Annotated in this window: 85 protein-coding genes and 1 pseudogene; 43 read left to right on the top strand and 43 right to left on the bottom strand. The window is 67.8% G+C overall.

Annotation, left to right across the window (positions count from 1 at the left end):
- The first annotated feature begins 565 nt into the window (after positions 1 to 565).
- From OA56_RS01965 to OA56_RS01950, 4 genes are read left to right on the top strand one after another with little or no spacing between them, the layout of a single operon-like run.
- Positions 566 to 2,515, top strand: coding sequence for a phosphate transport regulator (locus OA56_RS01965; protein WP_461583265.1), 1,950 nt, complete (start codon positions 566 to 568; stop codon positions 2,513 to 2,515).
- Positions 2,512 to 4,149 (top strand): PEP/pyruvate-binding domain-containing protein, encoded by a 1,638-nt coding sequence (locus OA56_RS01960; RefSeq protein ID WP_055423293.1) that lies wholly within the window; start codon positions 2,512 to 2,514, stop codon positions 4,147 to 4,149. The genes OA56_RS01965 and OA56_RS01960 overlap by 4 nt, the downstream gene beginning before the upstream one ends.
- Positions 4,142 to 5,314: a glycosyltransferase family 4 protein gene (locus OA56_RS01955; RefSeq protein WP_055423292.1), complete on the top strand. Its 1,173-nt coding sequence runs from the start codon at positions 4,142 to 4,144 to the stop codon at positions 5,312 to 5,314. Before OA56_RS01960 ends, OA56_RS01955 begins: the two co-directional genes overlap by 8 nt.
- A gap of 12 nt (positions 5,315 to 5,326) precedes the next feature.
- Entirely contained in the window at positions 5,327 to 6,166 is an 840-nt protein-coding gene (locus OA56_RS01950) for a UDP-2,3-diacylglucosamine diphosphatase (protein WP_055423291.1), read from the top strand.
- A 45-nt stretch (positions 6,167 to 6,211) separates the two neighbouring features.
- Here the strand turns inward: OA56_RS01950 and OA56_RS01945 are convergent, their stop codons facing one another.
- Positions 6,212 to 7,996 carry a GGDEF domain-containing protein gene (locus tag OA56_RS01945; RefSeq protein ID WP_198289004.1) on the bottom strand — a complete coding sequence of 595 codons (1,785 nt, stop codon included), beginning with the start codon at positions 7,994 to 7,996 and terminating at the stop codon, positions 6,212 to 6,214.
- A 161-nt stretch (positions 7,997 to 8,157) separates the two neighbouring features.
- On the opposite strand from OA56_RS01945, the gene OA56_RS01940 reads away from it, so the two are divergent.
- The 3 genes from OA56_RS01940 (at position 8,158) to OA56_RS01930 (ending at position 12,365) form a co-directional block, all read left to right on the top strand.
- Positions 8,158 to 9,390, top strand: a complete 1,233-nt coding sequence (locus OA56_RS01940; RefSeq protein WP_141056124.1) for a sensor domain-containing phosphodiesterase — start codon at positions 8,158 to 8,160, stop codon at positions 9,388 to 9,390.
- Between the two features lie 83 nt (positions 9,391 to 9,473).
- Positions 9,474 to 11,603, top strand: a complete 2,130-nt coding sequence (locus OA56_RS01935) for a methyl-accepting chemotaxis protein (protein ID WP_461583267.1) — start codon at positions 9,474 to 9,476, stop codon at positions 11,601 to 11,603.
- 30 nt (positions 11,604 to 11,633) lie between these two features.
- Entirely contained in the window at positions 11,634 to 12,365 is a 732-nt protein-coding gene (locus OA56_RS01930; protein ID WP_141056123.1) for a glutamine amidotransferase, read from the top strand.
- A 9-nt stretch (positions 12,366 to 12,374) separates the two neighbouring features.
- Here OA56_RS01930 and OA56_RS01925 read toward each other — a convergent pair whose 3' ends face one another.
- Together OA56_RS01925 and OA56_RS01920 are read right to left on the bottom strand one after the other, a co-directional pair.
- A complete protein-coding gene (locus OA56_RS01925) occupies positions 12,375 to 12,686 on the bottom strand; it encodes a hypothetical protein (RefSeq protein WP_141056122.1) in 312 nt (103 codons plus the stop codon).
- Positions 12,687 to 12,765: 79 nt separating this feature from the next.
- Positions 12,766 to 13,527, bottom strand: coding sequence for a TorF family putative porin (locus OA56_RS01920; RefSeq protein WP_055423288.1), 762 nt, complete (start codon positions 13,525 to 13,527; stop codon positions 12,766 to 12,768).
- 231 nt (positions 13,528 to 13,758) lie between these two features.
- Here OA56_RS01920 and phoB point away from each other — a divergent pair, with 231 nt between their 5' ends.
- Both phoB and OA56_RS01910 read left to right on the top strand, forming a co-directional pair.
- Complete coding sequence (gene phoB, locus OA56_RS01915; protein ID WP_055423287.1) at positions 13,759 to 14,460, top strand: phosphate regulon transcriptional regulator PhoB; 702 nt, start codon at positions 13,759 to 13,761, stop codon at positions 14,458 to 14,460.
- Positions 14,457 to 15,779, top strand: coding sequence for an ATP-binding protein (locus OA56_RS01910; RefSeq protein ID WP_055423286.1), 1,323 nt, complete (start codon positions 14,457 to 14,459; stop codon positions 15,777 to 15,779). Before phoB ends, OA56_RS01910 begins: the two co-directional genes overlap by 4 nt.
- On the opposite strand, the gene OA56_RS01905 is transcribed toward OA56_RS01910, so the two are convergent.
- From OA56_RS01905 to gatC, 4 genes are all read right to left on the bottom strand, one after another.
- Entirely contained in the window at positions 15,772 to 17,316 is a 1,545-nt protein-coding gene (locus OA56_RS01905) for a hypothetical protein (protein WP_461583264.1), read from the bottom strand. The two genes, OA56_RS01910 and OA56_RS01905, sit on opposite strands and share 8 nt — an antisense overlap.
- 90 nt (positions 17,317 to 17,406) lie before the next feature.
- Positions 17,407 to 18,867, bottom strand: a complete 1,461-nt coding sequence (gatB, locus tag OA56_RS01900) for an Asp-tRNA(Asn)/Glu-tRNA(Gln) amidotransferase subunit GatB (protein ID WP_141056118.1) — start codon at positions 18,865 to 18,867, stop codon at positions 17,407 to 17,409.
- Positions 18,868 to 18,881: 14 nt separating this feature from the next.
- Positions 18,882 to 20,360 carry an Asp-tRNA(Asn)/Glu-tRNA(Gln) amidotransferase subunit GatA gene (gene gatA / locus OA56_RS01895; RefSeq protein ID WP_055423283.1) on the bottom strand — a complete coding sequence of 493 codons (1,479 nt, stop codon included), beginning with the start codon at positions 20,358 to 20,360 and terminating at the stop codon, positions 18,882 to 18,884.
- Positions 20,357 to 20,638: an Asp-tRNA(Asn)/Glu-tRNA(Gln) amidotransferase subunit GatC gene (gene gatC, locus OA56_RS01890; RefSeq protein ID WP_055423282.1), complete on the bottom strand. Its 282-nt coding sequence runs from the start codon at positions 20,636 to 20,638 to the stop codon at positions 20,357 to 20,359. Before gatC ends, gatA begins: the two co-directional genes overlap by 4 nt.
- A 146-nt stretch (positions 20,639 to 20,784) precedes the next feature.
- Here gatC and OA56_RS01885 point away from each other — a divergent pair, with 146 nt between their 5' ends.
- The 10 genes from OA56_RS01885 to OA56_RS01840 are packed head-to-tail and all read left to right on the top strand — an operon-like array spanning position 20,785 to position 32,112.
- The gene (locus tag OA56_RS01885; protein WP_055423281.1) at positions 20,785 to 21,825 is read left to right on the top strand and encodes a rod shape-determining protein; all 1,041 of its coding nucleotides are present in this window, start codon (positions 20,785 to 20,787) and stop codon (positions 21,823 to 21,825) included.
- Positions 21,826 to 21,847: 22 nt separating this feature from the next.
- Entirely contained in the window at positions 21,848 to 22,714 is an 867-nt protein-coding gene (mreC, locus tag OA56_RS01880) for a rod shape-determining protein MreC (RefSeq protein WP_072247925.1), read from the top strand.
- Complete coding sequence (gene mreD / locus OA56_RS01875) at positions 22,714 to 23,238, top strand: rod shape-determining protein MreD (RefSeq protein ID WP_055423280.1); 525 nt, start codon at positions 22,714 to 22,716, stop codon at positions 23,236 to 23,238. The genes mreC and mreD overlap by 1 nt, the downstream gene beginning before the upstream one ends.
- Positions 23,239 to 23,245: 7 nt before the next feature.
- A complete protein-coding gene (gene mrdA / locus OA56_RS01870; protein WP_461583263.1) occupies positions 23,246 to 25,117 on the top strand; it encodes a penicillin-binding protein 2 in 1,872 nt (623 codons plus the stop codon).
- Positions 25,114 to 26,274 (top strand): rod shape-determining protein RodA, encoded by a 1,161-nt coding sequence (rodA, locus tag OA56_RS01865; protein ID WP_055423278.1) that lies wholly within the window; start codon positions 25,114 to 25,116, stop codon positions 26,272 to 26,274. The genes mrdA and rodA overlap by 4 nt, the downstream gene beginning before the upstream one ends.
- The gene (locus OA56_RS01860) at positions 26,271 to 27,305 is read left to right on the top strand and encodes a septal ring lytic transglycosylase RlpA family protein (RefSeq protein WP_461583262.1); all 1,035 of its coding nucleotides are present in this window, start codon (positions 26,271 to 26,273) and stop codon (positions 27,303 to 27,305) included. The genes rodA and OA56_RS01860 overlap by 4 nt, the downstream gene beginning before the upstream one ends.
- A gap of 52 nt (positions 27,306 to 27,357) precedes the next feature.
- Positions 27,358 to 28,500, top strand: coding sequence for a D-alanyl-D-alanine carboxypeptidase family protein (locus tag OA56_RS01855; protein WP_055423276.1), 1,143 nt, complete (start codon positions 27,358 to 27,360; stop codon positions 28,498 to 28,500).
- 56 nt (positions 28,501 to 28,556) lie between these two features.
- A complete protein-coding gene (lipB, locus tag OA56_RS01850; RefSeq protein ID WP_055423396.1) occupies positions 28,557 to 29,162 on the top strand; it encodes a lipoyl(octanoyl) transferase LipB in 606 nt (201 codons plus the stop codon).
- 12 nt (positions 29,163 to 29,174) lie between these two features.
- Positions 29,175 to 30,131 carry a lipoyl synthase gene (gene lipA, locus OA56_RS01845; RefSeq protein WP_055423275.1) on the top strand — a complete coding sequence of 319 codons (957 nt, stop codon included), beginning with the start codon at positions 29,175 to 29,177 and terminating at the stop codon, positions 30,129 to 30,131.
- 10 nt (positions 30,132 to 30,141) lie between these two features.
- On the top strand, positions 30,142 to 32,112 hold the full coding sequence (locus OA56_RS01840; protein ID WP_055423274.1) for a UvrD-helicase domain-containing protein: 1,971 nt from the start codon (positions 30,142 to 30,144) through the stop codon (positions 32,110 to 32,112).
- On the opposite strand, the gene dsbD is transcribed toward OA56_RS01840, so the two are convergent.
- Both dsbD and cutA read right to left on the bottom strand, forming a co-directional pair.
- Positions 32,109 to 33,938: a protein-disulfide reductase DsbD gene (gene dsbD, locus OA56_RS01835; RefSeq protein WP_055423273.1), complete on the bottom strand. Its 1,830-nt coding sequence runs from the start codon at positions 33,936 to 33,938 to the stop codon at positions 32,109 to 32,111. The genes OA56_RS01840 and dsbD overlap by 4 nt on opposite strands.
- Entirely contained in the window at positions 33,935 to 34,273 is a 339-nt protein-coding gene (gene cutA, locus OA56_RS01830) for a divalent-cation tolerance protein CutA (protein WP_055423272.1), read from the bottom strand. The genes dsbD and cutA overlap by 4 nt, the downstream gene beginning before the upstream one ends.
- Positions 34,274 to 34,368: 95 nt before the next feature.
- Here cutA and paeA point away from each other — a divergent pair, with 95 nt between their 5' ends.
- Positions 34,369 to 35,697, top strand: coding sequence for a polyamine export protein PaeA (gene paeA, locus OA56_RS01825; RefSeq protein ID WP_141056112.1), 1,329 nt, complete (start codon positions 34,369 to 34,371; stop codon positions 35,695 to 35,697).
- Between the two features lies 1 nt (position 35,698).
- Here paeA and OA56_RS01820 read toward each other — a convergent pair whose 3' ends face one another.
- Together OA56_RS01820 and OA56_RS01815 are read right to left on the bottom strand one after the other, a co-directional pair.
- On the bottom strand, positions 35,699 to 35,914 hold the full coding sequence (locus OA56_RS01820) for a glycine zipper 2TM domain-containing protein (protein ID WP_055423270.1): 216 nt from the start codon (positions 35,912 to 35,914) through the stop codon (positions 35,699 to 35,701).
- A 79-nt stretch (positions 35,915 to 35,993) separates the two neighbouring features.
- Positions 35,994 to 36,509 carry a lipid-binding SYLF domain-containing protein gene (locus OA56_RS01815; protein ID WP_408646100.1) on the bottom strand — a complete coding sequence of 172 codons (516 nt, stop codon included), beginning with the start codon at positions 36,507 to 36,509 and terminating at the stop codon, positions 35,994 to 35,996.
- Between the two features lie 270 nt (positions 36,510 to 36,779).
- On the opposite strand from OA56_RS01815, the gene OA56_RS01810 reads away from it, so the two are divergent.
- Positions 36,780 to 37,931: a glycosyltransferase family 4 protein gene (locus tag OA56_RS01810; protein ID WP_055423268.1), complete on the top strand. Its 1,152-nt coding sequence runs from the start codon at positions 36,780 to 36,782 to the stop codon at positions 37,929 to 37,931.
- Positions 37,928 to 38,743, top strand: coding sequence for a DUF2334 domain-containing protein (locus tag OA56_RS01805; protein ID WP_461583261.1), 816 nt, complete (start codon positions 37,928 to 37,930; stop codon positions 38,741 to 38,743). Before OA56_RS01810 ends, OA56_RS01805 begins: the two co-directional genes overlap by 4 nt.
- Here the strand turns inward: OA56_RS01805 and OA56_RS01800 are convergent.
- From OA56_RS01800 to OA56_RS01775, 6 genes are read right to left on the bottom strand one after another with little or no spacing between them, the layout of a single operon-like run.
- Complete coding sequence (locus OA56_RS01800) at positions 38,666 to 39,685, bottom strand: alpha-hydroxy acid oxidase (RefSeq protein WP_461583260.1); 1,020 nt, start codon at positions 39,683 to 39,685, stop codon at positions 38,666 to 38,668. The two genes, OA56_RS01805 and OA56_RS01800, sit on opposite strands and share 78 nt — an antisense overlap.
- A gap of 2 nt (positions 39,686 to 39,687) precedes the next feature.
- Complete coding sequence (locus tag OA56_RS01795) at positions 39,688 to 40,368, bottom strand: Fe2+-dependent dioxygenase (RefSeq protein ID WP_461583259.1); 681 nt, start codon at positions 40,366 to 40,368, stop codon at positions 39,688 to 39,690.
- A 43-nt stretch (positions 40,369 to 40,411) separates the two neighbouring features.
- Complete coding sequence (locus OA56_RS01790) at positions 40,412 to 42,604, bottom strand: TonB-dependent receptor (RefSeq protein ID WP_055423265.1); 2,193 nt, start codon at positions 42,602 to 42,604, stop codon at positions 40,412 to 40,414.
- 38 nt (positions 42,605 to 42,642) lie between these two features.
- Positions 42,643 to 43,065: an ExbD/TolR family protein gene (locus OA56_RS01785; RefSeq protein ID WP_055423264.1), complete on the bottom strand. Its 423-nt coding sequence runs from the start codon at positions 43,063 to 43,065 to the stop codon at positions 42,643 to 42,645.
- Between the two features lie 12 nt (positions 43,066 to 43,077).
- On the bottom strand, positions 43,078 to 43,845 hold the full coding sequence (locus OA56_RS01780; RefSeq protein ID WP_055423263.1) for a MotA/TolQ/ExbB proton channel family protein: 768 nt from the start codon (positions 43,843 to 43,845) through the stop codon (positions 43,078 to 43,080).
- Between the two features lie 19 nt (positions 43,846 to 43,864).
- Positions 43,865 to 44,584 carry an energy transducer TonB gene (locus OA56_RS01775; RefSeq protein WP_055423262.1) on the bottom strand — a complete coding sequence of 240 codons (720 nt, stop codon included), beginning with the start codon at positions 44,582 to 44,584 and terminating at the stop codon, positions 43,865 to 43,867.
- Between the two features lie 245 nt (positions 44,585 to 44,829).
- Here OA56_RS01775 and OA56_RS01770 point away from each other — a divergent pair, with 245 nt between their 5' ends.
- The 8 genes from OA56_RS01770 to OA56_RS01735 all read left to right on the top strand — a co-directional run bounded on the left by OA56_RS01770 (position 44,830) and on the right by OA56_RS01735 (position 54,277).
- Positions 44,830 to 46,809 carry an AMP-dependent synthetase/ligase gene (locus OA56_RS01770; RefSeq protein WP_055423261.1) on the top strand — a complete coding sequence of 660 codons (1,980 nt, stop codon included), beginning with the start codon at positions 44,830 to 44,832 and terminating at the stop codon, positions 46,807 to 46,809.
- Positions 46,810 to 46,820: 11 nt separating this feature from the next.
- Entirely contained in the window at positions 46,821 to 47,603 is a 783-nt protein-coding gene (locus OA56_RS01765; RefSeq protein ID WP_055423260.1) for an ABC transporter ATP-binding protein, read from the top strand.
- A gap of 13 nt (positions 47,604 to 47,616) precedes the next feature.
- On the top strand, positions 47,617 to 48,543 hold the full coding sequence (locus tag OA56_RS01760) for a branched-chain amino acid ABC transporter permease (RefSeq protein WP_055423259.1): 927 nt from the start codon (positions 47,617 to 47,619) through the stop codon (positions 48,541 to 48,543).
- 21 nt (positions 48,544 to 48,564) lie between these two features.
- Positions 48,565 to 49,632 (top strand): branched-chain amino acid ABC transporter permease, encoded by a 1,068-nt coding sequence (locus OA56_RS01755; protein WP_055423258.1) that lies wholly within the window; start codon positions 48,565 to 48,567, stop codon positions 49,630 to 49,632.
- A 53-nt stretch (positions 49,633 to 49,685) separates the two neighbouring features.
- Positions 49,686 to 51,017: an ABC transporter substrate-binding protein gene (locus OA56_RS01750; protein WP_461583258.1), complete on the top strand. Its 1,332-nt coding sequence runs from the start codon at positions 49,686 to 49,688 to the stop codon at positions 51,015 to 51,017.
- Positions 51,018 to 51,099: 82 nt separating this feature from the next.
- Positions 51,100 to 51,936 carry an ABC transporter ATP-binding protein gene (locus OA56_RS01745; protein WP_055423256.1) on the top strand — a complete coding sequence of 279 codons (837 nt, stop codon included), beginning with the start codon at positions 51,100 to 51,102 and terminating at the stop codon, positions 51,934 to 51,936.
- Positions 51,937 to 51,948: 12 nt separating this feature from the next.
- Positions 51,949 to 53,211 (top strand): phenylacetate--CoA ligase family protein, encoded by a 1,263-nt coding sequence (locus OA56_RS01740; RefSeq protein ID WP_461583257.1) that lies wholly within the window; start codon positions 51,949 to 51,951, stop codon positions 53,209 to 53,211.
- On the top strand, positions 53,204 to 54,277 hold the full coding sequence (locus tag OA56_RS01735; protein WP_206202209.1) for a CaiB/BaiF CoA transferase family protein: 1,074 nt from the start codon (positions 53,204 to 53,206) through the stop codon (positions 54,275 to 54,277). The genes OA56_RS01740 and OA56_RS01735 overlap by 8 nt, the downstream gene beginning before the upstream one ends.
- Here the strand turns inward: OA56_RS01735 and OA56_RS01730 are convergent.
- From OA56_RS01730 to OA56_RS01685, 10 genes are all read right to left on the bottom strand, one after another.
- A complete protein-coding gene (locus OA56_RS01730; protein WP_055423253.1) occupies positions 54,274 to 54,831 on the bottom strand; it encodes a PhaM family polyhydroxyalkanoate granule multifunctional regulatory protein in 558 nt (185 codons plus the stop codon). The genes OA56_RS01735 and OA56_RS01730 overlap by 4 nt on opposite strands.
- Before the next feature lie 71 nt (positions 54,832 to 54,902).
- The gene (locus OA56_RS01725) at positions 54,903 to 55,598 is read right to left on the bottom strand and encodes a nucleotide-binding protein (protein WP_461583256.1); all 696 of its coding nucleotides are present in this window, start codon (positions 55,596 to 55,598) and stop codon (positions 54,903 to 54,905) included.
- A gap of 102 nt (positions 55,599 to 55,700) precedes the next feature.
- Positions 55,701 to 56,450, bottom strand: coding sequence for a class I SAM-dependent methyltransferase (locus tag OA56_RS01720; RefSeq protein ID WP_461583255.1), 750 nt, complete (start codon positions 56,448 to 56,450; stop codon positions 55,701 to 55,703).
- 33 nt (positions 56,451 to 56,483) lie between these two features.
- The gene (locus OA56_RS01715; RefSeq protein WP_461583254.1) at positions 56,484 to 60,071 is read right to left on the bottom strand and encodes an indolepyruvate ferredoxin oxidoreductase family protein; all 3,588 of its coding nucleotides are present in this window, start codon (positions 60,069 to 60,071) and stop codon (positions 56,484 to 56,486) included.
- A 160-nt stretch (positions 60,072 to 60,231) separates the two neighbouring features.
- Positions 60,232 to 60,702: a 23S rRNA (pseudouridine(1915)-N(3))-methyltransferase RlmH gene (gene rlmH / locus OA56_RS01710; RefSeq protein WP_055423249.1), complete on the bottom strand. Its 471-nt coding sequence runs from the start codon at positions 60,700 to 60,702 to the stop codon at positions 60,232 to 60,234.
- Between the two features lie 10 nt (positions 60,703 to 60,712).
- The gene (gene rsfS / locus OA56_RS01705) at positions 60,713 to 61,078 is read right to left on the bottom strand and encodes a ribosome silencing factor (protein ID WP_055423248.1); all 366 of its coding nucleotides are present in this window, start codon (positions 61,076 to 61,078) and stop codon (positions 60,713 to 60,715) included.
- A complete protein-coding gene (nadD, locus tag OA56_RS01700; protein WP_055423247.1) occupies positions 61,075 to 61,803 on the bottom strand; it encodes a nicotinate-nucleotide adenylyltransferase in 729 nt (242 codons plus the stop codon). Before nadD ends, rsfS begins: the two co-directional genes overlap by 4 nt.
- Positions 61,784 to 62,533, bottom strand: a complete 750-nt coding sequence (locus tag OA56_RS01695; protein WP_055423246.1) for a BPSS1780 family membrane protein — start codon at positions 62,531 to 62,533, stop codon at positions 61,784 to 61,786. Before OA56_RS01695 ends, nadD begins: the two co-directional genes overlap by 20 nt.
- A 13-nt stretch (positions 62,534 to 62,546) precedes the next feature.
- Positions 62,547 to 62,894, bottom strand: coding sequence for a DUF2782 domain-containing protein (locus tag OA56_RS01690; protein ID WP_055423245.1), 348 nt, complete (start codon positions 62,892 to 62,894; stop codon positions 62,547 to 62,549).
- A gap of 78 nt (positions 62,895 to 62,972) precedes the next feature.
- Positions 62,973 to 63,698, bottom strand: coding sequence for an LOG family protein (locus tag OA56_RS01685; protein ID WP_055423244.1), 726 nt, complete (start codon positions 63,696 to 63,698; stop codon positions 62,973 to 62,975).
- Between the two features lie 68 nt (positions 63,699 to 63,766).
- Between OA56_RS01685 and polA the strand changes: the two genes are divergently transcribed.
- Together polA and msbA are read left to right on the top strand one after the other, a co-directional pair.
- Entirely contained in the window at positions 63,767 to 66,487 is a 2,721-nt protein-coding gene (gene polA, locus OA56_RS01680; RefSeq protein ID WP_461583253.1) for a DNA polymerase I, read from the top strand.
- Between the two features lie 11 nt (positions 66,488 to 66,498).
- Positions 66,499 to 68,259: a lipid A export permease/ATP-binding protein MsbA gene (gene msbA, locus OA56_RS01675; protein WP_198289002.1), complete on the top strand. Its 1,761-nt coding sequence runs from the start codon at positions 66,499 to 66,501 to the stop codon at positions 68,257 to 68,259.
- A gap of 82 nt (positions 68,260 to 68,341) precedes the next feature.
- On the opposite strand, the gene cobC is transcribed toward msbA, so the two are convergent.
- From cobC to cobU, 4 genes are all read right to left on the bottom strand, one after another.
- On the bottom strand, positions 68,342 to 68,899 hold the full coding sequence (gene cobC, locus OA56_RS01670) for an alpha-ribazole phosphatase family protein (protein WP_055423241.1): 558 nt from the start codon (positions 68,897 to 68,899) through the stop codon (positions 68,342 to 68,344).
- Complete coding sequence (cobS, locus tag OA56_RS01665; protein WP_461583252.1) at positions 68,884 to 69,663, bottom strand: adenosylcobinamide-GDP ribazoletransferase; 780 nt, start codon at positions 69,661 to 69,663, stop codon at positions 68,884 to 68,886. The genes cobC and cobS overlap by 16 nt, the downstream gene beginning before the upstream one ends.
- A 25-nt stretch (positions 69,664 to 69,688) precedes the next feature.
- Entirely contained in the window at positions 69,689 to 70,729 is a 1,041-nt protein-coding gene (gene cobT / locus OA56_RS01660; RefSeq protein WP_461583251.1) for a nicotinate-nucleotide--dimethylbenzimidazole phosphoribosyltransferase, read from the bottom strand.
- 71 nt (positions 70,730 to 70,800) lie between these two features.
- Positions 70,801 to 71,334, bottom strand: coding sequence for a bifunctional adenosylcobinamide kinase/adenosylcobinamide-phosphate guanylyltransferase (cobU, locus tag OA56_RS01655; protein WP_055423238.1), 534 nt, complete (start codon positions 71,332 to 71,334; stop codon positions 70,801 to 70,803).
- A gap of 70 nt (positions 71,335 to 71,404) precedes the next feature.
- On the opposite strand from cobU, the gene ampD reads away from it, so the two are divergent.
- Positions 71,405 to 72,013 (top strand): 1,6-anhydro-N-acetylmuramyl-L-alanine amidase AmpD, encoded by a 609-nt coding sequence (ampD, locus tag OA56_RS01650; RefSeq protein WP_072247923.1) that lies wholly within the window; start codon positions 71,405 to 71,407, stop codon positions 72,011 to 72,013.
- 257 nt (positions 72,014 to 72,270) lie between these two features.
- Positions 72,271 to 73,113 (top strand): lytic transglycosylase domain-containing protein, encoded by an 843-nt coding sequence (locus tag OA56_RS01645; protein WP_055423237.1) that lies wholly within the window; start codon positions 72,271 to 72,273, stop codon positions 73,111 to 73,113.
- Positions 73,114 to 73,141: 28 nt separating this feature from the next.
- Here the strand turns inward: OA56_RS01645 and OA56_RS01640 are convergent, their stop codons facing one another.
- Together OA56_RS01640 and OA56_RS01635 are read right to left on the bottom strand one after the other, a co-directional pair.
- Positions 73,142 to 74,308 (bottom strand): pyridoxal phosphate-dependent aminotransferase, encoded by a 1,167-nt coding sequence (locus OA56_RS01640; RefSeq protein ID WP_461583250.1) that lies wholly within the window; start codon positions 74,306 to 74,308, stop codon positions 73,142 to 73,144.
- A 19-nt stretch (positions 74,309 to 74,327) separates the two neighbouring features.
- Complete coding sequence (locus tag OA56_RS01635) at positions 74,328 to 76,172, bottom strand: phosphoenolpyruvate carboxykinase (GTP) (protein ID WP_461583249.1); 1,845 nt, start codon at positions 76,170 to 76,172, stop codon at positions 74,328 to 74,330.
- A gap of 200 nt (positions 76,173 to 76,372) precedes the next feature.
- Here OA56_RS01635 and pbpG point away from each other — a divergent pair, with 200 nt between their 5' ends.
- Positions 76,373 to 77,236: a D-alanyl-D-alanine endopeptidase gene (pbpG, locus tag OA56_RS01630; protein ID WP_461583248.1), complete on the top strand. Its 864-nt coding sequence runs from the start codon at positions 76,373 to 76,375 to the stop codon at positions 77,234 to 77,236.
- 119 nt (positions 77,237 to 77,355) lie between these two features.
- On the opposite strand, the gene OA56_RS01625 is transcribed toward pbpG, so the two are convergent.
- Entirely contained in the window at positions 77,356 to 78,192 is an 837-nt protein-coding gene (locus OA56_RS01625; protein WP_055423233.1) for an IclR family transcriptional regulator, read from the bottom strand.
- A 68-nt stretch (positions 78,193 to 78,260) separates the two neighbouring features.
- Here OA56_RS01625 and mbhE point away from each other — a divergent pair, with 68 nt between their 5' ends.
- The 6 genes from mbhE to OA56_RS01595 are packed head-to-tail and all read left to right on the top strand — an operon-like array spanning position 78,261 to position 84,124.
- Complete coding sequence (mbhE, locus tag OA56_RS01620) at positions 78,261 to 81,098, top strand: hydrogen gas-evolving membrane-bound hydrogenase subunit E (protein ID WP_461583247.1); 2,838 nt, start codon at positions 78,261 to 78,263, stop codon at positions 81,096 to 81,098.
- A gap of 1 nt (position 81,099) precedes the next feature.
- Positions 81,100 to 81,450, top strand: coding sequence for a Na+/H+ antiporter subunit C (locus OA56_RS01615; protein ID WP_141056086.1), 351 nt, complete (start codon positions 81,100 to 81,102; stop codon positions 81,448 to 81,450).
- A complete protein-coding gene (locus OA56_RS01610) occupies positions 81,447 to 82,943 on the top strand; it encodes a monovalent cation/H+ antiporter subunit D (protein WP_461583246.1) in 1,497 nt (498 codons plus the stop codon). The genes OA56_RS01615 and OA56_RS01610 overlap by 4 nt, the downstream gene beginning before the upstream one ends.
- Positions 82,940 to 83,458, top strand: coding sequence for a Na+/H+ antiporter subunit E (locus OA56_RS01605; RefSeq protein ID WP_461583245.1), 519 nt, complete (start codon positions 82,940 to 82,942; stop codon positions 83,456 to 83,458). Before OA56_RS01610 ends, OA56_RS01605 begins: the two co-directional genes overlap by 4 nt.
- Complete coding sequence (locus OA56_RS01600) at positions 83,455 to 83,724, top strand: K+/H+ antiporter subunit F (protein ID WP_461583244.1); 270 nt, start codon at positions 83,455 to 83,457, stop codon at positions 83,722 to 83,724. The genes OA56_RS01605 and OA56_RS01600 overlap by 4 nt, the downstream gene beginning before the upstream one ends.
- A gap of 10 nt (positions 83,725 to 83,734) precedes the next feature.
- Complete coding sequence (locus tag OA56_RS01595; RefSeq protein ID WP_461583243.1) at positions 83,735 to 84,124, top strand: Na+/H+ antiporter subunit G; 390 nt, start codon at positions 83,735 to 83,737, stop codon at positions 84,122 to 84,124.
- A gap of 3 nt (positions 84,125 to 84,127) precedes the next feature.
- Here OA56_RS01595 and OA56_RS01590 read toward each other — a convergent pair whose 3' ends face one another.
- From OA56_RS01590 to OA56_RS01570, 5 genes are read right to left on the bottom strand one after another with little or no spacing between them, the layout of a single operon-like run.
- The gene (locus OA56_RS01590) at positions 84,128 to 85,393 is read right to left on the bottom strand and encodes a sulfate adenylyltransferase subunit 1 (RefSeq protein ID WP_461583242.1); all 1,266 of its coding nucleotides are present in this window, start codon (positions 85,391 to 85,393) and stop codon (positions 84,128 to 84,130) included.
- The gene (gene cysD, locus OA56_RS01585; protein WP_461583241.1) at positions 85,393 to 86,295 is read right to left on the bottom strand and encodes a sulfate adenylyltransferase subunit CysD; all 903 of its coding nucleotides are present in this window, start codon (positions 86,293 to 86,295) and stop codon (positions 85,393 to 85,395) included. Before cysD ends, OA56_RS01590 begins: the two co-directional genes overlap by 1 nt.
- Positions 86,292 to 87,035 (bottom strand): phosphoadenylyl-sulfate reductase, encoded by a 744-nt coding sequence (locus OA56_RS01580; RefSeq protein ID WP_461583240.1) that lies wholly within the window; start codon positions 87,033 to 87,035, stop codon positions 86,292 to 86,294. The genes cysD and OA56_RS01580 overlap by 4 nt, the downstream gene beginning before the upstream one ends.
- Complete coding sequence (locus OA56_RS01575) at positions 87,032 to 87,556, bottom strand: DUF934 domain-containing protein (protein ID WP_461583239.1); 525 nt, start codon at positions 87,554 to 87,556, stop codon at positions 87,032 to 87,034. The genes OA56_RS01580 and OA56_RS01575 overlap by 4 nt, the downstream gene beginning before the upstream one ends.
- On the bottom strand, positions 87,543 to 89,258 hold the full coding sequence (locus tag OA56_RS01570; RefSeq protein ID WP_461583238.1) for a nitrite/sulfite reductase: 1,716 nt from the start codon (positions 89,256 to 89,258) through the stop codon (positions 87,543 to 87,545). Before OA56_RS01570 ends, OA56_RS01575 begins: the two co-directional genes overlap by 14 nt.
- Before the next feature lie 104 nt (positions 89,259 to 89,362).
- Here OA56_RS01570 and OA56_RS01565 point away from each other — a divergent pair, with 104 nt between their 5' ends.
- Positions 89,363 to 90,304: a CysB family HTH-type transcriptional regulator gene (locus OA56_RS01565; protein WP_461583237.1), complete on the top strand. Its 942-nt coding sequence runs from the start codon at positions 89,363 to 89,365 to the stop codon at positions 90,302 to 90,304.
- On the opposite strand, the gene OA56_RS01560 is transcribed toward OA56_RS01565, so the two are convergent.
- From OA56_RS01560 to OA56_RS01545, 4 genes are all read right to left on the bottom strand, one after another.
- A complete protein-coding gene (locus tag OA56_RS01560) occupies positions 90,292 to 90,930 on the bottom strand; it encodes a trimeric intracellular cation channel family protein (RefSeq protein ID WP_461583236.1) in 639 nt (212 codons plus the stop codon). The two genes, OA56_RS01565 and OA56_RS01560, sit on opposite strands and share 13 nt — an antisense overlap.
- A 61-nt stretch (positions 90,931 to 90,991) precedes the next feature.
- Positions 90,992 to 91,441, bottom strand: a complete 450-nt coding sequence (locus OA56_RS01555) for an OsmC family protein (protein WP_461583235.1) — start codon at positions 91,439 to 91,441, stop codon at positions 90,992 to 90,994.
- 50 nt (positions 91,442 to 91,491) lie between these two features.
- A complete protein-coding gene (locus OA56_RS01550) occupies positions 91,492 to 92,094 on the bottom strand; it encodes a YqiA/YcfP family alpha/beta fold hydrolase (protein ID WP_461583234.1) in 603 nt (200 codons plus the stop codon).
- The gene (locus OA56_RS01545) at positions 92,091 to 93,014 is read right to left on the bottom strand and encodes an NAD(P)-dependent oxidoreductase (RefSeq protein ID WP_461583266.1); all 924 of its coding nucleotides are present in this window, start codon (positions 93,012 to 93,014) and stop codon (positions 92,091 to 92,093) included. Before OA56_RS01545 ends, OA56_RS01550 begins: the two co-directional genes overlap by 4 nt.
- A gap of 414 nt (positions 93,015 to 93,428) precedes the next feature.
- Here OA56_RS01545 and OA56_RS01540 point away from each other — a divergent pair.
- A pseudogene (locus OA56_RS01540) lies at positions 93,429 to 93,709 on the top strand (integrase core domain-containing protein); the annotation flags it as partial.

The following is a 93,709-nucleotide window of genomic DNA, read 5'->3' as shown; positions in this document are numbered from 1 at the left end:
GAAATTTACAGAAAAAAGGTTGCACAACCCGATCCGTCCTGCGTGCTCGCGGGCACGATAGCCCGGTTTCAGCCTTTGCGTGGCGAACCGGTCGGCTGCATCGACCAGTGCCTGTTGGTCTTCGCTGAGCGAGAACTCCATCTCCCCCCCTTCCTTCTTTTATCGTCAGTTTTTCTTTTCATTCCGCCGACGAGGATCAGTCTAGGGGAAGGGAAAGTTAATGTCAATACATTTACTTTTACACCTGAAAATTTGATTCGTGGCATGATTTTTATTGAAAACAGGTTGACACGATAATCGCAGGCTGCTAGCGTGGCTTCCCGAACGTCCCGTCGAAAGGGGCGCGTCTAAGGAGGAGACCATGGAGTTCAACCCTGTTTTACTTTTTCGCCACCGACCTGCCATGGTCGCTGCAGGTATTCATGCTAACGGGTACGGGAAGCGGGTGGCTGAGAGAGTGCGTTAGAGAGCCGGGAAGAGGCTTGGCCCCGGTATCGTCTCATGTCATCGCTGCGCAATCTTTCCGCGTCAGACTCGGGGCATCGTGGTCGCGCCGGAGGGAAAGATGCGCAAGGAAGAGGCGGTGGCGGCGCTGGGACAGCGTTCCTTGCTGTTGCCCGGCTGGGTGCAGGCGGCGCTGGCGGCCAATGACCGGCTCAAGCTCTATCTGAGCTTGCTGCAGGAGGCGGCGCGCCATGCCGGTGATCCGCAGGCGGCGGTGACGGACTGGTCGGCCGAGTTCGCCCGGGCGGGGGTGACGGAGACGGGGTGGCTGCAGGAGCTGGTGCGCAGCGCCTATCTTGCCGACGGGGTGCTGATGCTGCGCCATCTCGACCGGTGGTGCGAGGCGGTGGCGGCCGATCTGCAGACGATGGCGCGCCCCGTGTGCGAGTCTGCACCGTCGGGGCCGGCCGAGCTGCTGGCGCGGCGCGATGCCTGGCTCGAATTCTTGCATTCGCTCGATCCGCAGGAGGGGCTGGAACCCGAGCAGCTCGCTGCCTTGACGCATGGCGAGCGCGAGCGCGGCGATAGCCTGCACCTGCTGGTGATGGACCTGCACAAGGCGCTCAATGCGCTGGCCGCCGAGATCGCCACCGAGGAGCTCGACGGGGCGAACGTCTGGGGGCTCGCGCCCGAGGATCGGCCCTTGGTGCGGGCGTTCATGCGCGAACTCAGGCGCACGGCACCGCTCAAGTTCTCTCACCCGGGGCTGGATACGGCGGCCACGCGCGACGGCGCGCGCCTGCTCATCCAAAACGACATCGGTACGAACGACGTGCACGTGCTGGTGGTGACGGTCGAAGATCTGGAGATCCGGCTGAACTATTCGGATCTGCATCGCGGGCGTTTCCGTTTCTTCCAACGCTTGCTGGAGGAGGTCGGTTTCGTCTGGACGGTGCAAACCTCCGCCGCAGGGGCGGGCCTCAACGCGGGGCGGCCCTACATGGTGGGGGAGGCGGTGTTTCGCGGGCAGGATCGCGCTGCGCTCGAGGAGGCGCTGGAGGAGCTGGCTGCCAAGATCGTGTTCGTGATCGACTGGAACCGGGCGCGCAAGCGCTTGCAGCAGTTCGTCGGCAAGGCGCAGGCCCAGGAGATCCTCTACCGGGCGGCCAAGGAGGAGTGCGGGCACATGGGGTGGTTGCTCGCCGGGGGCGAGCGGCTGGTGTTCGCGGCCATGGAATCGGTCGATGGCGAGGCGTTTCGCATCGGCGATCGGCTCGACGAGGTGTTGGGTCCGCAGGCGGCCGGTGAGTACCTCTTCACCTTGCTGCGCGTGTCGAGCCGCATGCTGCTCGAGCGCCAACCGGTGGATCTCGTCGCCGACGAGGCGCGCATCCTGCTCGCCCGTCTGCTGCGGCAGCGCACTTTCGAGCTGGAGCTGCTGGCCGAGCATGCGGCGTATACGCACGCCATCGCGCGCGAGGTCTGCGCCGTGCTGGAGGAGGAGCCTGGGCCCGAGGCGCTCGAAGCGCAGGGGCAACGCGGCAAACAATGGGAGCGCGAGGCCGATCATCTCCTGATGCAGGCGCGTGCGCGTGCCGAGCGTCACAGCCGCTGGCAGCCTCTGGTGGCCTTGATGGAGCATGCCGACGACGTGTCCGATGCGCTCGAGGAGGCGCTCTTTTTGCATTCGCTGCTCTTCGTTGGGCCCTTGGCCGGGCTCACGCCGGGGGCGCGCGAGCCCCTGAGCCGGCTGGCGGACACGACCTTGGCGGCGATTCAGGATCTGGTGCGTGCCGTAGAGATCGCCCGCGCGGTGAGTGCGCAGGGGGAGGCGGAGGACGAGGACGCGTTCTTGCAGACGCTGTGGCGCATCCTGCGCGCCGAGCGCCTGTGCGACCAGCTCGCGCGCGAGGCGAGCCGCGCCATCGTCGCGACCATGTCCGAGAAACCCACGGGGGCACAGATCGCCGGGCAGATGGCTGCCGCGGTGGAGAAAGCCTCCGACGGCCTGCTCGCCGTGGGGTATGCCTTGCGCCAGATGGTGATGGCGCGCACGGGGGTGACGTCATGAACGCGCCGCATTGGCCCGAGGCGTGCTATCTGATCGCTGGTCGTCGGGAGATGGAGACTTTGCCGCGCAAGGCCCATCCTCCGAGCAAAGGGGTGCTGCAGCTCGGGAACAAGGCGTGGAACCTGTGGCTGATGGCGAGCGCCGGCTTGCGCGTGCCGCCGGCGCTGGTGCTGGGAACGCCCTATGCGCACCGGCCGGTCGCGGCGTGGGAGGAGGCGCTCTTCACGGCAGGATTGCCGGCGCTGGAGGCACTCACCGCTCGGCGCCTGGGTGATGCACGTCGTCCCTTGCTCGTGTCGGTGCGCTCGGGGGCGCCGGTGTCGATGCCGGGGATGATGGAGACGGTGCTCGACGTGGGCTTGTGCGACGAGACGGTGCCGGGGCTGCTGCGCCTGACCGGCAATCCGCGGCTGGTGTGGGATTCCTACCGGCGCTTGGTGGCGGGCTACGGCGAGGTGGTGGCCGGGATCGACCCAGGCGTGTTCGAGGCGGCGCTCGCGGAGCTCGCCCAGGGGCGGGAGGAACAGGCGCTCGCTTTCGACACGCTGCGCGCGCTCACGCGCCGTTTCCTGGAGTGCTACCGCGAGCAGGCGGGCGAGGCGTTCCCTCAATCGGTGCGGGTGCAGCTGCGCGAAGCGGTGCGGGCGGTGTTCGCTTCCTGGAATGCCCCCAAGGCCGTGGACTACCGGCGGCATCAGGGGATCGACGACGCGCTCGGTACGGCGGTCACCATCCAGCAGATGGTCTTCGGCAACGCGGACCGGCGCTCGGGGGCCGGGGTGGGATTCACGCGCGACCCGACCGACGGGACGCCGCGGCCGTGGGTGGATTTCCTCTTCGAGGCGCAGGGCGAGGACGTGGTCTCCGGGCGGCGCAATGCCGTGGGGCACGAGCGGCTGGCCGCGCGTCTGCCCCAGGTATGGGAGGAGCTGTGCGACGGTGGGACGAAGCTGGAGCGGCTCTTCGGCGACATGCAGGATTTCGAATTCACGGTGCAGGAAGGCACGCTCTTCTGGCTGCAGGCGCGCTCGGGCAAGCGGACCTTGCGGGCAGCCGCGCGCATCGCCCTCGATTTGCTCGACGAGGGAGTGATCGATGAGCGCGCCGCCTGGGAGCGTACGCGCGACATCGCCTTGGAGGAGCTGGCGACGGTGCGCCTGGCCACCGAGGGAGGGGAGGCGCCGCAGCGGCTCGCGTGCGGGATTCCGGCCTCGCCCGGCATTGCCGGCGGTGAGCTCGCGCTCGATGCCGAACGGGTGGCGGAGCGAGTGGCTCAGGGGGCCAAAGTGATCTTGGTGCGGCAGGATGCCGAGACGGCCGACGTCGCGGCGCTGCGCCAGGCCGGGGGACTGCTCACCCGGCGCGGGGCACGCACCTCGCACGCGGCGGTGGTCGCGCGGCAGATGGGCAAGGTATGCGTGGTCGGGTGCGAGGGCTTGACGATCGACGGCTGGGCGCGCAGCGTGCGCTTCGGCGAGCGGGTCGTGGCCGAGGGAGAGCCGATCACGCTCGATGGCAACGACGGCAGTGTCTATGCCGGACTGGTGCAGACGCAGACCGTTCCTGATGCGGCGCTGCAGGAGCGGCTCGCCGCGCTGCGGGCGCGCTTTGCCGGGGAGGGGGAGAATGCCTGAGCGACGGCTGCGTCTGAGTGTGGTCACCGAGACCTATCCCCCCGAGATCAACGGGGTGGCGCGTACCGTCGGGCGGATGCTGCAGGAGGCGGTCGCCGCGGGCCACGAGCTCGAAGTGGTGCGGCCGGATCAGGGAAGAGCAGAAGGGGAGGAGCTCGCGGGCGTGGCCTCGCTGCGGGTGGGCGCGATCGCCTTGCCGCGTTATCCGGGTTTGCGCATGGGGTGGCCGGCGTATGGACGACTCGTGCGCCATTGGCGGCAGAAGCGGCCCGATGGGGTGCATCTGGTCACCGAAGGACCGCTGGGTCTGGCGGCGCTCGCGGCGGCGCGCCGTCTGGGCATTCCGCTCACCTCGGCCTTGCATACGAATTTCGACGCCTATGGGGCCCATTACGGCCTCGGTTGGTTGCGCGGCGGGATCGCGGCCTATCTACGCGCTTTTCACAATGCGACGCAGTGTACGTTCGTGCCGACGCAGCGCCAGCGCGACGCCCTGCTCGCGGCGGGATACCGCCGGGTCGAGGTGCTCGCGCGCGGCGTCGACGCCGAGCTGTTCTCTCCCGCGCGGCGCGATCCGGCGCTGCGCCGGCACTGGGGCGTAGGGGAGGAGGGGCTGGCGGTGCTCTACGTCGGGCGGCTCGCGCCGGAGAAGAACCTCGATCTGCTCGCGCGGGCGTTTCAGGCCATTGCGGCGCATCGTCCTGAGGCGAAGTTGGTCGTGGTGGGGGAAGGGCCCATGGCGGCCTGCTGGCGGCGCGATCATCCTGAGTTCGTTTTCTGCGGCGCGCGCCGGGGCGAGGATCTGGCAGCGCACTACGCCTCGGCCGATCTCTTCCTCTTTCCGAGCCTGACGGAAACCTTCGGCAACGTCGTGCTCGAGGCGATGGCGAGCGGCCTGCCGCTGGTGGGCTACGACGAGGCGGCGGTGGCCGAGTGCGTGGAGGACGGCGTGAGCGGCTTGTCCTGCCCGCCGGGGGATGAGGACTCCTTCATCGCGCGGGCCTGCCGGATCGCCGCCGATGCCCCCTTGCGGCGGCGTCTGGGCACGGCGGCGCGCGCCGCGGCGGCTCGCCGCTCTTGGGCCGAGATCTTTCGCCAGGCGGAAGCGGTGCTCTGCGCCGTGCTGCAGGAAGGGGGCGAAGCGGTGAGTGTGACATCAGCGTAGAAGGGGGTCGATATGCCTGCCGTTCGTTCCGTCTTTCTCTCGGACATCCACCTCGGGACCCGCGCCTGCAAGGCTGAGCGCCTGGTCGATTTCCTGCGCGAATATCCGGCGCAGTATCTCTACCTCGTGGGCGACGTCGTCGATTTCTGGGCGATGCGCCGCGGCATCTACTGGAGCGCAGCGCAGAATACGGTCGTGCAGAAGATCCTGCGGCGGGCGCGCCACGGCGAGCGAGTGATCTTCATTCCCGGCAACCACGACGAGGCGCTGCGTGAATACGTCGGGGCTGCTTTCGGCGACATCACGCTGCACGCCGAGTACGTGCACCAGACGGCCGACGGACGGCGGTTCCTGCTCATCCACGGCGACGAGTTCGACGAAGTGACGCGCCATCATCGCTGGGTGGCGCTGCTGGGCGATGCGGCCTATGGCGCCCTCGTGCGCGCCAACGTCGTCTGGGCCTGGGTGCGTCGCCGGATGGGGCGGCCGGGCTACTGGTCGCTCGCGGGACACGTCAAGCGCAAGGTGAAGAAGGCGCTGGAGTTCATGTACGGGTTCGAAGACGCGGTGATGCGCAGCGTGCGCGAGCGGGGGCTGGACGGCATCATCTGCGGCCACATCCACTGGGCGGCGATCAAGGAGGTGGACGGTCTCACCTACGCCAACTGTGGCGACTGGGTGGATTCCTGCACGGCCATCGTCGAACACCTCGACGGTCGGCTGGAGCTGGTGGACTGGAATCGGGAGATCGCCCCCCCGCCGCCGCCTCAGGCGCCGCGCCGCCTGCTCGAGCCGCTACCACCCGAAGTCGAGCTCGCCGACGTGCTGCACCGCGCCGACGGCATCCTGTAGGGCCCCTCGGACACCCTGCTGCGCGGTGCTCCTGTAGCGCTCTGCTCACTTCTGCCGGCGGCGTTCGACGAAGAGCGAGCTGCCCGGCGTCTTCTTCGCCATCTTCTTCGCCACCGAGGCCGCTTCGGCCACGGCGTGGTGACTCTCGTAGCGCTGTGGCTCGTCGATGACGACGGCGCCGACCGACAAGGCGCACAGCGGGAAGAAGACCGTTCGCCCTTGCCGGTCCTCGGCCTCGATGCCGCCGCGGGCGCGGTCTTCGGGATGGTAGAACTCTGGGATACGCGCATCGAAGGTGCGCAGCAGCGCCTCGGTGCGTTCCTGCCAGTCGGGACTGCCCCACAGCACGATGAAGTCGTCCCCGCCGATGTGGCCGACGAAATCCCTGGCCGGATCGGTGTGCTCACGCAGCAGTTCGCCCACCAGCCGCAGGATGTCGTCCCCGCGGCGGAAGCCATAGATGTCGTTGTACGGTTTGAAATGATCGAGATCGAGGTAGGCGGCCACGAACGGTTCGCCCCGCTTGAGCCGGGCATCGATCTCCCGCTGGATGGGGACGTTGCCGGGCAGGTTGGTGAGCGGGTTGGCGTGACGGGCCGCCTCGAGCTGCAGGCGGGTGATCTCGCGCAGCAGCGCGTGCCCGTTGCCCAGTCCCAGGTAGCGGCCGGAGTCGGTGATGATGAAGCCCTGCACCAGGTGTTTGGGGTCGAGCTGGGTGATGAGATCCGAGAGTTGCTGCAGGCTCATGCGCCGGTCGATCACCAGCGCGTGGCGGTCGAGATACATAGTGCAGGGTCGGTGTCCGTAGAGCTCGCGCCGGTAGGGGCGGGCGTAGGCATCCATGAAGTGATTGCGCGCGATGAGCCCCAGCGGCACGCCGTCGGCGACCACCGGTTGGGCATAGAGCTCCGGGTCGCGTTCGAAGCGGGCGAAGACTTCCTCGTTCGTCGTCTCCGGCGCAAGCGGGGCGACGTAGTGCACCAGGGAGGCGACGCTCGCCTCTGCGCCCGCGGGTACGGAGGCGTCGAGCACCTGCTCGGAGCGGAAGTGTTCCGGCTCGGGCCGATATTCGGGTCGCGGTTCGGGCCGGCCGAAGAGATACCCCTGACCGAGGGGGATGCCGCACTCGCGCACCACGGCGAGTTCGGCCGGCGTCTCGATGCCCTCGGCGATCACTTGGGTGCGGCTGTTGCGGGCGATGCGCGCGATCGACTCCAAGAATTGCCATTTGATCGGGTCGGCGTGTGCCCCTTGCACGAAGTGTTTGTCAATCTTGACGAAATCCGGCTCGAGCTCCGACCACAATCGCAGCGAAGAAAAGCCTTCGCCCAGATCGTCGATGGCGATGGCAAAGCCGAGGCTGCGGTAGTGCGCCACGGCATGGCGCAATTGGGCGTAGTCCAGGCCCGGCGTGGCTTCGGTGAGCTCGATGACGACTTCCCGCGGTGACAATCCCGCCTGTTCGATCCAGGCGAGCGTCCGGCTTTGATCGCCCGGCTGCACCACCATCGCCCCCGGATCGACGTTGAGCAGCAGTTTCCCTTGGCCGCCTTGAGCAGCGAAAGCGGCGATGACCGTCTCGCGGCAGAGGTATTCGAGCTCGCTCAATCGCCCGAGACGGCGCGCCGCGTCGAAGAGCACCAGGGGAGCGTGCAGCGAACTGTCGCTGGGGCCGCGGATGAGCCCTTCGAAGCCGAGGAGTCCGCCGTCCTCCAGCGTGATCACCGGCTGGAAACGCGCTGCCAGGCGTCGTTCCTGCAACAGGCGTTCCAGCTCGGGGAGGACGTCGGCGGGATAGGGAGGGCACATGATTTCGGTCAGGGAATCCATGGACGAATTTCGCCACGACAAGGCGCATCGCCCGCCATCGTAGGCGAGCTGTGTGACGAGGATGTGACGCCGACGCCGTTGCTGCAAAGAGGCTCAGGCATGATTATTGCTGGTTCTAGTGGGCATGCCGCACGGTGCGGTGGAAATCGGAGGAACCCCCAATGCGCGAGCACGACGCGCCGGAATGCCTGGAAACATCGGTGCGCTGGCACCGCCATCCCGAGGACACGATCCTGAGCTATCGTGATTGGCAGCTCATGAGCCATTTCCAGCCGATCTTCAGCATCGCGCACGGGCGCATCGTCGGGCTGGAAGCCTTGCTGCGGCCACAGCACGAGGGGGTGGAGGTGCCACCGCTGCGGTTTTTCACCTCGAGTCTGCACCCCGAAGAGCTCATTCTGCGCGACCGGCTCGCCCGTCGGTTGCACTACGAAAACTTTCGGCCGCTGGCAGGCGACGATCTGTGGCTTTTCGTCAATCGGGCACCGCAGGCACAGCTCACCGAAGAAGACGATCTCCCGGCCGGGCTCGATCCGCACCAGGTCGTGGTCGAGCTCACCGAGGACGAGAGTACCGATTCCGGGTGGCTGCGCGAACTCATGGCCCGCTACCGGGCGCTCGGCTGCCTGGTCGCGCTCGACGACTTTGGTGCTCGTCATTCGAACCTCGACCGGCTCTTCACGCTCGCGCCCGACATCGTCAAGCTCGATCGCACGCTGATTTTGTTCGCGGAAGAGGACGCGCGGGTGCGCCGCAGTCTCCAGCGGCTGGTGGCGCTCATCCGCGACACCGGTGCCTTGGTGCTCTTCGAGGGCGTGGAAACCGCGGCGCAGGCGCAGCTCGCCGTGCAGGCCGAAGCCGATCTCGTGCAAGGTTTCTACTACGCCCGGCCGCAGCCGCGCGCTTTCGCCCTCAAGAGCACCTGGGGCGCGCGGGAGAAACTGCACGACCCGCTGCGGGCGCGTCCTGTGCGCCGTCGTGAGGCGGTACCCAAAACGCTCGAAGAGGTGTTCCGGCAGACCTTGCGCCGCGTCGCTTTGGGAGAAGACTTTGCTCTGGCGAGCGCCGAGTTGATCGCCCGCCCCGAGGTCTATCGCGCCTATCTGCTCGACGCAAACGGCCGCCAGCTCGGGCACAGCGCCTCGCGTGTGCCGGTGACCCTGCTGCGTTACCTACCGCTGGCCGATGGCGCCGGTGCCCTGTGGAGCGCCCGGCCCTATTTTCGCCGTGCCATCGCCATGCCCGGACGAATCCACTTGACCGACCCCTACCTCTCGGTACCCGATGGTACCTGGGTACGCACCCTTTCCGCCACGGCCCACGGCGAGGCCGGCACTTTCGTCGTCTGCGCCGACTTGGCGGCCGATACCCTCGATGCGGAGAATGCACCATGACGGCACAAACCTTGACCCATTCGAACCCTTTTGGTGCAAGTTATGCCCCGCCGCGCGCGGACGGCGCGCTCAAGAGCCGGCGCATGGCGCTCACCCCCGCCGAGCGGCACTGGCTGCCCTGGTTCGGCAAAACCGGCAAGCTCGCCATGGGCTGGGCCTGCTGGCTCAACCGCCACCGCTATCCGGCGATCGAGCGCACTTTCGAGAGCATCGCCGCCACCCGCGTGCGCCTGCTCGAAGACTGGACGCGGACGCAGTGGGAACACCTCGCCGATCTGGCCCAGACCTACGCTGGCCGGTTCGACCAGGCGCTCGATGCCGAACCCTTGCGCCAGAAACGCCTGCTCGCCGCGGATTGTTCCGAACTCTTCGTCATCGACCCGAAAGGGCGGGTGCTCGCCTCGACTGCGCCGCAGCACGTCGGCAAGCAGGATCTGCCGGAGAAAGCCGTCGCCGCCGGGCTGAGCGGCCCGTTCCTGCACGGCCCCTACGCCGACCCATTCACCGAGACGCTGGGGCCGACGACTTCGCGTTTCCACGACGAAGTCACGCTGATGTTTTACCACCCCATCGTGCGCGACGGGGAGACGCTCGGCTGTGTCTGCGCCCGCGTGCCCAACGACGTGATCGGCGATCTCATCCAGCGCGAGGCGGGGCACATCTACCGCGACTCGGGCGACAACTACCTCTTCATGGTCGAATCGCGCTTCGATCCGACGATCGCCCCGGGCACGGCCCTGTCGCGTTCGCGCTTCGAGGATGAAACGTTTACCCTCGGAGACAACCTCAAGCGCGGCGTTTCCACCCCCTACGGCACCGTACGCGTGCAGCGACACACCGAGCTCGAGCTGCGCTTCGTCGACCCGGCCACGGGGCAACTGCACCCCGGCGTGCGCGAAACGATCCGCTGCGGCGAGAACCTCTTCGTCACCTATCCCGGCTATTCCGACTACCGACACATCCCGGTGATCGGCAAGGGCATCACTTTCCGGCTGCCCGGTTCGCCCGATCGCTGGGGGATGATGTGCGAAGCCGATCTCGAAGAGGTCTATCGCCATCGCCCGCTGGGGTTTCAGCTCACGCGCGATTTCCTGCTGCTCGTCGGCGTCGCGGCGCTGCTGGCGGCGGTGTTCGCGGCCTATGCCGCACCGCCGGCGTCGACCGTGGTGGTGGCGATGGTCGCGGTGCTGCTCCTCGGCTATGCGCCGCTGCTGCGGCGCCGCGTGCGGGCGTTCACCGGACGGCTCGACGCGATGGCCGAGACGATGCGCTCGCTCGCCGAGGGGGAAGCCAACCTCACCCAGCGCTTCGATCGTCGCCTGCTCGCTGAGGACGAGAGCGGCGAGCTCGGCCGCTGGATCGACAGCTTCATCGATTCGCTCGACGGCACCTTGGGGCAAGTGGTGCGCACCACCGACGAGGTGCGCCAGACGCACGGCGAGATGATCGACAAGAACACGGAAGCTGCTGGCACCGCCAATGAGCTCCTTGCCGAGGTGCAGCATCTGCTCGACTCACTCGGCGAACAGCTCGCCGAGATCGACACCGCCACCCATACCGCCGAGGAAGTGCGCACCGCGCTCGGCGCGGTGGTGGAGAACGCCCAAGCCCAGTTTCAGACGGTGCGCACCCAGACCCAGGCGATCCGCGATTCGATCGACGCCGCCAGCCGCACCATCCAGGCGCTCAACCAGCGCACCGAGGAGATCGGCGACATCGTGGCGGTGATCAGCGACATCGCCGCCCAGACGAATCTGCTCGCGCTCAACGCGGCGATCGAGGCGGCGCGCGCCGGCGAGCACGGGCGCGGATTCGCGGTGGTGGCCGACGAGGTGCGCAAGCTGGCGCAACGCACGGCCAGCGCCACCGGCGACATCCGCGGCAAGATCGAGGGCATCCAGCACGGAGCGCGCGAGGCGGTCTCGATCATGGAATCCGGCGTGGCCGACGTCGAGAACGGTCTGCGGCTTGCCGAAGAAGCGGTCTCCGAGCAGGGCGAGGTGCACGAACTCGCCGAACGACTGCTGGGCGTGATCGAGCGCGTGGCCGAGCGCAGCCGCGTGAACGGCTCCATGATGCAACGCTTGGCGGCGATCGCCGACGGCATGCGCGGCTCGTTGGCGGCGCTCGCGGCGAGCGTCGACCGGGTCAAGCACGCCGCCGGCAAGCTGGGTGCTTCGATGCGGCGCTTCCGCGTGACGAGCGCGCGTTGAGCACCGGCGTGTTCCCTCGGGAGGACGAACATGACGAAGAACGAATCCGGCGCACGACGCGCCCCGCCGCTGGCCGTGGCGCTGCGGCACGTCGCTTACGAAGACTTGGGTCTGCTCGAGCCGTGGCTCGTGTGGCGCGGCTGGCGAGTGCGCTATATCGACCTCGGTCTCGACGAGCTCTGCGGCTGGGATGCGCTCGCCCCCGACCTGCTGGTGGTGCTCGGCGGCCCGCTCGGCGCCGAGGACGACGATGATTTCCCTTTCCTTGCCGAGGAAGTGCGCTTGATCCGGGCGCGGCTGGATGCGCAGCGGCCCACGCTGGGTATCTGCCTCGGAGCGCAGCTCATGGCCCGTGCCCTGGGGGCGCGGGTGCGACCCATGGGAACGAAAGAACTGGGCTATTTCTCGCTCGAACTCACTCCGGCGGCTGTTGGCACGCCCATCGCCCGGATCGGCGCGCAGCCCGTGCTGCAGTGGCACGGCGACGTCTTCGATCTACCCGACGGCGTGCAGAGCCTCGCGCGAACGCCGCTGTGCCCCAACCAGGCGTTCATGGTGGAGGATCACGCGATGGCCTGGCAATTCCACCTCGAAGTCGCCCCTTCTCGACTCGAGCGCTGGCTCATCGGCAACATCGATGAGATCCGGGCCTGCGGTCTGCGTCCGGACGAGCTACGCCGCCAGGCGCGGGCGCAGGAAGCGGGATTGCAGCAGGCAGCCGCAGCGGTGATGCAGGCGTGGTTCGAGCGGCTTGATCTCTGAGGTTGGCGCTCATCCACCCCGTGCGCCAAATCGGTAAGAGCGCACGTTGGAAGAATTTTTCTCGACAGAAGGATCGGCGATTTTCTCCTTTTCCAAGACGTCTTTTGATGAATTTTGCATTATTATCGCTCTCAGCCGGAGAATGAGTGCAAGGAGTTCTTCATCCTCGGCCATATCCTCGATTTCCTTCAGCACCTCCAAGGCTTGTTGTGCGTCTTTTTGCAGCCGTGCCAGATCGATGTTGTATTCCAGCTGACGACGGACGCTGAGTTTGAGTCGGGCGAGTAGTCGAATGAATTCGGGGTCGCTGGCGTCGATCATGGTTTCGTCCCGATCCTGCTTGATTGTTCATGCCCCCTCGACCGGACGTTGCCACAAACGATGGGCGAGGGGGTGTTGATCAAAAGCTTTTTTGGAACGAAAGAACTACTCTGGCATCGGCCACCTCTTCGCCGTCCCAGGTATAGGCGGATTTACTGGCATCGGTGTCGGTATAGGCCAGGGTGGCGACGCCGAAGCCGAGATCCTTGCTCACGCCGAGTTTCCAGTCGGTGTACGAGGCTGCGTCGTTGTCTTCCACTTCCTGATGCCCGACGTGGCCGAGCACACCCCAGCCCCCGCCCAGGTCATAGCTGGCCGAGAGATCGAGGTAGTAGCTGCCGCGGGTATCGCCGCCATCGTCGGTGGTCCAGCCGACGAAGTGGTCGGAAACCGTGTGGTAGTATTTGAGGGCCACCGTTTTCCAGGACAAACCGGCGTAGACTTCGGTGGTGTCCGGGTCGACCGCTCCCGAGATTTTGTCGCCGGGATAGTAGTACGTGATGATGCCGAAGTCATAGCCGAACGAGTCGGCGAAGGTGCCGCGAAAGCCGCCATAGAGGTCCACTTCGAGGCTGTTGTCCTCTTTGTAGCCGCCAGCTTCTACCCAATCGACGTTCGAGCCCCACAGTCCGACGTAGAATCCGCTATCGTGCGCCAATTCGAGGCCGCCTTGGACGGCGGGCTCGTTTTGTGTCTGCGACACACCGCGAAAGACATAGTCGCTGGTGGCCCCGAGGGTGAAACTGAGCGCAAACGGGCTCTTGGCCGTATCTTCGGCATGGGCCAAAGAGACGCCGAGCACGGCCAGGGTGGCGGTGAGGGGAAGCAGAGGGGTTTTCATGAAAGTCTCCGGTGGACAGGCCAGACGTTAGGAAGCAAGAACGATGCCAGTCGTTTTTTCCCGTTTGGCCGTGGCTTGCGGGCAGGCGCAGGGTGCCCCTTGCGCCATCTTGGGGCGGAAGATGCTTCGTTCGAGGGCAAGGGAACAGGGAGAGGCCCGAAAATGTCACGAAACCGTCACCGTTTCGCGATATAACGGCAACACGTTTCTGATGGCACGAGCGGAGGGATCATGGCGGCCAATGTGCTGGTGGTCGAGGACGAACCGGCGATCCTGGAGCTGATCGCGGTCAATCTCGAACAGGCGGGATTTCACGTGCTGCGCGCGTCCGAGGCGGAGACGGCCTTGCGGCTCATCGGAGAGGCGCTGCCGGATCTGGTGCTCATAGACTGGATGCTGCCGGGGCTGTCGGGCATCGAACTCGTGCGCCGCTTGCGGCGGGAAGAGCGTACGCGGGTGCTGCCGCTCATTTTGCTCACGGCGCGCGGGGCCGAGGTGGACAAGGTATTGGGGCTGGAGGCGGGGGCGGATGATTACGTCACCAAACCCTTTTCGCCGCGTGAGCTCGTGGCGCGCATCCGGGCGGTGCTGCGCCGGCGCCGGCCGGAGGTGGGCGAGGAGGTGCTCGAGGCGGGTGGCTTGAAGCTCGATCCGGCGGCGCGGCGGGTGCTGGCAGAAGGGCGGGTGGTGGCGCTGGGGCCGACCGAATTTCGCCTGCTGCATTTCCTCATGGTGCATCCGGAGCGGGTGCACAGCCGCTCGCAGCTGCTCGACCGCGTCTGGGGGGATCACGTCTTCGTCGAGGAGCGCACGGTAGACGTGCACGTGCGCCGCTTGCGCGCGGCGCTCGAACCCTATGGGATGGCGGGTCTGATCCAGACGGTGCGCGGGGCGGGGTACCGGTTTTCGGTGCAGACGGCACAGGAAGCATGAAGACGGCGCAGCGGCTGCGGCGACAGCGCCGTTTCGCTTGGCGGCGGCTGGCTGGCGTGGGAACGGTTGCAGCGGTGGGTGCGCTCTTTTCCTGGCCGGCGGGGCTAGGCCTGCTCGCGCTCGGGCTGGGCTGGGCATGGTGGTGCGTCGAGCGCGAGTTTGCCGAGGTGCTGGGGGAAGCGCTCACTGGAGCGCCTCATGAGGATCTTTCCCCCCGGGCGCGGCTGGTGCTCGAGCCGCTGCGGGCGCAGGAGCGGGTGTGGCGGCGCCGGGTGGAGGCGGCACGGCGCGACCGGGAGCGCCTGATCGCGGCCTGGGATCGCCTGCCGGTGGGGGTGGTGTGGCTGGCGGCCGACGGGACGATCCGCCGGCTCAACCGGCGCGCCGAGGATCTGCTGCAATTACAGCGCCGCCTGCATGGGGGGCAGCCGCTCGCCCTCTTCCTGCCCGAGCCGCGCTGGCTCGAACGCATTCGCGCTTCGGGCGAGGCCGGGTTTACCGGCGAGGTGCCGCGGCGCGGGGAAACGCTCCATTGCCGCCTGCAATGGGTTCCGCTAGAGGAAGGAGAGGCGCTGCTGCTCGTCGAGGATCGCACCGAGGCGATGCGGCTCGAGCGGATGCGGCGCGATTTCGTCGCCAACGTCTCGCACGAGCTGCGCACGCCGCTCACCATCGTGCGCGGCTACGTGGAGACGGCGCTGGATGCGCCCACTCCCCTGCCACCGCCCTTGGCGGGCTATCTGGAGCAGGTGCATGCGCAGGCGGTGCGCATGCAGCGGCTGGTGGAGGATCTTCTGACGCTGGCGCAGCTGGAGGGGACGCAGCCGCCGCCGGCGAAATGGGTCGACGTCGGGGAGCTTCTGGAGACGGCGGCCGCCCAGGCCAGAGGCGTGGCGCCTGAGGGGCTGACGGTGGAGGTGGATTTCCCGCCGCAACCCGGCGCGATCTTGGGTGTGCGCACCGAGCTGGAGTCGGCCTTGGGCAATCTCGCCCTCAACGCGGTGCGCTACACGCCCGCGCCGGGCCGGGTGGTGATCGGAGCGCGTGCGGCGGAAAACGGCGAAGGGGAGCTCTTCGTGCGCGATACCGGCATTGGGATCGCGCCGGAGCACCTGCCGCGCCTCACCGAGCGCTTCTACCGCGTCGATCGGGCCCGCTCGCGCGACCGCGGTGGCACCGGCCTGGGGCTGGCGATCGTCAATCACGTGGCGCAACGCCACGAGGCGAGGCTATTCATCGACAGCGCGCCGGGCAAGGGGAGCGAATTCCGGCTGCGCTTTCCCTCCGGGCGCTGGCGCGAGGGCGAGGCGGTCAAATGATGACCGGGTCGATCCAGAAGAAGGTGAGGATCAGGTAATCCTCGCCCTTTTCGAGGACTTCCTGCACGCGGGCGCCGCGCGTCTTGTGTTCGACCCACAGGTTGAGCAGCTTGGCTTCGGTGCCGATCTCGAGCGGAGCGAGCAGACGGTGCGTGCCTTCGTCGCCACGGCTCGTGTCGGGAAACCAGAAAGCGGGGTACCAGGGAGTTGGCGGCGCTCCTACCACGGGGAAGTGCTGCACCGCCGTCGGGCGGGGGATGCCGGGGATCTGCTCGAGCCCGAGGTGGATCTCGCCGTCGAAGGTGGCTTGGCGCCAGCGCACGCGCGTGAGCATGCTGCCGTAGGTCTTGGGGTGTTTGCGCACGAGAAGCAGCCGCCCGGGCGGCCAGCGGGTGAGCTCGCTGCGCGCGCCGCTGCGGCGGATGCGCCACCCCTTGGGACTGCGGTCCATGGCATCCCACTGCGTGAGGTGGGGGGAGTAGAGCAGCTCGTTCTTTTCCCGCTCGCGCTCGGTGAGATCGACGTCGCTGACGGTGCCGCCGAAGAGCTGGATGCGCTGGGCTTCCTCGAAGGTGCGGCGCACCGACACCGCCGTGGGCGGCTCGAAGGCGCGTCCCGTAAAGTAGAAATAGATCGCTGGCCAGTCGGAGACGACCTGCAGCCCTTCATTGCTCGGCTCGCGGGGTTCCTGTCGCTTGGGCGGCTCTCCCGTCCAGCGCTGCGACAGGGTTTCGAGGAGCAGGCGCTCGTCGGTGGATAAGCCCGTCTGAGCGAGCCGCATATGCACTTTGGGTATGAGTGCGCCGGCATCGTAGAGGCGCAGCATCTTGGCGTCGGCCAGGGCAAGCGCGGGGATGGGGGGCGAATTTCCGGCGAGGTCGATGCCGTAGCGATCGTCGATGCGATCGAGCCACTCCGGCGGAACGAACTGGGCGTAGGTAGCCAGTTCGAGCGCGAAGGTAACCACCCGCGGCAGCATCGACATGGGCAGGGCGTTGGGATTGGCGAGATGGATGAGGGCGGCGGCGTGGTGCACTTCGCGGCAGCTCAGCCGCAGCGGAGTGCCGAAAAGACCGTCGTCGACGCGTCGATTGGCCACGTTGGCGCGCTCGGCGCGCAGCAGCGCCTGGTGCAAGCCGCCCCAGAGGGTGTCGGGAACGCGCGTGAGCTCGAACCAGAAAATGAGCATCATGCGCAGCAGGCACCAGCTCTGGCGTTCGTGGGCGAGCGCGCAGTAAGGCGAGGAGGGAACGGCCGCCGGGTGCTGCGTGGCCTTGGTGTACAGCTTGATGAGCTTGCCCCAGGCTTTCAGGTACGGAGATTCGCGCGTGGGCGGGCTGCGGCGCGGCCAGCCAACGCGGTGCAGGGCCGCGCGCAGCAGGTCGGCACGATCGACGAGCTGGGAAAAGGTGGCGAACTCCTGGCCCAGGAGGCTGTCGGCCAGGATCTCGAACTCGGCCGCCGGAGGGGCCGATTCCGGGGCAACGGCCAACAGATGACGCAACCGCTCGTCGATGGCTTCGATCGTCTCCTGCATGGCGGGCCCTTTACCTATGCCGACGGAAATGGCATTGTAGCCGATTTACCCGAACGGTTTTTCCGGTCCGAACGCGATGGGAGCATCCCGTCAGGCGGTGAGTTTGCGCCGCAGCAGTTCGGTCACACGTTGTGGATTGGCCGCGCCGCGCGAGGCTTTCATCACTTGGCCGACGAGGGCGTTCAACGCCTTTTCTTTGCCGGCGCGGAATTCCTCCACCGACTTGGGATTGGCGGCGATCGCCGCTTCTACCAGCGCTTCCAGGGCGCTCTCGTCGCTCACCTGCTTGAGACCCTGCGCTTGGATGATCGCGTCGACGTCCTCGCCTGCACCCGCCCACAGCGCTTCGAACACCTTCTTGGCTCCGGCATGCGAGATCGTGCCATCCTGCACGCGGCGTGCCAGGGCGGCGATGTGTGCTGGGCGCACGGGGCTCTCGCCGATCTCGATCCCGCTGCGGTTGAGCCTGGCGGCGAGCTCGCCGAGAATCCAGTTGGCGCAGGGCTTGGCGAGTACAGGGTCCACGGCGGCAACGGCGGTCAGATAGTAGTCGGCCAGTTCTTTGCTTGCCGTGAGGAGGTTGGCATCGTAGGGGGTGAGGCCGTGTTCCTCGACGAGCCGCCGCCGCAGCGCCTGCGGCAGCTCCGGGAGGCTTGCCCGCACTTCTTCGATCCAGGCGCGGTCGATGACGAGCGGCAGGAGATCGGGATCGGGGAAGTAGCGGTAGTCGTGCGCGTCTTCCTTGGTGCGCATCACGCGGGTCTCGCCGCGCTCGGGATCGAAGAGCACGGTGGCCTGTTGGACGGCGCCGCCTTCCTCGAGCGTTTCGATCTGCCAGCGGACTTCGTAGTCGATCGCCTGCTGCAGGAAGCGGAAGGAGTTGAGGTTCTTGATCTCGCGACGCGTGCCCAGGCGCGTCTCGCCCTTGGGGCGCACCGAGACGTTGGCGTCGATGCGAAACGAGCCCTCCTGCATGTTGCCGTCGCACACCCCGATCCAGCGCACCAGGGCGTGCAGCGCCCGGGCGTAGGCCACCGCCTCTTCGGCCGAGCGCATGTCGGGCTCGGAGACGATCTCGAGCAGCGGCGTGCCGGCGCGGTTGAGGTCGATTCCGGTCATGCCGTGGAAGTCTTCGTGCAGGCTCTTGCCCGCGTCTTCTTCGAGGTGCGCGCGCGTGATGCGCACGGTTTTCTCGTAGGCGGCTTCTCCCTCGCCCACCTGCACGGTGATGGCGCCGTTTTTGACCACCGGCAGCTCGTATTGGCTGATCTGGTACCCTTTGGGCAGGTCGGGGTAGAAGTAGTTCTTGCGGGCGAAGACGCTGCGCTGGGCGATTTCGGCCTCGATCGCCAGCCCGAGGCGGATGGCGCGCTCGACGGCGCCGCGGTTGAGCACGGGCAGGGTGCCGGGCAGGGCCACGTCGATGGCACATGCCTGGCGGTTGGGTTCGGCGCCGAAGGCGGTGGAGGCGCCGGAGAAGATCTTGCTGCGCGTGGTGAGCTGCGCGTGGATCTCGAGGCCGATGACGGTTTCCCAGTCGGTGCGGTTCATGGCGGTTCCGTGGTTTACAGCGGCGGCAACCGGCGGTGCCAGTCGGTTTTTTGCTGGAAGACGTGGGCGGCGAGCAGCAGCCGCGTCTCGGCAAGATAGGGGCCGATGAGCTGGCAGCCGATGGGCAGCCCTGCCGCGTCGAACCCGCAGGGGTGCGACAGCGCCGGCAGGCCGGCGAGGTTGGCGCCGATGGTATAGATGTCCTGCAGGTATTCCTGCACCGGATCTTGACCTTTTTCGCCCAGGCGCCAGGCCGTGGTGGGCGCGGTGGGGGCGAGGAGGAGGTCACAGGAGGCGAAGGCCCGGGCGTAATCTTCGGCGATGAGGCGGCGCAGTTTCTGCGCCTGCAGGTAGTAGGCGTCGTAGTAGCCGTGCGAGAGCACGTAGGTGCCGACGAGGATGCGGCGCTTCACTTCCTCGCCGAAACCCTGGGCGCGCGTCTTGCGGTACATGTCGTCGAGGTCGGTGTACGCCGGGGCGCGGTAGCCGTAGCGCACGCCGTCGTAGCGCGCGAGGTTGCTCGAGGCTTCCGCCGGGGCGATGACGTAGTAGGCGGGAATGGCGAGCTCGGCGCGCGGCAGCGACACCTCCACGAGGCGCGCGCCCAGGGCTTCATAGGTGCGGGCGGCTTCTTCGACGGCGCGGCGCACGTCGGCGTCGAGCCCCTCGACGGCGAAGAATTCACGCGGCAGGCCCAGGCGCAGCCCATCGAGCCGTCCGTCGGCGGCGGCGAGCGCCGCGGCATGGTCTTCGACTGGGCGTTCGAGCGAAGTGGAGTCGCGCGGGTCGAAGCCTTCGATGGCCGTGAGGGCGAGCGCGCAGTCTTCGGCGCTGCGGGCGATCACGCCGGCTTGATCGAGCGAGGAGGCGTAGGCGATGATGCCGTAGCGGCTCACCCGCCCGTAGCTCGGCTTGATGCCGGTGACGCCGCACATGGCCGCCGGCTGGCGCACGCTGCCGCCGGTGTCGGTGCCGGTGGCTACGGGCACGATGCCGGCGGCCACGGCCGCGGCCGAGCCGCCCGAGGAGCCGCCGGCGATGCGGTCCGTATCCCAGGGATTGCGACAGGGGCCGAAGTGGGAGTGTTCGTTCGCCGAACCCATGGCGAATTCGTCGAGGTTGGTCTTGCCGAGGGACACGGCGCCGGCTTGGGCGAGCCGCTCGACGACGAAGGCGTCGTACGGCGGCACGAACTCGGCGAGCATGCGCGAGGCCGCGGTGGTGCGCACGCCCTTGGTGCAGAAGAGGTCTTTGTGGGCGATGGGGATGCCGGAGAGTAACGAGATGTTTCCGGCACGGCGGTGTTCGTCGGCGGCGCGGGCGGCTTCGCGCGCGCGCTCCGGCGTGAGGGTGATGAAGGCGTTGAGTCGTTCCTGCAGCGCTTGCGCGCGCTCGAGGGCGGCCTCGGCCAGCGCTTCGGCGCGGGTGCGACCTTCGGCGAGCGCGGTGGCAAGCTCACGCAGCGAGGAGGCAAGGAGCCGTTCTGTGCTCATTCGATCACCTTGGGCACGAGATAGAGGCCGTTCTCCGCCGCGGGGGCGAGGGCGAGCAGGACGTCGCGCTGATCCGGTTCGGTGACGGCGTCCTCGCGCAGGCGCTGTGGCAGATCGAGCGGATGGCTCATGGGTTCGACGCCGCTGGTGTCGACGGCTTGCAGCCGATCTACCAGGGCGAGGACCCGTTCGAGGTCGGCACGGAACGCCGCCGCGTGCTCGGCGGTCAATTCGATGCGGGCGAGTTCGGCGAGGCGGTCGAGGTCGATGGCGGGCATACGGCAGACCCTGTCGCGTCCAAAGCTTTGTAGAGTATCATATTCGCGACCCTTTTGCCGAGACTTCCCCGTGGGGGGCGACTCCTTCGCGCCACGACGTCCTAGGCCGGCGAATGCCTGCGTTTCCGTTTCTCCAAGGACCCAACATGTTCGGTTTTCTGCGTTCTTTGTTTTCCAACGATCTGGCGATCGACCTTGGCACGGCCAACACCCTCATCTACATGCGCGGCCGCGGCATCGTGCTCAATGAGCCCTCGGTCGTGGCGATCCGCATCGATCCGTCCACCGGCAAGAAAGTGATCCAGGCCGTCGGGCAGACGGCCAAGCAGATGCTGGGGAAGACCCCTGGCAATCTGCAGGCGATCCGGCCGATGAAAGACGGCGTGATCGCCGACTTCGTCGTCACCGAGCAGATGATCAAACAGTTCATCAAGAAGGTGCACTCTTCCAGTCTGCTCTCGCCCAGCCCCCGCATCATCATCTGCGTGCCTTGCGGCTCGACCCAGGTGGAGCGCCGCGCGATCCGCGACGCGGCGCTCGCCGCCGGCGCGAGCAAGGTGTTTCTCATCGAGGAGCCGATGGCTGCGGCGATCGGGGCGGGTCTGCCGGTGGCCGAGGCCACGGGCTCCATGGTGGTCGACATCGGCGGTGGCACCACCGAGGTTGGTGTGATCGCGCTGGGCGGAATGGTTTACTCCGGCTCGATCCGGGTGGGCGGCGACAAGTTCGACGATGCCATCGTCAACTACATCCGGCGCAACTACGGCATGCTCATCGGCGAGGCGACGGCCGAGCTCATCAAGAAACAGGTAGCCATCGCCTTCCCCTCGTCCGAGGTGCTGGAAGTGGAAGTCAAGGGGCGCAACCTCGCCGAGGGGATTCCGCGCAGTTTCACCGTGTCGTCGAACGAGATCCGCGAGGCGATCGCCGATCCCTTGAACCAGATCGTCTCGGCGATCAAGATTGCGCTGGAGCAGACGCCGCCGGAGCTGGGTGCGGACATCGCCGAGCGCGGCATCGTGCTCACGGGCGGCGGCGCCTTGTTGCGCGATCTCGACCGCCTCATCCAGGAAGAGACGGGGTTGCCGGTGATCGTGGCCGAGGATCCGCTCACCTGCGTGGCGCGCGGCTGTGGCATGGCGCTGGAGAAAGTCGATATGCTCGATACCCTCTTCGCCACGGAATGACCTACGGTTTCGGGGAGTTGCGATGAATTCCCCGCTCGGCGCCTCACCCAACGTTCCGCGTTTCCATCGCGCGATGTCCCCCGGGCAGCGCCTGGGGCTGGCGACGCTCGCGTCGGTGCTGCTCTTGGTGCTCGATCTGCGCTTCGGGGCGCTGGGAGCGGTGCGCGATGCGGTCTCGGTGGTGCTTCGCCCGGTCCAGGAGGCGGCGCACTGGCCGGTGAAACTCGCCGCCGACGGGTCGATCTATTTCGCCACGCTCGCCGAGGTGCAGGCCGAGAATGCGCGTCTGCGGCGCATCGAGACGGAGGACCGGCTGCGCGCGGCCACCTTGGCCAGTCTCGAGGCGGAAAATGCCGAATTGCGGCGCCTGCTGGGCATGGGCAAGCGTGCCGAGCTGCGCACCCTCGGCGTCGAAGTGCTCTACGATGCGCCCGATCCGTTCAGCCGGCGCATCGTCGTCGATCGCGGGGCGAATGCCGGCGTGCGCCTGGGCCTGGCGGTGCTCGATGCCGATGGGCTCGTGGGGCAAGTGACGCGCATCCAGCCGCTGGTGTCGGAAGTGACCCTGATCACGCAGAAGGACCATGCGGTGCCGGTGATGGTGCAGCGCAACGGTGTGCGCGGCGTGGTCTATGGCCTGGGCGACGGCTACCTCGAATTGCGCCATTTGCTCGCCGATGCGGACGTGCGCGCCGACGACCTGCTCGTCACCTCCGGCCTCGATGGCGTGTTCCCTGCGGGAATTCCCGTGGCGCGGGTGGTATCCGTCGACACCGGCGCGGGTTTTTCCCATATCGTGTGCGAGCCCGTGGCCTTGGGCGAGCGGCGGCGTTATCTCATGGTGGTCGAACGCGTGCCGGCGAAGGAAGCGTCGGCGGGAGGTGCGTGATGCAGGCCGTTTCCCGTCCGGCGCGGGTGCTTCAGCCGCCGCGGCCGCGCTTCATTTTCCTTACCCTGGCGCTGGCGTTTTTTTGGGATCTGATTCCCAAGGGGGGGTGGGGGTTCTGGCCCGAACTGACGCTGGCGGTGCTTACTTTCTGGGCGATGCGCGATCCCGATCGGGTGGGCGTGGGGACGGCGTTCGTGCTGGGAGTGATGCTCGACGTGGGGCGCGGCGTGGCCTTGGGACAGGAGGCATTGGCCTTGGTGTGGGTGGTCTATCTGGCGCAGCGCCGTTCGGCGCGCATCCTGTGGTTCGGCGGCTGGGGCCAGGCCCTTTTGCTGTTGCCCTTATGGGTGCTGGCGCTCGCCGTGCAGGCGGCGGTCCGTCTGGCCGCGGGGGGCGACTGGCCGGGATGGGGGTATTTCGGCTCGGCCTTTGCCAATGCCGCCTTGTGGCCGCTCCTGAGCTACGCCCTGCTATGGCCGCAATGGCGGGCGGTGCGCTCGGACGCTTCGGCGTCTTTGTCCTGAGACGGGCATGACGGATAGCGGATTGGACGGCGAGGCGGTGGTGGGTCGGACGCGCCGGCGTCTGGCGGTGCTGGCCGTCTTGATCCTTGCTGGTTTTTCGGTCCTGCTCGGCCGCCTGCACCAGCTGCAAGTGCGGGAGCACGCGCGCTTTCAGACGCTGGCCGAAGACAACCGTCAGGCGTTCGTGCCCATCGTACCGCATCGCGGCCAGATCCTGGACATTCACGGTGAGGCACTCGCGCGCAACGTGCGAGCCTATACCCTGGAGATCGATCCGGCGCAGGTTCGGGATCTCGATGGCACGATCGATCGCCTCTCCAAAATCGTCACGATCGAAGAGAGCGACCGCAAGCGCTTCCTGCGTCAGATGCGGGACCAGCGCGGCCTGGGCAGCATCGCGATCCGCCAGCATCTCACGGACGAGGAGGTGGCGCGCTTCGTGGCCTGGAAGTTCGCCTTTCCCGGCGTCGAGGTGCAGGCGCGGCTCTTTCGCGAGTATCCGCAGGGCGAAGCGACGGCGCACGTGGTCGGTTATCTCGGGCGAATCAACGAGCAGGATCTGGAGCGGCTGGAGGGCGAGGGGCTCACGGGTGCCTACCGCGGCACCGACTATACCGGCAAGGAAGGTATCGAGGCGCAGTACGAGGCGCTGTTGCACGGCACGACCGGCTGGGAGCGGCTGGAAGTGAATGCGGCGGGGCGGGCGGTGCGCCGGCTCGACCGGCGCGAGGCGGTGAGCGGCAAGGATCTGGTCTTGACGATCGATGCGCGCCTGCAGCGTTTCGTGCTCGACGCCTTTGCCGGGCGGCGCGGGGCGTTCGTCGCGCTCGACCCGCGCGACGGGGCGGTGATCGCCATGGTTTCTTCCCCCTCTTTCGATCCGAAGCTCTTCCTCGACGGTTTGACGCAGGCCGACTGGGAGCGGCTCGCTCTGAGCGAGGATCGTCCCCTCTTCAACCGCGCCTTGCGCGGTACCTATCCGCCCGGCTCGACTTTCAAACCCTTCATGGCCATGCTCGGGCTCACCTCGGGCAAGCGCCAGCCGGGGCAGCGGTTCGACCGGCAAGGGATGTTCGAGTATTCCGGCGTCAAGTTGTATGACAAGAAGAGCAGTTGCCAGAGCGGGGTCGATCTGCACCGGGCGCTGGCCTTCTCCTGCAACGTCTATTTCTATACGCTGGGTAACGAGCTGGGAATCGATGCCATCAGTTCCTTCATGGGTAAACTGGGGTTCGGACAGCGCACCGGCATCGACCTGCCCGGCGAAGCGTCCGGGGTGTTGCCTTCGCGCGAATGGAAACGGCAGCGGTTCAAGAAGGCGAGCCAGCAGCAGTGGTTCGGCGGCGAGACGCTGTCGACCTCCATCGGTCAGGGCTACAATGCCTATACGCCCTTGAAGATGGCACATGCCTTGAGTATCCTCGTCAATGGCGGCGTGATCCGCAAGCCGCACGTGCTGGCAGCCACGCTCGATCCAGTCACGGGCGAGCGCATTCCCGTCGCCGGTGAGGTAGCCGGCTTCGTCAAACTCGATCCCGCGCACGTCGATGCCGTGCTGCGGGCGATGGTCGACGGCGCGCGTATCGGCACCTCGGCCCGCGCCTTTGCCGGGGCGGCCTATTCGGTGGGTGGCAAGACCGGCACGGCGCAGGTCTTCTCCTTGCAAGGGCGCAAGTACGACCCCGATGCCACCGATGAGGATCTGCGTGACCATTCGTGGTACATCGCCTTCGCTCCGGCCGACGAGCCCCGCATCGTCGCGGCGATCATCGTGGAAAACGGCGGCCCCGGCGGCCGGACGGCGGCTCCCCTGATGCGGCAGATCTTCGATTATTATTTTGCTTCCCATGTGGAACCCGGAGAAGAGGGCGGGCGATGAATCTCATGCCATGGCTCGCTGTCTTGAAGCGGATGGGACGGCGTTGGGACCCTCCGCTCATCGCCTGTGTGCTGCTGTTCTTCGCCGGCGGGCAGGTGGTGCTGATGAGCGCTTCTCCCGAGCGGGTCGATTCCCTGTGGCTGCACCAGATCTTGGCGCTCACGGCGCTTTTGGCGGCAGCCCAGGTGCCGTTTCGCTGGTGGTTTCGCCTGGCCCCGCCGCTGTATCTCGTGGGGGTGCTGCTGCTGGTGGCCGTGCTGCTCTTCGGCGAGACGGCCAAGGGGGCGACGCGCTGGCTCGATCTGGGCGTGGTGCGCATCCAGCCCTCGGAACTTATGAAGCTCGCGGCGCCGCTCATGCTGGCATGGTACTTTGCTCGGCGGCGCCAGTCGCTTGCGTGGTGGGATCACGCCGTGGCCTTCGCGCTGCTCGCGATCCCCGCCGCGCTGATCCTGAAGCAGCCCGATCTGGGCACGACCATCCTGGTGGTGGCCGCCGGTGGCTTCGTCCTCTTTTTCGCCGGGCTGTCGTGGCGGCTCATCGGGCCGCTCGTACTGGCGCTGGCGATCGGCGTGGGGGCGCTGCTCGTGCAGGGCGATCGCTGGTGTCAGCCGGACGTGGCCTGGCCCATGCTGCACGATTACCAGAAACAGCGCGTGTGCACGCTGCTCGATCCGGAGCGCGATCCCTTGGGCAAGGGATTCCACACCATCCAGGCGGCGATCGCCATCGGTTCGGGGGGCGTGTGGGGCAAGGGGTGGCGCGAGGGGACGCAGTCGCAGCTTTCTTTCGTGCCGGAGCGCCACACCGATTTCATCTTCGCGGTGCTTGCCGAGGAGTTCGGTTTCTTCGGCGCGGCGGCTTTGCTGTCGGCCTACGCGCTGCTGCTGCTGCGCGGCGCCTGGCTTGCCGCCCGCAGCCCGAGCTGGGCCGGGATGCTGATGGGAGGGGCGGTCGTCGGAACCACTTTCGTCTATGCGTTCGTGAACGTGGCGATGGTGAGCGGCATGTTGCCGGTGGTCGGCGTGCCTTTGCCGTTCATCAGCTACGGCGGAACGGCGCTGGTGACGCTGGCCACCGGTCTGGGGTTGCTCTTGAGCGCGGCGGCCGAGAGTGCCCCTGAGAGAGGTTTTTCCGCCTGGCGGGGGGTGGCATGAAACGCGTGCAGAGATGGCCTGCGGCCAGCGTGGTGGTCCTCGTCGGTCTGAGCGTGGCGGCCTGCGGTTCGCCGCAGACGAAGCGCACGGCAACCGAGGCAGGGGTGCGCAGCGCGATGGTTTCCGGCGAGGAGCCGATTCCGCGCGTCGAGCCCTTGCGTCCGGCCAATGCACGCGCTTACACCGTGCTCGGCCGCACGTACTTCCCCATGACGGATTTTGCTCCGTACCGGGAGATCGGCCTGGCTTCGTGGTACGGCCGGCAGTTCCATGGCCAGCCGACGGCTACGGGCGAGACCTACGACATGTATTCCTTCACCGCCGCGCACAAAACACTGCCCATTCCCAGCTACGCGCGCGTGACCAACCTCGCTAACGGTCGACAGGTGATCGTGCGGGTGAATGACCGCGGCCCCTTCGTCTCCGAACGGCTCATCGACCTGTCGTTCGCGGCGGCCGACCGCCTGGGGTTCGCCAACCAGGGGACGACGCAGGTAGAAGTGGAGCTGATCCTGCCGGAAGAGATTCGCCTGGCCGAGGCGCGCGGCGAGCCGATTCGCGCCCGCGGCAGTGAAAACCGGCCGACGACGCTCGCTGCCCGTTCCGCGGCTACCCCCACACCGGCGGCAGGGCGCACGCCGCCCGAGGCGGAAACCGCCCCGACCGCCGTGCCGCCCGTGATCGCCACGGCCAGTACGCCGGCGAACGAGGCGGCGGCCGTACAGACTGCGGCCGTTCCGACGCAAGAGGCGATTGCGGCGGTCCCGCTCGCACCCGCCGCGATCGAGCGCACGGTTCCGGCGCCTGGCTATTACCTGCAGCTGGGAGCGTTCGCCCAGGCAGACAACGCCGATTCCTTCCGGCGGCACGCGGCGACGATGTTGCCGGAGATCGACTTGCACGTGGTCGCCGCAACGGACAAAGTCCGCGTCTGGGCCGGGCCGTTCGCCGACGAGGCGGCGGCGCGCACGGCAGCGCGCATCGTCACGGCACGCCTGGGCGGCAGCGCCTTCGTGGTCACCGCCCCCTGAAGCGTCGCGGCGTATAATGGGGTGCTTCGCAATGTGTCGTAGGAGTCGGAGCGTGAGGTTTCCTCGGACGATTCAGGCTTTGTTTGCGTTCTTTCTGGTGTGCTGGGTCGCAGTGGCGCAGGCGGTGGTGCCGCCCATCACGCTCAATGCCCGGCAGTGGGTGCTGATCGATGCGCGCACGGGCGAAGTGCTCGCCGGCAAGGATGCCGACCAACCGGCCGAGCCGGCCTCCATCACCAAGCTCATGACCGCCTACATCATCTTCGGTGCGCTGCGTGACGGGCGTCTTCGGCTCGACCAAAGCGTGCCCGTCTCGCCCACGGCGTGGAAGATGGGCGGTTCGCGCATGTTCATCGACCCCAAGATGGCGCCCACGGTGGAGCAGCTGCTGCGCGGCATGATCATCCAGTCGGGCAACGACGCTTCCGTGGCCTTGGCCGAGGCGGTGGCCGGCAGCGAGGAGGCCTTCACCGCCCTCATGAACGATGCGGCGAAGAAACTCGGCATGAAGAACTCGCACTTCATGAACGCGACCGGCATGCCCGATCCGCAGCACTACATGAGTCCGCACGACATCGCCCTGCTCGCGCGCGCCCTCATCGACGAGTTTCCCCAGTTCTACAAGATCTATTCGGAAAAGGAATACGTCTTCAACGGCATCCGCCAGCCCAACCGCAACCGCCTGCTGTGGCTCGACCCCAGCGTCGATGGCATCAAGACGGGGCATACCGCCAGCGCCGGCTACTGCCTGGCCTCTTCGGCGCAGCGCGAGGGGCGCCGGCTCATCGCCGTGGTGCTGGGGGCGCCCTCTGACGAGGTGCGGGTACAGGAATCGCTCAAGCTGCTCAATTACGGCTTCCAGTTCTTCGATGCCGTCAAACTCTACGATGCCAACCAGACGGTGGCCACGCTGCGCGTGTGGAAAGGCGAGAAGAAAGAAGTGCCCGTGGGCTTCACCTCCGACGTGGTGCTGACACTGCCGCGCGAAGACGCCAAGCACGCCCAGGCGCGCTTCGTCGGCGAAGAGCCGCTGCTCGCGCCCGTGAGCAAAGGGCAGCCGGTGGGCCGGGTGGAAGTGACCGTCGAGGGTAAACCGCTCACCACGCTCACCGCGGTGGCGCTCGAGGACGTGCCGCAGGCAGGATGGTTCGGCCGCGCCTGGGACGCGCTGGTGCTGTGGCTCAAGCGTTGGTGAATCCTACCTCGGTGCACTGGCTCGGCCGGCAGTCCTACCAGCCGGTGTGGCGCGCCATGCAGCGCGCCACCGCCGAGCGCGGGGGAGATGCCCCCGACCGGCTGTGGTGCCTCGAACACGAGCCCGTCTATACCCTGGGGCTTGCCGGCCGTCCCGAGCACCTGCTGCCCCAGGGGCGGGCATTGGGGATCCCCGTGGTGCACATCGACCGCGGCGGACAGATCACCTATCATGGCCCGGGGCAGCTCATCGTCTATTTTCTCCTCGATCTGCGCCGCCGGGGTTTGAGTGTGCGCGCCCTGGTGCACCACATCGAGCAGAGCGTGATCGACCTGCTCGCCAGCTGCGGCCTGCACGGCGAGCGGCGTGAGGGCGCCCCTGGCGTTTACCTCGCTGGCGCCAAGATCGCCGCGCTGGGGCTGCGGGTGAAGAATGGCTGTACGTACCACGGGCTCTCGCTCAACGTGGACCTCGACCTCTCGCCTTTTGCCGGCATCAATCCCTGCGGCTATGCGGGGCTCGTCACCACGCGCCTGCGCGATCACGGCATCGATTGGAGCGTGCGCGAGACCGCCGAGCGGCTGCTCGGGCCGCTGCAGACCTGGCTCGGGCCGCTTGCCTGGAGCGCTGCTCCCGACCCCTGGGCCCCGCCCTCTTCCTGAAAGGAACCGATCATGGACCGACCCGTCGATGCGCCCGAGAAAGCCCGCGGTGCTCAAAAAACCGCCCGCATTCCGATCAAGATCGTCCCCAAGGCACCACTGCCCAAACCCGAGTGGATCCGCGTGCGCCTGGCGGGCGGCGAAGAGGCCGAACGTTTCCAGAGCATCAAGGCGACCTTGCGCGCGCACCGGCTGCACACCGTGTGCGAGGAGGCCTCCTGCCCCAACATCCACGAGTGCTTCGGCAAGGGCACGGCCACCTTCATGATCCTGGGCGACGTCTGCACGCGCCGCTGCCCCTTCTGCGACGTGGCCCACGGCAAGCCGCTGCCGCCGGATCCGGCCGAGCCCGAGCACCTCGCGCGCACGGTGGCGGCCATGCGCCTGCGCTACGTGGTCATCACCAGCGTCGACCGCGACGACCTGCGCGACGGCGGCGCGGCGCACTTCGCCGCCTGCATCCGTGCCGTGCGCGAGCATTCGCCTTCCACCCGCATCGAAGTGCTGGTGCCGGATTTCCGCGGCCGGCTGGAGGCGGCGCTGGAAGCCTTCGCCCACGATCTGCCCGACGTGATGAACCACAACCTGGAAACCGTGCCCCGGCTCTACCGCCAGGCGCGGCCCGGGGCCGACTATGCCCATTCCTTGCGGCTGCTGGCGGAATTCAAGGCGCGCCATCCCGAAGTGGCGACCAAGTCCGGCCTGATGGTGGGGTTGGGCGAAACCGACGAGGAGATCGTGCAGGTGATGCGCGACCTGCGCGCGCACGGCTGCGACATGCTCACCATCGGCCAGTATCTGCAGCCGTCGTCCGGGCACCTGCCGGTGGAGCGCTACGTTCCGCCCGAGACCTTCGCTGCCTTCGAGCGCGAGGCACTCGCCCTGGGATTCCGTCATGCCGCCTGCGGGCCGCTCGTGCGTTCTTCCTACTGGGCCGACCGCCAGGCGCAGGAAGCGGGCGTGGCCTGACCCGGCGCGTATGGAGCTCAATGCGGCGCAGCGCGCGGCGATCACCCACCTCGACGGCCCCTGCCTCGTGCTCGCCGGGGCCGGCAGCGGCAAGACGCGCGTCATCACGCACAAGATCGCCCACCTCATCCAAAAGGTGGGGCTCGCCCCCCGGCACATCGCCGCCATCACCTTCACCAACAAGGCCGCTCGCGAGATGCAGGAGCGGGTGGCGGCGCTCCTGGGCGGGCGCCTCCCCGGCGGGCTGACCGTGAGCACTTTCCATGCGCTCGGTGTGCGCCTGCTGCGCGAGGAGGCGCCGCATCTCGGCCTCAAGCCGAGATTCTCCATCCTCGATCCGGCCGATGCGCAGAACGTGCTCGCCGAGCTCCTGCCCGCGGCCGAGCGCGGCATCGTGCGCCAGCTGCACTGGCGCATCTCACAGTGGAAGAACGCAGCGGTCGAACCGGAGGAGGCCGAGCAGCTCGCCGGCGACGAGCTCGCCGCGGCCGCGGCGGCGGCTTACCGCGACTACGAGCGCACGCTGCGCGCCTACCACGCGGTCGACTTCGACGATCTCATCCTCTTGCCCCTGCGTCTGCTACGGCGCGATGCCGAGGTGCGCGAGCGCTGGCAGAACCGGCTGCGCTACCTCCTCGTCGATGAATACCAGGACACCAACCGCACCCAGTACGAGCTCCTGAAACTGCTCGCCGGGCCGCGCGAAGCCTTCACCGCCGTGGGCGACGACGATCAGGCGATCTACGGCTGGCGCGGCGCCGACGTCGAGAACCTGCGCCTGCTCGCGCAGGACTACCCCCGGCTGCGCGTCATCAAGCTGGAGCAGAACTACCGCTCCAGCCGCCGCATCCTCGCCGCCGCCAACACGCTCATCGCGCACAACGACAAGCTCTTCGACAAGCGCCTGTGGTCCGAGCACGGCGAGGGCGACCCGGTCACCGTGTTCGCCTGCCGCGATCCCGAGCACGAGGCCGAATGGGTGGCGGCGCGGCTCGATGCCCACCGTTTCCAGCACCGCGGCCGCTGGCGCGACTATGCCATCCTCTATCGCGGTAACCATCAGGGGCGGCTCTTCGAGCAGGCCCTGCGCCAGCACAAGATCCCCTACACCCTCACCGGCGGGCAATCCTACTTCGACCGCGTCGAGATCCGCGACGTCATGGCCTACCTGCGGCTGCTGCTCAACGAGGACGACGACCCGGCCTTCGTGCGCGCCGTCACCACGCCGCGGCGCGGCATCGGCCCGGCGAGCATCGAGGCCCTGTCGCGCTACGCCGGCCTGCGCCACCTGAGCCTGTCGGCGGCATTGCGGGAAGAAGGCGCGGCAGCGCACGTGCCGGCCGCGGCGCTGCAGGCCCTGCGCACCTTCGCCGGCTTCCTCGACCGGCTGCGCTGGCGGGCTGAGCGCGAGCCGGCCGCCCGGCTCCTCGAAGAGCTGCTCGCGGCGATCGACCTCGAAGGCTGGTATCTCGCGCACGGGCAGCCGCGCGAGGCCGAGGCGAGGGCGCGCTCGCTGCGCGACTTCGCCGCCTGGGTGGGGCGCAAGGGAGAGGAGGAAGGAAAGACGCTACTCGAGCTCGCGCAGACGCTCAACCTCGTTGCCCGGCTCGACGAGGGGGAAGACGATGCCGACGCGGTGCAACTCGCCACCCTGCACGCGGCCAAGGGGCTGGAATTCAAGCACGTCTTCCTCGTCGGCGTCGAGGAGGGCATCCTGCCGCATCAGGCGAGCCTGGAAGAAGAGCGGATCGAGGAAGAGCGCCGGCTCATGTACGTCGGCATTACGCGTGCGCAGCGCAGCCTGACGATCACCTGGTGCGAGCGCCGGCGCGAGGGCAAGGAATGGCGCAGCGTGGAGCCGTCGCGCTTCATCGCCGAGATGGGCGATGGCGTGCAGACGCGGCGGCGCGACGAGCCCGTGGCCAAGGAAGACGCCCAGGCGCGGCTGGCGCGTCTGCGCGCGATGCTCGAAGGCGGCTAGCGCCCCAGCCAGCGCTCGAGCCGCGGCAGCAGCTCGTCGGGGCCGAGATAGCCGGCCACGCGCAACTCGCTGCGCTCGGCGCCGCCGGGTGAAAAGAAAAGGAGCGCCGGCGGCCCGAAGAGCTCGAAGCGGCGCAACAGCGCGCGGGCGGATTCGTCGGCGGCGGTGACGTCCGCTCCGACACGGACCACTCCAGCCAAGCGCTCGCGCACGCGGGGATCGTCGAGCGTGACGCGCTCCAGTTCCAGGCAGGAGACGCACCAGTCGGCCCGCACGTCGACCAGCACGGGGCGATCGCTCGCGCGCACGGCCGCCTCCAGCTCGGCGAGCGAGCGCACCGTGGGAACCTGCTGCGCCGGTGCCGCTGCGGCGGAAGCGGCCGACAAGCGCAGCGCGAGCGGCTGCAGGGGGTCGCGTCCGCCGGAGAGCAGGCCGATCAGGGCGACGATGCCGTAGGTGGCGAGCGCCAGACCCACGGCCTTGCCCAGGCGTCGCATGGCCGACGCCTGCGGGGGTAGGGGGTCGATCGCGTGCAGGAAGACGCCGGTGCCCAAGGCGAGCAGCGCCCAGCCGAGCAGCCACAGCCAGTCCGGCGCCACTGGCCGCACGATCCACCAGGCGAGTGCCAGCATCAGCACGCCGAAGGTGCGTTTCACGCCCGTGAGCCAGGGGCCGGAGCGCGGCAGGAGTTCCCGCGCGCCCATACCCACCGCCACGAGCGGCGCCCCCATGCCCAGCCCCAGCGCGAAGAGCGCCCAGCCGCCGAGCCAGGCGTCTCCCGTGCGGGCGATGTAGAGCATCGCCCCGGCGAGCGGCGCGGCCACGCAGGGGCCGACCACCAGCGCCGAGATCGCTCCCATGAAGGCCACCCCGAGATAGCGCCCGCCCGGCAGCCGCCCGGCGGCGGCATCGAGCCGGGTCTGCCAGGAGGACGGCAGCTGCAGCTCGTAGAGGCCGAACATCGACAAGGAGAGCAGCACGAACACCAGCGCAAAGCCTCCCAGCACCCAGGGCGTCTGCAGGGCGGCCGAGAGCATCGTGCCCGACAGCCCCGCGAGCGCCCCCGCGAGGGCATAGACGGCGGCCATGGCCAGGACGTAGGCGAGCGACAGGCCGAACGCCCGTCCGCGCGAGACGTGTTCCTTGCCTCCGACGATGATGCCCGAGACGATGGGGATCATGGGGAAGGTGCAGGGCGTGAAGGCGAGCAGCAGCCCCAGCCCGAAGAAGGTGGCGAGCATGGGGGCCCAGTGGCGTCCGGCGAGCGCCTGCGCGAGCCGCCCACTCTCATCGGCCGGCAACGCGCTCGCAGGCGGCGCAGCCTCGGAGGTCGCAGCGGGGGACGTCTCCACGGCACCGCGCAGCCGCTGTAGCAAACTCGCGGCAGGAGGGGCGGCGGCCACCTCGAGGTCGGTGACCACCGGCGGAAAGCAGATGCCACCGTCCCAGCAGCCTTGGTAGGTGAGGCGCAGGTGCTGCGGGATTTCGCCTTCGTAGGGAAGGGGGATGGCGACACGGTCGCGGTAAACGTAGACGTCGCCGAGGAATTCGTCCTGCTTGGCTTCCCCCGGGGGCAAGCGCGGAGCGTGCAGCTGCGCTCCGGCAGGGGCCGTGGCGGTGAATTTCAGCTTGTCGCGATAGAGGTAGTACCCCTCGCGGATGGTGAAATCGACGACGATGGAGTTCTCCGCCCCGCGCCAGGCATGCGGGACGAAGGCTTCTTCCGGCGGCACCGGATCGGCGGCGCGCGCGACGAACGGTGCGAAGAGGAAGAGCAGGGTCAGCAGGCAATACGGCAGGCGTGACCGAGAACGAAGACGGTTCATGCGGAATCCTCGGGTGCGGGCAGGGTCTGCGCGGCGACCCACTCCAGGTAAGCGGGCAGCCCCGCCGACACTGGGACCGCGACGATCTCCGGGAGTTCATAGGGATGCAGCGCGCGCAGGCGCTCCTGTAGCGCCTGGTAGCGCACCGCGGTGGTCTTCAGAAGCAGCAGGGCTTCCGCGTCTTCATGCACCTTGCCTTGCCAGCGGTAGAGCGAGCGCAGGCCGGGGACGACGTTCACGCAGGCGGCGAGCCGCTCCTCGACCAAGGTGCGGGCGAGCTCGCGCGCCGTGTCGGGGTCGGGGGCCGTGCAATATACGAGCAGGATCGTGTCCATCGCCATCGTTCCTCGTGACAGTTTTCCATTATATCGCCCGGTGTCGCCGGGCTTCCTCGCTATAATGAATACGTTACGAAGGAAAAATTTTCATCATGACGATCCTCTTCGTCCTGCTGCTGCTCGTATTGGCGAGCGCGTTCTTCTCTCTGGCGGAGATCTCGCTCGCCGCCTCGCGCCGGCTGCGCATCGAGATGTTGGCCAAGGAGGGCAATGCCGCGGCGAAACGGATCCTGCACCTGCAGGACCAGCCGGGTCACTACTTTACGGTGGTACAGATCGGTTTGAATGGCGTCGCCATCCTCGCCGGGGCGGTGGGCGAATCCTCGATCACGCCCTCGCTCGAACCGCTTGCCGCCCTCGTGCTCCCTCCTGAATACGCCGGCTCGGTCGCCTCCTCGATTGCCTTTCTCGCCGTGACGCTGCTCTTCGTCGTGCTCGCCGATCTGGTTCCCAAGCGCCTTGCGCTGCTCGCCCCCGAGCGCATCGCCCTGGTGGTGGCCCCGCCGATGACGCTGCTCATGCGCCTGCTGCACCCCCTGGTGTGGGCGATCGATGCGCTCGCCTCCGCCGTGCTGCGCGTGGCCGGCGCGCCGGAGCGGCGGCGCGAGGAGGTTACCGTCGACGAGATCGTGGCGCTCGCCGATGCGGCCACGCGCGCCGGGACGCTGCTCGCCGAGGAACAGAAACTGGTGACGCGCGTCTTCGAACTCGACGAACGCACCGTGCGCACCGCCATGGTGCCGCGTGACGAAATCGTTTACCTCTTGGTGGGGGAGGCCGAGGAGAGCATCCGCAAGAAACTGCGCAACCATCCGCACGGCAAGTTTCCCGTGTGCGACGGCTCGCTCGATCGGCCCGTGGGCTACGTCGATACGCGTGATCTCTTTCTCTCCATCATCGACGGCGAGAAAGTCTCGCTCACTGCCGAGATGGTGGTACGGGATTTGTTGGTCTTCCCCGATACGCTCACGCTGCTCGAAGCGCTGCAGCGCTTCCGCAGCGCGGGGCAGGATTTCGCGCTCATCGTCAATGAGTACGCCATCGTCGTCGGTCTGCTCACCCTGCGCGACGTGATGGATACGGTGGTTGCCGTCGACCCCGTGGTGGGGCGCGAGGAAATGATCGTGCAGCGCGATGCCGACTCCTGGCTGCTCGATGGGCTCACCCCTATCGCCGAGGTGGCCGAGGTGCTCGGCATCGACGAATTCGAGGGCTCGGAGCACTTCGAGACCATTGCCGGCTTCATGATGTACCACCTACGCAAGGTGCCCAAGCGTACCGATGCGCTCGAATACAAGGGTTATCGTTTCGAGGTGGTCGATATCGACAACTATCGTATCGACCAGCTGCTGGTGACGCGCCTGGCGCCGCCGTCGGAGGCGGCGCCAGCGGCGGAAGGCGCAAGGGCGCCTGCTTCCTGAGTCATTTGCCGATTTGGTCGCCGATGAGACCGCCGATGGCGGCTCCACCGACGGTTCCCAGCACGCCGCCGTCGGAGACCGCCGCCCCGACCACGCCGCCCACGGCGGCTCCGCCCACGGCGGCTTTCTCGCGGGCCGACATGCGATCCCACGTGGCGCAACCACTCAGTACGCCCAAGGCGGTGGCAGTGAGCGCGAGGAAGAAAACCCGTTTCATGTCCACTCCCTTCGTGATTCGAACGTTTCCCTTTTATACCGCAAGCGGCGTTCGGGAGATGTTTCGGAGTGTCAAGCGCTCAAGGCTGCTTGATACGGGTGATCTTCGTGCCCTCGATGTTGATGCCGCCCATCAAGCCTTGCTGGTCGAAGATGAAGGCATAGGCGTCGTCGCGCAAGGTGGTGGTGGAGAGGTTCGCGGCCACGCCGGTATCCACCAAGGTGACGGTTGGGCCGGTGCCCAGCTCCCAGCCTTGGCTTTCCTCGAGGTATTTCAGCGCCTTGTCGTTCATCAAAAAGAGCGCGTAACCGTAGGACTGGGCGCCGAGCTGCAGCCCCCAGGAGGCGGAGACGGAATTGTAGAAGCCGCGCACCTTGCCATCGACGAAGAGCACCCCTTCGCCGTAGCTGCCGCCGAAGACGAGCCCTGCCTTGATGATGTTGGGGAACACCAGCACGCCTTTGGCCGATTTGGCGATGGCATCCGCCGCGGGGTTGATCTTGCGCAGCGTGGCGAGTGCTTCGCGGGCGTCGCGGATGAGCTCTTCCTGGTTGGTGGCCGCTTGCGCCGGCGGCAGGATCAGGACGAGGCTCATGGCGATGAAAAGGGCGTAGAGCCAAGGAGTGAGACGTCGGCTGTATTGGATCATCGTTTTTCCCTCCAGGGAATGAACAAAGTGTGCACGCCCCTCAGCTTAGGACATGGAAGAATGGCCTGCCAGAACGAAAACGAGACGAAATGTTGCAGGGTGGCTCCCATGTCCGTGCAAGAAAGATGACATGAGGGGGTCTCGCTTGGGCGGGGGTGGCGTCCAGGGGCAAGTCGGCGTTACACTTGCGGCAATTTTCTCTTGACCGGACAGTTCATGCATCTTGCCGATGTCACGTTGTTCTACTCGGAATCGAGCGGAGGCGTTCGGACGTATCTGGAATCGAAGCGGCGCTTTCTTTCCGCCATCGAAGGGGTGCGGCACACCTTGGTGGTTCCTGGGGCCGAAGATCGCTCCGCACCCGGCTGCGAGACGATCTCGGCCTGGCCCATTCCTTTTTCCACCGGCTACCGCTTCCCCTTGCGCCCCGGACCGTGGGAAGAGCGGCTCGTGGCGCTTTCGCCCGACGTGATCGAGGCGGGAGACCCTTACGTTCCCGCCTGGGCGGCGCTGTCGGCCGGCGAGCGGCTGGGGGTGCCGGTGATCGGTTTCTACCATTCGGATTTGCCACGCCTCGTCGAGCGGCGCTTCGGCCGCGCCTGGGGTTTGGCGGCGGCCGCCTACGTGCGCAAGCTCTACCGGCGTTTCGACCGGGTGCTCACGCCCAGCCGCACCATGGTGGAACATCTGGCGGCGCTCGGCGTGGAGGGGGCGATCGCCCAGCCCTTGGGGGTGGATACGCAGATTTTTTCGCCGGCGCGGCGCGATCCCGCTCTGCGTGCCGAACTGGGCATTCCCCAGGCGCGCTGCCTCATGGTCTTCGCCGGCCGTGGTGCGCGCGAGAAGAATCTCGACGTGCTGCTCGCGGCGACGCGGCTCTTGGGCGAGGACTTCCACCTGCTGCTCGTGGGCAGCGCCATGCCGCACCGGGTACCGGAAAACGTGACCGTGGTCGATCGCTTCGTCGGCCGTGAGGACGTCGCCCGCATCCTCGCCAGCGCCGATCTGCTGGTGCACGCCGGCAATCAGGAGACTTTCGGTCTGGTGGTGCTCGAGGCGATGGCAAGCGGCATCCCCGTGGTCGGCGTAGCCGGCGGGGCCGTATCCGAACTGGTGCCGCCCGAGGCTGGCCGGATCGCGCCGAGCCTGGATGCGACGGTCTTTGCACAGACGGTACGCGACTTCGTGCGCGAAGTCGATCTTGAAGAGGCCGGGCGGCAGGCGCGCGCCTGGGTGGAACGCCGCTACGCCTGGCCGGCGGTGCTTCCCGGACTGCTGGAGCATTACCGCGCCTTGTGCGGGGTGCCTGCATTGCTGCCGGTGCCGGTGGATGCAGAAGTGGCCGATGCCTGGCAGGGGGGGCGATGAAGGCGCTCTTTTCCGTGGTGCTGCACGACGTGGCCCCGGCCACCTGGCCGCTTTATGCCGACTTTGCCGCGCGCGCAGCGGCGCTGGGCGTGCCATTGACGCTCTTGGTGGTACCCGACTACCACGGGCAAGGGACGTTCGACCGCGATCCCCGTTTTTGCGCGGCGATCGAGCGGGAACTGGCCCGCGGCGGCGAGGCGGTGCTGCACGGCTATTTCCACGCCGACGAGTTGCCCTGCCGTGGTCTGGCCGATTTCGTGCGCCGCCGCATCCTTACCCACGAGGGGGAATTCGCGGCGATCTCCGAATCAGAGGCCCAGGCACGGCTCGAACGGGGACTCGCGCTCTTCTCGTGCCTGGGCTGGCCGGTGGAGGGCTTCGTCGCGCCGGGTTGGCTCTTGGGCGAAGGCGCCTGGCGCGCGCTCGCGGGCTTTCCCCTGCGCTACACCAGCTCGCCGCGGCGGGTGTATGGGCGCGCGGGCGAGGGGTGGTGTCCGATCGATGCGCCGAGCCTCGTGTGGAGCGCCCGCAGCGGCTGGCGGCGGCTTGCCTCGCAGGCGGTCAATGAGCGCTGGCTGAGGCGCAGCGCGAACCGTTCCTGGCTGCGACTGGGGCTGCATCCGGTGGATATGCGCCACGAGCGCTCGCGCCGTTTCTGGGAGCGGGCGATGCGCGCGCTGCTGGCCGAACGCATGCCCTGCACCAAGGGCGAGGCGCTGCGGCGCTTGGCGCCTCTACCGCAGGGCGGCGACGGCGGCGTACTCGTCGCGCAGCAGCCGCAGGCAGCGGGCCACGCCGTGGGCGCCCTCTAGGGCAAGCGCTGCCACGTAGGGGCGGCCGACGAGCACGGCCGATGCGCCCTGCGCCAGGGCTTTGGCGACGTCGCTGCCGCGGCGCACGCCGCCATCGAAAAGCACGGTCATCTTTTCTCCCACGGCCCGTGCGATCGGTTCGAGCTGGGTGAGACTCGCCGGGGCGGCATCGAAAGTTCGTCCGCCGTGGTTGGAGACGGCGAGGCCGTCGTAACCCAGCCGCGCCAATGCCTCGGCGTCTGCTTCGTGCAATACGCCTTTGGCCAGGAGGGGCTGCCGCAGGCGATCGCGCAGCCAGGCGAGATCGTCGCGCGTGGGGGCGAGCGCAAGGAGGGCCGCCAGGTCGTGCGTGCGCTGCGTCGGCGCCTGCGCTTCGAGGTTGGCTGGCGCCGCCCGCGGCGGCAGGCGAAAACCGCTGCGCCACAGCCGCCAGCGCAAGCCTCCGATGGGCGCATCCAGGGTGATCATCCAGGCTTCGGGGCGCAGCGCCGCGGCGCGCTCGATGAGCCGCTCGGTGGCGGCACGATCGCCCTGCCAGTAGATCTGGAACCACAGTGCTTCGTCTTCGGCGAGCTGGCGCAGTTGCGGCCAGGGGGTGCTCGCCAGGCTGGAGACGATGGGCGTGACGCCTTGCGCCAGCGCGGCGAGGACGCTCGCCGCTTCGCCGTCGGGATGGAAGAGGCGCTGATGGGCGATCGGCGCGAGCAGCAGCGGCGAGGCGTGGCGCCGGCCGAAGAGGGTCGGGCCGCCCGGTGGGGTAAAAGGAGTGTCGCGCACGAAACGGGGAATGAGGGTGGCGGCATCGAGCGCCTCGCGGTTGCGCCGCGCCGCCAGTTCCGCCTCGGCCCCGCCGAAGAGGTAGGCGGCGACGTCCGGCGGCAGCCGCTGCTGCGCCAGTTCGAGGTAGTCTTCGGCGCATACGGGCGCAGGAGTGTCGGACACGGCTAGACGCTCCAGCGTCGCAGCAGGTTGTGGTAGATCGTGGAGAAGCGCGCGGCGAGCGCGCCCTCCCCGTGTTCGCTGCGCAGCGTCAGGGTGGCCATGTCGAGTTCGAAGAGCAGGCGTCGTTCGACCGGGTCGGGCACCAGGCTCTGGAACCACATGAAGGAGGCGAGCCGCTCGCCCCGGGTGACTGGCGTGACCTCGTGCAGCGAACTGGCGGGGTAGATGACGATGGAACCGGCCTTGCCCTTGACGCGCTGTGTGCCGAAGAGGTCGTGGATCACGAGCTCGCCGCCGTCGTATTCTTCCGGGGCGCTGAAAAAGAGGGTGGCCGAGACGTCGGTACGCAGTTTGCGCTCGCCCACCAGCCGGATGGCGGCATCGACGTGCGGCCCGTAGTGCTCACCCTCGCCGATGGCGCGGTAGCGGTTGAACTGCGGCGGAAAGATGTCGCGCGGCAGCACGGCGGAAAAGACGAGTGGCTCGCGCTCGAGCGCCTGCAGCACCAGCTGGCGCAAGGGGGCGAGGGTGGGGCAGTCTTCGGCGATCTGCAGGTTGTTCTTGACTTCGCGCGCGAGTGGTCCGGCGCTGCTGCGGCCATCGACCCAGCGCGCCTGCGCGAGCAGTGTCCGGGCGCGTTCGACTTCCGCGGCGGAGAGAACTTCGTCGATCGTCAGGAGCATGGTGTCTTCCGTTGAGGGCGGGGCCAGGAGCCCCGCCGAAAGCTCAGAACTTGAACTCGGCCGTGAGGATCACCGCCCGGTCGGTGCCGGGGACGACGAAGCCGCCGTTGTCGTAGATGGCATCATAATAGACCTTGTCGAAAAGGTTGCGCACGTTCATGCGTACCGTGTAGGAGGGCTGTTCATAGGCGAGCATGGCGTCCCAGCGGGTGTAGGAGGGGGCGACGTTGGGCGAGAACTTGCCGTTTACGAAGGGTCCGTTGGCGGCCATGGGGTTATAGCCATAGCGCTCGCCTTTGGTCTCGGCGCCCAGGCCGGCTTTCCAGCCTGGCATGAAGCGGTAGGTGGTCCACAGGTTGAAGGTGTAGTCTGGCGTGTTGCGCGGCTGCTGCCCCTTGAGGCGCGGGTCGGCGCCGGGGGCCACTTTGAGGATTTCGGCGTCCATCAGGGCCAGGCCGGCGAAGACTTCCCAGCGCTCGGTGATGCGGCCGGCGGCTTCGAGCTCCAGCCCGTCGGTGCGGCGCTTGCGGGTGAGGATGGCGCCGGTGGTCTCGAGATCGGTGTTGCGCTCCCAATCCTTGGTGGCGCGAAAGAGCGCGGCGCGCAGCGAGAGATCGCCTTCGAAGAGCATCCACTTGGCCCCGAGCTCGACCACGTCGCTGCGCTCGGCCGGATATTCGCCGCCGGAGAGCTGGTAGAGGTCGGCGGTGGGGCTGAAGCTGTCGGACCACGAGAGATAGTAGTGCTGGTTGGCGGTGGGCAGCCACGACAGGCCCGCCCGGTAGCTGTTCTCGCCGTAGTCGAGGCTGGGGGAATTGACGTTGCTGTAGTCGGCGGAGAGCTCGTCGCGGCGTGCGCCCAGGGTGAGTTTCCAGCCGGGCAGGAATTCGATGGTGTCCTGGGCGAGCAGCGCGTAGCTGTCGCCGGTGAAATCGGTGGCGCTCGCCTTGGGATCCTCGATGCCGGGGCGATAGAAGGCCGGCGCCCCTGGGGCGGCGAGATTGCGCAGCGAGCGGCGGTGGCTGTCTTCGTTGAGGTATTCGAAGCCGGCGAGCAGCTCGTGGCGCATGCCGGCGAGCGTGAGGGCATGGGTGAGGTCGGATTGCAGCGCCACGGTCCGATAGTCGGTGTTACGCGTTTTCGCGCTGCCGCTCGAGCCGTCGGCCGAGGGCGCGGCTCTGCCTGAAGGGGCGAGCGCCCAGTAGCTGCGGTCGTAGTCGGCAAAGCGCAGCACGGTGCGCCACTCGGTCCCGGGCTGGAAGCGGTGGGTGTAGGTGGCGGTGGCGATGTGCGTGTCGGAGTCATCGAACGTGTCGTCGGTGCCCCAGAAGGCGGAAGTGCCGTAGCGTTTGAGCGGCCGCTTGGTCGTGGAGTCGAAGGGCACGCCGTAGTCGGGATTGTCGCGGGTCTGCAGATAGTAGTAGTTGAGCTGTACTTCGTCGCGCGTGCCCATGCCGTGGACGAAACTCAGGGCCGCGCCCTGGCGGTCGATCTCGGGTTCGGCGCCGTTGGCGGGGTTCTCACGCCAGCTCTCCTCGGTGCGCTTCATGAGGTTCACGCGCAGCGCCGAGTTCTCTCCCAGGGTTTTGTTGAGATCGGCCGTGCCCTCGCGATAGTCTTCACTGCCAAAGGAGCCGGTGAGCTTGTATTTGTCGGCGGGTAGAGGCGCCTTGCTTACCTGGTTGATGATCCCGCCTGCCTGGCCGCGGCCGTAGAGCATGGCCGCCGAGCCGCGCAGCACTTCCACGCTTTCGAGGTTGAAGGTCTCGCGGTTGTATTGGGCGGTGTCGCGGATGCCGTCGAGGTACATGTCGCCGAAGGTGTAGAAGCCGCGCAGCATCATGTTGTCGCCGGAGCGGCCCCCCTCGGCGGCGTTGAAGGTGAGCCCCGAGACGTTGCGCAGGGCTTCGCGCAAGGAGCCTACCTGCTGGTCTTCGAGCAGGTCCTGGGTGAGGATGGTGATCGCCTGCGGGATCTCGTGCGGGTCCTGCAGCGTCTTGCCCACGCGGGTGGTGTGCTTGAGGTAGCCCTGCGTTGCGGTAGGGGCCTCATCGGTGACGGTGACGGTGGGCAGCACCTGGGCGTCGGCAGCGCCCGTCTCGGCGCTTTGCGCGAGCGCCGGCTGCGCCGCGCCCAGGCCGATCAGCATCGCTGCGCCCAGCGGCAGCACCTTGGGGCGAAGAGGCGCGGCGTTTTCCGCTCGCGGCTGGGGTTCGTGCGGAGGGACGGTCGACATCGAAAAAACTCCTTGGGGTTGGGGAAAAGCGTCGTTTTTCAGGGAGCGGGTTCGCCGGGCAGCGTCACGAAGGCGATCTTCGCCAGGCCGTGGCGCGAGGCGGCGGCCATCAGGCGGGCGAGCGCCTCGTAGGGGGTGGCACGGTCGGCCTGCAGCTCCAGGGTGGTTTGGGGTGTGAGCTCGGCGAGGCGCGCTTCCAGAGCCGTCCAGTCGATCGCCTCGTCGTTCCAGTGCAGGGTCTGGCCGTCGGCGGCGAGCCGCAGGCGCAGGCGCTCCTCGTCGCGTTTCGTGTCGGGGGCGCTGCTCGCCTGGGGAAGGTCGACTTTCACCGCGTGGGTCATCAAGGGCGCGGTGACGATGAAGATGATGAGCAGCACCAGCATCACGTCGATGAAGGGCACCATGTTGATCTCGTTGATCGGTTCGGTGTCGCCGGTGCTGTCGAGTCGGGCGAAGGCCATGGGGGTTCTCCGTCAGGAGGCGGTCTTGCGGGCGGGGCGGGGGGCATCGGCATCGAGCGCGACGACGGCGGGCTCGGGCCGGGTCGCTGGGCGCTTGATGCCGGTGACGAGGAAGGTGTAGACGTCGTAGGCGAAGGCTTCCAGCTCCTGCGCGCGGCGACGCTGGATGCGGCTGAAGGCGTTGTAGGCGATCGCGGCCGGAATCGCGGTGGCCAGACCGAATCCGGTCATCACCAGGGCTTCGCCGATGGGGCCGGCCACCTTGTCGAGCGAGGCGCTGCCGCTGGCGGCGATCGCCTGCAGGGCGTGATAGATGCCCCAGACGGTGCCGAAGAGCCCGATGAAGGGGGCGCTGGAAGCGGTGGTGCCGAGCAGCGTCATGCCGGCCTCGTCGCGGGCGCGGGCTTCGTCGATGGCGCGGCGCAGCGCCCGGGTGAGGAGCTCCTGAGGCTCGCCGCGCTCCCCGAGCGGCCCGGGGCGCGCCGCGGCGTTTTCGCCGGCCCGCTCGAGGCGTTCGAGCACCTCGAGGCCGTGATGCACGAGGTGCGAGGCCGGGTCGATCGCGCCGTGTTCCCGCAGGTCGCGCGCAATCTCGGCCAGGTCGCCCGCGTTCCAGAATCGGCGCAGAAACTGGGCGGCGCGCCGCGACAGGCGCAGATGCAGCGCCGTCTTGGCAAGGATCACGGCCCAGCTCAGCACGGAAAGCAGCGCGAGCAGCAAGAAGATGAAGCGGCTCACGCCGTCGCCTTGGGCGAAGAAATGCAGTAGGGATTCGTTCATGGGTGAGGCTCCGCAAGGGTCAGGATGAAGAAAGGGAGAAAGCGATGGGGACGAGCACGGTGGCTTCGACCGGGGTGTCGCCGCGGCGCGCGGGGACGAATCTCCAGCGCTCGACGGCCTCGCGCGCGGCCCGGTCGAGCCGGTGGTAGCCGGAAGAGCGCTCCAGTTCGACGCGGCGTGGCGACCCGTCGGCGCCGACCAGTACGCGCAGGATCACTTTGCCCTGCTCGCCGAGCTGGCGCGATACCGGGGGGTAGGAGGGGCGCGGATTGGCGAGATAGGCGGCGTCGAAGCGCGGTTCGGTGAAGGGCGCGGCTTCCGTGCTTCCAGTATTGCCGCGCACGGGGGCGGCCGGTGCCGTGTCCGCAGGGGGTGCAGGGTCGCCTCCGGCCTCGTTTGCCGCGACGGACGAGGTTGCGGCCGCAGTCACCGCTTGCGTCGGCGGCGGGCTGGATCTGGCAGGAGTACGGGGCTTGGCCGTCGTGCGTGCGGGGGCTTTCGCCTTGGGCGGGGTCGGCGAGGGCCCGGTGGCCGGCGCAGGTTCGACGGCGGGGGCCGCCGTTGCCGCAGGAGCGGGATCCGGTGCCGGAACGACCCAGGCGATCGTCATGCTCGGGGCGACAGGAGGCGTCTGCACTTCAGGCAGGGCGCGTGCCCCGGCGTAGAGGACCGCGCCGTGCAGCGAGAGGGCGGCGAGGATCGCCCAGGGCGGAAGGACGCGGCGAGGTTCTTGGGTCATGGCTCGGTTCGTGAGACGTTTCTTTGCAAATGATATAGTAAACGATAATCAGTATCAAGTGCAAAAAAGCTATCTCGCGTGTGAGGGGATCCGCGGGCGCTCGCCGTTACATTCGCGTTACGTTTTTGACAAACCCTTGCAAGACTTCGCCGGCACAATGCAGCCGTCGCGTGGAGGGAGACGGCCCCGCCGAAAAAAGAAAACGACGGCGGGGCACACGCTCATCGGATTGGAGGAGGGTTGGCATGGCCGAGGGCACGAAACCGCATGCCCCTGCGATCATTCCGGGTCTGGAGACTTTTCCGCGCCTGCTGCGGCATCACGCCCGCGTACGCGCCGACCGGCCGGCGATCCGCGAGAAGGAATACGGCATCTGGCAAACCTACACCTGGGGCGAGTGCTACGCCCAGGTGCGCGCGCTCGCCTGCGGGCTGGCCGAGGCGGGATTCCGGCGTGGCGATCGCCTGGCCATCGTCGGCGACAACCGGCCACGCCTCTACCTGGCGGTGGCCGCGGCGCAATGTCTGGGGGGCATCCCGGTGCTGCTCTACCAAGATGCGATCGCCGAGGAGATGGCCTACGTGCTGCAGGACGCCGAGGTCAAGATGGCGGTGGTGGAGGATCAGGAGCAGGTCGACAAGCTCCTCGAGATCCTCGACCGCCTGCCCTCGCTCGAGCGCATCTTCTACGACGATCCGCGTGGCATGCGCCATTACACCCAGCCGCTGCTGCAGGGACTGGACGAGCTCCTGGAGGCCGGGCGCATCCACGACCGCAACCAGCCCGATTTCGTCGACGAGGAGATCGAGAAAGGGGAGAGCGACGACGTCTCGGTGATGCTCTACACGTCGGGCACTACTGGCAAGCCCAAGGGGGTGTGCCAGACGCATCGGGCGTTCCTCTTCGCCGGCATGGGCGGGGTGCAGTTCGACCACCTCACCGACCGCGAGGAAGTGCTCTCCTACCTGCCGATGGCCTGGGTGGGGGACCATCTTTTCTCTTATGCCCAGGCTTACGCGGCAGGCTTCACCATCAATTGCCCCGAGTCGAGCGAGACGGTGATGACCGATCTGCGCGAAATCGGTCCCACGTACTACTTCGCCCCGCCGCGCGTGTTCGAGAACCTGCGCACGCAGGTGTGGATCCGCATGGAGGATGCCGGGCGTTTGAAGCAGGCGATGTTCCGCCATTTCATGAAGGTGGCCGAGCGCTGCGGCATCCAGATCCTCGAAGGCAGGCCGGTGCCGCTGCTGCAGCGCCTGCACTACGCCTTGGGCGAGATCCTGGTCTATGGGCCGCTGCGCAACGTGCTCGGCCTGTCGCGCCTGCGCGTGGCCTATACGGCCGGGGCGGCGATCGGGCCGGATCTCTTCCGTTTCTACCGCTCGATCGGCATCAACCTCAAGCAGCTCTACGGTCAGACGGAGACCTGCGCCTACGTCTGCCTGCAACCCGACGGCGAGGTCAAGCTCGACTCGGTGGGCAAGCCCGCCCCTGGGGTGGAGGTGAAAATCGCCGACAACGGCGAGATCCGCGTGCGCGGTCCGATGCTGCTCAAGGCCTACTACAAGCGGCCGCAGGATACGGCCGAGGCCTTCGACGAAGAAGGCTACTTCATGACCGGGGATGCGGGCTTCTTCGACGAGGATGGGCACCTCAAGATCATCGACCGGGCCAAGGACGTGGGAAGGCTCAAGGACGGCTCGATATTCGCGCCCAACTACATCGAGAACAAGCTCAAGTTCTTCCCCCTCATCAAGGAGGCGGTGGCCTTCGGGCACGATCGCCCTTACGTGACCGCCTTCATCAACATCGACCTGGAGGCGGTGGGCAACTGGGCCGAGCGCCGGGGGCTCGCCTATTCGGGCTACACCGATCTGGCGCAGCAGCCGGCCGTCTACGATCTCATCCAGCAGTGCGTGGAGCAGGTCAATGAGGACCTGAGCCACGATCCGCAGATGGGCGGCTCGCAGATCCGGCGTTTCCTCATCCTGCACAAGGAGCTCGACGCCGACGACGAGGAGCTCACCCGCACGCGCAAGGTGCGCCGGCGCTTCATCGCCGAGAAGTACGCCGTGCTGGTCGAGGCGCTCTACGCCGGCAAGGACAGCCAGTACATCGAGACGGCGGTCAAGTACGAGGACGGGCGCGCCGGCAAGATCGCCGCCGAGGTGCGCATCCGCGACGCGAAGGTCTTTCCGCCCTCGCCGCGCCCGCAAGGCTGAAGGAGGAGGAAATGGCGCGAGTCATCGGCGACGTGATCCTCGATCTGCAGAACATTTCGCTGTCGTTCGGCGGGGTCAAGGCGCTCACCAACATCAGTTTCGACGTGCGCGAGGGCGAGATCCGCGCCATCATCGGCCCCAACGGCGCGGGCAAGAGCTCCATGCTCAACGTTATCAACGGGGTGTATCACCCGCAGCAGGGGCGCATCGTCTTCCGTGGCCAGGAGCGGCGGCGAATGAACCCGCACGAGGCGGCGGCGCAGGGCATCGCCCGCACCTTTCAGAACATCGCGCTCTTCAAGGGCATGACGGTGCTCGACAACATCATGACCGGTCGCAACCTCATGATGCGGCGAAATTTCCTGTGGAATGCGCTCTACTGGGGGCCGAGCCGGCGCGAGGAGATCGCGCATCGCAAGCGCGTCGAGGAGATCATCGATTTCCTCGAGATCCAGAACATCCGCAAGACGCCGGTGGGGCGCCTGCCCTACGGCCTGCAAAAGCGGGTGGAGCTCGCCCGGGCGCTGGCGGCCGAGCCGTCGCTGCTGCTGCTCGACGAGCCCATGGCCGGCATGAACGTGGAGGAGAAGCAGGACATGTGCCGCTTCATCCTCGACGTGAACGAGCAGTTGGGCACCACCATCGTGCTCATCGAGCACGACATGGGGGTGGTGATGGACATCTCCGACCGGGTGGTGGTGCTCGATTACGGCCGCAAGATCGGCGACGGGCCGCCCGATGAGGTGCGCAACGATCCGGTCGTGATCGAAGCCTATCTCGGCGCCGGGCATTGAGGAGGAGCGGACGATGGGATTCTTTCTGGAAGTGCTGATCGGCGGTCTGCTGGCCGGCATGCTCTATGCCCTGGTGGCGCTGGGATTCGTGCTCATCTTCAAGGCGTCCGGCGTGCTCAATTTCGCCCAGGGGGCGATGGTCTTCTTCGCCGCGCTCACGTTCGTGGGGCTCACCGAGCGTCTGCCGGCCTGGCTGGGGCTTTCGCCCGAGTGGGCGGGGCTTTTCTGGGTGGCGTTGGTGCTCACCGCCGTCGTCATGGTGCTGCTCGCCTGGCTGGTGGAGCGCTTCATGCTGCGCAAGCTCGTCAATCAGCCGGCGATCACCCTCTTCATGGCCACCATCGGGCTGAGCTATCTGATCGAGGGGGTGGCGCAAGGCATGTGGGGGGCGGTGGTGCGTGGGCTGGATCTGGGCATCGCCGACGAGCCGGTGATGGGGCTGCTCGAGCGCTACAACCTCATGATCTCCAAGTTCGATCTCGTCGCGGCCACGGTGGCCGGGGTGCTGGTGGCGGTGCTCGCGCTCTTCTTCCAATATACCAAGGTGGGGCGGGCGCTGCGGGCGGTGGCCGACGATCACCAGGCGGCGCTGTCGATCGGCATTCCGCTGCAGCGCATCTGGGTGATCGTGTGGGCGGTGGCCGGGTTCGTGGCCATCGTGGCCGGGCTGGTGTGGGGCTCGCGCAACGGCGTGCAGTTCGCGCTCACCTATACGGCGCTCAAGGCGCTGCCGGTGCTGATCCTCGGCGGGCTCACTTCGGTGCCCGGCGCCATCGTCGGCGGGCTCATCATCGGGGCGAGCGAGAAACTGGCCGAAGTGTATCTCGGGCCTTTCGTGGGCGGGGGGATCGATTCGTGGTTTCCCTACGTGTTGGCGCTCGTCTTCCTGCTGATCCGGCCCGAGGGGCTCTTCGGCGAAAAACACATCGACCGCGTCTGACGGTATCGGGAGGAACGTGAGATGATCTATCGCGAGGCGGGACAGTTCAAGGCGAGCTACGAGGAAGATCAGCAGATTTTCCCCATCAAGCAGGACCGCATCGTCATGGCGGCGCTCGTGGCTGCGGCGTTCTTCGTCGCGCCCTTCGTGGCGAGCGAATACTGGCTGCAGGCGGTGCTCACGCCGGTACTGGTGTTCGCCCTCGCTGCCCTGGGGCTCAACATCCTCACCGGTTACGCCGGGCAGCTGTCGCTGGGCACGGGGGCCTTCATGGCCGTGGGGGCGTACGCCACTTACAATTTCTTGCTGCGCCTCGACGGGCTGCCTTTCCTGGTGGGACTCGTCCTCGGCGGGCTGAGCGCGGCGGCCGTGGGGGTCGTCTTCGGCCTGCCTTCGCTGCGCATCAAGGGTTTCTACCTCGCCATGGCTACGCTGGCGGCGCAGTTCTTCATCGTCTGGGCGCTCGCCAAGTTTCCCTGGTTCTCCAACTATTCTTCCTCCGGCATCATCACCGCGCAGCGCATCGAGATCTTCGGCTTCGCTTTCGATACGCCGGCGCGCAAGTATCTGCTCACGCTCGCCATCGTCTCGCTGCTCGCCCTGGTGGCGAAGAACCTCGCGCGCACCAACACGGGCCGCTCGTGGATGGCGGTGCGCGACATGGACGTGGCGGCCGAGGTGATCGGCATTCCGCTCATGAAGACCAAGCTGCTCGCCTTCGCCGTCTCTTCCTTTTACTGCGGCATCGCCGGCGGGCTCTACGCCTACACCTACCTCGGCACGGTGGAGCCCGATGGCTTCGGGCTCGATCTTTCCTTCAAGATCCTCTTCATGATCATCATCGGTGGGATGGGTTCGGTGCTGGGGGCTTTTCTCGGCGCGGCCTTCATCCTGTTGCTGCCGGTGGGACTCAACGTGCTGATGCACACTTCGGTCGGGGCGCTCGTCCCGGCCACGCTCGCCTCGAACCTGGAGTTGATCGTGTTCGGCGTGCTCATCATCTTCTTCCTGATCGTCGAGCCGCACGGCCTCACCCGCCTGTGGCAGATCGGCAAGGAGAAACTGCGCCTGTGGCCTTTCCCGCACTGAGCGGAGGCGGTCGACGGCGCGGGCGTTTCACCACACCAAGAGGAGGCATGGCGATGAAACTGAAAAAAGCATGGCTGACGGCGGTGGCGGCGGCCACCGTCTGGGGCGCGGCCGGTCTGGGTACGGCGCAGGCGGCGGAACAGTACCTCGGCTTGCCGAGCTATCGCGTCGGACCGTACGCGGCCGGCGGCACGGGGGTGTTCGGCGGCTGGATCGACTACATGAAGCTCATCAACGAGCGCGAGGGCGGGGTCAATGGTGTCAAGCTCGTGTGGCAGGAATGCGAGACAGAATACAACAACGCGCGCGGCGTGGAGTGCTACGAGCGGCTGAAGAAACAGGGGGACCAGCAGAACGTGCTCTTCGCCCCGGTCTCCACCGGCATCACCTTTGGCGTGTTCGAGCGCGTGCCGCAGGACAAGATCCCGCTGCTGTCGATCGGCATCGGCCGCTCGGACACCGCCGACGGGCGCGTCTTCCCCTGGGTCTTTCCCATGATCGCCACTTACTGGTCGCAGGCCTCGGCCATCGTCGGTTACCTCGGCCAGCGCGAGGGGGGGATGGACAAGCTCAAGGGCAAGAAGATCGCCGTGCTCTATCTCGACTTCGCCCCGGGCAAGGAGCCTTTCCCCGTGCTCGACCGCTTGGCGCAGAAGTGGGGTTTCACCACCGAGAAGATCGCCGTGGCCATGCCCGGCAACGAGCAGCAGGCGCAGTGGCTGCAGATCCGGCAGATGCGACCGGATTACGTGATTCTGCTCACCTATGGCGTGTCGAACCCGACGGCCCTGAAGACTGCGGCGCGCACGGGTTTCCCGGCCGAGCGGATCGTGGGCTGGTGGTGGTCCGGGGCCGAGGAGGACGTCGTGCCGGCGGGCGATGCCGCCAAGGGCTTCGTGGCCGGGGCGTTCAACCCGGCGGGCACCGACTTCGCCGTCATCCAGGACATCCAGAAGCTCGTCTATGCCAAAGGCCAGGGCGATATGCAGGATCCCAAGCGCGTCGGCAGCACCTATTACAACCGCGGCGTGGGCCACGGCATCATCTACGTGGAAGCGCTGCGGCTCGCGCAGGAGAAATTCGGCAAGGGCAAACCAGTCACCGGCGAGCAGATGCGCTGGGCGCTGGAAAACCTCAAGCTCGACGAGAAGCGGCTGGAGGCGATCGGCGCGAAGGGCCTGATGCCGGCGCTGGCGCTGTCGTGCGCCGACCACGAGGGCTCGGGGCGGGTGCGCTTCCAGCAGTGGGACGGCACGAAGTGGGTGTCGGTCTCCGACTGGATCGAACCGGACCGCGAGCTGGTGCGCTCGCTGGTGGAAGAGTCGGCGGCGGCCTACGCCAAGGAAAAAGGCATCACGCCGCGTGATTGCAGCAAGGAGCAGTGAGGCATTGGCGGCGGTCCTCGACGGGCCGCCGCGCTCCTTGGGGGGAGCTTGGGGACAGGAGAGCCAAGGATGAGGGCTGGGCATGAATGCTGAAGCGCTTCGCGGGGCCGCCGGCGGCGAACCCTATCTCGTCGTCAACAACGTCGAGGTGATCTACGACCACGTGATCCTGGTGCTCAAGGGCGTCTCGCTCGAAGTGCCGCGCGGCGGCGTCGTCGCCCTGCTCGGCGCGAACGGGGCGGGCAAATCGACCACGCTCAAGGCCATCTCCAACCTGCTGCGCGCCGAGCGCGGCGAGGTGACCAAAGGCTCGATCAGCTTCAAGGGGGAACGCGTGGATGATCTCACGCCCAACGAGCTGGTGCGCCGGGGTGTCATCCAGGTGATGGAGGGGCGGCACTGTTTCGAGCACCTCACCATCGAGGAAAATCTTCTCACCGGGGCCTACACGCGCAGGCTCTCGCGCGCCCAGCTCGGCCAGGCGCTCGAGCGCGTCTATCACTACTTCCCCCGGCTCAAGGAGCGGCGCAAGTCGCAGGCCGGCTACACCTCGGGCGGCGAGCAGCAGATGTGCGCCATCGGCCGGGCGCTCATGGCCGCGCCCGAGATGATCCTGCTCGACGAACCTTCCATGGGCCTGGCGCCGCAGGTGGTCGAAGAGATTTTCGAAATCGTGCATGAGCTCAACGCCAAGGAAAACGTGAGCTTTCTGCTCGCCGAACAGAACACCATGGTGGCGCTGCGCTACGCCAATTTCGGCTACATCCTGGAAAACGGCCGCGTGGTGATGGAGGGCGACGCTCAGGAACTGCGCGAGAACGAGGACGTGAAGGAGTTCTACCTCGGTCTGTCGTCGCAGGGGCGCAAGAGCTTCCGCGAGGTGAAACATTATCGTCGGCGCAAGCGCTGGCTGTCTTGACGGAGAGAACACATGACCCAGGGGACGACTCGGGCGGCGCGGCGCCGCTACTACGACGAGCGCGAGACCTGGCCGCAGGAGCGGCGTGAAGCCGATCTCTTTGCCCGCTTGCCGGCGCAGATCGCGCATGCCAAGGCGCATGCGCCGGCCTACGCCAGATTGCTCGCCGACATCGATCCAAGTGAGATCACTTCGCGCGCGGCGCTCGCCCGGCTGCCGGTGGTGCGCAAGTCGGAATTGCTGGAACTGCAACAGCGCGAGCGGCCGTTCGGCGGTTTCGCCGCTGTCGGGTGGGGGCGGGAGGTGCTGCGCGTATTCGCTTCCCCCGGCCCGATCTACGAGCCCGAGGGCAACCGGCCGGATCATTACCGCATGGCGCGTGCCCTCTTCGCCGCCGGTTTCGGCGAAGGAGACCTGGTGCAGAACACTTTCTCCTATCACATGACGCCAGCGGGCAGCATGATGGAGACCGGTGCGCATGCGCTCGGCTGCACCGTCTTTCCGGCCGGAGTCGGGCAGACCGAACTGCAGGTACAGGCGATCGCCGATTTGAAACCGAATGCCTACACCGGTACACCTTCCTTCCTGCGCATCCTGATCCACAAGTGCCGTGAGGCAGGCGTGGCGCTTTCCCTGCGCAAGGCTTTCGTTTCTGGCGAAGCGTTCCCTCCGGCACTGCAGCGCGAAGTGGCCGAAGCCGGCATCGACGCCTATCAGGGCTACGCCACCGCGGATCTGGGCCTCGTCGCCTACGAGACCGAGGCGCGCGAGGGGCTGGTACTCGACGAGGACGTGATCGTCGAGATCGTGCGCCCAGGCGGGAGCGAACCGGTGCCCGAGGGCGAGGTGGGGGAGGTGGTGGTCACTACCTTCAATCCGGTCTATCCCCTGATCCGCTTCGGTACGGGGGATCTCTCGGCCGTCTTGCCCGGCATCTCGCCCTGCGGGCGCACCAACACGCGCATCCGCGGCTGGCTCGGACGGGCGGATCAGACGACCAAGGTCAAAGGGATGTTCGTGCATCCCTCGCAGGTGCTGGCGGTGGCTTCGCGCCACCCTGAAGTGCGGCGCGCCCGGTTGGTGGTCGAGAATCCGAATCTCTCCGACGTCATGATTCTCGAGTGCGAAGTGGCGCAGGGGGACGACGATCTGCGTCAGGCGATCGAGACGAGCTTGCGCGAGATCACCAAGCTGCGCGGCGAGGTGCGTTTCGTGCCGCCAGGCAGCCTGCCGAACGACGGCAAGGTGATCGATGATCGGAGGAAATATGACTGAGATGACTGAGCCCATGCCTCTGCTTGCGGGCATGACGGTGCTCGATCTCTCGCTGCTGCTGCCGGGGCCGATGGCCGGTTGGCATCTGGCCGAACTCGGTGCGCGCGTGATCAAGGTCGAGCCGCCCCAAGGCGACGACGCCGCGCGTTTGGGCGTGCGCCTGCCCGGGGAGGACGAATCCTTCATTTACCGTCGTCTCAATGCGCGCAAGGAAATCCATCGCATCGATCTCAAGAGCGAGGAGGGGCGGGCGTGGTTCGCGGCGCGTCTGCGCGAGGCCGACGCGGTGCTCGAAGGATTCCGTCCCGGCGTGCTCGAGCGGCTCGGCTGGGGGTTCGACGCCATGCGCGCGCTCAATCCGCGCATCGTGCTGGTGTCCATCTCCGGCTACGGCCAGGACGGGCCGATGGCGCAGGCGGCGGGGCACGACATCAACTATCTCTCGCTCGCCGGGGTGCTGCATCAGACCGGCACGGCCGGTGGACCGCCCGCGCAGTGCAACCTGCAGATCGCCGACCTGCTGGGCGGGGCGCTGCACGCGGCGCTGGCCGTGGTGGCCGCCGTGCATGCGGCGCGGCGCGACGGGGTTGGCGCGCACGTCGACCTCTCCATGACCGAGGCCAGCTGGGCGCATCTGGTATTTCCTCTGGCGCAGGCGCTGGTCGAAGGGCGCAGCGAACCGCGCGGTGCGGGGCTGCTCACTGGCGGGGTGCCGTGCTATGGCGTCTACGAGACTGCCGACGGGCGCCACCTCGCCGTCGGGGCGCTGGAAGAGAAATTCTGGGTGCGGCTGTGCGAGGCGATCGCTCGCCCCGACCTCATCCCTTTCCATCGCGCCGCGGGCGACGAAGGGGCCAGGGCCAGAGCGGAACTGGCGGCGGTGCTGCGCACGCGCACGCGCGACGAATGGGCGGTGTTCTTCGCGCCGCTCGATTGCTGCGTCACGCCGGTGCTTGCACCCGAGGAAACGCTGGAGCACCCGCTCTTTCGTGAGCGGAATGCCCTGAAGACGGCGGAGGAAGGCGGCCCCTGGCCTCGCTCGCCGCTGCGGGTGCGGCGGGGTTAGGCGTTTTCGCCGCCGCCTTGATCGGGCGCCTGGGCGCTTTTCTGCCGCCGTCGCGCCGCCTTGGGTTTGGGCGAAGATCCTTCCGGGCCCGTGTCCGCGCCGGCCGAGGGCGGCGCGGCCGGAGACTCGGCTGCGGGCGGTGGGGAAGGGGGTTGGGAGAAGGCCTGATGCGCCGCCTGAGCGGCGGTGGCGGTGGCCTCCACCGTCTGCTGGGCGGCCTGTTGCATCGTCTGCCACAGCTGCGCCATCGCCTCGAAAGGATTGCCGGCCGGCGTGGTGGCCGCTTCCGCTGCTGCGGCTTGGCTCGCCGTGCCCATCTGGGAGAGCGAGAGGATGGCGACCCGCTGCATTTCCAGCGATTGGCGCGTCATCTGCAGGGTGCTGAGGTTCATCTGCAGCCACTGTTCCACCGCCTTGAACTCGGCGATGCGCCGCTCGACGTCGGCGAGGTCCATCGTCGGAAACACCATTCCCGGCAGCGGCACGCCGATGTTGGCGCACATCTGCCGCATGAAGGCGAAGGGATCGCTGCCCTCGAAGAAATTCTGCGTCATGGTCTTCCTCCCCGGTCGGTGCGGCACTTCGTGCCGCCGTTTTCCCTTGGCATTGTAGCGCGAGGCGCTCCTCAGCGCTTGAGGCGCAACGGCATTTCTTCTTCGGGAATGCCTTCACAGACTGCTTCGCCTTCTTCTTCCTCGAAGGAGGTGGGTAGCTCCCGGCCGAGGTCGAGCACTTCCAGCAGCTGGCGGGCGAATCGCCGGGCCGTGTTGTTGAGGGGGGTGGGAAGTTGCGCCGGCAGGCGCTTTTGCAGCAACAGCTTGGTTGCCGAGACCATCGGGACGGGGCGCAGGATGCGGCCGAGGTAAGGCGCCATCAGCTGCGCTACCGCGCGATCGGCCGCCTCGCGCTGCCAGGCGTTGACCGGCCACTGGCTGGGTACGGCGTAGGCGCGGGGGAACTGCTCGAGATCGGCGACGACCGTGCGGATATCTTCGTGCGACTCGCGAAACGGCAGCAGCACCAGATCGGACAGGGCATAGAGGCGCCGGTCGACGTCGGGACGGTTGCCGCCGCCGTCGATCACGCCGATCCAGTCATCGAGCGGGCGCAGCTTGTCGATGATGCGCTTGAGCGTATCGAGCGAGCGGGCGTCGGCGATCACGTAGCGCCGTCCGCGCGGATCGAGCGGTTGGCGGGTGGTGTCGGTGAGCACGCAGGCCGAGCGCCGGCCGAGCAGTCCCAGGCCGTGGCACAGCAGGTGCGAGAGCGTGGTCTTGCCGGTGCCGCCTTTGTTGCCGATGATCGCGATCAGGATCGCCATGACGAAAAACCTCGTGGTGGAGGGCAGCCTTGGCAGGATTATCGGCAGATACGCGCCGAATCTTGAGGAAAATAGCGGCCCCCTATCCCTCCAATTCCAACGCTACGCCACGCGGTAAAGCCAGAGAGGACGGGTGGTGCCTTGCGGCAAGACGCGGGCTTGGGGCTCGATCCCTGGGATGGGGAACTCGTTGCTACAGACGAGCGCTCCCGGCGGGAGTTCCGCGCAAGCCTTGCGCCACAAGTCGGGCATGGGCACGGGCGAGAGGAAGGCGTAGAGCACGTCGTATCCTGTCCAGGGCAGCGCGAAGGCATCGGCGCGCCGCAGGTGCAGGTTGGGCAGTCCGCGGCCGCGCCAGCGCGCGATCAGGTGCGGCAGGATCGCCTGCTCGACGCCCGTGAATTCTCCCTGGGGAAAGGCGCGTGCGAGCGCGACGACGACGCGTCCCGTGCCGCTGCCTACGTCCAGAAAGCGAAAAGGGCGATCCGGTGGCAAGAGCGCCGAGAGCGCCTCTATCGTGGCGCGGTGCGACAGAAAGAGCGGTACACGCGTGCGTACCGGGTTGCCGAAGACGAGGGCGAGCGCGACGAAGGCCGCCAGATACCATGCCGGCGCGAGCCCCAGGCCGTGCAGGGCCACGAGGGCGGGGGAAAAGACGAGGTGCAGGGCGAGCCACCACCAGGGGCTGCGCAGCAGCGCGGCCATGCCTGCCGCTGCGAACGCCTGCACGGCGAGGAGCGGCCACAGTCCGGTGATGAAGCCCAGGCGCGCGGCGGCGAAGGCGAGCAGCCAGCCCAGCAGCTGGACCAGGGCCGCGGCGAAAAGCGGCGAGCGCGGGAGGCGAAACGTCATGTTTTCATGATACCGCCTCGCGCGCTTCAGTGCTCAAGCCGGCACGGGGTATCCCGCCGCCGGCTGCGTCGCGCTGGCCGCGCCCGTTTCCTGCCAGCGTTGCCACAAGGCCGCGCGTCGCCGGGCTGCCTCTTCGCCGGCGGCGCGTTTGACGTGCCCGTAGCCGCGGATGCGCTGCGGCAAGGAAAGCAGCTCGGTGGCGAGCGCCAGGCGCTCGGCGGTGAGTTCGCGCAGCACGCGGTCGACGTCGCCCTCGAATTCGGCGACGAGCCCCCGCTCCCAGCGCCGCTCCTCGGTGCGGGCGAAAGGATCGAGCGCCGTGCCGCGCAGCCGTTTCATCTTCGCGAGCAGGGCGAAGGCGTGGCGCATGCTCGGACCGTACTCGCGCTTGGCGATGAGGCCGGTGACGGGGTCGGGGCGGGCAAGGAGCGGCGGGGCGAGATGGAAGCGCACCTCGAAGGGGCCTTCGAAGGTGTCCTCCAGTTTTTGCCAGAATTTCGGGTCGCAGTACAGGCGCGCCACTTCGTATTCGTCCTTGATCGCCAGCAGCTTGAAGTAGGAGCGGGCCACGGCGTCGGTGAGTGGCATCGTGCCGGGGGTCTCTTCGGCGGGGGCGCCGCGCAGCGCGCGTTCGGCCTCGCGCACGCGCGCCACCAGCCGGCGATAGCGTTCGGCATAGGCTTCGTCCTGGTAGTCGACGAGGTAGGTGGCGCGCCGTTCGATCACCTCGTCGAGCGTGCGGGCGAAGCGCGCCCCGGACTCGGCTGCGGGGCGGGCGAAATCGCGCACCGCCTGCGGCTCGTGCGCCATGCGCCGCCCCCACAGGAAGGCGGCGCGGTTCATGTCCACCGCCACGCCGTTCAATTCGATCGCGCGCATGAGCGATTCGTGGCGCACCGGCACCCAGCCTTTCTGCCAGGCGTAGCCCAGGAGGAAGAGGTTGGTGGCGATGGCGTCTCCCATGAGCCGGGTGGCAAGCCCCGTGGCATCGAGAAACTCGGCCGGCGCATCCCCCACGGCCTCGCGGATGCGCGCTTGCATCTCCTGGTCGGGAAAGGCCCAGTCGGGGTTGCGCAGAAAGTCGATGGTCGTAATCTCGGCGGCGTTGGTGACCACGCGCGTGCGTCCCGGGGCCATCTTGGTGAGCGCTTCGGCGCTCGCGGTGACGATGAGATCCCCGCCGATGACCACATCCGCCGCGCCGGCGGCGATGCGCACCGCATGCAGGTCCTGCGGCGTGGCGGCGATGCGGATGTGGCTGAAGACCGAGCCGTTCTTCTGCGCGAGCCCCGTCATGTCGAGCACGGTGACGCCCTTGCCGTCGAGGTGCGCCGCCATGCCGATGAGCGCGCCGATCGTGATCACCCCTGTGCCACCCACGCCGGTCACGAGAAGGTTCCAGGGCGATGCGAGCTCGGGCAGAATCGGTTCGGGCGGCTCGGTGAAACGCGCCGGCTCGTCGGCGAGCGCCTTGCCCTTGCGCGGTCGCCCCCCTTCGATGGTGACGAAACTGGGGCAAAATCCCTTGAGACAGCTGTAGTCCTTGTTGCAGTTGGACTGGTCGATGCGCCGCTTGCGCCCGAACTCGGTCTCGAGCGGCACCACGGCCACGCAGTTCGACTGCACGGTGCAGTCGCCGCAGCCTTCGCATACGCCTTCGTGGATGAAGACGCGCCTGGGGGGATCGGGGTAGAGGCCGCGTTTGCGCCGGCGCCGCTTCTCGGCGGCGCAGGTCTGGTCGTAGACGAGGGCGGAGACGCCCGGCAGTTGCCGCAGCTCGCGCTGGATCGCCTCGAGCTCGTCGCGATGCCGGATCGGGACGTGGCGCAGGTCGGCCGGACCATAGGGGCGCGGCGTGCCGTCGGTGACCACCACGATGTTGGCCACGCCTTCAGCCTGCAGCTGTTTGACGAGCAGCGGCACGGTGAGCGGGCCATCGACCGGCTGACCGCCGGTCATGGCCACGGCGTCGTTGAACAGGATCTTGTAGGTGATATTGACTCCGGCGGCCACCGCCTGACGGATGGCGAGAATGCCGGAGTGGAAATAGGTGCCGTCGCCCATGTTGGCGAAGAGGTGGCGCTCCTCGGTAAAGGGCGCCTGTCCTACCCAATTGACGCCCTCGCCGCCCATGTGGGTGAAGGTGGCGGTGCGCCGATCGGGCATCCAGGTGACCATGTAATGGCAGCCGATGCCGGCGACCGCCCGGCTGCCCTCGGGCACGCGGGTGGAGGTGTTGTGCGGGCAGCCCGGGCAGAAGGTGGGAACGCGTTCGGCGGCGGGCGGGCGCACGCTGAGCGCGCGTTCGCTCGCCTCGAGGAAGGCCAGACGCTCGCGGATGCGCTCGGAGGTGTAGAAGCGCGCGATGCGCTGGGCGATGACGCGGGCGATCTGCGCCGGCGTGAGCTCGCCGGCCGCGGGCAGCAGCCATTGGCCGTGGTCTACCGTTCCGTCCGGGCGCAGGATGTGGGCCCATTCACCTTTCTCGTCGAACTTGCCGATCACGCGCGGCCGCACGTCCTCGCGCCAGTTGTAGAGCTCCTCCTTGAGCTGGTATTCGATGAGCTGGCGTTTCTCCTCGACGACGAGGATCTCTTCGAGCCCTTCGGCGAAACGGCGCACCCCTTCGGCTTCGAGCGGCCAGACCATGCCGACCTTGTAGACGCGCAGGCCGATCTGCGCGGCGAGCGTCTCGTCGATGCCCAGATCGTCGAGCGCCTGGCGCACGTCCAGATAGGCCTTGCCGGAGGTGATGATGCCCAGGCGCGGCTGCGGCGAATCGATGACCACGCGATTGAGCCCGTTGGCGCGGCAGTAGGCGAGCGCGGCATAGAGCTTGTGGTGCAGCAGCCGTTTTTCTTGCACCAGCGGCGGATCGGGCCAGCGGATGTTGAGGCCGTCGGGCGGCAGGGGAAAATCGTCGGGGATGCGGGTTTCGATGCGAAACGGATCGACGTCGATCGAGGCCGAAGTCTCCACCGTGTCGGCGAGCGCCTTGAAGGCCACCCAGCAGCCGCAGTAGCGCGACAGGGCGTAACCGTGGAGGCCCAGGTCGAGGTATTCCTGCACGCCGGCCGGTGCGAGCACCGGCATCATCAGCGCCTTGAAGACGTGATCCGTCTGGTGCGGCAGCGTGGAGGACTTGGCGGCATGGTCGTCGCCAGCCACGGCCAGCACGCCGCCGAAGCGCGAGGTGCCGGCGGCGTTGGCGTGGCGGAAGACGTCGCCGCATCGGTCCACCCCCGGCCCCTTGCCGTACCACATGGCGAAGACGCCGTCGTATTTGGCGCCGGGGAAGAGCCCCACCTGCTGCGTGCCCCAGACGGCGGTGGCGGCGAGGTCTTCGTTGACGCCGGGCTGGAAAACGATGTGGTGCGAGCGCAAGTGTTCCTTGGCGCGCCACAGGGTCTGATCGAGCCCGCCCAGAGGCGAGCCGCGATAGCCGGAGACGAACCCGGCGGTGTTGAGCCCGGCGGCTGCGTCGCGTTCGCGCTGGATGAGCAGCAGACGCACGAGCGCCTGGTAGCCGGTGAGATAGACGCGCCCAGTGACGCGATAGCGGTCGTCGAGCGAGGCGAGGGGGGCGGCCACGGCGGGCGCGCCGGCAGGGGTGCTGGCCATCGGTGTCTCCTCCTTTCATCCGCCGGGCTCGCTCGTGGCGAGTCGGCAGGGATTCATGCGGTCGGGCGCGGGTAGGCGCCTCTTCTCCGCTTCAGCTTAGTCGAGGAGTAAGCCTAGTGCCAAATGGTTGCTTGCGGCAGTCGGGTAAACCCTGAAGGGTTTACTCGCGGTGATAGGGATGTCCGGCCGTCAGGCTCCAGGCGCGATAGAGCGCTTCGATGAGCACGACGCGGGCGAGCGCGTGCGGCAGCGTCAGACTGGAGAGGCGCACGGTTTCGTCGGCGGCCTGCAGTAGCGCGGGATCGAGCCCGTCGGGCCCGCCGATGAGGAGCGCCACGTCGCGTCCGTCCCGGCGCCAGGACTGGAGCCGATCGGCGAGCTGCTTCGTATCGAGGTCGGAGCCATGCTCGTCGAGCGCGACGAGGCGTGCCCCGGTGGGGATCTGCGCGCGCAGCCGTTCGGCTTCGCGGCGCTTGAGTTCGACCACGGGCTTGCCGCCGGTGCGCGGCTCGGCTTTGACTTCCACGATCGCCAGCGGCAGATCGGGGGGAAAACGCCGCGCGTATTCGGCGCAGGCGGACTCGGCCCAGGAAGGCAGGCGCGTGCCGACCGCTAGCAGCGTGAGCTTCATCGGCCGGGGTTCAGGCGCTTTGCCGCCCGCCAGCGCCGTGCTGCCACAGGTCTTCGAGGCGATAGTAGGCGCGCACGGCCGGCTGCATGACGTGCACGACGACCGGTCCGAGATCGACGAGCACCCATTCGCCCAGCGCCTCGCCCTCGACGCCGACGATGGGGATGCCGGCTTCCTTGGCGCGCTGGATCACGCGTTGGGCGAGCGCCTTGGTCTGGCGCGTGGACTGGGCGCTGGCGACGATGACGCGATCGAAGAGCGGCGAGAGCGCTTGCGTGTCGAACACGCGGATGTCTTCACCTTTGACGTCTTCGAGGGCGCCCACGGACAGGGCGGCGATGGCTTCGGCATCGAGCAGGGTATCGGTGGCGGTCATGGGATCAGAGAGTCTCCTTGGTACAGCGAATGGGTGGCGATGTAGCGCAGCACCGCCTCCGGCAAGAGATAGCGGGCGCTGCGCCCCTCGTGCAGCAGCCGGCGGATGCTCGTGGCCGAGATGGCGAGCGGCGTGTTGCGGAAGAATCCGACGAGGCCGGCCGGGGTCTCGGCAAGGTGCGCGAGTTTCGGTGCACGCCGTACGGCGAGTACCTCCTGCAGCGCCGGCGGCAAGCCGGCTCCGGGCTCAGGGGGATCGTCTTCGGGCGGTTCGCTTCCCCAAGGCGGCGGAAAATCCGGCCGCATGGCCACGAGCAGGTGGGCCAGCTCGAAGAGCCGCTGCCACTGGTGCCACGAAGGCAGGCCGAAGAAGGCGTCGGCGCCGAGAATCAGCACGAGCGGGCGGTGTGGACCGTAGCGGCGGCGCAAGGTTTCCAGCGTGGTGACGGTATAGCTCTTGCCGCCGCGGCGCAGCTCCAGGTCGTCGGCGCGAAAGGCGGCATGGCCACGGAGGGCGCAACGTACCATTCCGAGCCGATGGGCGGCCGGGGTGCCCGGCGCGGGCCGATGCGGCGGGTCGCCCGCCGGGATGAAGAGCACGCGCTCGAGGGCGAGCGCCTCGCGGGCCTCTTCGGCGAGCCGCAGGTGGCCGTAGTGGATGGGGTCGAAGGTGCCGCCGAGCACGCCGATCGGCCGCAGCGGGGCGTTAGCGGGGGCCGAAGACATCGCGTACTTGCAAGTAGAGCCCGGCGAAGAGCGTCGGCACGAGCACCAGCGGCAGCAGGAACATGGCGATGCCGAGCACGTAGGGATGGATGAGCGCGGCGAGCAGCGAGACCGCGAACGCCACGACGAAGGCGAGCGCCGCGAGCCCCAGCGCATAGAGGAGGAAAGGGCGCCAGTTGCGCAGCATGGCGTAGAAGCTGAAGAAGAGCGCCTTGATCCAGGGCTGCCGGTACCAGGCGACCAGCGGCGGGGCGAACCAGTAGGCCATGGTCACCGGCAGCGCCACCGCGAGCCAGACGAGCAGCGGCCACAGGAGTTGCGGGTCGCCCTCGAGCGAGGCGGGATCGATCGTGCCGCGGTACAGGCCGAGCAGCAGGCCGCCGTCGACGAGCACCGTGGCGAGCACGGCGAGCAGGTTTCCCGCCAATTGGAAAGCGCCGAGGAGGGCGAGCGAGCGCCAAGGACCGCGGAATCCGGCGAAAAGAATCTCTGGTCCCGGACGGCGCCCGGCTTCGGCAGCGGCCATGCCCTCGAGCACGCCGATGGAAAGAATGGGCATGAGGAGCGGCGCGATGAGCTGTCCGAGATAGGGCAGGCTGGAAGCGAGCAGCAGGATCAGCACGTAGGCGAAACTGACGTAACTCGTGAGCGCCGGGGCGCGGCGCCACAGCGCGAACCCGTCGGCGATCCAGCGCCAACCCTGCGAATACCCTAGGATGTGAGCGTGCATGCGGCGCCCGTGCTCACCAGGACTTGAGGATCCACATTGGCACGGAGAGCTCCGGCGTGCCGTCGAAGCGCTCCATCACGCCGTTGCCGGTGCGATCGATCAGATAGTACGGCGTCCCTCCGTGGGCCGGTACGACCTTGATCATATAGACGCGCCCGCCGACGCGGTATTCGGTGACTTCGTCCTCTCCTTCCTTGCGGATCGTCACCTGGGGTTCGATCAGATCCTCTTCGGTGATCGGTCCGGGCAGCGGCGGCGGCTCCGGGATCGGTTCGAGCGGCGGGCGCGAGGATTGCTGCGCCCAAGCCGTGCCGGCCATGAGCAAGGAGGCGAACAGGAAGGGGCGAAGGCGGGGTTTCATGGATACGATTCCGACGGGGAGGCTTCTTGCCGGCATTCTACAATAGCGGCAGGCAGACTCGCCCTTTTCTTCGCTTTTTCACAGGTTGAGCATCAGCTCGCGCTCCGTGGGCAGGGGCTCGAAACCGCGGCTTTCGTAGTACTTGAAGATCGCCGCGACGATCTCGTCGGGATCGTCGATGAGCTGCACGATGTCGAGGTCCTTCTCGTCGATCATCCCTTCGCCCACCAGGCGCTCGCGCATCCAGTCGAGCAGCCCCTGCCAGAAGGGGTGATGGACGAGGATCACGGGGATGCGCCGGCTTTTTCCCGTCTGGATGAGGGTCATCGCTTCGAGCAGCTCGTCGAGGGTGCCGAATCCGCCGGGCATGACGACGTAGGCCGAGGCGAACTTGACGAACATGTACTTGCGCGCGAAGAAGTGGCGGAACGTCTGCGAGATGTCCTGGTAGGGGTTGGCGTGCTGCTCGTGCGGCAACTGGATGTTGAGCCCCACCGAAGGGCTCTTGCCGAAGTAGGCGCCTTTGTTGGCCGCTTCCATCACGCCGGGGCCGCCGCCGGAGATGACGGTGAAGCCGGCGTCCGACAGTTTGCGCGCGATGCGCTCGGCGAGCAGGTAATAAGGATGGTCGGGGACGACGCGGGCGCTGCCGAAGATGCTCACCGCCGGCCGGATGGCGGCCAGCCGCTCGGTGCCCTCGACGAATTCGGCCATGATGCCGAAGATGCGCCAGGATTCGCGTCCGTTGTACTGGATGTCCTTGGGGTCGACGATGGGGTTGGGGAGTTTGTCGTGCAGCGGCATGGTCTTCCTTTCATCGTGCGCCGAACCGCGGTATAGTTTCCCGTTTGCAAGCTTCTGTGAGAGACGCCATGACGACGCGTCTGCTGCTCGTCGACGGTTCGAGCTATCTTTATCGAGCGTATCACGCTTTGCCCGATCTGCGTACCTCGCGTGGCGAGCCCACCGGTGCCATCCGCGGCGTGCTGTCGATGCTGCGGCGTTTGGCGCAGGAATTTCCCTCCCCTTATCGCGCCTGCGTGTTCGACGCGCCGGGCAAAACCTTCCGCGACGAGTGGTATCCCCAGTACAAGGCGCAGCGCCCCGAGATGCCCGAAGACCTCGCCGCGCAGATTCCCGTATTGCACGAGGCGATCGAGGCCGAGGGCTGGCCGCTCCTGATGATCCCAGGGGTGGAAGCCGACGACGTGATCGGCACGCTCACCCGTCAGGCACTGGCGCGCGGCTGGGAGGTGGTGATCTCCACCGGTGACAAGGACCTCACCCAGCTCGTCGGCCCGCGGGTGCTGTGGGTCGACACCATGCGCGGCGAGAAGCTCGACGCCAAGGGCGTGGAGGAGAAGTTCGGCGTGCCGCCCGAGCGCATCGTCGATTACCTGGCGCTGGTGGGCGATACGGTCGACAACGTCCCCGGGGTGGCCGGCTGCGGTCCCAAGACGGCGGCGAAGTGGCTGCAGCAGTACGGCTCGCTCGAAGCGCTGCTCGCGCACGCCGACGAGATCAAGGGGAAAGTGGGGGAGAATCTGCGCGCGGCGCGCGACTTCCTCCCGTTGGCAAGAAAGCTCCTGACGGTGCGCTGCGACCTCGATCTGCCGGTGCGGCTCGACGACCTGCAGGCGCGTCCGCCGCAGCGCGAGAAACTCCTCGCGCTCTATGAACGGCTCGAATTCCAGGCGTGGTTGAACGAACTGCGGGCGCAGGGGGTTGCAGCCCCGGCGGGGCAGGAGGGCGGCGACGGGTTCGAAACGCCCGCGCAGGCCGCGGCGCGGCGTTCGGCCTACGCCTGCATCACCGACTGGGACGAATTCGAGCGCTGGCTCGGTGAAATCGAGCAAGGCGCCCGCGTGGCCTTCGACACCGAGACGACCAGTCTGGATGCGCGCAACGCTTCCCTCGTCGGCGTCTCCTTCGCCGTGGGGCCCGGGCGGGCGTGCTACATTCCGCTCGCGCATCGCGGGCTCGAGGTCGGGCCGCAGCTGCCGCGCGAGGAAGTGCTGCGCCGGCTCGCGCCCTGGTTTGCCACGGCCGATGGCAAGGTGGCGCAGAACGCGAAGTACGACTGGCATGTGCTCGCGGCGCACGGGGCGGAGCCGGGCGGGACCATCGACGACACGATGTTGATGTCCTATGTGCTCGAAAGCGACGCCCAGCACGACCTCGATCGCCTCAGCCGCCGCTGGCTTTCGCTCGAACCGCTCACCTACGCCGAGCTGTGCGGCAGCGGCAAGAAACAGATCGGCTTCGACGAAGTGCCGCCGGCGCGCGCGGCGGCCTATGCCGCCGAGGACGCGGACCTCACTTGGCGGCTCTTCGAGGTGCTCTCGGCCAAACTCGCTGCCGAACCCAGGCTCGAGCGCGTCTATCGCGACATCGAGCGCCCGCTCGTGCCGGTGCTGGTGGCCATGGAGCGCGCCGGCGTGGCGATCGACCCCAAGGTGCTCGCGGCGCAGTCCCGCGAGTTCGAGACCCAGCTGCGTGTGCTCGAGCAGAAAGCCCATGAACTGGCGGGGCGGGCATTCAATCTCGCCTCGCCCAAGCAGGTCGCCGAACTCCTGTTTGGCGAGCTGGGCCTGAAAGCGGCCAAGAAGACCGCCGGGGGTCAGGCTTCGACCAGCGAGGAAGTGCTCGAACGCCTGGCGCACGAGCATCCCATCGTCGAGGTGCTGCTGCAGCACCGCCAACTCTCGAAACTGAAGAATACCTATCTCGACAAACTGCCGAAGATGATCGATCCGCGCACGGGGCGGGTGCACACCACCTTTTCCCAGAGCGTGGTGGTCACGGGACGCCTGTCCTCGAGCGAGCCGAACCTGCAGAACATCCCGGCGCGCACGCCCGAGGGGCGGCGCATCCGCTCGGCCTTCGTCGCCCCGACCGGCTGCCTGCTGCTGTCGGCGGACTATTCCCAGATCGAGCTGCGCATCATGGCGCACCTCTCGGGCGATGCGACTCTGGTGGCGGCCTTCCTGCATGGCGAGGACATCCACAGGCACACCGCTGCCGAGATCTTCGGCGTGCCGCTCGAGGCGGTCACGCCCGAGCAGCGGCGCGTGGCCAAGACCATCAACTTCGGCCTCATCTACGGCATGAGCGCGCATGGCCTGGCGCGCAGCCTGGGGATCGACCGCGCTTCGGCGCAGGAATACATCGACCGCTATTTCGCCCGCTATCCTGGGGTGGCAAAGTACATGGAGCAGGCGCGCAAGACGGCCTATGAGCAGGGCTACGTCGAGACGCTCTACGGGCGCCGCGTGTGGCTGCGCCACATTCGTTCGCGCAACCCGGCCCAGCGCCAGGCCGACGAGCGCGCGGCGATCAATGCCCCCATGCAGGGCACCGCGGCCGATCTCATCAAACTGGCCATGATCGGCGTGCATCGCGCCTTGCAAGAGGGCGGCCTCGCGACGCGGCTCGTCCTGCAGGTTCATGACGAACTGGTGCTTGAAGTGCCCGAGGCGGAGGTGGACGCCGCACGTGCGCTCGTCACCGACCAGATGCAGAACGTTGCCAAGCTCCGTGTGCCGCTCGTGGTCGACGTCGGCGTGGGACGTAATTGGGACGAGGCGCATTGATGGAACGAAGCATGGATTCTTCCTGGGTGCTCTATCGCCGCCTGTGGCAGTACGTGCGCCCCTATCGCGGCGCGTTCGCGCTGGCCATGCTCGGTTACGTGATCTTCGCCAGCGGCCAGCCGATGATGATGGGCGCGCTGAAGTATTTCGTCGATGGCCTGACCAACCCGGCGCGGGCTCGGCTGGTGGTGCCGGCGTTGGGCGAAGTCGACACGCTCTACCTCGTGCCGGCGGCCTTGATGCTGGTGGCGCTGTGGCAGGGGATCGGCTCGTTTCTCGGGGCCTACTCCATGTCCAAGGTGTCCGTAGGGATCATCCACGACCTGCGTGCGGCGCTCTTCGCGCATGGGCTGAGGCTTCCTACGGCCTATTACGATTCCCAGGATTCCGGGCGGATCATCTCGCGGCTCACCTTCGACGTGACCATGACCACCGGCGCCGTGACCGAGGCGGTGCGCGTCGTCGTGCGCGAAGGCTTGACCGTGGTCTCGCTCTTTTCCTATCTGCTGTGGTCGAACTGGAAACTCACGCTGGTGCTGGCGGTGCTCCTTCCCGTGCTCGGCGCGATGATGCGCAGCGCCGGGCGCAAGCTGCGCTCTGCCTCGCGCCGCTTGCAGGAGACGATGGGGCGCATCACCGCCATCGCCACCGAGGCGGTATTGGCCCAACGGGTCATCAAAGCCTTTGGCGGCGAGCAGCGGGAATTGCAGCGCTTCGCCCGGGCCAACGACGAGGATTTCCAGCGGCAGCTGCGGCTGGCGCGGATCGGGGCACGCAACGGCTCGACGACGCAGCTCGTCACCTTCGTGGCGATCGGCTCCTTGCTGTGGCTCGTGCTGTGGCTGCGCGGCGATGCTTCCGCCGGTGAGCTGGTGGCCTACGTCACGGCCGCGGGGCTGCTGCCCAAACCGATCCGGCAGCTGACCGAGGTCAATAGCCGCATCGCCCGCGGCTTGGCCGGGGCCGAGAGCATTTTTTCGCTGCTCGACGTGCCGCCGGAACATGACGAGGGGAGCTTTGCCCCCGAGCGTGCCCGCGGCGAGATCGCCTATGAGGGGGTGCGCTTCCGTTATCCCAATGCCCAAGACTGGGCGCTCGACGGCCTGGATCTGCGCATCGAGCCCGGCTCGGTGGTTGCCCTGGTGGGCCCCTCGGGCAGCGGCAAGTCGACCATGGCCCAGCTGCTGCTGCGCTTCTACGATCCTACCGAGGGTTGCATCCGCTTGGACGGCGTCCCCTTGCCGCAGTGGCGGCTCGCGGCGCTGCGCCGTCAGATCGCCTACGTCGGACAGCAGGTGGTGCTGTTCGACGCGACCGTGGCGGAGAACATCGCCTACGGGGCGGGCGAGCGGGCGGTGTCGCGCGAGGAGATCGTCGCCGCGGCGCGCGCGGCGCATGCGCTGGAGTTCATCGAGCGTTTGCCGCAAGGTTTCGACACCCCCATCGGCGAGAACGGGGCGCTGCTCTCCGGCGGCCAGCGCCAGCGCCTGGCGATCGCCCGCGCCTTGCTGAAAGATGCGCCGGTTCTGGTGCTCGACGAGGCGACCTCCGCCCTGGACAACGAATCCGAGCGCGCGGTGCAGGCAGCCTTGGAGACGCTCATGCAAGGGCGCACGACGCTCGTGATCGCGCACCGCCTCACGACGGTGGAGCGGGCCGATCGCATCGTAGTGATGGAGCGCGGCCGCATCGTCGAGAGCGGCACGCACGCGCAGCTGCTCGCCGCGGGCGGGCGCTACGCGCAGCTGTACCGGGAGGATCTGGTGGCATGAAGGCCGAAGCGCCTTCCGCGCTTCGGCCATGGCCCTCGGCTATCCCCACCGGTGGCAGCTGCACCGTGCAGGCAGCGCCGGTTTACGTCCGGTTGAACCACCGCAGCATGCTTCCCCAGGGTTCGAGGTCGATGCGCGTGGCCTGGGCGCAACCGAAGTCGAGCGACAGCCAACGCTCGCGTGGCAGCCCCAGCAGATGCCCGGCGAGCACGCGCAAGGGGCCGCCGTGGGCGACGATCACGATCGCCTCTTCATCCTGGTGGCGTTCGCGCGTCTCCTGCCACCATTCGAGCACGCGGATGGCCATTTCGGCGGCCGACTCGCCTCCCGGCGGTTGAAACCCGAAGGGATTTTTCGCCCAGAGTTCCAGGGCTTCGCCCAGGGACTCGAAGGGTTGCAGCTCCCATTGGCCGAAGTGCATTTCTTTTAGCCGTTCATCGAGGATGGGCTGCCCTAGGACCTGGGCCAGCGCCAGCGCCCGGCTCGAGGGGCTGGAGAAGAGACGGAATCGTTCGGGCAGCCAGGGACGCAGACGTTCGGCGGCCTCTTCGGCGGGTTCGGCCAGCGGCACGTCGCTGTGGCCATAGCACAGCTGCGGGTCGATGGCCACGCGCGGATGTCGGATCAGATGAATTTCCATGCAGCCAAGATTCCTAGCAGAAAGGCGATTTCGCCCGTTTGTTGGACGGCGCCGAGCACGTCGCCGGTATAGCCCCCCAGCCGGCGGGCGCATAGCCGCGTCCATGCGGCCCCGGTGGCCCCGGCGGCAGCGAGCCCCGCGAGCGCGACCGGCGGCGGGAGCAAGGCGAGCGGTGCGAGCACCCCGAGCGCGGCGGTGAGCCGTGCCGTGCCGTCCAGTCCTTGCACCACCGGTTTGGCGCGGCTCGTGGCGTCTTCGGCGCGCGCGTAAGGCAGGGCCAGCATGGGGACCAGCACCGTGCCGCGCGAGACCGCGTGCGCGGCCATGAGCGCGGCCAGGATCGCCACCCCGTCGAGCCGGACGGCGATCGCGGCAGTGAGTGCGATGCGCGCCGCCAGCGCCAGGATGAGCGCCGTGGCGCCATAATTGCCCAGCCGCACGTCCTTCATGATGGCGAGGATGTGCATTCTATCCCAGCCCGCGCCGAAGCCGTCGACGGTATCGCTCAGACCGTCCTCGTGCAGGGCGCCGGTGAGCGCCACTGCGGCGGCCACGGCGAGCACGGCGGCGACTTCCGGCGGCCAGAGCCAGCGCGCCAGGAGCAGCACGGCCCCGCAGAGCAGTCCGACGACGATGCCTGCCCAGGGGAAGAATCCGATGGCGCCGCTCTGGTGAATCGGCACCTGCGGCAAGTCGCGCGGCAGCGGCAGCCGGGTGAAGAACTGCAGCGCCGCGACGAACCGCCAGAAGAGGGTGCGGATCATGTATGAGGCGGGGGCGCGTGGCGGTTCAGCTGCCCGAGGCCACGCCGGCGGCCGAGAAACTGGCCATCTCGCGCAGGAAGGCGGCGGCGGAAACGATGAGCGGATAGGCGAGCGCTGCGCCGGTACCTTCGCCCAGACGCAGATCGAGTTCGAGCAGCGCTTCGGCGCCAAGCCGCTCGAGCTGCAGGCGGTGTCCCGGCTCCTGCGAACGGTGCGAGAAGAGGCAGTAGTCGAGCACGGCCGGTTCCAGGGCATGGGCGACGAGGAGCGCGGCGGTGACGATGAATCCGTCGACGAGGATGACGAGGCGGCGCTCGGCCGCCGCCAGCATCGCCCCGGCGATCTGGCCGATCTCGAGCCCGCCATATTCGGCGAGCACGTCAATCGGATTGGCGGGTACGCCGCCGCGTACGAGCGCCGTCTCGAGCAGCCGGCGCTTGGTCGCCAGTCCTTCGTCGTCGAGCCCCGTGCCGCGGCCGGTGATCGCCTCGAGCGGTGCGCCGGTGAAGCAGTGCGTCAGCAGGGTGGCGGAGGCCGTGTTGCCGATGCCCATTTCGCCCAGCAGCAGGCAATCGGTCTCGGGCGGCAGGCGGCGCACCAGCTCGGCGCCGGTGGCGAGGCTGCGCACGGCAAGTTTCCGGCCGAGCGCCGGGGCCTGGAGGTAGTCGTTGCTGCCGAAGGCGAGCTTGGCATCGATCAGGCCGGGGCGCGGCGCGAACACGTGGTCGACGCCGGCGTCGACCACGGCAAGGGGGATGCCGTGCTGGCGGCAGAAGACGTTGATCGCCGCGCCGCCGGCGAGGAAATTCTCCACCATCTGCCAGGTGACTTCGCGCGGAAAGGCCGAGATGCCGGGCCGGCGCGTGGCGCCGTGATCGGCGGCGAAGACGAGCGCCTGCGGGTGTTCCTGGCGGGGATCGAGGCGGCGCTGGATGAGGCCCATGCACAGCGCCGTGGTTTCGAGCCGCCCCAGCGCGCCGCGCGGCTTGGTCTTGTCGTCGATGGCGCGCTGCAGGCGGGCGGCGAGGTCCGGGTCGTGCGTCGGCGTGAGGGAGAATTCGAGCATCGAAAGGGAAGGATCGTCGGCGAAAGCCCGCATTGTACGCAAAGGCGATGGCGGGGGAAACGCCGGCGCCGCTATTTCAGGCGCAACGGCAGTCCGGCAGCGACGAAGCTCACCGCGGCCGCGCGCGCGGCGACGTCCTGATTGAGCCGCCCGGCCTCGTCGCGGAAGCGCCGCCCGAGCGCCGTTTCGGGAACCAGTCCCAGCCCGACTTCGTTGGCGACCAGGACGAGCGGCCCCGGCGGGGCGGCTACGAGTTCGAGCAGCGCCGCACGTTCGGCGGAGAATTCCTCCGGGCCGCGGCGCGGCGTGTCGTCGAGACAGGCCAGGAGCCAGTTCGACAGCCACAGCGTCAGGCAATCGACGAGCACGAAGCGTCCGGGGGCGGCATGGGCGCGCAGCGCGTCGGCGAGTGCGAAGGGGGCTTCCACCGTGCGCCAGTGGGCGGGGCGCTCACGTCGGTGGCGGGCGATGCGCTCGGCCATCTCTGCGTCGCGCGGCTCGCCCGTGACGATCACCGTCACCGGCAGAGCGCTTTCTTCGGCGAGCCGCTGGGCCAGGGCGCTCTTGCCGCTGCGGGCGCCGCCGAGCAGGAAGTGGGCGCTCATGAGGTAGGGGTCCGATCCGTGGAAACCCTCTATTATAGGGAGGACGGCGACCACTGGTGTGGGGGGAACGATGGAGGGGAAAGAGGCGCTTGAGGCCTGCATCGACCGGCGCGTGGCCTCGCCCAACTGTGACGAGCGCCCGGCAGGGATGCCGATCAGCCTCGTGGTGCTGCACGCGATCAGCCTGCCGCCGGAAGTCTTCGGTGGCGACGCGGTCGAGCGGCTCTTTACCAACACGCTCGATCCGGCAGGGCATCCCGCCTTCGCCTCACTCGAAGGGCTGCGCGTGTCGGCACACTACTTCATCCGGCGCGACGCCGAGACGATCGAATTCGTTCCTCCGGATCGCCGTGCCTGGCATGCCGGTCTCTCCTGCTGGGAAGGGCGGGCCCGCTGCAACGATTTCTCCGTGGGCATCGAGCTGGAAGGATCCGATCGCCAGCCTTTCACTTCCGCCCAATATGAGCGGGTGGCGGCGCTCGTCGCCGCCCTCCTGAGACGATATCCTTCGATCGACTCGGTTGCAGGGCACTGTCATATTGCGCCGGTCCGCAAGACCGACCCCGGACCTTTCTTCGACTGGCACCGTTTCGCTGCCCTTCTGCCTCCGACGTCGACGGCGCGCGTGCGGATCGCAGGCCTTTCTTCGGGGCGTTTTCTTCCCCTTTTGCTGTCGTAAGGATGCAACAAACGCGGGTCGGCCGCGCATTCTGATCAGCCAACCCCTTGGCGGAACGAAAGTTTCGCGTTATCCTGCGTTTTCCTCAACGATCATTCTGCTTTTTCTCCCCTGCGGCGGCACCCCCGCCGCGCCCCGATCGGCCGCATTTCGGCCGGCATGTACGACCTCACGATCGCCTTCGTCGCCGCCATTTCTGCGGCAGCATCACTGTGATACTCGGCGAAGGCGCCTCGGTACGAAAGGAGGACATCGTCATGACCGAAGACCGACGGTATGACAAAGAAGTAGAAATTGCGACCGGTCGCACTGCCGTGCCCGGTCGCGTGGCGGCCACCGTCCTGCTCGCGCTCGCCTGCTGTACCGGCCTCTTGGGGCTTTTCGTCGTCTCCGGTCCCGGAGAAGCAGCGATGGCGCCGGCGGCCACGGCCTTGTTGCCTTTGCCCGAAGACGACGGCGACGACGATATCGATGCCGCTGCCGAAGTTTCGCAGCCGGTGGTCAGCGAAACGGCCGCGCCTGCTCCCGTGTCCGCTCCGGCCGAAAAGCGCGTCGCTTCTTCGTCCGTCCCTCGTGAGCCGGCCAAGGTTGCCAAGGCGCCCGGCGATTCGGTGCAGGCGCACCTCGGCATCCAGGCCCTGAGCCCCGAGATGCGCCGCGTGCGCGATCACGTGGCGCGGCGTTATCGCGTGGCCTCCGCCGCGCTCACGCCGCTCTTCCTTACGCTGGAGCAGGAAGCTCGCCGCCGTGGGCTCGATCCAACGCTGGTGGTGGCGGTGATCGCCATCGAGTCCGAGTTCAACCCCTTTGCCGAGAGCCCCGACGGGGCGCAAGGGCTGATGCAAGTCGTCCCGAAGTGGCACGTGCAACGCATCCATGCGCGGCTCAAGCGGAAAGCGCCCGAAGATGCGCTCTTCGATCCTCAGCTCAACGTTTCGGTGGGGATCGAAGTGCTGGCCGAAGCCAAACAGCGCTACGGTAGCACCGAGAAGGCCCTGCAAGCCTTTGCCGGCGCTTTGGACGACCCGGAGCAGCGCTACGCGCGCCGGGTGCTGGCGATGAAGCGCAGCCTGGAGCAGATCGCGCGGCGGCAAGGCTGAGGATCTGCGCGGAACTCGCTGCGTCGCTTCAGCGGCGCAGCACCTTGGCCAGCCGCTCGATGGCGGCGGCGATGCGCGCCTGGGTGGTGGTGTAGGCAAAGCGCAGGAATTGATCGGCGCGGTGCTCGCCAAAATCTCTGCCAGGGGTGACGGCCACGTACGCTTCCTCGATGAAGCGCTGCGCCAGGCGCTCGGCCGTCTCTCCCAAAGCCGAGACGTCGGCGTAGGCATAGAAGGCGCCGGTGGGTTCGGCCGGCACGGTCAGGCCCAATGTGTCGAGTCCGCGAAGCAGCACGGCTCTGCGCCGGGCGAACTCCGCGCGGCGCCGCTCCAGCTCGTCCTGCGTCTGCGGCAGGAAGGCGGCGAGCGCCGCGTGCTGCGCCACTGTCGAAGGCGAGATGAAAAGGTGCTGGGCGAGCTTTTCCGCCTCGCGCACCCAGTCGGCGTCGGGGAGCACCAGCCAGCCGAGCCGCCAGCCGGTCATGCCGAAATACTTGGAGAAGCTGTTGACGACGAGCACGTCGCGCCGGCGCGAGAGGATGGTGCGCATCGGCACGCCGTAGGTGAGCCCTTGGTAGATCTCGTCGACGAGGGTGATCGCGCCGCGCTCGGCCGCCGCCTCGGTGATCGCATCGATCTCATCGAGCGAGAGCAGGGTGCCGGTGGGATTGGCTGGCGAGGCGAGCATCACGCCGCGGGTGCGTGGCCCGCAGGCGGCGGCGATCATCGCCGCCGTGGGTTGGAAGGCCGTTTCCGGGCCGACCGGCAGCAGGCGCACGCGTCCTTCGAAGGTGCGCACGAGGTGGCGGTTGCAGGGGTAGGAAGGGTCGGGCAGCAGCCACTCGTCGCCGGGGTCGGTGGTGATGCCCAAGGCCAACACCAAGGCGCCAGAGGCGCCGGCGGTGATGACGATGCGGTCGGGAGCGACATCGGCCCCCAGACGTTCGGCGTAGAAGGCGGAAATGGCCTCGCGCAGGGCCGGCAGCCCCAGCGCCGGCGTGTAGGCCACGCGCCCGGCGGCGAGGAAACGCTGCGCCGCTTCCAGCACCGGTTCGGGCGTGGGAAAGTCGGGCTCGCCCACTTCCATGTGGATCACGTCGCAACCGGAGCGTTCGAGCTCGGAGGCGCGGCGCAGCAGCTCCATCACGTGAAACGGCGCAATCTCGCCCATGCGGGCGGCGAACCTCGGGGCCATCGCCGCGCTCCTTTGCCGGTCAGTCTTCGTGCAGCATCAGTTCGAAGAGTTCGCGCTTGAGTACCAGCTCGCGCGGCAGGCGCTCGCCGAGCTTGTCGAACCACTCCTTGTGCTCCGCCAGTTCCTGACGCCAGGCTTCGACGTCGACGCGGGTGAGCGCCTCGAATTGTTCTCGGGTGATGTCGAGCCCCGTCCAGTCGATGTCCTCGAAGCGCGGCATCCAACCGAGCGGCGTCTCCTTGGCGCCGACGCGGCCGTGGCAGCGATCGACGATCCACTTGAGCACCCGCATGTTTTCGCCGAAACCTGGCCACATGAAGCGGCCGTTTTCGTCCAGGCGGAACCAATTGACGCAGAAGATGCGCGGCGGGTGCTCGACCACGCGCCCCATGCGCAGCCAGTGGTTGAAGTAGTCGCCCATGTGGTAGCCGCAGAAGGGCAGCATGGCGAAGGGATCGCGGCGCACCACGCCCTGCTTGCCGGTGGCCGCCGCCGTGGTTTCCGACCCCAGGGTCGCGGCCATGTACACGCCGTAGCCCCAGTTGAAGGCCTCATAGACGAGCGGCACGGTGGTGGCGCGCCGTCCGCCGAAGATGAAGGCGGAGATGGGCACGCCCTCGGGGTTTTCCCATTCGGGGTCGATGGAGGGGCACTGGCTTGCCGGCGCGGTGAAGCGGGCGTTGGGGTGCGCCGCCTTGCGCCCGGTCTCGCGGGCGATTTCGGGCGTCCAGTCGCGCCCTTGCCAGTCGAGGCAGTGCGCCGGCGGCTCGGACATGCCTTCCCACCACACGTCGCCGTCGTCGGTGAGCGCGACGTTGGTGAAGATCACGTTGGCGTGCAGCGTGGCCATGGCGTTGGGGTTGGTCTTCACACCGGTGCCGGGCGCGACGCCGAAGAAGCCCGCCTCGGGGTTGATGGCGCGGAACTTCCCGTCGGGGCCGGGCTTGATCCAGGCGATGTCGTCGCCCACTGTGGTGATCTTCCAGCCGTCGAAGCGCTTGGGTGGGATGAGCATGGCGAAGTTGGTCTTGCCGCAGGCCGAGGGGAAGGCAGCGGCCACGTAGGTCTTCTCGCCCTGCGGGGATTCGACGCCGAGGATGAGCATGTGCTCGGCAAGCCACCCTTCGTCGCGTGCCATGGTGGAGGCGATGCGCAGCGCAAAGCACTTCTTGCCAAGGAGTGCGTTGCCGCCGTAGCCCGAACCGAAAGACCAGATCTCGCGCGTTTCGGGGAAGTGCACGATGTACTTGGTGTGGTTGCACGGCCAGCGCGCATCTTTCTGGCCCGGCTCGAGTGGCGCGCCCACCGAATGCACGGCCGGCACGAAGAATCCGTCTTCGCCCAGCACGTCGTAGACGGCTTTGCCCATGCGCGTCATGATGCGCATGTTGGCCACGACGTAGGGGCTGTCGGAGAGTTCGACGCCGAGGTGGGCGATCGGGCTGCCCAGCGGCCCCATGGAGAAGGGGATGATGTAGAGCGTGCGCCCGTGCATGCAGCCGCGGAAGAGCCCCGTGAGCGTGGCGCGCATCTTCGCCGGATCTTCCCAGTTGTTGGTGGGGCCGGCGTCGTCGGGGTTCTGGGTACAGATGAAGGTGCGATCTTCCACCCGGGCGACGTCGGAGGGGTCGGACCAGGCGAGGTAGGAGTTCGGGCGTTTCTCGGGGTTGATCCGGATCAGCGTGCCGGACTCGACCATTTCCTGACACAGGCGGTCGTATTCTTCCTGCGAGCCGTCGCACCAATGGACGCGGTCGGGTTCGGTGAGCTCGGCGATGTCGGCCACCCAGCGCTTGAGCCCTTCGTGGCGGACGTAGTCAGGCGCCGATTCGAGCGCCATGCGGCGAAAACGATTGTCGGTCATGGACTTCCTCACGGGTGATACAGTAAAAAGCCGGTCGGCGACGCGGCCCGCAGGCGGCGGCGAAGCCGTAATTATCGCACGAGTCGATGACGGGGATGCCGGCGCGACGGCGTAATTCCGTCCGTGGGGGGCTCGTTTTTCGTCACGAACTGTTATATTTGGCGGATCATCGGGTGCGCGATTTGCGTCGGGAGGCTGCCATGCTGCGTCGACTCGTTCAGAGGGGGATTTTCGCGATCCTCCTGGTGATGGTGTCGTGGGCCCAGGCGGGGGAGCCGCCGCTCAAATCCGAGTCTTTCCTCGTGGCGGATGCGCGCTCGCTCGAGCGCATTGCCCTGCGCGGTGATCCGGCCGAACCCATGCCGATCGCTTCCATCACCAAGCTGATGACGGCCATGGTGGTGCTCGAGAGCCGCCTGCCGCTCGACGAGACGATCACCGTCGGCCAGGAGGACATCGATACCCTCAAGGGGACGCGTTCGCGCCTGCCGGTCGGCACCCGCCTCACCCGGCGCGAGGCGCTCCTTCTGGCGCTCATGGCTTCCGAAAACCGGGCGGCCATGGCCCTGTCGCGCCATTATCCCGGCGGGCGGCCGGCCTTTTTGCAGGCGATGAACGTCAAGGCCCGCATGCTGGGAATGCGCAATTCCCGTTTCGTCGACCCGGCAGGGCTCAACCCAGGCAACGTCGCCTCCATGCAGGATCTGGTGAAAATGGTGCGCGCCGCGAGCGAGTACCCCTTGATCCGCGACTTTTCCACCCGGGAACAGGCCGCCGTGCAGGTCGGCCGGCGGCTGGTGCAGTTCGGCACCACCAACCGGCTGGTGAAACGCGACGACTGGCACATCACGCTGCAGAAGACCGGCTATACCAGCGAGGCGGGGCGATGTCTGGTGATGATCAGCGAGGTCTCCGGCCGACCGGTGATCATGGTGCTGATGAACAGCCAAGGTAAGCTCACGCGGGTGGCCGACGCGCAGCGCCTGCGCCGCTGGTTGGAGACGGGCGGCAGCGTCACCGAGGCGCGCGGCGGCAAACCGCGGCTGGCGGCGCACCGCGGTTGATCTAGGGGTAGCGCCAGGGAATCGGGCTGGCGTCCGGTCCGGTCGTGGCGTCGCCCGCTCCTGGCGTCCGCGTGCCACGCTACTATCCCGAGCGGGGGCGAGTGCTTCGCGGCGGGCGCTCAGGGAGCGAAGACTTCGTGCGCCGGCGTCTCGGCCCGGCCCGTGGGGGCATGGCCGAGCGCCCGCGAGATCGCATCCGCCGTTCGCTTCACCGGTCCGGCCAGCGCCGGGTCGTAGCGCTCGGCCGGTGTGGAGAGCGATAGCCCCGCCACCAGCGCGCCGTCTTCGTCGCGAATGCCGGCGGCGATACAGCGCACCCCCACCTCCTGTTCGTCGAGATCGTAGGCGATGCCTTCCCGGCGAACCCGCGCCAATTCTTCGTGCAGCCGCGCCGGATCGGTGATCGAACGCGGCGTCATTGGGGGGAGGCCCGTGCGGGCGATGTAGCGCTCGACCTCCGCCTGCGGCTCTTCGGCGAGGAAGAGCTTGCCGGTGGCGGTGGTGTGTAGCGGCGCACGGGAGCCGACGATGTGCACCACGCGTACCGCCGAGCGCCCGCCGCTCGTGCGCTCGATGTAGACGATGTGATCGCCGTCGCGGATGCCCAGATTGACGCTCTCGCCGGTGGCGCGATGCAGCCGCTGCAGCCAGGGATGGGCGACGTCGCGCAGCGACAGGCGCGCCTTGACGAGCGCGCCGAGTTCGAGCAGCCGAATGCCCAGGCGGTAGGTTCCTCCTTCGAGCCGCTCGACGAAACCGGCCGCCGTCATGGCGGCGAGGATGCGGTGCGCCGTGGAGGGGTGCAAACCGGCCTCGCCCGCGAGCGCCTTGAGCGGCAGCGGATCGGGATGGCGGGCGAGCACGTCGAGCAGGGTGACGAGCCGGTCGATCACCTGGATCGAACTCTTGGCTTCGACCGGAGCCGGGTCGGGGGCTGCAGAAGGGTGCGGTATCATCGGGTCGATCGCTTGTTTCGAGGCGAAAGTATAGCGCGATTTTTCGCATCGTGAAATGAGGAGGGGCGATGGGGGTAAGTGCAATCGTCGCTTTGCCGCTGCTGGGGGCGATCCTGCCGCCGCTCTTCACCCGGGCGGGGCGTACGCCGGCGCTGCTCGCCGCCCTAGCACCGAGCCTGGTGGCGCTCGCGCTGCTGTGGGGGAGCGCGCCGACGGTATTCTCCGGCGCGGTGGTGGAAGAGGTCGTGCCCTGGGTACCTTCCCTGGGTTTGGAATGGGCGCTGCGCCTCGATGGTCTGGGGTTTTTCTTCGCCTCCCTGATCCTGGCGATCGGTATCCTGATCTTCATCTATAGCCGCGCTTATCTCGCCGGCAACGAACCTCTCGGCACGTTCTACGCTTATCTCCTCCTGTTCCAGGGGGCGATGCTGGGGGTGGTGCTCGCCGACAATCTCTTGCTCTTACCCGTCTTCTGGGAGCTCACCAGCCTTTCTTCTTTTCTCCTCATCGGCTTCTGGCACCATCAGGCCGATGGACGGCGCGGGGCGAGGCTCGCGCTGGCGATCACCGGTGCCGGGGGGCTCGCGCTGCTCGCCGGCCTGATCCTGCTCGGGGAGATCGCTGGCACCTACCGCATCTCGGAGCTCGCGGCGCGGCGCGAGCTGATCCTCGCCGCGCCTGTGGCGCCGGTGGTGCTTGCCTTGATCCTGCTGGGCGCCTTTACCAAGAGCGCGCAGTTCCCCTTCCATTTTTGGTTGCCGCACGCGATGGCTGCGCCCACTCCGGTTTCGGCCTACCTGCATTCGGCCACCATGGTGAAGGCGGGGCTGTATCTGCTCGCGCGCCTGTGGCCGGTGTTCGGCCAAACCGACGCGTGGGGCGCATGGGTGACGGGGGTCGGGGCAGCGACCATGCTCCTGGGAGCAGCGATCGCGCTCTTCAAGGACGATCTGAAGGCGCTGCTGGCCTATTCCACCGTGAGTCATCTGGGTTTGGTGACCATGCTCCTTGGCTTGGGCTCGCCTGCGGCGGTGTTCGCCGCTCTGCTGCATGTCTTGATGCACGCCACCTTCAAGGCGGCGCTCTTCATGAACGCGGGCATCGTCGATCACGAGACGGGTTCGCGCGACCTGCGCCGCCTCGGGGGCCTGGCCAAAGTCATGCCGGGGACGGCAGGCATGGGAACGCTGGCGGCACTGTCGATGGCCGGGGTGCCGCCGTTGAACGGGTTCGTCTCCAAGGAGACGATGCTCTCCGAGGTGCTGGCGACACGCTGGGGGGACGGCTGGCTGCTGTGGGGAATCGTCGTCTTGGCGACGATCTTCTCCGCGGCCTACGCGTTCCGGTATTTTTCGGCGCTCTTCTTCGGGCCGTTGCGCTTTCCGGAAGGACGACGTCCGCACGATCCTCCGGCGCTGCTGTGGGGGCCACCCTTGGCCCTGGTCGTGGCGGTGGTGGCGTTGGGGCTGTGGCCCGGTCTGGCCGAGCCCTTGCTCGTTGCGGCGAGCGCGGCCGCCGCGGGGAGCGGCCGTGAGTGGCCGGAGCTCGCGCCGTGGCATGGGTTCGGCGCGCCGCTCGTGGTGTCGGCCGCGGCCTTCGTTTGTGGTGCGGCGCTGGTGTGGCGCTACCAAGCGCTGTCTTGCCGGGTGCTTGCCTGGGCTTTGCCGCTCGATGGACGAAGGGCGTTCTTCGCCGCGCAGGAAGGGTTGGTGCGGGGGGCGCACTGCCTCGTCGCTCGCCTGCACTTGGGGGTACTGGGGCGCTACGTGCTGCTGCTCGCCCTGGTGAGCCTCCTTGCGCTCGCGCTGGGTTGGGGTACAGGGGAGGGCTGGCAGCCGCAGCGTCCGCCCACGCCCGCCAACGGACTGGCCTGGATCTTCGCCGGCCTTGCGCTCGTGGCCACCGCCGCCGTGCTGCGCTGGCATCATGAGCGACTGCGGGCGGTGCTGCTCATCGGAGTGGTGGGGCTGGTCGTTTCGCTCGCTTTCCTTCATGCGTCCGCGCCGGATCTGGCGCTTACTCAGATCGCGGTGGAGGCGGTAACCACCGTGCTGCTCTTGCTTACGCTGTTCTTCCTGCCACAGCAGGATGCACCCCGGGCGTCGGCACCGCGAGGTGCGGCGGTGGTGGCGATACTCGTCGGCCTGGCGGTGGGGCTGCTCGCCTGGGTGATGATGCGCAATGAGGCCCCCACCCTGGCCGAGTATTTCTGGAGCCGTTCGGTACCAGAAGGCGGAGGGCGCAACGTGGTCAATGTGATCCTGGTCGATTTCCGCGGCTACGACACCTACGGCGAGATCACGGTGCTGGGCATCGCCGGACTGGTGATCTATGCCCTGCTGCAGGGGATGCAGGAGGGGCCGGCGCGCGAGGGGCTTCGCGCCTGGCATTTCCCCTTCGCCCTCTCGCCCACGCGCCATCCTCTGCCTTTCGCCGTGACGGCGCGGGTGATGTTGCCTTTCCTGCTCACGGCCGGGGTCTATGTGTTCTTGCGTGGGCACAATGCCCCGGGCGGCGGGTTCATTGCCGCGCTGCTCGTGGCGCTCGCCTTCCTGATCCAGTACATGGCGAGCGGCCTGTGCTGGACGATGCAGCGCCTGCGCGTCGATGCCCATCTGTGGATCGGTGCGGGCTTGCTCGTGGCCGGCATCACCGGCATGGCGGCGATGGGCTTGGGCGCGTCCTTTTTGCGCAGTGCCCATGGAGAAGTGCATCTTCCGGGCATCGGGCCGGTGGCGCTGGCGAGCGCCATGGGGTTCGATCTGGGGGTGCTGCTGACGGTGTTCGGAGCGGTGACGCTGGCCTTGGCGCAGCTGGCGCGCCTGGGGCGGCTGGCGGGGTTTGCGCCGAACCGCACGCCCATGGATCCGGACGTGTCGCCGGAGTCGTCGAGGGAGGAATCGTGAGATGGAAGGCTTGTTCGCCGTGCTCATCGGGGCGCTGACCGCCGCCGGGCTGTATCTGTGCTGTCTGAGGCAGGTTTTTCCCGTGGTGCTGGGTCTGTCGCTGCTCTCCTACGCCACCAACCTCTTCGTCTTCGTCGCGGGACGGTTGAGCTTGGGCGCGCCGCCGATTTGGGAGGAAGGTGTGACGCGCTTCGCCGATCCGCTGCCGCAGGCGCTGGTGCTCACGGCCATCGTCATTTCCTTCGGGATGACGGCGCTCCTGGTGGTGCTGGCGATCCGGGCGCGCTTCGAGGCGGGCGAGGAGCGCATCGACGTGCCGCCGGTGACGCGCGCGACGGAGACGGACCGGTGACGGCGCATCTGCCGGTCTTGCCGGTGCTGATTCCGGCGGTGAGCGCGGCAGTGATGGTGGCGCTCACGCGCCAGGACGTGGTGCTGGCGCGCGTGCTCGCCTTTGCTTCGGCCGCCGCCCAGATTGGAGTCGCCATCCTACTCTTCGCCGCGGTGCGCGAGGGCGAAATCCTCGTCTATCGGCTGGGGGACTGGCCGGTACCCTACGGCATCGCGCTGGTGGCCGATCGCCTGTCGGTGGCCTTGGTGCTGCTCACTGCCGGTTTGGGAGCCGTGCTCCTGCTGCAGGCGCTCTCTGCCTGGGACCGGGCCGGGCCGCATTTTCACCCGCTCTTCCAGTTCCAGCTCATGGGGATTTATGGCGCTTTTCTCACGGGCGACTTTTTCAACCTCTTCGTCTTCTTCGAGGTGATGCTGATCGCCTCCTACGGGCTGATGGTGCATGGCGGCGGCGCGGCGCGCCTGACGAACGCCATGCAGTACATGGTGGTGAACCTCATCGGTTCGACGCTCTTTCTCTTCGCCGTCTCGCTCGTCTACAACGCGGCCGGCACCCTCAATTTCGCCGATTTGGCAGTGCGCGTGCCGACGGTGCCGGCTTCCGATCGGGGCATCCTCATGGCCGGGGGGATGCTGCTGTGCGTCGTTTTCTTGCTGAAAGCGGCGGTGGTGCCGCTGCAGTTCTGGCTGCCGGGGGCCTACGGGCACGCGCCGGGGGTGGCGGCGGCGCTCTTTGCCTTGCTCTCCAAGGTCGGGGCTTATGCGCTGCTGCGCTTCGCGCTCGTCGGCCTGGGTCTGGGGCAGCTGGCGGCGCTGGAGCCGCTCGCCTGGCTTACCTTGTTGGCCGGGGCTTTGGGGGTGCTGGCCGCACCCACGCTGGGGGTGCTCGCCGGTTTTGCCTCCATCGCCTCGATCGGCGTGCTCTTCGTCGGGCTTGCGGGGGCGCAGGCGCCGCGCCTGGGGGCCGGGCTCTATTATCTGGTGCATTCCACCCTGGCTGGCGCCGCGCTCTTCGTGCTCGCCGATCTGGTGCGTGCGGCACGGCGCAAGGAAGGCGACGCCGTTGTCGGCGGCCAGAATTTCGCCGGACGGGCGCTGCTCGGCGGGGGCTTTTTCCTCGCGGCGATCGCGGCGGTGGGCCTGCCGCCGCTCTCCGGCTTCGTCGGCAAGATCGCGCTGCTGCGCAGCATCCCGGTGGAGGGGGGCGCCGGGGCAGCGAGCTGGGCCTTCGTGCTCGTGACGTCTTTCCTCCTGCTGCTGGGTCTGTCGCGGGCGGGTTCGCGGGTGTTTTGGAAGGCGCAAGGGGAGGCGCCGGCCGCGGCACGCGGACCGGCGGCGGGCGGCGTGGCGGCGCTCGCGCTGCTGTTCGCGGCGATGTTCGCCTGGGCGATCGCTGCCGAGCCGGCGCTCGCCTATTTCACGCAGGCAGCCCAGGCCTTGCTCGAGCCGGGTGCCTACGTGCAGGCGGTGACGGGGGCGGGGGTGTTCCGATGAGCGTTCGTGCGCGCCTGCGGCGCTGGCTGCCGCATCCGGTCTTGAGTCTGGCGCTGATCCTGACGTGGGTGGCGCTGCAAAACGAGTTCGCCGCGGCGCATTGGCTGATGGGTGCGATTGTGGGCGTGGTGATTCCGCGGCTCCTGCGCCCTTTCTGGCCGGATCCGCCGCCGGTGCGCTCGTGGCGCGCCGCGCTGGCCTATGCGGCCGTCGTGCTGTGGGACATCGCCAAGGCCAACGTGCAGGTGGCCGGCTGGGTGCTGCTGCGCCGGCCCGAGACGCTGCGCTCGAGCTGGCTCGTCGTGCCGCTGGAATTGCGCGTACAGGAGGCGATCACCTTGCTCGCGGGCACGATCACCATGACACCGGGCACGGTGAGCTGCGATCTGGCCGCAGACGGTTCGGCGCTGCTGGTGCATTGCCTGCACACCGAGGATGCGGCGGCGACGGTGGCCGAGATCAAGGCGCGTTACGAAGCGCGCCTGATGCGGATGTTCGGGGAGGATGAATCATGATCGAGATGGCGGCGTTGGTGGCGCTGGCGGCGTTCGGGTTGGGGGTGCTGCTGTGTGCCTGGCGGCTTTGGCGCGGCCCAGATCTGGTCGATCGGGTGCTGGCGATGGATACCTTGACGGTGAACGTGATCGCGCTCATCGTCACCTGGGGCATCTGGCAGGGAAGCTCGGTGCCGTTCGTGGCGGCGCTTTTTTTCGCCATGATCGGGTTCGTGTCGACGGTGGCGTTTTGCCGCTATGTGCTGCGCGGGCAGATCATCGAATAGGAGGGGCGAGATGGCGGATATGCTGGTCGCAGCCTTGCTGCTCGTGGGGGCGTTCTTCGGTCTGGTGGGCTCGTGGGGGCTGGTGCGGCTGCCGCAGACGATGCAGCGCCTGCACACGCCGACCAAGGCGACCACGCTGGGAGTGGGCGGAGTACTGCTCGCGTCGATCGTCTATTTCGGCGGTGTGCGCGGCGAGTGGTCGATCCATGAGCTGCTCGTCACCCTCTTTCTCTTCCTGACGGCCCCGGTTTCGGCGCTCATGCTCGCTCGGGCCTGGCTGCACCGCGAGCGGGAACGGGTGCGCGCAACGCTGCCCCGTCCTGGGGCGTCCGGCGTCGACTGGGGAGTGTACCAGCCGACGCCGGAGGAAGCGGAGCACGGTGCCGCACCGAAGCGATAGGCTTCACTGCGCTCCGCGGATCATCCCCGCGGCCACCGTGTCCCAGGTGACGGGGTCGAGGAGAAGGAAACTGCCGGTGTCGCGCAGCGCCTCGTAGGGGTCGGCGGCGATCGGCTGGGCGAGCTTCACGCGCACGCGGGCGATGTCGTTCATCGCGAGTTCGTGCGCCGGCACGCGCTCGAGCGTGGCCACGTCCAGGTTCCATTCGATCGCTTCGATCCGCGCCTGCACTTCGCGCGTGGTGTGGCGCAGCAGGTAGGTGCGCCGGGGGGCGAGAGGGGCCGGGTCGAGCCAGACGAGGTCGGCTTCCACGCCGCGGGTGAGCGCCGGCGCGGATTGGTCGGCGCGCACGAGCATTTCGCCTCGGCCGACGTCGAGATCGTCGGCGAGCCGGATCATGACCGAATCACCGGCGACGGCGCGCTCGCGCGGCACGCCGCCCAGTTCGATGGCGGTCACGCGGCTGCGGCGCCCGGAGGGCAGCACGACGATCTCCTCGCCCACGGCGATCGTGCCGGCCGCGACCCGTCCCGCCAGGCCGCGGTAGTCGTGCAGCAGGGGGTCGGTGGCTTCGCGCGGCCGGCAGACCCATTGCACGGGGAAGCGGAAAGGTTTTCGGCTCGCGCCGTCCTCGGCCGGGGTGCGTTCGAGCACTTCCAGCAGCGTCGGGCCCAGGTACCAGGGTAGATGCTCGCCGCGCTCGACCACCATGTCGCCCAAAAGGGCCGACATGGGGAGGTAGTGGCGGCGCGCGCGCAGGCCGCTGGCTTCGGCGAAGTCTTCGAAGGCGTAGACCACCTCCTCGAAGGCGGCCGGGTCGAACCCGACGAGGTCCATTTTGTTGACCGCGATCGCCAGCGCCGGGATGCCGACGAGGTCGGCGAGCAGGGCATGGCGCCGGGTCTGGGCCGTGAGTCCCTGGCGCACGTCGACCAGCAGCACGGCGAGCTGGGCGGTGGAGGCGGCGGTGACCATGTTGCGGGTGTATTGCTCGTGGCCCGGTGCGTCGGCGATGATGAAGGTGCGCGCGCCGCTGCGGAAGTAGCGGTAGGCGACGTCGATGGTGATGCCCTGTTCGCGCTCGGCGATCAGCCCGTCGGTGACGAGCGAGAGGTCGGGGGCGGCGGCCCCGCGGCGCCGGCTGGTGCGCTCGATGCCTTCGAGGGTGTCGACCAGCAGCGCCCGGCTGTCGTAGAGCAGCCGCCCGATGAGCGTGCTCTTGCCGTCATCGACGCTGCCGCAGGTGAGAAAGCGCAGTACGGTATCCATCAGAAGTAGCCCTCGCGTTTGCGTTGTTCCATCGACGCTTCGTGCGTCTGGTCGTCGAGGCGCGTCGCCCCTCGCTCGGAGACGGTGGTGGCGGCGGTCTCGCGCAGGATCTCCTCGATCGTGCGGGCGCGCGATTCCACCGGCGCGGTGCAGGGGATGTCGCCCACCGTGCGAAAACGCACCCACAGCGTCTCCACCGTCTCGCCCTCGCGCACCGGGGTGAGCTCGGTGACCGGTGCGAGCAGGTTGCCGCGGCGCACGCAGGGACGGGGGTGGGCGAAGTAGATCGAGGGCAGTTCCAGCCCCTCGCGGGCGATGTACTGCCATACGTCCAGTTCCGTCCAGTCGCTGAGGGGGAAGGCGCGCACGTGCCCGCCGGCGGGGACCTTGGCGTTGTAGAGGCGCCACAGCTCCGGACGCTGGTTCTTCGGATCCCATTGGCCGAACTCGTCGCGCACGCTGAAGACGCGCTCCTTGGCGCGGGCTTTTTCCTCGTCGCGGCGCGCACCGCCGATGAGGCAGTCGAAACCGAACTCCTCGATCGCCTCGCGCAGGGTCACCGACTGATGCCGGTTGCGCGACTCGTCTGGACGGGCGAGGCGGACCGTGCCGCGGGCGATGGAGTCTTCCACCGAGCGCACGATGAGCCGCTCGCCGAGCTCGGCGGCGCGCCGGTCGCGGAAGGCGATCACCTCGGGGTAGTTGTGGCCGGTGTCGATGTGCAGCAGGGGAAAGGGAAAACGGCCGGGGCGGAAGGCTTTTTCGGCGAGCCGCAGCAGGCAGAGCGAATCCTTGCCGCCGGAGAAGAGCAGGGCCGGGTTCTGGCACTGCCCCGCCACTTCGCGCAGGATGTGGATGGCCTCGGCTTCGAGCCGGTCGAGATGGGCGGAGGGGGCGATCATCGGGTCTCTCCGGAAAGGGCGGGGCGGCGGTGCAGGCCGCATTCCTTGTGTTCGGGCTGTTCCCACCACCAGCGGCCGGCGCGCGGGTCTTCGCCCGCGGCCACGGCGCGGGTGCAGGGGGCGCAGCCGATGCTGGGGTAGAAACGCTCGTGCAGGGGGTGGAAGGGCACGCCGTGGTGGCGCAGGTAGGCCCAGACGTCGTTCGCGCTCCAGTCGGCGAGCGGGTTGAATTTCGCCAGCCCGTGCGCTTCGTCCCATTGCTGCTGCGGCAGGTCGCTGCGGGTGGGGGATTGCTCGCGGCGCATGCCCGTGATCCAGGCGCGCTTGCCGGTGAGCGCCCGGGCGAGCGGACGCACCTTGCGCGCGTCGCAGCAGGCAAGGCGCGCTTCGAGCGAATCATAGAATCCGTTGATGCCATGGCGGGCGACGAAGGCTTCCACGTCCTCGGCCTGCGGGGCGAAGAGCCGCAGACGCAGGCCGTAGTGCGCTTCTACCCGGGCGATCAGGGCGTAGGTTTCCTCGTGCAGACGGCCGGTGTCGAGCACGAAGAGGTCGATGGAAGGGGCGTGGCGGGCGATGAGGTCGGTGAGTACCATGTCCTCGGCGCCCAGGCTGCTCGCGAGCGCCGCCGGAGCGTGCTCGCGGGCGATGCGCTCGAGCAGGGCGACGGCGGCTTCGGTTTTTTTGTCGAGCGCCGCCAGTTCGGCGGCATCGAGCCGGGGGTGGGTGGGATCGCTCATGGGGTTCGCTCCTCGGCAAGTCCGCGCGCCCGGCGACGGAAAAGCGGCTCGGGCACGGCGGCGCTCGCCTGATAGGGTTCGGGGAAGACGGTCAGCAAGCGGGTGCCGTCGTGCTCCAGGGTTGCACGGTCGTAGCGGGCCGGGTCGGGGACGAAGCCGTCGAAACCGCAGCGGCGAAGATAATCGAGCTGGTCGAGCAGGAAGGCACCGAAAGCGGTGAGCCGGCCATGCCAGCCGCGCCGACGCAGGCGCGTGGCCTGGCTGAAGGCCCGTCCGTCGGTGAATTTGGCAAAAGGCAGCACGATCTCCCCGAGCCGGGCGCATTCTTCCGCCGTGAGGAGCGGTTCTTCTTCCGGCGCGAGCCACACCCGCCGCGGCAGCGGCGAGCGGCCCGCGGCGAGCGCCTCGCGCCAGGCCGGGAGTGCCAGCACGGCATCCGCTTCGTCGAGCGAGGCTTCCCAGGCCGATACCAGCACCGCGCGGTAGGCAGAGACGCGGCCGTCGAGCTCAAGCTTCCACATCGGCGGCCTCCTGGAGCGCGGGGTGACGGGCGGCGGGGGTACCGGCATAGACGGCCTCCTTGAAAGGCGCCGGGCCCAGGCGGTCGAGCGTGTCGAGGAAGGTCTCGCCCGGGGCGCGTCGGGCGCGGTAGGTTTCGACCAGGGTGCGCGCCACGCGCGGCATGTCCTCGGCGCGGAAAGCCGGCCCGATCACCTTACCCAGCCGCGTGTCGTTCCCCTGCCGCCCGCCGATCGTCACCTGGAACCATTCCTCGCCGTTCTTATCCACCCCGAGCACGCCGATATGCCCCACGTGATGGTGGCCGCAAGCGTTCATGCAGCCCGAGACGTTGATCGACAGCGGCCCGATGTCTTCCAGCTCCGCTTCGGCGAACTCGGCGAGCAGCGCTTGCGCCACCGGAATCGAGCGGGCGTTGGCGAGGGCGCAGTAGTCGCCACCGGGGCAGGAGATGAGATCGTGCGCCAGGCGAAAGCTCGGATGCCCGAAACCGAGGGCGCGCGCCTCGCGCCACAGTCCCGGCAGCGTTTCCTCGCGCACCCAGGCAAGCGCCAGGTTCTGCTCATGCGTGACGCGGATCTCGCCGTCGCCGTAGCGTTCGGCCCAGTCGGCGATCGCCTCCATCTCCGTGGCGGAAACGTCGCCCGGAGCGCTCGTGGCGCGCTTGGTGGTGAGCACGACGAGGGCGTAACCCGGCTGGCGCTGCAGGTGCACGTTGCGCTGCCGCCAGCGCGTGAAGGCCGGCCATTCGTCCGCGCCGAGCGGCGCGACGGCAGGCGGCTCGGTTTGCCGCGCCCGCACGCGGCGCAGATCGTCGAAATGCACCGCCACGCGTTCGATCTCCTCGCGCGTGGGCCGCAGGGCCTCGCCCTGGGCCGCGAGTTCGGCGCGGTAGGCATCGACCTCGGCGCGAAAGGCGTCGACGCCGATCGCCTGCACCAGGATCTTGATGCGCGCCTTGTAGAGGTTGTCGCGCCGCCCATGGCGGTTGTAGACGTGCAGGATCGCTTCCAGCACGGTGAAGAGTTCCTCGGCCGGCACCTCGTCGTAGAGGAGCTTGCCCAGGATCGGCGTGCGTCCCAGTCCGCCGCCCACGAAGACGCGCACCCGCGGCAGGAGGGGATCTTCGCCCGGCAAGAGTTCGAGGCCGATGTCGTGGGCCCGGACGAGCACGCGGTCTTCCTCGGCCCCATGCACGGCGATCTTGAACTTGCGCGGCAGGAAGGCGAACTCGGGGTGGAAACTCGACCATTGGCGGATCAGTTCGCACCAGGGGCGCGGATCGACGCGCTCATCCGGGGCCGCGCCGGCAAACGGATCGGTGGTGAGGTTGCGGATGCAGTTGCCGGAAGTCTGGATGGCGTGCAGCCCCACTTCGGCCAGACGCTCGAGGATGTCGGCCGTATCCTCCAGCCGGATCCAGTTGAACTGGAGGTTCTGCCGCGTGGTGAAGTGGCCGTAGCCGCGGTCGTAGCGGCGGGCGATGTCGGCCAGCGCCCTCAGCTGCCGCGCCTCCAGCAATCCGTAGGGGATGGCCACGCGCAGCATGGGCGCATGGCGCTGGACGTAGAGGCCGTTTTGCAGGCGCAGCGGGCGGAATTCGTCCTCGCCGAGCTCGCCGGCAAGGAAACGGCGCAGCTGGTCGCGGTACTGCGCGACGCGGGACTGCACCAGAGCCTGATCCCAGGAATCGTAGCGGTACATGCAAGGTTTCCTTTATGCGATGGCGGCAGTGTAGCGGCCGCCTCTGGCGCATAACAGGCGATTTGCGTTAGACTTCGATAACCGGCGGTTATTAGGAAACGGTGATGAACCTGCAGCAGATCCGCTACGTCGTCGAAGTGGTGCGGCACAATTTGAACGTGTCCGAGGCGGCCGATGCGCTCTTCACCTCGCAGCCCGGCGTCTCCAAGCAGATCCGTGCCCTCGAGCAGGAGCTGGGCGTGGACATCTTCGTGCGTCACGGCAAGCGCTTCACCGCGCTCACCGAACCGGGGCGCCAGATCGTGGCGATCTGCGAGCGCATGCTGCGCGACATGAACCACCTGCACGCGGTGGCGGAAGAATTCTCGCGCGCCGACGAGGGGGTGCTGTCGATCGCCACCACCCACACCCAGGCGCGCTATGTGCTGCCGACGGTGATCCGCAACTTCCGCGAGCGTTTTCCCAAGGTGCGCTTTTCGTTGCACCAGGGCAGCCCCCGGCAGGTGTGCGAGATGGTGATCGCCGGCGAGGCCGATCTCGCCATCGCCACCGAAGGCATCGGCGATTTCCCCGAGCTGGTCGAACTACCCTGCTACCAGTGGACGCACGCGCTGGTCGTGCCCAAAGGCCACGAACTCGCCACGCTGGAGCCGCTCACCCTGGAGGCGATCGCGCGGCACCCCGTCATCACCTACGACGGCGCTTTCACCGGCCGCAACCACATCAACAAGGCCTTCCTCGGCCGCGCCCTCAAGCCAGAGGTGGTGCTCACGGCGATCGACTCGGATGTCATCAAGACCTACGTGCGCATGGGGTTGGGCGTGGGGATTCTGGCGAAAATGGCCTTCGACCCGGCGGCCGACGCCGACCTCGTCTGCCGCGACCTGGGGCATCTGATCGAATCGAACACGACGCGCATCGGCATCCTGCGCGACGCCTACCTGCGCGGCTTCGTCTTCGCCTTCATCGAAGCCTTCGCGCCGCACCTCAAACGCGAAGTGGTGGAGCGGGCGCTGCGGGGGGACGGGGAGGATTATGGGCTGTGATGGGCTCCGCCCTCATAGGCCGGCAGATGCCAGCCCCGCGTGATGCCCAGCCCGCGCAGCGCGAGGGCCGTGCCGGCACCAGCGGCGAGCGTGGGATCGTGGGGCCAGCCGGCCTTCAGTCCGAGGACGTAGACCGCCGCCCCGGCCGCGGCGGCGGAAGCGTAGATCTCGCGGTGCAGGATCATGGGGATCTCGTTGCAGAGGATGTCGCGCAAGAGCCCCCCAAAGCTCGCCGTCATCATGCCCATCACCACGGCGATGAACCCGTTCGCCCCGGCCGAGAGCGCGGCTTGCGCACCGATGAGCGCGAAGACCGACAGACCCACCGCGTCGGCCCAGTCCAGCAGCCGGCTCCAGCGCACCGGGCGTGCCGGACGCGGTGCGAATCGCCCCCAGACGAACACCGCCCAGGCGGCGAGCAGAGTGATGACGAGATATTCCCACTGCGTGATCCAGTAGACGGGGCGATCGAGCAGCAGGTCGCGCAGCGTGCCGCCGCCGATGCCGGTCACCGTGCCGATGAGGGCAAACCCCACTGGGTCGAGCCGTTTGCGCGCCGCGGTGATCCCCCCAGAGAGGGCGAACACCGCTACGCCCGCGTAGTCGAGCCACTGGATGAGCGTCATCGGGCGGCGGGCGGGCAGGGCGAGGGGGGGCGGCTGCCCGCTGCGCAGGGGAGCGCCGGATTCATTTCAGCTGCTTGCCTTCGCCGTCGAATACGCTCAGCACCAGCGGGATGCCGGCGGCCACGCTCTGGCCGACGACGCAGAATTCCTCGAATTGCCCCAGGATGCGGTCCAGATGCTGCAGGGCGGCGGCGGGCGCCCCGATTTCCAGGCGCACGTGGATGCGACGCACGCGCAAGCGGCCGGCCTCGTTGCGCCCCATCTCGGCGCTCGCCTCGGCCCGTACGCCCTGCGGATCGTTCTTGAACTTCGTCAGGGCGAAATAGAGGCTCGAGGCCATGCAGTTGCCCACGGCGGCAAGGAGCAGGTGGGTGGGTGCGGGACCCGTACCCTTTCCTAGCGGCGGCGGCTCGTCGGTGAGCAGCGGCGACATGCCTTCGCCGAAACGCACTTCGAACTGGAACCCTTCGATCTGGCGCAGGCTGACGCGCGGCGGGGTCTTCTCTTCCATGGTCGCTCCTTCCGAAGAATGGGTGGTGTCAATGGTAGCACCGGCGGCCGTCAGTGTGTCCCCGCATGCCCTGTCGGCATCAGCCCGGCCCAGACGAGGATCTCGTCGAGGTAGTCGTTCCAGCGGGTGAAACTGTGATCGCCCCCTTCGAGCACCGTCTGCGTCGCGCCTTGGTAGAAGGCAATGGTCTGGCGGTGATCGAGCAGCTCGTCGCCCAGCTCTACCATCAGCCAGATCCGCTCGGGATGCTCCAGGCGATCGCGCTCCAGCGCCCGCAGCTGCGCCACGTGTTCCGACGTCCACTCGAACGTCTCGCCGGTGTAGAGGTTGGTGAGCCGGCCCACGTAGGCGGAAAGCCCCCGCGACGGATGGACCACCGGATTGACCGCCACCGCCCGCACGCCCAGTTCCTCGGCGAGCCGGGTGGCGTAGAAACCACCCAGCGAGCTTCCCACCACCGTCGGCAGCCGTCCTGTGTGCTCGGCGAGCCGCGCCACTTCGGTGCGCAGCATGGCCATCGCCTCCGCCGGAGCCACCGGCAGCTGGGGGCAGCGGAACGCGTCGGCGAGCCCTTTGGCCGCCATGTGCGCGGCGAGCGCGCGCGCTTTCATCGACTGGGGCGAGGAGCGGAAACCGTGGAGGTAGAGGATCATGGGGTATCGCCCTTTGCCGCCGCGCCCAAACCCGCCTCCATCGCCGCAATGCGGGTGAGCGCCGCCCAGTCGAGCGACTCTCCGCCCTGGGCCATCAGGGCGAGGAAGCGGTCGCGCACGAGGCTCGCGAGCGGCATGGGCGCCGCGGCGCGTTCGGCCGAAGCGAGCACGAAGCGCATGTCTTTCAGCCCCAGCTTGGCCGCGAAGCCGGCAGGGGAGAATCGCTCTTCGGCCACGATGCGGCCGTAGTTTTCATAGACCGGCGAGCGAAAGAGCCCGTTGATGATCTCGAGAAACTGCAGCGGCTCGATACCGGCCTTGCGCATCAGGGCATAGGATTCGCCCAGCGCCTCGAGAAGCGCCATGATCATGAAGTTGCCCGCGAGCTTGACGACGTTGGCCAGTTGGGGTTGCGTGCCGACGACGTGCACGGCTTCGCCGATCGCCTCGAAGATCGGACGAGCGCATTCGACGAACTGCGGTGTTCCGGCGACGACCACGCGCAGTTTGCCCGCCGCGGCGGCCTCGGGCCGGCCGAACACCGGGGCGGAGACGAAACCGTGCCCGGCACGGGCGTGTTCCTCGGCCAGCCGCACGACGAAAGCCTCGCTCAGGGTGCTCGACGAGACGTGGATCGCACCAGCAGGAAGCGCGGCAAAGGCGCCGTTCGCGCCGAAGAGCACCGTTTCCACCGCTGCATCGTCGGCGAGCATCGTCACTAGGGCATCCACACCCTGAACTGCCTCCGCGGGGCTGGCTGCCGGTTTCGCGCCTTGCGCCACCAACGGCTGCATCCGCTCCGGCGTGCGGTTATAGACGACGAGCTCATGGCCAGCGCGCAGCAGGTTCTGTGCCATGCCGGAACCCATCCGGCCGAGGCCGAGAAAAGCGATTTTCATGCCGTGGACCTCCTCAGGGATAACGGAATCATGATAGTCGAGATGAGGGGTGGTGCAACTTTCTTCCTGTAAATGTACCAAGTCGATGTCATTGAAATGTCAAGATCAGGCATGCGAGTTGAGATAGACCTTGTCGCTCATCCTTTCCTCGTTGCATTCGGCGAGCAGGGCCGAGGCGAGGAGTAGGCAGGACGCCGGGGTGGGAAAGATCTACTGCTGGCACCGATCCGGTCCAGCATGATGCCGCTTCCATTCAACTCGGTGTATCAAGTTTCACTCGTTGGCCTGTGTCACTGAATTTATAGCCGTTGCTGACGCACGTCGGAGAGTTGATCGATCGGGGTTGATTCCCCATGTTGTCAGGGGGCTAAATCGTCGTGTTGCCTGATTCCACCGATTGACGGCTTGGCGCAGCGGGAGGAGGGAACCTCAGGCCCCAGGGTGTCCGACGACAACGCCTTCGTCGAATCGCTCTTCAAGACGGCGAAGTACCGCCCCGAATTCCCGGCGCGCGGCTTCGCCAGCCTGGACGAAGCCCGTTGCTGGGGACAGAACTTTGTGCACTGGTACAACGTCGAGCATCGCCACAGCGGCCTGCGCTACGTCACCCCCGCCCAGCGACATGCAGGGGAAGACCACGCGATCCTGGCGGCACGGCACCAGACCTATCTGCAAGCCCGCGAACGTCGGTTGTGCAACCTTTTTTCTGTAAATTT

Source organism: Tepidiphilus sp. HLB4, assembly GCF_054823945.1.
Note: the sequence above shows the minus strand (reverse complement) of the source record. Positions and strands in the feature narration are given on the sequence as shown.

Excerpts from the sequence above, each read along its gene's own strand:
- OA56_RS01605 (WP_461583245.1), top strand. The coding sequence starts at position 82,940 with ATGAGCGTTCGTGCGCGCCTGCGGCGCTGGCTGCCGCATCCGGTCTTG.
- msbA (WP_198289002.1), top strand. The coding sequence starts at position 66,499 with ATGGATTCTTCCTGGGTGCTCTATCGCCGCCTGTGGCAGTACGTGCGC.
- OA56_RS01560 (WP_461583236.1), bottom strand. The coding sequence starts at position 90,930 with ATGACGCTCATCCAGTGGCTCGACTACGCGGGCGTAGCGGTGTTCGCC.
- cobU (WP_055423238.1), bottom strand. The coding sequence starts at position 71,334 with ATGAGCGCCCACTTCCTGCTCGGCGGCGCCCGCAGCGGCAAGAGCGCC.
- OA56_RS01795 (WP_461583259.1), bottom strand. The coding sequence starts at position 40,368 with ATGCTCCTGACGATCGACGAAGTTCTCTCCGCCGCGGAAGTCGAACGC.
- OA56_RS01950 (WP_055423291.1), top strand. The coding sequence starts at position 5,327 with ATGCCTGCCGTTCGTTCCGTCTTTCTCTCGGACATCCACCTCGGGACC.
- OA56_RS01780 (WP_055423263.1), bottom strand. The coding sequence starts at position 43,845 with ATGAACGAATCCCTACTGCATTTCTTCGCCCAAGGCGACGGCGTGAGC.
- phoB (WP_055423287.1), top strand. The coding sequence starts at position 13,759 with ATGGCGGCCAATGTGCTGGTGGTCGAGGACGAACCGGCGATCCTGGAG.
- OA56_RS01790 (WP_055423265.1), bottom strand. The coding sequence starts at position 42,604 with ATGTCGACCGTCCCTCCGCACGAACCCCAGCCGCGAGCGGAAAACGCC.
- OA56_RS01635 (WP_461583249.1), bottom strand. The coding sequence starts at position 76,172 with ATGACCGACAATCGTTTTCGCCGCATGGCGCTCGAATCGGCGCCTGAC.
- OA56_RS01595 (WP_461583243.1), top strand. The coding sequence starts at position 83,735 with ATGGCGGATATGCTGGTCGCAGCCTTGCTGCTCGTGGGGGCGTTCTTC.
- ampD (WP_072247923.1), top strand. The coding sequence starts at position 71,405 with ATGGAGGGGAAAGAGGCGCTTGAGGCCTGCATCGACCGGCGCGTGGCC.
- mreD (WP_055423280.1), top strand. The coding sequence starts at position 22,714 with ATGCAGGCCGTTTCCCGTCCGGCGCGGGTGCTTCAGCCGCCGCGGCCG.
- mreC (WP_072247925.1), top strand. The coding sequence starts at position 21,848 with ATGAATTCCCCGCTCGGCGCCTCACCCAACGTTCCGCGTTTCCATCGC.
- OA56_RS01645 (WP_055423237.1), top strand. The coding sequence starts at position 72,271 with ATGACCGAAGACCGACGGTATGACAAAGAAGTAGAAATTGCGACCGGT.
- dsbD (WP_055423273.1), bottom strand. The coding sequence starts at position 33,938 with ATGAACCGTCTTCGTTCTCGGTCACGCCTGCCGTATTGCCTGCTGACC.
- OA56_RS01940 (WP_141056124.1), top strand. The coding sequence starts at position 8,158 with ATGCGCGAGCACGACGCGCCGGAATGCCTGGAAACATCGGTGCGCTGG.
- OA56_RS01905 (WP_461583264.1), bottom strand. The coding sequence starts at position 17,316 with ATGCAGGAGACGATCGAAGCCATCGACGAGCGGTTGCGTCATCTGTTG.
- OA56_RS01565 (WP_461583237.1), top strand. The coding sequence starts at position 89,363 with ATGAACCTGCAGCAGATCCGCTACGTCGTCGAAGTGGTGCGGCACAAT.
- OA56_RS01805 (WP_461583261.1), top strand. The coding sequence starts at position 37,928 with ATGAAGGCGCTCTTTTCCGTGGTGCTGCACGACGTGGCCCCGGCCACC.
- OA56_RS01730 (WP_055423253.1), bottom strand. The coding sequence starts at position 54,831 with ATGACGCAGAATTTCTTCGAGGGCAGCGATCCCTTCGCCTTCATGCGG.
- lipB (WP_055423396.1), top strand. The coding sequence starts at position 28,557 with ATGCAGCGCGCCACCGCCGAGCGCGGGGGAGATGCCCCCGACCGGCTG.
- OA56_RS01885 (WP_055423281.1), top strand. The coding sequence starts at position 20,785 with ATGTTCGGTTTTCTGCGTTCTTTGTTTTCCAACGATCTGGCGATCGAC.
- mbhE (WP_461583247.1), top strand. The coding sequence starts at position 78,261 with ATGGGGGTAAGTGCAATCGTCGCTTTGCCGCTGCTGGGGGCGATCCTG.
- pbpG (WP_461583248.1), top strand. The coding sequence starts at position 76,373 with ATGCTGCGTCGACTCGTTCAGAGGGGGATTTTCGCGATCCTCCTGGTG.
- OA56_RS01695 (WP_055423246.1), bottom strand. The coding sequence starts at position 62,533 with ATGCACGCTCACATCCTAGGGTATTCGCAGGGTTGGCGCTGGATCGCC.
- OA56_RS01930 (WP_141056123.1), top strand. The coding sequence starts at position 11,634 with ATGACGAAGAACGAATCCGGCGCACGACGCGCCCCGCCGCTGGCCGTG.
- OA56_RS01575 (WP_461583239.1), bottom strand. The coding sequence starts at position 87,556 with ATGTGGAAGCTTGAGCTCGACGGCCGCGTCTCTGCCTACCGCGCGGTG.
- OA56_RS01935 (WP_461583267.1), top strand. The coding sequence starts at position 9,474 with ATGGCGCTCACCCCCGCCGAGCGGCACTGGCTGCCCTGGTTCGGCAAA.
- cobC (WP_055423241.1), bottom strand. The coding sequence starts at position 68,899 with ATGGAAATTCATCTGATCCGACATCCGCGCGTGGCCATCGACCCGCAG.
- OA56_RS01945 (WP_198289004.1), bottom strand. The coding sequence starts at position 7,996 with ATGGATTCCCTGACCGAAATCATGTGCCCTCCCTATCCCGCCGACGTC.
- OA56_RS01715 (WP_461583254.1), bottom strand. The coding sequence starts at position 60,071 with ATGGCCAGCACCCCTGCCGGCGCGCCCGCCGTGGCCGCCCCCCTCGCC.
- OA56_RS01735 (WP_206202209.1), top strand. The coding sequence starts at position 53,204 with ATGACTGAGATGACTGAGCCCATGCCTCTGCTTGCGGGCATGACGGTG.
- OA56_RS01960 (WP_055423293.1), top strand. The coding sequence starts at position 2,512 with ATGAACGCGCCGCATTGGCCCGAGGCGTGCTATCTGATCGCTGGTCGT.
- rsfS (WP_055423248.1), bottom strand. The coding sequence starts at position 61,078 with ATGACCGCCACCGATACCCTGCTCGATGCCGAAGCCATCGCCGCCCTG.
- cysD (WP_461583241.1), bottom strand. The coding sequence starts at position 86,295 with ATGATCGCCCCCTCCGCCCATCTCGACCGGCTCGAAGCCGAGGCCATC.
- OA56_RS01965 (WP_461583265.1), top strand. The coding sequence starts at position 566 with ATGCGCAAGGAAGAGGCGGTGGCGGCGCTGGGACAGCGTTCCTTGCTG.
- OA56_RS01755 (WP_055423258.1), top strand. The coding sequence starts at position 48,565 with ATGATCTATCGCGAGGCGGGACAGTTCAAGGCGAGCTACGAGGAAGAT.
- lipA (WP_055423275.1), top strand. The coding sequence starts at position 29,175 with ATGGACCGACCCGTCGATGCGCCCGAGAAAGCCCGCGGTGCTCAAAAA.
- rodA (WP_055423278.1), top strand. The coding sequence starts at position 25,114 with ATGAATCTCATGCCATGGCTCGCTGTCTTGAAGCGGATGGGACGGCGT.
- gatC (WP_055423282.1), bottom strand. The coding sequence starts at position 20,638 with ATGCCCGCCATCGACCTCGACCGCCTCGCCGAACTCGCCCGCATCGAA.
- OA56_RS01820 (WP_055423270.1), bottom strand. The coding sequence starts at position 35,914 with ATGAAACGGGTTTTCTTCCTCGCGCTCACTGCCACCGCCTTGGGCGTA.
- cobS (WP_461583252.1), bottom strand. The coding sequence starts at position 69,663 with ATGATCCGCACCCTCTTCTGGCGGTTCGTCGCGGCGCTGCAGTTCTTC.
- OA56_RS01720 (WP_461583255.1), bottom strand. The coding sequence starts at position 56,450 with ATGACGTTTCGCCTCCCGCGCTCGCCGCTTTTCGCCGCGGCCCTGGTC.
- OA56_RS01725 (WP_461583256.1), bottom strand. The coding sequence starts at position 55,598 with ATGGCGATCCTGATCGCGATCATCGGCAACAAAGGCGGCACCGGCAAG.
- OA56_RS01555 (WP_461583235.1), bottom strand. The coding sequence starts at position 91,441 with ATGGAAGAGAAGACCCCGCCGCGCGTCAGCCTGCGCCAGATCGAAGGG.
- OA56_RS01745 (WP_055423256.1), top strand. The coding sequence starts at position 51,100 with ATGAATGCTGAAGCGCTTCGCGGGGCCGCCGGCGGCGAACCCTATCTC.
- OA56_RS01740 (WP_461583257.1), top strand. The coding sequence starts at position 51,949 with ATGACCCAGGGGACGACTCGGGCGGCGCGGCGCCGCTACTACGACGAG.
- polA (WP_461583253.1), top strand. The coding sequence starts at position 63,767 with ATGACGACGCGTCTGCTGCTCGTCGACGGTTCGAGCTATCTTTATCGA.
- OA56_RS01775 (WP_055423262.1), bottom strand. The coding sequence starts at position 44,584 with ATGACCCAAGAACCTCGCCGCGTCCTTCCGCCCTGGGCGATCCTCGCC.
- OA56_RS01860 (WP_461583262.1), top strand. The coding sequence starts at position 26,271 with ATGAAACGCGTGCAGAGATGGCCTGCGGCCAGCGTGGTGGTCCTCGTC.
- OA56_RS01600 (WP_461583244.1), top strand. The coding sequence starts at position 83,455 with ATGATCGAGATGGCGGCGTTGGTGGCGCTGGCGGCGTTCGGGTTGGGG.
- nadD (WP_055423247.1), bottom strand. The coding sequence starts at position 61,803 with ATGTCTTCGGCCCCCGCTAACGCCCCGCTGCGGCCGATCGGCGTGCTC.
- OA56_RS01810 (WP_055423268.1), top strand. The coding sequence starts at position 36,780 with ATGCATCTTGCCGATGTCACGTTGTTCTACTCGGAATCGAGCGGAGGC.
- OA56_RS01920 (WP_055423288.1), bottom strand. The coding sequence starts at position 13,527 with ATGAAAACCCCTCTGCTTCCCCTCACCGCCACCCTGGCCGTGCTCGGC.
- OA56_RS01760 (WP_055423259.1), top strand. The coding sequence starts at position 47,617 with ATGGGATTCTTTCTGGAAGTGCTGATCGGCGGTCTGCTGGCCGGCATG.
- gatA (WP_055423283.1), bottom strand. The coding sequence starts at position 20,360 with ATGAGCACAGAACGGCTCCTTGCCTCCTCGCTGCGTGAGCTTGCCACC.
- OA56_RS01580 (WP_461583240.1), bottom strand. The coding sequence starts at position 87,035 with ATGAGCGATCCCACCCACCCCCGGCTCGATGCCGCCGAACTGGCGGCG.
- OA56_RS01590 (WP_461583242.1), bottom strand. The coding sequence starts at position 85,393 with ATGGATACCGTACTGCGCTTTCTCACCTGCGGCAGCGTCGATGACGGC.
- OA56_RS01625 (WP_055423233.1), bottom strand. The coding sequence starts at position 78,192 with ATGATACCGCACCCTTCTGCAGCCCCCGACCCGGCTCCGGTCGAAGCC.
- OA56_RS01765 (WP_055423260.1), top strand. The coding sequence starts at position 46,821 with ATGGCGCGAGTCATCGGCGACGTGATCCTCGATCTGCAGAACATTTCG.
- OA56_RS01615 (WP_141056086.1), top strand. The coding sequence starts at position 81,100 with ATGGAAGGCTTGTTCGCCGTGCTCATCGGGGCGCTGACCGCCGCCGGG.
- paeA (WP_141056112.1), top strand. The coding sequence starts at position 34,369 with ATGACGATCCTCTTCGTCCTGCTGCTGCTCGTATTGGCGAGCGCGTTC.
- cutA (WP_055423272.1), bottom strand. The coding sequence starts at position 34,273 with ATGGACACGATCCTGCTCGTATATTGCACGGCCCCCGACCCCGACACG.
- OA56_RS01640 (WP_461583250.1), bottom strand. The coding sequence starts at position 74,308 with ATGGCCCCGAGGTTCGCCGCCCGCATGGGCGAGATTGCGCCGTTTCAC.
- OA56_RS01815 (WP_408646100.1), bottom strand. The coding sequence starts at position 36,509 with ATGAGCCTCGTCCTGATCCTGCCGCCGGCGCAAGCGGCCACCAACCAG.
- OA56_RS01690 (WP_055423245.1), bottom strand. The coding sequence starts at position 62,894 with ATGAAACCCCGCCTTCGCCCCTTCCTGTTCGCCTCCTTGCTCATGGCC.
- OA56_RS01685 (WP_055423244.1), bottom strand. The coding sequence starts at position 63,698 with ATGCCGCTGCACGACAAACTCCCCAACCCCATCGTCGACCCCAAGGAC.
- OA56_RS01785 (WP_055423264.1), bottom strand. The coding sequence starts at position 43,065 with ATGGCCTTCGCCCGACTCGACAGCACCGGCGACACCGAACCGATCAAC.
- cobT (WP_461583251.1), bottom strand. The coding sequence starts at position 70,729 with ATGCTCGAATTCTCCCTCACGCCGACGCACGACCCGGACCTCGCCGCC.
- OA56_RS01570 (WP_461583238.1), bottom strand. The coding sequence starts at position 89,258 with ATGTACCGCTACGATTCCTGGGATCAGGCTCTGGTGCAGTCCCGCGTC.
- OA56_RS01925 (WP_141056122.1), bottom strand. The coding sequence starts at position 12,686 with ATGATCGACGCCAGCGACCCCGAATTCATTCGACTACTCGCCCGACTC.
- mrdA (WP_461583263.1), top strand. The coding sequence starts at position 23,246 with ATGACGGATAGCGGATTGGACGGCGAGGCGGTGGTGGGTCGGACGCGC.
- OA56_RS01550 (WP_461583234.1), bottom strand. The coding sequence starts at position 92,094 with ATGATCCTCTACCTCCACGGTTTCCGCTCCTCGCCCCAGTCGATGAAA.
- gatB (WP_141056118.1), bottom strand. The coding sequence starts at position 18,867 with ATGAACCGCACCGACTGGGAAACCGTCATCGGCCTCGAGATCCACGCG.
- OA56_RS01770 (WP_055423261.1), top strand. The coding sequence starts at position 44,830 with ATGGCCGAGGGCACGAAACCGCATGCCCCTGCGATCATTCCGGGTCTG.
- rlmH (WP_055423249.1), bottom strand. The coding sequence starts at position 60,702 with ATGAAGCTCACGCTGCTAGCGGTCGGCACGCGCCTGCCTTCCTGGGCC.
- OA56_RS01910 (WP_055423286.1), top strand. The coding sequence starts at position 14,457 with ATGAAGACGGCGCAGCGGCTGCGGCGACAGCGCCGTTTCGCTTGGCGG.
- OA56_RS01750 (WP_461583258.1), top strand. The coding sequence starts at position 49,686 with ATGAAACTGAAAAAAGCATGGCTGACGGCGGTGGCGGCGGCCACCGTC.
- OA56_RS01840 (WP_055423274.1), top strand. The coding sequence starts at position 30,142 with ATGGAGCTCAATGCGGCGCAGCGCGCGGCGATCACCCACCTCGACGGC.
- OA56_RS01955 (WP_055423292.1), top strand. The coding sequence starts at position 4,142 with ATGCCTGAGCGACGGCTGCGTCTGAGTGTGGTCACCGAGACCTATCCC.